The sequence below is a fragment of the Dyella sp. LX-66 genome, from assembly GCF_018599165.1.
Taxonomy (GTDB): Bacteria; Pseudomonadota; Gammaproteobacteria; order Xanthomonadales; family Rhodanobacteraceae; genus Dyella_D; species Dyella_D marensis.
In genome coordinates this window covers 229213-344555 of sequence record NZ_JAHFVJ010000002.1, presented here as the reverse complement: position 1 = coordinate 344555, position 115343 = coordinate 229213, and the positions used below count along the sequence as shown (strand labels likewise).

At 68.0% G+C, this 115343-nt stretch carries 85 protein-coding genes and 3 tRNA genes (1 of these 88 running past the window's edge); 48 read left to right on the top strand and 40 right to left on the bottom strand.

The genetic code is table 11. From position 1 onward, the window contains the following. Nucleotides 1-63: 63 nt before the first annotated feature. A complete protein-coding gene (locus KK141_RS05130) occupies nt 64-2013 on the bottom strand; it encodes an SUMF1/EgtB/PvdO family nonheme iron enzyme (protein WP_214570371.1) in 1950 nt (649 codons plus the stop codon). Nucleotides 2014-2121: 108 nt separating this feature from the next. On the opposite strand from KK141_RS05130, the gene rnd reads away from it, so the two are divergent. After that, nucleotides 2122-3237, top strand: coding sequence for a ribonuclease D (gene rnd, locus KK141_RS05125; protein ID WP_214570372.1), 1116 nt, complete (start codon nt 2122-2124; stop codon nt 3235-3237). Nucleotides 3238-3321: 84 nt separating this feature from the next. Further along, nucleotides 3322-3397: transfer RNA gene (locus tag KK141_RS05120), tRNA-Ala, on the top strand. Nucleotides 3398-3473: 76 nt separating this feature from the next. Here the strand turns inward: KK141_RS05120 and KK141_RS05115 are convergent. Beyond that, nucleotides 3474-4505 (bottom strand): hypothetical protein, encoded by a 1032-nt coding sequence (locus tag KK141_RS05115; protein WP_214570373.1) that lies wholly within the window; start codon nt 4503-4505, stop codon nt 3474-3476. Between the two features lie 278 nt (nt 4506-4783). Between KK141_RS05115 and KK141_RS05110 the strand changes: the two genes are divergently transcribed. The 4 genes from KK141_RS05110 to KK141_RS05095 are packed head-to-tail and all read left to right on the top strand — an operon-like array spanning nt 4784 to nt 7131. Then, nucleotides 4784-5284, top strand: a complete 501-nt coding sequence (locus KK141_RS05110; RefSeq protein ID WP_214570374.1) for a hypothetical protein — start codon at nt 4784-4786, stop codon at nt 5282-5284. Next, nucleotides 5281-5640, top strand: a complete 360-nt coding sequence (locus tag KK141_RS05105) for a roadblock/LC7 domain-containing protein (protein ID WP_214570375.1) — start codon at nt 5281-5283, stop codon at nt 5638-5640. The genes KK141_RS05110 and KK141_RS05105 overlap by 4 nt, the downstream gene beginning before the upstream one ends. A gap of 32 nt (nt 5641-5672) precedes the next feature. Continuing rightward, on the top strand, nt 5673-6611 hold the full coding sequence (locus tag KK141_RS05100) for a hypothetical protein (protein WP_214570376.1): 939 nt from the start codon (nt 5673-5675) through the stop codon (nt 6609-6611). 7 nt (nt 6612-6618) lie between these two features. Then, the gene (locus KK141_RS05095; protein ID WP_214570377.1) at nt 6619-7131 is read left to right on the top strand and encodes an ATP/GTP-binding protein; all 513 of its coding nucleotides are present in this window, start codon (nt 6619-6621) and stop codon (nt 7129-7131) included. Between the two features lie 55 nt (nt 7132-7186). Here the strand turns inward: KK141_RS05095 and KK141_RS05090 are convergent, their stop codons facing one another. Both KK141_RS05090 and KK141_RS05085 read right to left on the bottom strand, forming a co-directional pair. After that, nucleotides 7187-7507: a hypothetical protein gene (locus KK141_RS05090; RefSeq protein ID WP_250901569.1), complete on the bottom strand. Its 321-nt coding sequence runs from the start codon at nt 7505-7507 to the stop codon at nt 7187-7189. A 122-nt stretch (nt 7508-7629) separates the two neighbouring features. Beyond that, nucleotides 7630-8565 carry a LysR family transcriptional regulator gene (locus tag KK141_RS05085; RefSeq protein ID WP_214570378.1) on the bottom strand — a complete coding sequence of 312 codons (936 nt, stop codon included), beginning with the start codon at nt 8563-8565 and terminating at the stop codon, nt 7630-7632. A gap of 127 nt (nt 8566-8692) precedes the next feature. On the opposite strand from KK141_RS05085, the gene KK141_RS05080 reads away from it, so the two are divergent. Further along, entirely contained in the window at nt 8693-10123 is a 1431-nt protein-coding gene (locus KK141_RS05080; RefSeq protein WP_214570379.1) for an MFS transporter, read from the top strand. A 264-nt stretch (nt 10124-10387) separates the two neighbouring features. Here the strand turns inward: KK141_RS05080 and KK141_RS05075 are convergent, their stop codons facing one another. From KK141_RS05075 to KK141_RS05055, 5 genes are all read right to left on the bottom strand, one after another. After that, nucleotides 10388-10981, bottom strand: a complete 594-nt coding sequence (locus KK141_RS05075) for a DUF899 family protein (RefSeq protein WP_214570380.1) — start codon at nt 10979-10981, stop codon at nt 10388-10390. An 18-nt stretch (nt 10982-10999) separates the two neighbouring features. Then, nucleotides 11000-11704: a thioredoxin family protein gene (locus tag KK141_RS05070; protein ID WP_214570381.1), complete on the bottom strand. Its 705-nt coding sequence runs from the start codon at nt 11702-11704 to the stop codon at nt 11000-11002. A gap of 67 nt (nt 11705-11771) precedes the next feature. Further along, a complete protein-coding gene (locus tag KK141_RS05065) occupies nt 11772-12218 on the bottom strand; it encodes a metalloregulator ArsR/SmtB family transcription factor (protein ID WP_214570382.1) in 447 nt (148 codons plus the stop codon). Nucleotides 12219-12331: 113 nt separating this feature from the next. Then, nucleotides 12332-12667 carry a hypothetical protein gene (locus tag KK141_RS05060; RefSeq protein ID WP_214570383.1) on the bottom strand — a complete coding sequence of 112 codons (336 nt, stop codon included), beginning with the start codon at nt 12665-12667 and terminating at the stop codon, nt 12332-12334. A gap of 101 nt (nt 12668-12768) precedes the next feature. Then, a complete protein-coding gene (locus KK141_RS05055) occupies nt 12769-19122 on the bottom strand; it encodes an autotransporter-associated beta strand repeat-containing protein (protein ID WP_214570384.1) in 6354 nt (2117 codons plus the stop codon). A 492-nt stretch (nt 19123-19614) separates the two neighbouring features. On the opposite strand from KK141_RS05055, the gene KK141_RS05050 reads away from it, so the two are divergent. Beyond that, nucleotides 19615-20913: a DUF5690 family protein gene (locus tag KK141_RS05050; protein ID WP_214570385.1), complete on the top strand. Its 1299-nt coding sequence runs from the start codon at nt 19615-19617 to the stop codon at nt 20911-20913. Nucleotides 20914-21058: 145 nt separating this feature from the next. After that, on the top strand, nt 21059-21424 hold the full coding sequence (locus KK141_RS05045) for a RidA family protein (RefSeq protein ID WP_214570386.1): 366 nt from the start codon (nt 21059-21061) through the stop codon (nt 21422-21424). Nucleotides 21425-21635: 211 nt separating this feature from the next. Here the strand turns inward: KK141_RS05045 and phnN are convergent, their stop codons facing one another. From phnN to phnF, 3 genes are read right to left on the bottom strand one after another with little or no spacing between them, the layout of a single operon-like run. Next, a complete protein-coding gene (gene phnN / locus KK141_RS05040; RefSeq protein WP_214570387.1) occupies nt 21636-22184 on the bottom strand; it encodes a phosphonate metabolism protein/1,5-bisphosphokinase (PRPP-forming) PhnN in 549 nt (182 codons plus the stop codon). Beyond that, nucleotides 22181-22831, bottom strand: coding sequence for a DUF1045 domain-containing protein (locus tag KK141_RS05035; RefSeq protein ID WP_214570388.1), 651 nt, complete (start codon nt 22829-22831; stop codon nt 22181-22183). Before KK141_RS05035 ends, phnN begins: the two co-directional genes overlap by 4 nt. Continuing rightward, a complete protein-coding gene (gene phnF, locus KK141_RS05030; RefSeq protein WP_214570389.1) occupies nt 22831-23562 on the bottom strand; it encodes a phosphonate metabolism transcriptional regulator PhnF in 732 nt (243 codons plus the stop codon). Before phnF ends, KK141_RS05035 begins: the two co-directional genes overlap by 1 nt. 136 nt (nt 23563-23698) lie before the next feature. Here phnF and phnG point away from each other — a divergent pair, with 136 nt between their 5' ends. From phnG to KK141_RS04965, 13 genes are all read left to right on the top strand, one after another. Beyond that, nucleotides 23699-24145: a phosphonate C-P lyase system protein PhnG gene (gene phnG, locus KK141_RS05025; RefSeq protein WP_214570390.1), complete on the top strand. Its 447-nt coding sequence runs from the start codon at nt 23699-23701 to the stop codon at nt 24143-24145. Then, complete coding sequence (phnH, locus tag KK141_RS05020; RefSeq protein WP_214570391.1) at nt 24142-24720, top strand: phosphonate C-P lyase system protein PhnH; 579 nt, start codon at nt 24142-24144, stop codon at nt 24718-24720. Before phnG ends, phnH begins: the two co-directional genes overlap by 4 nt. Beyond that, nucleotides 24721-25797, top strand: coding sequence for a carbon-phosphorus lyase complex subunit PhnI (locus tag KK141_RS05015; RefSeq protein WP_214570392.1), 1077 nt, complete (start codon nt 24721-24723; stop codon nt 25795-25797). It abuts the gene before it with no gap. Then, complete coding sequence (locus KK141_RS05010) at nt 25794-26654, top strand: alpha-D-ribose 1-methylphosphonate 5-phosphate C-P-lyase PhnJ (RefSeq protein WP_214570393.1); 861 nt, start codon at nt 25794-25796, stop codon at nt 26652-26654. The genes KK141_RS05015 and KK141_RS05010 overlap by 4 nt, the downstream gene beginning before the upstream one ends. Next, nucleotides 26651-27421, top strand: a complete 771-nt coding sequence (phnK, locus tag KK141_RS05005; protein WP_214570394.1) for a phosphonate C-P lyase system protein PhnK — start codon at nt 26651-26653, stop codon at nt 27419-27421. Before KK141_RS05010 ends, phnK begins: the two co-directional genes overlap by 4 nt. Then, nucleotides 27418-28125, top strand: a complete 708-nt coding sequence (gene phnL / locus KK141_RS05000) for a phosphonate C-P lyase system protein PhnL (protein ID WP_214570395.1) — start codon at nt 27418-27420, stop codon at nt 28123-28125. Before phnK ends, phnL begins: the two co-directional genes overlap by 4 nt. A gap of 14 nt (nt 28126-28139) precedes the next feature. Then, the gene (locus KK141_RS04995) at nt 28140-29282 is read left to right on the top strand and encodes an alpha-D-ribose 1-methylphosphonate 5-triphosphate diphosphatase (protein ID WP_214570396.1); all 1143 of its coding nucleotides are present in this window, start codon (nt 28140-28142) and stop codon (nt 29280-29282) included. A 324-nt stretch (nt 29283-29606) separates the two neighbouring features. Continuing rightward, nucleotides 29607-31793, top strand: a complete 2187-nt coding sequence (locus tag KK141_RS04990) for a TonB-dependent siderophore receptor (protein WP_345777564.1) — start codon at nt 29607-29609, stop codon at nt 31791-31793. Between the two features lie 3 nt (nt 31794-31796). After that, complete coding sequence (locus KK141_RS04985) at nt 31797-32057, top strand: hypothetical protein (protein ID WP_214570397.1); 261 nt, start codon at nt 31797-31799, stop codon at nt 32055-32057. Continuing rightward, nucleotides 32054-32314, top strand: a complete 261-nt coding sequence (locus KK141_RS04980) for a hypothetical protein (RefSeq protein ID WP_214570398.1) — start codon at nt 32054-32056, stop codon at nt 32312-32314. Before KK141_RS04985 ends, KK141_RS04980 begins: the two co-directional genes overlap by 4 nt. 7 nt (nt 32315-32321) lie before the next feature. After that, the gene (locus KK141_RS04975) at nt 32322-33881 is read left to right on the top strand and encodes a PepSY-associated TM helix domain-containing protein (protein ID WP_214570399.1); all 1560 of its coding nucleotides are present in this window, start codon (nt 32322-32324) and stop codon (nt 33879-33881) included. A 298-nt stretch (nt 33882-34179) separates the two neighbouring features. Then, complete coding sequence (locus KK141_RS04970; RefSeq protein ID WP_214570400.1) at nt 34180-36432, top strand: TonB-dependent receptor; 2253 nt, start codon at nt 34180-34182, stop codon at nt 36430-36432. Between the two features lie 227 nt (nt 36433-36659). After that, nucleotides 36660-38075 carry a hypothetical protein gene (locus tag KK141_RS04965; protein WP_214570401.1) on the top strand — a complete coding sequence of 472 codons (1416 nt, stop codon included), beginning with the start codon at nt 36660-36662 and terminating at the stop codon, nt 38073-38075. A gap of 169 nt (nt 38076-38244) precedes the next feature. On the opposite strand, the gene KK141_RS04960 is transcribed toward KK141_RS04965, so the two are convergent. Further along, complete coding sequence (locus KK141_RS04960) at nt 38245-40704, bottom strand: membrane-bound PQQ-dependent dehydrogenase, glucose/quinate/shikimate family (protein WP_214570402.1); 2460 nt, start codon at nt 40702-40704, stop codon at nt 38245-38247. A 242-nt stretch (nt 40705-40946) separates the two neighbouring features. Here KK141_RS04960 and KK141_RS04955 point away from each other — a divergent pair. After that, nucleotides 40947-41023, top strand: a tRNA-Arg gene (locus KK141_RS04955). A 26-nt stretch (nt 41024-41049) separates the two neighbouring features. Here KK141_RS04955 and KK141_RS04950 read toward each other — a convergent pair. Further along, nucleotides 41050-41316, bottom strand: coding sequence for a hypothetical protein (locus tag KK141_RS04950; protein WP_214570403.1), 267 nt, complete (start codon nt 41314-41316; stop codon nt 41050-41052). Nucleotides 41317-41481: 165 nt separating this feature from the next. Here KK141_RS04950 and KK141_RS04945 point away from each other — a divergent pair, with 165 nt between their 5' ends. The 5 genes from KK141_RS04945 to KK141_RS04925 all read left to right on the top strand — a co-directional run bounded on the left by KK141_RS04945 (nt 41482) and on the right by KK141_RS04925 (nt 46440). Further along, complete coding sequence (locus KK141_RS04945) at nt 41482-43017, top strand: aldehyde dehydrogenase family protein (protein WP_214570404.1); 1536 nt, start codon at nt 41482-41484, stop codon at nt 43015-43017. 81 nt (nt 43018-43098) lie between these two features. Beyond that, on the top strand, nt 43099-43866 hold the full coding sequence (locus tag KK141_RS04940) for a class I SAM-dependent methyltransferase (protein WP_214570405.1): 768 nt from the start codon (nt 43099-43101) through the stop codon (nt 43864-43866). A gap of 11 nt (nt 43867-43877) precedes the next feature. Continuing rightward, nucleotides 43878-44915: a quinone-dependent dihydroorotate dehydrogenase gene (locus KK141_RS04935; protein WP_214570406.1), complete on the top strand. Its 1038-nt coding sequence runs from the start codon at nt 43878-43880 to the stop codon at nt 44913-44915. Nucleotides 44916-44946: 31 nt separating this feature from the next. Further along, nucleotides 44947-45975 (top strand): UDP-N-acetylmuramate dehydrogenase, encoded by a 1029-nt coding sequence (gene murB, locus KK141_RS04930; protein WP_214570453.1) that lies wholly within the window; start codon nt 44947-44949, stop codon nt 45973-45975. A gap of 3 nt (nt 45976-45978) precedes the next feature. Then, nucleotides 45979-46440, top strand: a complete 462-nt coding sequence (locus KK141_RS04925) for a hypothetical protein (RefSeq protein WP_214570407.1) — start codon at nt 45979-45981, stop codon at nt 46438-46440. Between the two features lie 9 nt (nt 46441-46449). Here the strand turns inward: KK141_RS04925 and KK141_RS04920 are convergent, their stop codons facing one another. After that, nucleotides 46450-47697 (bottom strand): MFS transporter, encoded by a 1248-nt coding sequence (locus KK141_RS04920; RefSeq protein ID WP_214570408.1) that lies wholly within the window; start codon nt 47695-47697, stop codon nt 46450-46452. A gap of 128 nt (nt 47698-47825) precedes the next feature. Between KK141_RS04920 and KK141_RS04915 the strand changes: the two genes are divergently transcribed. Then, nucleotides 47826-48626: a helix-turn-helix transcriptional regulator gene (locus KK141_RS04915; RefSeq protein ID WP_214570409.1), complete on the top strand. Its 801-nt coding sequence runs from the start codon at nt 47826-47828 to the stop codon at nt 48624-48626. Between the two features lie 109 nt (nt 48627-48735). Here the strand turns inward: KK141_RS04915 and KK141_RS04910 are convergent, their stop codons facing one another. Beyond that, entirely contained in the window at nt 48736-49680 is a 945-nt protein-coding gene (locus tag KK141_RS04910) for an NAD-dependent epimerase/dehydratase family protein (protein ID WP_214587338.1), read from the bottom strand. A gap of 91 nt (nt 49681-49771) precedes the next feature. On the opposite strand from KK141_RS04910, the gene KK141_RS04905 reads away from it, so the two are divergent. The 4 genes from KK141_RS04905 (at nt 49772) to KK141_RS04890 (ending at nt 54986) form a co-directional block, all read left to right on the top strand. Then, complete coding sequence (locus tag KK141_RS04905; protein WP_214570410.1) at nt 49772-50665, top strand: LysR family transcriptional regulator; 894 nt, start codon at nt 49772-49774, stop codon at nt 50663-50665. Nucleotides 50666-50814: 149 nt separating this feature from the next. Further along, complete coding sequence (gene ppk1 / locus KK141_RS04900; RefSeq protein ID WP_214570411.1) at nt 50815-52980, top strand: polyphosphate kinase 1; 2166 nt, start codon at nt 50815-50817, stop codon at nt 52978-52980. A 136-nt stretch (nt 52981-53116) separates the two neighbouring features. Next, nucleotides 53117-53290, top strand: a complete 174-nt coding sequence (locus KK141_RS04895) for a hypothetical protein (RefSeq protein WP_214587337.1) — start codon at nt 53117-53119, stop codon at nt 53288-53290. A gap of 127 nt (nt 53291-53417) precedes the next feature. After that, on the top strand, nt 53418-54986 hold the full coding sequence (locus tag KK141_RS04890; RefSeq protein WP_214570413.1) for an asparagine synthase-related protein: 1569 nt from the start codon (nt 53418-53420) through the stop codon (nt 54984-54986). A gap of 110 nt (nt 54987-55096) precedes the next feature. On the opposite strand, the gene KK141_RS04885 is transcribed toward KK141_RS04890, so the two are convergent. Next, the gene (locus tag KK141_RS04885; protein WP_214570414.1) at nt 55097-55645 is read right to left on the bottom strand and encodes an NAD(P)H-dependent oxidoreductase; all 549 of its coding nucleotides are present in this window, start codon (nt 55643-55645) and stop codon (nt 55097-55099) included. 298 nt (nt 55646-55943) lie between these two features. On the opposite strand from KK141_RS04885, the gene KK141_RS04880 reads away from it, so the two are divergent. Next, entirely contained in the window at nt 55944-57596 is a 1653-nt protein-coding gene (locus tag KK141_RS04880; protein ID WP_214570415.1) for a diguanylate cyclase, read from the top strand. 7 nt (nt 57597-57603) lie between these two features. Here KK141_RS04880 and KK141_RS04875 read toward each other — a convergent pair whose 3' ends face one another. The 6 genes from KK141_RS04875 to KK141_RS04850 all read right to left on the bottom strand — a co-directional run bounded on the left by KK141_RS04875 (nt 57604) and on the right by KK141_RS04850 (nt 63557). Beyond that, on the bottom strand, nt 57604-58179 hold the full coding sequence (locus KK141_RS04875) for an Ivy family c-type lysozyme inhibitor (protein WP_214570416.1): 576 nt from the start codon (nt 58177-58179) through the stop codon (nt 57604-57606). 144 nt (nt 58180-58323) lie between these two features. Continuing rightward, nucleotides 58324-58890: an Ivy family c-type lysozyme inhibitor gene (locus tag KK141_RS04870; protein ID WP_214570417.1), complete on the bottom strand. Its 567-nt coding sequence runs from the start codon at nt 58888-58890 to the stop codon at nt 58324-58326. Nucleotides 58891-59027: 137 nt separating this feature from the next. Beyond that, nucleotides 59028-61295 (bottom strand): thiamine pyrophosphate-dependent enzyme, encoded by a 2268-nt coding sequence (locus tag KK141_RS04865; RefSeq protein WP_214570418.1) that lies wholly within the window; start codon nt 61293-61295, stop codon nt 59028-59030. A 44-nt stretch (nt 61296-61339) separates the two neighbouring features. Continuing rightward, the gene (locus tag KK141_RS04860; RefSeq protein ID WP_214570419.1) at nt 61340-61813 is read right to left on the bottom strand and encodes a hypothetical protein; all 474 of its coding nucleotides are present in this window, start codon (nt 61811-61813) and stop codon (nt 61340-61342) included. 8 nt (nt 61814-61821) lie between these two features. Beyond that, nucleotides 61822-62382: a GNAT family N-acetyltransferase gene (locus KK141_RS04855; RefSeq protein WP_214570420.1), complete on the bottom strand. Its 561-nt coding sequence runs from the start codon at nt 62380-62382 to the stop codon at nt 61822-61824. Between the two features lie 5 nt (nt 62383-62387). Continuing rightward, on the bottom strand, nt 62388-63557 hold the full coding sequence (locus KK141_RS04850) for an acyl-CoA dehydrogenase family protein (protein WP_214570421.1): 1170 nt from the start codon (nt 63555-63557) through the stop codon (nt 62388-62390). Between the two features lie 310 nt (nt 63558-63867). On the opposite strand from KK141_RS04850, the gene KK141_RS04845 reads away from it, so the two are divergent. Further along, nucleotides 63868-64743, top strand: a complete 876-nt coding sequence (locus KK141_RS04845; protein ID WP_214570422.1) for a DMT family transporter — start codon at nt 63868-63870, stop codon at nt 64741-64743. A 674-nt stretch (nt 64744-65417) separates the two neighbouring features. Here KK141_RS04845 and KK141_RS04840 read toward each other — a convergent pair. Both KK141_RS04840 and KK141_RS04835 read right to left on the bottom strand, forming a co-directional pair. Beyond that, nucleotides 65418-66347, bottom strand: a complete 930-nt coding sequence (locus KK141_RS04840; protein WP_214570423.1) for a 5'-nucleotidase — start codon at nt 66345-66347, stop codon at nt 65418-65420. 19 nt (nt 66348-66366) lie between these two features. Next, entirely contained in the window at nt 66367-67128 is a 762-nt protein-coding gene (locus KK141_RS04835) for an NAD kinase (RefSeq protein ID WP_214570424.1), read from the bottom strand. A gap of 359 nt (nt 67129-67487) precedes the next feature. Here KK141_RS04835 and KK141_RS04830 point away from each other — a divergent pair, with 359 nt between their 5' ends. Both KK141_RS04830 and KK141_RS04825 read left to right on the top strand, forming a co-directional pair. Beyond that, nucleotides 67488-70397, top strand: a complete 2910-nt coding sequence (locus KK141_RS04830) for a YadA-like family protein (protein ID WP_345777828.1) — start codon at nt 67488-67490, stop codon at nt 70395-70397. Nucleotides 70398-70748: 351 nt separating this feature from the next. Further along, nucleotides 70749-72638 carry a YadA-like family protein gene (locus tag KK141_RS04825; protein ID WP_214570426.1) on the top strand — a complete coding sequence of 630 codons (1890 nt, stop codon included), beginning with the start codon at nt 70749-70751 and terminating at the stop codon, nt 72636-72638. Between the two features lie 94 nt (nt 72639-72732). Here KK141_RS04825 and KK141_RS04820 read toward each other — a convergent pair whose 3' ends face one another. Next, nucleotides 72733-77667, bottom strand: coding sequence for an NAD-glutamate dehydrogenase domain-containing protein (locus tag KK141_RS04820; RefSeq protein WP_214570427.1), 4935 nt, complete (start codon nt 77665-77667; stop codon nt 72733-72735). A 715-nt stretch (nt 77668-78382) separates the two neighbouring features. On the opposite strand from KK141_RS04820, the gene KK141_RS04815 reads away from it, so the two are divergent. Beyond that, a complete protein-coding gene (locus tag KK141_RS04815) occupies nt 78383-79594 on the top strand; it encodes an efflux RND transporter periplasmic adaptor subunit (protein ID WP_214570428.1) in 1212 nt (403 codons plus the stop codon). Nucleotides 79595-79609: 15 nt separating this feature from the next. Continuing rightward, complete coding sequence (locus tag KK141_RS04810) at nt 79610-82807, top strand: efflux RND transporter permease subunit (protein ID WP_214570429.1); 3198 nt, start codon at nt 79610-79612, stop codon at nt 82805-82807. A gap of 122 nt (nt 82808-82929) precedes the next feature. On the opposite strand, the gene KK141_RS04805 is transcribed toward KK141_RS04810, so the two are convergent. Further along, nucleotides 82930-84090 carry an acyl-CoA dehydrogenase family protein gene (locus tag KK141_RS04805; protein WP_214570430.1) on the bottom strand — a complete coding sequence of 387 codons (1161 nt, stop codon included), beginning with the start codon at nt 84088-84090 and terminating at the stop codon, nt 82930-82932. 203 nt (nt 84091-84293) lie between these two features. Between KK141_RS04805 and KK141_RS04800 the strand changes: the two genes are divergently transcribed. The 3 genes from KK141_RS04800 to metH are packed head-to-tail and all read left to right on the top strand — an operon-like array spanning nt 84294 to nt 89011. Next, entirely contained in the window at nt 84294-85220 is a 927-nt protein-coding gene (locus tag KK141_RS04800; protein WP_214570431.1) for a metalloregulator ArsR/SmtB family transcription factor, read from the top strand. 13 nt (nt 85221-85233) lie between these two features. Continuing rightward, entirely contained in the window at nt 85234-86319 is a 1086-nt protein-coding gene (locus tag KK141_RS04795; protein ID WP_214570432.1) for a homocysteine S-methyltransferase family protein, read from the top strand. Nucleotides 86320-86323: 4 nt separating this feature from the next. Then, the gene (metH, locus tag KK141_RS04790) at nt 86324-89011 is read left to right on the top strand and encodes a methionine synthase (protein ID WP_214570433.1); all 2688 of its coding nucleotides are present in this window, start codon (nt 86324-86326) and stop codon (nt 89009-89011) included. A gap of 945 nt (nt 89012-89956) precedes the next feature. On the opposite strand, the gene KK141_RS04785 is transcribed toward metH, so the two are convergent. The 7 genes from KK141_RS04785 to cyoA all read right to left on the bottom strand — a co-directional run bounded on the left by KK141_RS04785 (nt 89957) and on the right by cyoA (nt 95373). Then, nucleotides 89957-90286, bottom strand: a complete 330-nt coding sequence (locus KK141_RS04785) for a lipid-A-disaccharide synthase N-terminal domain-containing protein (RefSeq protein ID WP_167255630.1) — start codon at nt 90284-90286, stop codon at nt 89957-89959. A 104-nt stretch (nt 90287-90390) separates the two neighbouring features. After that, nucleotides 90391-90465 (bottom strand) — tRNA-Val (locus KK141_RS04780). A gap of 77 nt (nt 90466-90542) precedes the next feature. Continuing rightward, nucleotides 90543-91310 carry an SURF1 family protein gene (locus KK141_RS04775; protein ID WP_214571554.1) on the bottom strand — a complete coding sequence of 256 codons (768 nt, stop codon included), beginning with the start codon at nt 91308-91310 and terminating at the stop codon, nt 90543-90545. A 22-nt stretch (nt 91311-91332) separates the two neighbouring features. Continuing rightward, the gene (cyoD, locus tag KK141_RS04770; RefSeq protein ID WP_214571555.1) at nt 91333-91743 is read right to left on the bottom strand and encodes a cytochrome o ubiquinol oxidase subunit IV; all 411 of its coding nucleotides are present in this window, start codon (nt 91741-91743) and stop codon (nt 91333-91335) included. Then, nucleotides 91740-92369: a cytochrome o ubiquinol oxidase subunit III gene (gene cyoC / locus KK141_RS04765; RefSeq protein ID WP_214571556.1), complete on the bottom strand. Its 630-nt coding sequence runs from the start codon at nt 92367-92369 to the stop codon at nt 91740-91742. The genes cyoD and cyoC overlap by 4 nt, the downstream gene beginning before the upstream one ends. Continuing rightward, a complete protein-coding gene (gene cyoB / locus KK141_RS04760; protein ID WP_214571705.1) occupies nt 92362-94335 on the bottom strand; it encodes a cytochrome o ubiquinol oxidase subunit I in 1974 nt (657 codons plus the stop codon). Before cyoB ends, cyoC begins: the two co-directional genes overlap by 8 nt. An 81-nt stretch (nt 94336-94416) precedes the next feature. Next, nucleotides 94417-95373: a ubiquinol oxidase subunit II gene (cyoA, locus tag KK141_RS04755; RefSeq protein WP_214571706.1), complete on the bottom strand. Its 957-nt coding sequence runs from the start codon at nt 95371-95373 to the stop codon at nt 94417-94419. Nucleotides 95374-95526: 153 nt separating this feature from the next. Here cyoA and KK141_RS04750 point away from each other — a divergent pair, with 153 nt between their 5' ends. Further along, nucleotides 95527-96867 carry an MFS transporter gene (locus KK141_RS04750; protein ID WP_214571557.1) on the top strand — a complete coding sequence of 447 codons (1341 nt, stop codon included), beginning with the start codon at nt 95527-95529 and terminating at the stop codon, nt 96865-96867. Between the two features lie 53 nt (nt 96868-96920). Here the strand turns inward: KK141_RS04750 and KK141_RS04745 are convergent, their stop codons facing one another. The 3 genes from KK141_RS04745 to KK141_RS04735 form a co-directional block, all read right to left on the bottom strand. Continuing rightward, a complete protein-coding gene (locus tag KK141_RS04745) occupies nt 96921-97478 on the bottom strand; it encodes a GNAT family N-acetyltransferase (protein WP_214571558.1) in 558 nt (185 codons plus the stop codon). 253 nt (nt 97479-97731) lie between these two features. Beyond that, entirely contained in the window at nt 97732-99318 is a 1587-nt protein-coding gene (locus KK141_RS04740; protein WP_214571559.1) for a hypothetical protein, read from the bottom strand. A 21-nt stretch (nt 99319-99339) separates the two neighbouring features. Then, nucleotides 99340-99792 carry a DUF3574 domain-containing protein gene (locus tag KK141_RS04735; RefSeq protein WP_214571560.1) on the bottom strand — a complete coding sequence of 151 codons (453 nt, stop codon included), beginning with the start codon at nt 99790-99792 and terminating at the stop codon, nt 99340-99342. 327 nt (nt 99793-100119) lie between these two features. Between KK141_RS04735 and KK141_RS04730 the strand changes: the two genes are divergently transcribed. From KK141_RS04730 to KK141_RS04710, 5 genes are all read left to right on the top strand, one after another. Further along, the gene (locus KK141_RS04730; RefSeq protein ID WP_214571561.1) at nt 100120-102573 is read left to right on the top strand and encodes a TonB-dependent receptor; all 2454 of its coding nucleotides are present in this window, start codon (nt 100120-100122) and stop codon (nt 102571-102573) included. Between the two features lie 294 nt (nt 102574-102867). After that, nucleotides 102868-106350 carry an exodeoxyribonuclease V subunit gamma gene (gene recC / locus KK141_RS04725; protein ID WP_214571562.1) on the top strand — a complete coding sequence of 1161 codons (3483 nt, stop codon included), beginning with the start codon at nt 102868-102870 and terminating at the stop codon, nt 106348-106350. Continuing rightward, entirely contained in the window at nt 106347-110036 is a 3690-nt protein-coding gene (gene recB, locus KK141_RS04720) for an exodeoxyribonuclease V subunit beta (RefSeq protein ID WP_250901565.1), read from the top strand. The genes recC and recB overlap by 4 nt, the downstream gene beginning before the upstream one ends. Then, nucleotides 110026-111972: an exodeoxyribonuclease V subunit alpha gene (recD, locus tag KK141_RS04715; RefSeq protein ID WP_214571563.1), complete on the top strand. Its 1947-nt coding sequence runs from the start codon at nt 110026-110028 to the stop codon at nt 111970-111972. Before recB ends, recD begins: the two co-directional genes overlap by 11 nt. A 373-nt stretch (nt 111973-112345) precedes the next feature. Next, the gene (locus KK141_RS04710) at nt 112346-113458 is read left to right on the top strand and encodes a DUF3103 family protein (protein ID WP_214571564.1); all 1113 of its coding nucleotides are present in this window, start codon (nt 112346-112348) and stop codon (nt 113456-113458) included. A 38-nt stretch (nt 113459-113496) separates the two neighbouring features. Here KK141_RS04710 and KK141_RS04705 read toward each other — a convergent pair whose 3' ends face one another. The 3 genes in view from KK141_RS04705 to KK141_RS04695 are tightly spaced (each overlapping or abutting the next) and all read right to left on the bottom strand, a layout consistent with a single transcriptional unit that may run on beyond the window. Then, on the bottom strand, nt 113497-113916 hold the full coding sequence (locus KK141_RS04705) for a type IV pilin protein (protein WP_214571708.1): 420 nt from the start codon (nt 113914-113916) through the stop codon (nt 113497-113499). Next, nucleotides 113917-114531 (bottom strand): PilX N-terminal domain-containing pilus assembly protein, encoded by a 615-nt coding sequence (locus KK141_RS04700; protein ID WP_214571565.1) that lies wholly within the window; start codon nt 114529-114531, stop codon nt 113917-113919. Further along, nucleotides 114515-115343, bottom strand: the 3' portion of a protein-coding gene (locus tag KK141_RS04695; protein ID WP_214571709.1) for a PilW family protein. It continues 467 nt past the right edge of the window; 829 of the gene's 1296 nt are visible here — the last part of the coding sequence; the start codon falls outside the window, past its right edge; its stop codon occupies nt 114515-114517. Before KK141_RS04695 ends, KK141_RS04700 begins: the two co-directional genes overlap by 17 nt.

Here is a 115343-nt window from a genome sequence, read left to right as displayed (position 1 = left end):
GCCTTTATATAAAGATGCCGCCCGCTCAATGGCTTGCGCGCCGCACGCGGCGCGGGGGCGGTCTCAGAGCTCGCGGAGAACGCGAAAGCCCACCCTTCCGCTGCGCACATTGCCGTCCGCGCCCTGCCGGTAGGCCGAGCGCACCTGGTCCGGCGAACTGCCCCAGGAACCGCCGCGCACCACCCGCGTCGAGCAGCCAGGGTTGACCCACGCGCTGCCGTCGGCGGGCGCGCGCACGTAGCTGTCGTGCCAGCAGTCCATCACCCACTCCGACACGTTGCCGTCGATATCGAACAGGCCGTACGGGTTGGCCTCGAAGGTCATCACCGGCGCCGGCCCCCAGTAGCCGTCGCGGTACTTCTCGAAGGCATTGCTCCAGCGCCGGCCGCTCTGCGAGCGGTCGCCCGAGCCGGTGAGATTTTCCACCTTGCGGGTGGGCGTGCCGTTGCCCCACCAGTACTTGGTGGTGGTGCCGCCGCGCAGCGCGTATTCGAACTCCGCCTCGCTGGGCAGGCGGTAGCGCTTGCCGGTGCGCTGGCCGAGCCAGTCGACGTAGGCCTTGGCGTCGTTCCAGGAAATGTTCACCACCGGCAGGCGCTCGTCGGTGGCGGCGCGGCCGGCGTAGTCGCTCTGCCAGGTGGCGTCCGGATCGTCACGCAGCGCGCCGCCGCGTTCGTCGTAGACGCTGGCGCCGCCGAGCTTCTGCGAGTCCGGCTGGTAGCCGCTGGCGCGTACGAATTCGCGGAACTGGCCGATGGTGATTTCCGCGCGCGACAGCGCGAAGCCCTTGCCGATGGTGACCTGGTGCTGCGGCGTCTCCGCGCCCGCATGGCCTTCCTCGCCATCCGGCGCGCCCATGCTGAAGCTGCCGGTGGGAATGACCACCATCGACGGCGTCTGCCCCGGCAGGTCCACGTAGCGGTCGGTGAACACCTGCCCCGGCTTGTAGCTGGCGTAGAGGCGCGCATTGGTGAGGCGTTCCTGCAGGTCGGCGAGGCCCTGCAGATCCGGCGCCAGCTCCTTCACCTGCTCGGCCAGCTGCAGCGCCAGCGCCTGGTCGCCGCCGTCCAGCGCCGAGCGCGCCTGCGCCAGCAGGTTGGCGGCGCGCTGGTGGCGGATGCCGTCGACGCGGCTCTGCACGTCCTGCAGCGCGGGCGAGCCGGGCAGGATGGTGGCCGCCTCGGTCAGCGCATCGCCGGCGCCCTTGAAGTCGTTGCTGGCCACCGCGGCCAGTGCGCGATCGAGCACCGCGCGCTGCACCTGCGCGATGCCCTGCGCGGCCACCGCATTTTCGGCATCGAGCTGCTGCACCTGGCGATACAGCTCCAGCGCATTGCCGCCCTTGGGCGCGTCCACTTTGCCCTGCTGCAGCAAGGTCGCCGCCTGCGCCAGCATCGGCCGCACCTGGGCCAGCGTCTTGAGCTTCGCCTCGGCCTGGGCCACGTCGTCCTTGCTGTCGGGCACGCTCTTCAATGCGTCGAGCAGGTCCTTGGCCGATTCCTCGTCGCCGACCAGGATGTCCTGGCCGATCTCCGCGACCAGGCGCGCGCGCACTTCGTACAGGCCCTGCGCGGCGCGGCGGCTGTCGGGTTTCATCTTCAGCGCTTCGGCGAACAGCGCGGCGGCGCCGTCCTTGTCGCCGGCCAGCTGGCCGTTGCGCAGCGCCTTGGTGGCCCTGTCCAGCAGCGCTTCGACTTCGGGCGTGTCGGCGCTCTTCTGCTCGGGCAGGCTCTCGTTCTTCTTGCTCATGCGCGCCACGATCACATCCGTGGGCGCCAGCGTCACCGGCGGGCCGGCATCCAGTTCGGCCTGCGCCGTGCTCGCCGGCGCGCGGCCGGCGCCGAGCGGCGCGGCGGCGGGGCCGAGGTTCATCGCGCGCTGCGTCTGCACCCGCGTCGGGTCGACGTGGAACACGCGCGGAAAGAAGTGATAGACCAGCGCCATCCCGAGCAAGACCACGCCAAGCGCTCCGCCCAGGGCGCGCTGGCGTTGTACGGTTTCCTTGCTCGGCATGGTGCGTGTCCTTGGGGCAGCCTGCTAAGGTGCGCCGCTAACCATAGGCACAAACCCCTGACAGGACAATGAGCGATGCATGTCCCTCAGGCTGCGAAGGAAGCTTCGATGCAACTTCCCGTTACCCCGGCGGCGGACTGGATCACCAGCCGCGCTGCGCTCGAGCAATGGCTTGCCGCGCTGCCCGCCGACGCCGCGCTCGATCTCGACACCGAGTTCATGCGCCGCAATACCTTCTATCCGCAGCTGGCCCTGCTGCAGCTGGGCTGGCAGCAGCGCTACGCGCTGGTCGATCCGCTCGCCTTCGACATCGGCGACGCGCTACGCCCGCTGCTCGGCAACGGGCAACTGCTCACGGTGATGCACAGCGGCAGCGAAGATCTCGAAGCGCTGGCCCCGCTGCTGCCCGGCGGCCCTGCCCGCCTGTTTGACACGCAGATCGCCGCGGCCTTCGTCGGCATGGGGCTGGGCATCAGCTATCGCGCGCTGGTGGCCGAACTGGTCGGCGCCGAACTGGACAAGGGCGAGACGCGCTCGGACTGGATGCAGCGCCCGCTCACCGAATCGCAACGCGCCTACGCCACGCTCGACGTGGTCTATCTCGAACCCGTGCACGAGCAGCTCGCCGAGCGCCTGGAGCAGCGCGGCCGCAGCGCCTGGCATGCGGAAGACTGCGAACGCCTCAAGCGCCGCGCCTGCGTGCGCGAAGGCGATCCGCAGCCGCAGGAGAATTTCCGCGGCGCCGCCGAATGGCAGCCCGCGCAGCAGGCGCGCCTGCGCCGCATCCTGCTGTGGCGCGACGCCACCGCGCGCCAGCAGGACCGCCCGCGCCCCTGGCTGCTGGAAGACGCCCAGGCCATGAACCTGGCGCAGCTGCCGCCGCAGAGCTCGGCCGAGCTCGACGAACGCACCCGCGGCCAGCGCGCCCTGCGCAGCCCGCAGCGCACCGAGCTGTTCCAGCTGCTGCAGCAGCCGGTGACCGAAGAAGACATCGCCGCAACAGCGCCGATTCCCGGCACGCCCCAGGGCGAGGCGAAGAAGTCGCTGGCCGCGATGAAGGACGCCGTCGACAGCACCGCCCTGGCGCTGGACCTGCCCCCCGGCCTGCTGTGCCCGCGCAAGGTGCTGGAGACCTACGTCGTCACCCGCGCCTGGCCGGAATTCCTCGAAGGCTGGCGCCGCGAACACCTGCACGACCGCCTCGCCGGGCTGCTGCCGGACTGACGCCGGCCCCATGCGGCTTGGAGACTTGGAGGCCTGGGGGCTTGGCGGCCCCCCGGCGCCGCTGCTAATATCCGCGGCTCGCGTGGGGCGGTAGCTCAGCTGGGAGAGCGCTGCGTTCGCAATGCAGAGGTCGGGAGTTCGATCCTCCTCCGCTCCACCAATCTTCTCAGACAAAAAGCCCCGAAAGTATTTCGGGGCTTTTTTGTTGCCTGCCGTTCCTGCGGCCCGGGCCAGGCTCATTGCTGATGGCAAGCCATGCAGGCATAGCTGCTGCCGATCATCATGGGTGCGCTCGCCTTCTTGCCCGGCGGGGTTTCCACATTGAACGCGGCCACGTTCGCCTCGGCGTCGCGGATCCTTTGCTCCAGCACCTCGCGATACGGCCACTGCGCATAGCCGGGTGATTGCTTCGCGGCGGCGTAGACCTTGCGTGCCGTCTGCCAATCGCCGGACTTGGTCAGCATGTCGCCCATGTTGAGGAAAAAACCTTCCTCGTTGTGCGGTGCCTTGGCCGAGTTGAGACAGGCCCGTGCGTCGCGGCTGTTGGCGGTCGCCTTGACCACATTCTTCGCGAAGCGGTCGAGATTGCCGCCCTGGCGATCGAGCGTCATGTTTCCGCACACGTCCAGATTCCGCCATTGCTGTTCGAGCCCCTGCTTGAAGCCCTCGCTCGCGGCAGGCGCGCCGCTCATCACATAGCCCGTGGTGAACAGGTTGAAGGCCGGCCAGTCGGATACCGCCTGATGCATCACGTCCATGCCTTGCTGGCGCGCGGCGGCGTCACGATCGATCCGCGCCTCGGTCAGCATCGCGCTGGCCAGGAAGCCGCGATAGCGCGCGTCGTCCGGCGCAAGCGCCACCGCTTTCTGGAAATACTTGCGGGCCAGCACGATGTCGTCGGTGATGCTGGCGGGACGCTGCTGCAAGCGATCGCTTTCAGCCACGCGCCACATATGCAGCCAAGCCACATGAGCGGCGCTCACCGCATCGCTGGGATCGCGCAGATAGGCCGCCGTGGACGCCTCGATGCTGGCCTGAATATGCGCATAGTCGCCGCTGCGGAAGGTTTCCCAGAACAGCTGATCGGCTTGCAGCGCCGCAGGCTGGCGGGATGGCGCAGCTGCAGATTGCGCCATGGCCAGGCCTGCGGCAGCACAACCGAGGGCGGCCGCGAGCGCGAAGGCCACGGGTTTGCGGACGCAGGACAGGCGGTCGAACCGGGGCGAGCTTTTCATGTGGCGATTTCCATGGCTGGCGTTGAACTCCATGGGCCGCATTATTCCGAGCGCGCCGGCACACCGGCACTGCGCTTGATCAGGCGCCGGCTTTGACAGCTGTCATGCCGCCGTGGATCGGTGGCGGCATCGGCACCGCCATACAGGCCCCAACTGACAAGCCGAAGTCCCTGGCGGCCATGTTCGGCGCATCGCCGGCCGCTCAACATGGATGCTGCGACACGACTCACCAGCACTCGATCGAGCGCTCCCCATTCATCGCGCACGCCACCAGGGCACGGTGACCCCACTCGCATGTCCCGCGCCACGCCATGAACGACTACTTCACCGCCTCGGAACCTCAGACTCCGAGAGACCGGTTGCCCCGCGCGATCTGCGACAGCGTGTTGACCAGGCTGTGCGCGGCAAACTCCGATGTCGGCTTCGCCCTGATCTCGACCAGGGATGCGCTCGTGGTCAGCCATCGCGCCCATGCGCAGATCGATCCGAGCCGCCTGGCGGCCATGACGTCATCGATCATCGCGATCTGCGAATCGCTCTCGCAAGAGTTCGATGGCGGCCACTGTCAATCCGTGTGCCTGAGCATGAGCGGCTATACCTGCGTCATCGCCCACATCCCCGCGAACCAGCATTCGCTCGCACTGGCAATCGGCGTGCGAGGCGAGGTTCTGCTTGCGCGTGCCAGGCGGCTGACACTGGACGTCGCCGAGCGTGTCGCGACGTCATTGAACGCTCTGGCAGCAACGGAGGACGCGGCAGCGCCCGCATCCATCATCCATAACGCAAACACGATCAACAGGGGAACCCTATGAACAGCTTTTCGCTCGACTCGCTCAAGAACCTCGACGGATATATCGCCAGCGCCCTCGTCGATTCCGACAGCGGCATGCTGATGGCCGGCGACAGCCAGGGCAACATCGATCTCGACCTGGCGGCCGCGGGCAATGCCGAAGTGCTGCGCGCCAAGCGCAAGGTCGCGGTGGCCTTGCACATCGACAGCGCCATCGAAGACATCCTCATCAGCCTGGAGGATCAGTACCACCTGATTCGCCCGCTGGAGACGAACAAGAATGTCTTCCTCTACGTGATCATGGATCGCCGCCGCTCGAACCTCGCCATGTCCCGGCACCACCTCAAAGCCTTCGAGAAGACCCTCGACTTCTCCTGAGCTCGTCCATCAGCAAGCGCTGAGGAAGTTCGATGCATGTCGAAATCCATATAGCGGGCATTTCCCGCGAGCTGGAGAAGAGAATCGCTCTGGCTTGCGGACTGCTTGCCGCGGATCAACTTCAAGCGGACATGCATCCCTGGAAGGGACGTGCCTGCGACGTGCTGGTCGTGGACATGCAAAGCGGCTACGGCCGATCGGCCTATGACGTCGCCAGGCGAAAGTCTTTCCCCATCCTCGGTTTCGGCGCGGAGGGTTCCTGGAACGCAGCGTCGGGAATCTGCCAGCTGGATCATCATGTACCCGTAGCCATCATCGCCAAGGCACTTCGGGGCATGCTGCTTCGCTCTGCGCCCCCGGCAGAAGCATCCGCCACCGGCCTGCTCGATGCCTGCATGCGTGAAACAGGCGGTACCGCCGACCTGCATGCGGCACATGGCCCGGTCGCCGTGATCATCCGGCCGGTGGCGGGTCGAATTCATGCCCGCACGGTGAGCGACCTGCTCGCGGCGGAAGCACGCCTGCTCAACCCCGGATGGCTGACAACCCTCGCGCTGCAACCGCAGTGGGATGACGCGGACTGGCATATTTCGCGCAGCCTCGACAGCTTCTTTGTACTCGCCTGCCGCCGGCTCCAAAGCCGGCTTCCGATCCTGGAACAGCGCAGCTTCAAACTCAGGCGCTGGCCGGATCTGGGGAGCATCCCCGATGACGTGGACTCCCTTCGCCTGGCCACGCTGTTCCACCGGTCCGCATGGACCGTGCAGGACCTTGCGCAACACACCGGCCTCGACGCCGTCGGGATCAACGCCTTCTGCTGGGCGGCGCTCGCCGGCGGAGCGCTGGCTTCCACCGAACTGCCCGTCCCTGCGCCGGTCGCCGGCCGGACCCATCATGCAGCCTCGTCGATGCTGCAGCGGGTTGCCCGTCATTTTGGAGTGAGATTGGGCCATGGCCACTTGCGCGCCTGACACCACCGTGAAGCTTCTTTTCGCCGGCCCGGTGGGCGCCGGGAAGTCCACGGCGATTCGCGCCATTTCAGACACGCCGCCCATCTCCACCGACGTGCCCTGGAGCGATGCCGTCGCCGGCGGCAAAACGACGACCACGGTTGCTTTCGACTACAGCAGCATCCGCCTGGATGAGCACTCGACGCTTCATCTTTACGGCCTGCCGGGGCAGGAACAGTTCAATTTCATGAGCGCCGTCATCGCGCCCGGCGCCATCGGCGTGGTTCTGCTGCTGGATGGCTCGTCATCTGAGGTGGTGCAAGACGGCGTGCATCAGGTCCGGCGAATGAAACGGCTTTTCCCGGGCCTTCAGTGCGTGATCGGCGTGGCCAAGACCGATCTGTCACCGCATTTTTCGCTGGGCGAGCTTTATCAAGCCGTCCTCACCGAAGGTTGCAATGCCCCCATTTTCACCATCGACCCAAGAAATCGCGGCGAGGTCACTCAACTCGTCCGCGCCCTCTTGATGCTGGTCGGGTAACCAGCTGCTGCGTGCAAGACAGCGTACTGCCGGAAGTGACTGAGCCGCCCGCCAATCAGCGGGCGGTGGGATTGGGCGCCATCCGCTGCGGCACGCCGGCCACGTTCGACGAGACCAGCCCCAGCCCCTGCCAGAAATCCGCCGGATACGACAGCGTGGGCCGCCCCACCCAGCCGCGCACCACGTCCAGTTCGTAGCCGCCATCCACGCGCTTGTACGCCACCGAGTTGAGCGCGATGGCATCCCAGTCGCCGGCGTAGCGAATATCGCCCAAGGCATCCGGATAGTGGCCGTTGCGCACTTTGTAGAGCTCGATCAGGGCGATGGCGGTCTTGAAGTTCTGGTCGCCGAACTTCGCGTCCGCTTGCTGTTTCATGGAGCAACCCGCACCGAGGAAAGCCGCTCCAAGCACCACGGCAAGCATGTATGCGCGCCATTTCATTCCATTCTCCTTTTGCGATCCGAAGGAACCCAAGCGGCAGCTGCACGACCAACGCCCTAGCGGCGGGCGGTGCGCCGTGGCCTTCCCGCCGGTTTGCCGTCCGGCAGGCCGCAGACCTCCCGAACGCATTCACGCAACCATTGGTGTACAGGGTCCGTATGCAGGCGCGGATGCCAGAGCATCGAGATGTTGAAGGCCGGCGTGGCCACCGGCAACGCGAAGCTGTGCATGCCTTCGCGCAGGTTGCCGGTGTGGCGTTCCGGCACGCTGGCGACCAGGTCGGTCTGCCGCGCCAGCGACAGTGCGGTGGCGAAGCCGCCGACGATGGTGGCGACTTCGCGCGCCAGGCCCAGCGCGGCAAGCGCTTCGTCGATCGCGCCCTTTTCGCGGCCGCGCCGCGACACGCTGATATGGCGCCCGCCGGCATAGCGCGCCGCGGTGAGCCGGCCGCGGCTGAGCGGATGGCCCTGGCGCACCACGCCGATATAGCGGTCGCGGAACAGCGCCTGCACGCGCATCTCGGGACCGGCGTTGGCGTCGACCACGCCGGTTTCCAGATCGACAATGCCGTCGCGCAGCGGCGCGCTGTCCTTGTCCGGCTTCTGCATGAAACGCAGATGGATGCCCGGCGCCTCGGTGGCGATGCGGGCGATCAGCGCGGGGCCGAAGTTCTCTACGAAGCCCTCGCTGGTGCGCAGGGTGAAGGTACGCGCCAGCTGCTCCAGCCGCGGCCTGACCGCGGGGCGCAGCACTTCCTCCGCGCCCAGCACGAGCTGGCCGACCTGTTCGCGCAGTTCCAGCGCGCGCGGCGTCGGCACCAGACCGCGGCCGGCGCGCACCAGCAGCGGATCGCCGGTGGCTTCGCGCAGGCGGGCCAGTGCGCGGCTCATCGCCGAAGGGCTCAACCGCAGCCGCCGCGCGGCGCGCGCGACGCTGCCCTCGGCGAGCAGCACGTTGAGGGTGACCAGCAGGTTGAGATCGGGCATGGACATGCGCGCCACCATGGCACCGGCGATACCTGGCGTCAAACGCACGGATAAAGTGCAAATGCTGCGCCTTCCGTCATGCCACGGGCGGCATTAAGTTGCCGGCATCCACGCCGCCGGAGTCGCCCGCTTCATGTCCAAGCCGCTTGTTTCCGCCCAGGGCGAATGCGCCATCGAGGGCGCAACGCGCCAGCCCGCCGCGCCCTGGGCGCTGGCCGGCCTGGCGCTGTCCATGCTGCTGCCCTCGCTGGATACCAGCATCGCCAACACCAGCCTGCCGCTGCTGGCGAAAGCGTTCGATGCGCCGTTCCAGCAGGTGCAATGGGTGGTGCTGGCGTATCTGCTGGCCATCACCACGCTGATCGTCGGCGCCGGACGCCTGGGCGACCTGATCGGCCGCAGGCGCCTGCTGCTGGTCGGCATCTTCTGCTTCACCTTCGCTTCGACGCTGTGCGGCGTGAGCGGGCAGCTGTGGGTCCTGATCGCGGCGCGCGCGGAACAGGGACTGGGCGCGGCGATCATGCTCGCGCTCACCATCGCCAGCGTCAGCGAAGCCGTGCCCCGCGACCGGATCGGCCGCGCGATGGGCCTGCTCGGCACCATGTCGGCGATCGGCACCGCGCTGGGGCCGTCGCTGGGCGGCGTGCTGGCGGCGGCGTTCGGCTGGCAGGCGATCTTCCTGGTCAATGTGCCGCTGGGTGTGCTGGCCTTCGTGCTGGTGTCGCGGCATATGCCACGCGAGCACGCCATCGAGAAGCCTGCGAGCGCGGGCTTCGATCCGCTCGGCACCGTGCTGCTGGCGATGACGCTGGCGGCGTATGCACTCGCCATGACGCTGGGCCATGGGAAGTTCGGCGCGCTCAATCTGGCCCTGTTGCTGGCCGCCGTTGCGGGTGCCGCGCTGTTCGCTTACGCGCAGACACGGGTGGCCTCGCCGCTGATCCGCCTGTCGATGCTGCGCGATGGCAAGCTGAGCGCGGGGCTGGCGATGAGTGCCTTGGTGTCGGCGGTGATGATGACGACGCTGGTGGTCGGGCCGTTCTATCTGTCGCGTGCGCTTGGCCTGGCACCGCTGTGGGTGGGCCTGGTGTTGTCGTCCGGCCCCTGCGTCACCGCATTGAGCGGCGTGCCGGCCGGCCGGCTGGTGGATCGGCTGGGTGCGCGCCGCACGACCACGCTCGGCCTGGTCGGCATCGCCACCGGCACCTCGCTGCTGTCCATGTCCACGCTGTGGCCGCTGGGCGTGGCCGGCTATATCGGCCCTATCGTGATCACCACGCTCGGCTATGCACTGTTCCAGGCCTCCAACAACACCGCGATGATGACGGGCGTGGCGCAAGGCCAGCGCGGCGTGGTGTCGGGGATGCTCAGCCTGTCGCGCAATCTCGGCCTGGTGACGGGGGCGTCGGCGATGGCCGGGATATTTGCGTGGGCGGTGGGCAGCGGCGATGTCGCACATGCCGCGCCAACCGCGGTGGCGTTCGGCATGCGCATGACCTTCGGCGTGGCAGCGGCATCGATGCTGTTGGCCATCACCGTTGCGTCCCGGCGTAGGTTGGGGTGAGCGCAGCGAACCCCAACGCTGGCACGGCCTCCAACCTCCGTTGGGGTTCGCGTTCGCTCACCCCAACCTACGCCGAGGCCTCTACGCGATGCGCGGTGCGTTGGATCTGCCGCAGCTTGATTGGCTTCTTGGCCGAACCATCCCGCCGGCGCCGCTTCGCCACCGAACGCCACGCCACGGTGGCCACGCCACCGGCGGAACTCACGCCACCCGCGATCAGCCACGCGGTACCGATGCATAAAGGACACATAAGCCGCCCTCCTCTCAATGCTCGCTGCAGCAGGGCGGCACGGCCGCTGTCACCCCGGGCCACTCGCCGACGCCGCCCGGCAGCATGTCGAAGAAATGCCACAGCACGCAGAAATCGTCGCCGGGACTGAAGCCGGTGTCGGATACGCGCAGGATGGCGTCGCCGTCGCGGCGGAACACCGACAGCCCTGGCAGCCAGCCGCCCTTGGGCGATACATAGCCCATGTCCTTGGCGAAGCTGCTGCCTGCATGGCTGAGTATCGGGAATTTCCAGCCGCGCAGCTCGGCCATGCGCTGCTGCACCGAGGGCCGGTCGGGGCTGGTGACGGCGAAACCCGCGCGCGTCACCACATGCTGGTGGATGCCGTTGTAGCCATCCGCCCACAGCGTGCAGTACGAACAGGCCACGCCCATGTTGTGCACCACGATCAGGTCTTCGTGTTCGCCGAACAGCTCGGACAGGCGCACCTTGCCCTCGGTGCCGTTGAACTCGTAATCGTCCACCCGCTGCGGCTCCACGCCGGCCAGGGTGTCGCGCATCTGCTCGCGGATGCTGGCGATCTGGCGGCGGTAGTCGGCGAGCTTGCCGCTCACGTCGTTGTATTTCATGGCGGTGTTCCTTGGCGCTCAGGTGCCGTAGGCGATGCGGTGCTTCACCCAGGCCATCGGGTACGACAGGCTTTCCTCGTTGCGGCCCAGCGGCGAAGCATCCAGGTACTGGTAGGCGGCGTTGAAGATGTCGATGCCGCGCGAATAGGTGGAATAGGTGTGGTAGACCTTGCCGTCCTCGTCCTTGAAGAACGCGCTGACGCCCGGGTAATCGCTGCCGCTGACCTTGATCGTGCCGTAGTTGTAGTAGGCCTCGCCGCGCTCCAGCACGTCGGGCCGGAACGACACGCGGTAGTCGTAGTTGAAATCGTCCAGCGACGACACCCACGGAAAGCTCCAGCCGAACTCGCGCGCCTGCTTCTGCAGCTTGGCCAGCGGCGCGCGCGAGATCGCCGCGAAGGCGACGTCGTGCTGGGCCAGGTGCGGCACGATGCCATTGAAGTTGTCGGCCCAGAACGCGCAGCTCTTGCAACTGATCTCCCACTCCGGCGCGTACATCAGGTGGTAGACCATCAGCTGGCTGCGATCGCCGAACAGATCGGCCAGCGTGGCCCTGCCCTGCGCCGTCTCGAACGCATAGTTCTTCTCGACCAGCTCCCACGGCAGCTCCTGGCGCTGCCGGGTGACTTCGTCGCGCAGATGGGTGAGTTCTTTCTCTTTGGCGAGGAAAAGCTTGCGGGCTTCCAACCATTCCTCGTGACTGACGATGCGATGCTGAGCCATGACCATGACCTCGGGATAAGGGGAGTTGGGGGCTTGCTGCATAGACGGCGCGCCACCGCGGCGCGCTTTATTTCCTGCCTGGCGTGCGCTTCTTCGCTGCTTTGCGCGCAGGCTTGGCGGCCGCCGCGGCGCGGCGCTCGTCGATATCCGCCAGGGTGACGGCGAGCAGGTCGAACTGCTGCTGCCAGTACTTGCTGTAGCGGTTCATCCACACCGCCGCTTCCAGCATGGGGCCGGCATCCAGGCTGCAGCGGCTGATCCGGCCGGTACGTTCCTGCTGGATCAGGCCGGTGCGCACCAGCACCTGGATATGTCGCGAGACGGCCTGCAGCGAGATATCGAAGGCCGCGGCGATTTCCGATACCAGCAAGGCCTGCCCGTCGAGCCGTTCGAGGATGTCCCGGCGTACAGGATCCGAAAGCGCGAAGAACACCTGGTTGAGGCGTTCCTGGGCCAGCTCGGGATGTTCGCCCGAGGCGTCGACGAGGTGCAGGAGCTGCTGGATATTCATCATGGGCAATGAATATCAACACATTGATTGATAGTCAACAAATATATTGATTGTTTGGACGATCGAGCCACTAAAAGCCGCAAACCAGCTCGATCAGCTCAAACAGCGAGCCAACATCAATTCTTGAGCGCAGTCGCAGCGAACAGCATCCTTGTCGGCACGCAATCGCGGTCGCGATGCGGCGACGCCAGCCAAGCCTTGTCCTGCCGTATGGTCGTGGCCATTTCGGTCAGCGATTTCTCGTAGGCAGCGACCAGCGTCTTGTCGCCGTGCAGCTCTTGGTCTGCCTGTCGCTTGAATGCCGCCAGTTGCGTATCGGATACCCCGCAACCTTCCTTGCCGATCGCATAAATGCCGCCAAGCTGGCGAGCTCGTTCCAAAGGTGTCTGCGGTTCCCCTGCCATCGCTGCGGCGCTTGCCAGCAGCGGCATCGCCAACATGGCGATACGCATCCTTGCGTGCATTTTGAAGTTCTCCCTGGCTGGGTGCTTGCTTGGATAGCTACGGGTTCCGCAGCCTGGACGGATGCTAATCCATCCAGGCTGCGATCGCCTCAGAACCGGTAACTAAACGTCACCGACGCCGCCTGCGCCGACGCATGCCCCACGTTGAGCAGCGCGTCGTAGCTGAGCGACAAGGTCGACGCCCGCGTCGGATGCATCTCCACGCTCGCGCCCAGCGTGGCGTACGAGCGCGGCAGGTCCGTGCCGGGGGCGGCGAACAAGGTGCCGTCCTGCGCGGCCACCGTCACGCCGCGGTGGCGGCCGGCGGTTTCGGTGGCGTAGCCGGCGCGCAGTTGCAGATCGAGCGGCTTGCCGTCGTTGTCGAAGGACCGGTCGAACGACAGGCCGACATACGGCTGCAGGCTGCGTGCACTGTCCACGCCCACGCGCAGATTCTGTCCGCGCGCGCCGTCTTCGCCGAAGGCATTGCCGTGGAAGTAGGCGTAGCGCGCGCCGATGCTCGGCGTCAGCGTGCCACCGCCCACTGCAACCGGCATGGCCGCCTGCAGCGCCGCGGTGAACTCGTGCCCGACGTGATCGCCCTCGGCCACGCCGATGCCGCCGAAGTTGCGCTTCTGCGAGAGGTCGTCGAAGGCGTAGCCCACCGTGCCGGACAGGCGCACCGCACCGAACGGCTGCGCGCCGTAAAGCGCCAGGCGCACGGTATCGGTCTGCGCGGTGTCGCCGGTGACGTTCTCGCGCAGGTTGCTGTGCGAGAAGCCCGCCGCAGCGCCGACCGTGGCATCGCCCAGCGGACGGTCCACACCCATCATCAGGCCGTACTGGTCCATGTGGAAACCGGGTTGCCCGCTGCGCCCTTCGATATCGGTGCCGGCGCCTGATGCGGTCACCCACAGGCCGTCGCCCTTGCGCGACCGGTCGTCGAGCAGCGCGCGATCCACCAGCGAAGCATTGGCGGACTGCGCGCGCAGCAGCGCGGCCGTGCCGAGCGCGGCGTAGTTGGAGGTCTGCGTGGGTGCGATCACGGTCGGCCCGCTCGGGCCGGTCGGCGTCGCCAGGTTCAGGCCGACCTGGTTCGCGCCGTAGGTGACCGTGGGCGTGAGCGTGCCGAGCGCGGCGCCATTGGCATACGTGTTGGTGACATTGCCGAACGTACCGGTGACGCTGCCGCCCGCCGTCACGATGGTGTACTGATGCGCGGTGTAAGTGCCCGGATCGTAGATAAGCGCCAGCGTGCCGCCCAGGCTGGCGTTGCCGCCCACCTTCAGCAGCGACGCATCGGTGGGGCTCACTTCGATGGACAGCGTGCCGTTCGCCGACTGCGCGTAGTTGCCGGCGACGGTCAGCGTGCCGATGGATCCACCCGGCGCCACCATGCCGTCGTTGGTGACGCTGCCGGTGATGCTGCCATGGCCTTGCAGCTTGCCTTGCGCGCCCACCGCCACGTCGCCGCCGAGAACCGCGCCGGGCGAGCTGGCATCGCCAACCGCCAGCGTGCCGGCGGTCACGTTGGTCTTGCCGGTGAACGCGCTGCTGTCGCCATTGACGGTCAGCACCGCACTGCCCTGCTTGTTCAACACGCCGCTGCCCGTGAAGCTGCCGGCGAACGTGCCGCTGCCGAGATTCAAGGTATTCGCGCCGAGCGCCACGCGGCTGCCGCTGACGCCGGCCAGCGTAGCGATGGTCTGTGCACCGGCCGCGGAGATATCGAAGCTCGCGCCGCTGCCGTTCAACGCAAGCGCCGTCGCCGGCACCAGCGAGCCGCTGCCGGCCAGGGCCAAGGTGCCGCCGGTGACAGTGGTGGCGCCGGTGTAGGTATTGGCGCCGGTCAATGTTTGCGTGCCGCCACTCAGCGTCAGTCCGCCCGTGCCGCCGATCGCGCCGCCGAAGCTGCCGTTCGCCTGCGTGAGGGTCAGCGACTGGCTGCCGAGATTCACGCTGCCGGTACCGGCCAACCCCGCGATCGAAGTGCCGGACGTGGTCGCCGAGATATCGAAGTTACCGTTGGCTAGCGTGACGCCGCTCGATGCCGCGATGCTGCCGGCGCCCTGCAGCAGCAGCGTGGCGCCGTTGATGGTGGTCGCACCGGTGTAGGTGTTCACGCCGGTCAGCGTCTGCGTGCCGCCGCTCAGCGTCAGCCCGCCCGCGCCGCCGATCACGCCGTCGAACGTGCCGGTGGCCTGCGTGATCGTCAGCACACTTCCGCCGAGATTCACGCTGCCCGTGCCGGTGAGATTGGCCACCGATGCGCCGCTGCTGCTCGCGGCGATATCGAAGGTGCCGTTCGCCAGCGCAAGCCCGCTGGACGCCGCGATGCTGCCGCTGCCCTGCAGCGCGAGAGCGCCGCTGACGGTCGTGGCACCGGTATAGGCGTTATTGCCCGTCAGTGTTTCGGTGCCGGTGACGTTCAGACCGCCCGCACCGGAAATCGCGCCATCGAACTGGCCGCTGCCCACCAGCGTGAGCGCCTGGCTGCCGAGGTTCACCGCACCGCCGCCGCCGAGCGCGTGGATCGTCGCGCCGGTGTTCGCGGCCGTCACATCGAGCGTGCCGTCGACCGTCACCGCGCTGGAGGAAGCGATGCTGCCCGCGCCGGTCAGTGCCAGCGTGGCGCCGGTGCCGATCGCGGTCTGGCCGCTATACGCCTGCGCGGCGCTGAAAGCCTGCGTACCGCCGGTGATGGCAACGCCGCCGGTTCCCGTCATCGCGCCGTCGTAGCTGCCGCTCGCGCCTGTCAGTGTCAACGTCTGCGCACCGAGATTCACGCCGCCATTGCCGGTGAGCGCCTTGATGCTCGCACCGGCCGTCGTGCCCGAGATATCGAAGCCGCCGCCATTCGCCACGCCGCTCGACGCCGCGATGCTGCCCGTCCCCGTCAAAGCCAGCGTGGCGCCCTGCTGGATCGTGGTGGTGCCGGTATAGGCATTGCTGCCGCTGAGCGTCTCCGTGCCGCTGGCCACGACCAGGTCGCCCGCGCCGGTGATGTTGCCGCCGAAGTTGCCGGCCGCCTGTGTCAAGGTGAGCGTGTGCAAGCCGAGGTTGACCTGGCTGTTGGCACCGCTGCCGCTGAGCGTGGCGATGGATGCGCCGCTCGTCGCACCCGTGATGTCGAACAGTCCATTCGCCACCACCCCGCTCGACGCGGCGATGCTGCCGTTGCCTGACAAGGCCAGCGTGCCGGCGCTATCGATGGTGGTCAGCCCGGTATACGCGTTGACGCCGCTGAGGAATTGCGCGCCACCCGCGATGGTGAGCCCGCCGCTGCCGGAGATGATGCCGTCGAACGCGCTGCCGCCATTGGCGATGGTAAGCGTCTGCGCACCGAGCGTGACGGCGCCGCTGCCGGAAAGCTGCTGGATGCTCGCACCCGCGGTCGTTCCCGCGATATCGAACGTACCGTTGTTCTGCACGCCGCTGGACTGCGCGATGGAGCCGGCGCCGCTCAGCGCCAGCGTGGCGCCGCTGTCGATCGCGGTGGCGCCGGTGTAGCCGTTGTTGCCGCTCAGCGTCTGCGTGCCCGCACCGATCTCGATGCCGCCGGTGCCGCCGATGGCGCCGTTGAAGCTGCCGCTGGCCTGGGTAATCGTCAGCTGCTGCGCGCCGAGGTTGACGGTACCGCTGCCCGTGAGCGTGCTGATGCTCGCGCCATTGCTGGTGGCGGAGATATCGAAGGTGCCGTCGCTCGCCACCCCGCTCGATGCAGCGATGCTGCCCAAGCCGCTCAACGCCAGCGTGGCGCCGCTGCCGATGCTGGTGGCGCCGGTATACGTCTGCACGCCCGAAAACGTCTGCGTGCCGCCGCTGACGGTCAGCCCGCCGCTGCCGCCGATCACGCCGGCATAAGTGCCGCCGCCGTTGGTCAGCGTGAGCGTCTGCGCGCCCAGCGCGACATTGCCATTGCCGGACAGGCGGGTGATCGATGCGCCGCTGCTGGTGCCTGAGATGTCGAAGCCGCCGCCGTTCAACACCAGGCCGGCCGAACTGGAAATGCTGCCCGTGCCGGTGAGCGCGAGCATGGCGCCGTTGGCGACGGTGGTCTGGCCGGTATAGGCGTTGGTACCGCTCAGCGTTTGCGTGCCACCCGCGATGGTCAGGCCGCCGCTGCCCGCGATGCCGCCCGCGAAATCGCCGCTGGCGTTGGTGATGTTGAGGTACTTCGAACCCAGCGCCACCGAACCGCTGCCGGTCAGCGCGGCGATCGCCACGCTGCCGCTGCTGCCGGAAATATCGAAGTTGCCGTTATTCACCAGGCCGCTGGAACTGGCGATGCTGCCGGCGCCGGCCAGGGCCAGCGTGGCGCCGGCATCGATGCCGGTCTGCCCGGTGTAGGTGTTGACGCCGGAGAAGCTCTGCGTGCCGCCGGCTACCGTGACGCCGCCCGAGCCGGAAATCACGCCGGCGAACTGCGAGCTGGCCTGGGTGAGCGTCAGGTCCTTGGCACCCAGCACCACCGCACCCGCGCCGGCAAGCGAAGTGATGCTGCTGCCGCTGGCGGTGGTGCCGGAGATATCGAAAGTGCCGTCGGCGGTAACGAGCGACGACGAAGCGATGCTGCCCGCGCCGGTCAACGCAAGGGTCGCACCGGCGCCGATGCCGGTCGCGCCGGTATAGGCCTGCGCCGCGGTCAGCGTCTGCACGCCGCCGGTGATCGACAGGCCGCCGCTGCCGCTCACGACACCGTCGAAACTGCCGCTGGCGTTGGTCAGCGTCAGCGTCTTGCCGCCGAGCAGAATATTGCCGGCGCCGCTGATGGCCTGCACCGAAGCACCGGCATTGGTGCCGCTGATGTCGAAGTTGCCATTCACCGCCACGCCGCTCGACGCGGCGATGCTGCCGTTGCCGCTGAGCGCCAGCGTGCCGCTGTTGATGGTGGTGGAACCCGTATATGTGTTGACGCCGGTCAGCGTCAGCGTGCCGCTGCCGTTCTGTTCCAGGTTGCCGGTGCCGTCGATGACGCCGCCCAGCGACACCGCATCGCTGCGGTTGAAGGCCAGTGTGCCCAGGTTGTGCACATTGCCGACGATCGAACCGGTGGTGCCGCCGTTGCCGATCTGCAAGGTGGAATAGGTGTCGATCGAGGTGCCGCCGGTGTAGGTACCCGTGCCGGAAAGCGTGAGCGTGCCGGCACCGGTCACGGCCAGGGCGCCCGCGCCGGAGATCGGGCCGGAGAACTGCAGGCCATCCGCGCCGTCCATATCGCCGGTGAGGGTGGAACCGGCGCCGAGCGTGAACGCGTTGTCCAGCACCATGTTCGGGTCCTGCGCGAACACGCGCGCCTGGGCGCCCGCCGCAAGGTCGATGCCGCCGGTGATGCTGCCGCCGTTGAACATGGTCAGCGCATTGCCGGTACCGTTGAACTGGATCGCCAACGCGGTGCTGCCGTCCGGATTCAGTCCGCCGCTGATGCTGCCGTGGGGGCCGTTGACGATGGTGTTGCCGTTCCAGGTGACCACGCCGATGCCGCCCTGCCCGCCGACGGCGCCGTTGCCGCCGGCGATGCTGCCATCGTTCTGCAAGGTGGCGAACTGACCGACCAGGTTGACGCCCGCGCCGCCGCTGCCGCCATGCGCGGAGTTGTCGGCGCTGCCGGTGCCCGCCACCGCGCCGTTGCCGCCCTGGATGCTGGCGCTGTTGGTGGTCGAGGTGTTCTGGCCCAGCACCAGCACGCCATCGCCGCCCGCGCCGCCACCGCCGTTGTTGCCGCCGTTGCCGCCCGCACCGCCGCTGCCGCCGCTGACCTGGCCGTTGATCTGGATGTCGGCACCGTCGGCAATCGCCAGCACGCCCGCGCCGCCACCGCCGCCGCCGGCGCCATTGCTCGAGCCGCCGCTGGTGCCGTTGCCGCCCGCGCCGCCGATGCCGCCGGTCACGCTGGCGCCGTTCTGCACGTTGAGCTGGATGCCGCCGCCGGTGAAGGTCACGCCCGCACCGCCGCCGCCGCCGCCGCTGGAGAAATTGAAACCATCGGCACCGGCCGCGCCCGCGCCGCCATTCGAGGTGGCGGTGATGTCGAGCGTGCCGCCGCCGGTGGTGCCGACGCTGCCGCCGGCACCACCGGCGCTCGCGCCGGCCGCGCCCGCGCCGCCGACACCGTTCGCGGCGGCCGGCGCACCGACGACCTGGTCGGTGTTTCCGGTGCCCGAATTGAACACGCTGGCGCCACCGCCGCTGCCATTGCCCGCGCCACCGCCGCCGGTGCGCTGGGGAATGCCGGCGCCGCCCGGTGCGCTGCAGGAAGGAATATTGCTGGCGCTGGAACTGCACGCGCCCCACGCCGTCGAGGAGACCATCGCCAGGCCTACCGCCAGCGCCAGGGGCCGCAGCCTCGGCGCGATTCGCGCCCCGCTCTCGCCGGACACGCCGCTGCTTGAATGCGCCAGTTCGGAAGCCACCTGCAGCAGGCGCAGCGAACGATTCCAGACGAGCCGGTAGATGCGGTTCATGACGGTACCCCTGTTTATTGGATGTCGGTCGAGTGCGTCCGACGCGGCTATTGCGCCGCGCCGGTGCAACGAATGGCAAGCCTTGGCGGATGACATAGACCGATCGTTCGGGGGCGCGCTGCTCACTGCCGTCCGCGCGAAACGCGCAGGCGGTACCGGCATGTCACAAACGAAATTCCGCGCGACGCGATGGCGGCAATGCCATCGGCGTTCCCCAACGACCGTTCCCAGTGATCCCCGTGGATTCGACGTTGCGCCGCATCTTCCGCCGGGTGGAAGACCGACACCCCCTTGTCGAGCCATGCTCCTGGCCGCTTCTATCCCTGGCAGCCCGGCGCCGGTTCGCGTCACGTATGGTGCCCGCGCGCAGGCGGTGCGGCAATGTAACTTCCGACCGGGATGCGCCAGGCGCCCCCTGCCCGCCTACACATCGCCACGCCGCTGTAACCTGCCCCACCCACCCTGCCGGCACTCCCCGGCAGGACGTTCCGCGTGCGCTCTCCCTCCCCGTCGACCGCTTTTTCCTTGCCTCCGATGGCGGTCAACCTGCTGGCCGGCGCGGCCGCCTTTCTCGCCTATGCGTCGATGTATGCGTTCCGCAAGCCGTTCACCGCGGCCGGGTTCGAAGGCCTGCACTTCGCCAGCGTGGATTACAAAGTGTGGCTGGTGATCGCCCAGGTGTTCGGCTACATGCTGAGCAAGGTGCGCGGCATCACCTGGATCGCGCAAATGCAGCGGCACAGCCGCGCCCGCGCACTGGCGGGACTGATCGGCTTCGCCTGGCTGGCCCTGCTCGGCTTCGCCCTGCTGCCGGCGCCGTGGAATATCGCCTGCCTGTTTCTCAACGGCCTGCCGCTGGGCATGGTGTGGGGCGTGATCTTCGGTTATCTCGAAGGCCGCCGCGGCACCGAGCTGATGGCTGCCTGCATGTGCGCCAGCTTTATCGTCGGCTCCGGCGTGGTGAAGTCGGTGGGCACCTGGCTGATGGTGCGCCATGGCGTGAGTGAATTCTGGATGCCGTTCGCCACCGGCCTCATGTTCGTGCCGCCGCTGTGCCTGTCGGTGTGGATGCTGGAGCGCCTGCCCGCGCCGGATGCCGGCGACGTGGCCGAACGCCATGCGCGCGTGCCGATGGATGCGGCCACGCGCCGCGCGTTTCTGGCGCGCTTCCTGCCGGGCGTGGCGATGATCGTGGCGGCGTATGTCGCGCTGACCGTGGCGCGCGATTTCCGCGACAACTTCGCCGCCGAGATCTGGGCGGACCTGGGCCGCGGCGGCGATGCCTCGGTGTTCACCGCCACCGAGCTGCCGATCGCGGTGGCTGTGCTGCTGATCACTGCCGCCACCATGAGCGTACGCGATAACTTCCGCGCGCTGATGCTCAACCATGCGCTGATCTTCACCGGCTTCGCCACCGCCGTGCTGGCCACCTGGCTGCATGGGCGCGGCCTGATCAGTCCGCTGGGCTGGATCGGCGGCAGCGGCTTCGGCCTGTACCTGGCCTATGTGCCGTACAACAGCACCTTCTTCGAACGCATGCTGGCGGCGTTCCGCGTCACCGGCAACGTGGGCTTCGTGATGTATATCGCCGACGCCAGCGGCTATATGGGCAGCGTGGCGGTGATCCTGGCCAAGGAATTCGGCGGCATGCACCTGTCCTGGGCCACGTTCTACGCGCAGACGGTGGTGCTGCTGTCCACCTTCGGCATGCTGGTGACCCTGGTCTCGGCGGCGTATTTCCGCAGCAAGGCGCGGCGGCGCGTGGCGGTGGGCGTCCCCACGGCGGCGTGAGCGGCAGCTATGATCCGGCGTCCCCCCACGCCAGGAGTGTGCCGTGTTCCTACGTCCTGCCTGTTGTCTTGCTCTTGTGTTGTCAGCCGGCCTTGCCCATGCCGCCGATGCCCCGGCCGGCGTGCGCTTTCTGGATCCCGCCGGATTGTCCAAGCCCACCGGCTATACGCACGTGGTGGCCGTGCCGGCCGGCGCGCGCACGCTGTATCTGTCCGGCCAGATCGCGCTGGATGCGAAAGGCAACCTGGTCGGCGCCGGCGATTTCGCGGCGCAGGCGGAACAGGTGTTCGCCAATATCGATACGGCGCTGAAGGCGTCGGGGGCGAGTTTCCGCAACGTGGTGAAGCTCAACATGTACGTCACCGACATGACCCAGCTGAAGGCGCTGCGCGCAGCGCGCGACAAGTACATCGATGCGCAGCATCCGCCGGCGAGCACCTTGGTGGAGGTGAGCAAGCTGGCGCGGGAAGGCTTGTTGCTGGAGGTTGAGGCGACGGCTGTGGTGCCGTAACGCCATCCCCCTCTCCCCTCCGGGGAGAGGGTTGGGGTGAGGGGCCGGGCGGAGCGTAGAAGCAGGAGCAGAAGGCATGCCTCGCGCTGTCGATCTTCCGTCGCGAGCACCCGCCCCTCATCCGGCTGCCGCCACCTTCCTCGCTCCTCAAAGCCGGGCACATCCATGTGCCCTCCCCGCGTACTCCCCGGAGGGGCGAAGGGTTCACTAGTTACGCAGTCGCTTTTTCCTTGATCGCATCCAGCAGCAAGGCACCCGCATCCGCGAGATTGCCGTCGTTGCGTATCACCATCGTTTCCGGCGGCGCACGCCAGGCCTCGGCACGATCGAGCCTGGCCACGATCTCCTCCATGCTCTCCCTCCCGCGCGCCATCAACCGCGCCGCCATCACCTCGCGGCTGGCCGTGATCACCACCGGCCGCAAGCTGGGAAAGCGCTCGCGCGCCTGCCCATAAGCGGCACGCGAGCCATTCACCAGCACGTCGGCATCGCGCGCCAGCCACTGCTCGATCTCGCGCCCCACGCCATAGCGCAGGCCATGCGCCTGCCAGGTGAGCACGAACAGGCCGCGCCGCTCGCGCGAATCGAACTCCTCCACGCTCAGCGCCACATGGTTCTCGCCGCCCGCATGCGCCGGACGGGTGATGTAGCGATGCGCGCACACCATGCCGTACGAGATGCCGTGCTCGCGCACCCAGCCCAGCACGCTGTCCTTGCCGGCGCCCGAAGGCCCCATCACGTAGAACAGGCGGCCGCTCATGCGCGCGGCTCCAATGCGATGCGCTCGATCGTCTCGAACGCGGAGCCCGGCGCCGGCTCGCGGCAGATCGCCAAGGCGTCGATCGGGGCCGGCAGCAGCGCGGAAACGCGCGGTGCCAGCCACGCCTGCATGGCCTGTTCCTCGGCCGCCGCCGCAGGTGCGGCCAAGGTCATATGAAAACGGTAGCGATCCAGCACGTAGGGGTATCCGTATTTCTGCAGATAAGCGAGCTCCGCCGCATCCAGGCCGGCGGCGCGCTTGCGCAGCGCCTCGGCCGCAAGCGGCGCGCGGAGGGTGTCGGTGGCGTGCAGGCAGGCGGCGGCCAGCGCGTCGATGGCGGCGCTGCCGCCCGCGGGGCGCAGCGCGAGGAAGCCAGCGAGGCGGTCCAGCCGCAGCGGCAACACGAAGGAACCATGCTCGCGCGCCACTTTGACAATGGCGCGACAAAGATCGCCATGGTCACGGCCCTGGGCCAGGGCGAACGGCGCCCGCAAGGTGGCATGCCAACCATAGCGGCGTGCATCGGCAAGCAATACATCGCGCCGTGCCGGCACCAGTCCCATGACATCCGCACCGGCCAGCCACTCCTCGCCGAAACGCCCCAATGCGCTGTCCCGCGCCGGGCAGTAGTAGATCGCGTAGCGCATCAGTCGTCCGCCATCAGCACCAGCTGCACCCAGTCGCCGGAGAAGCGCGTGATGCCGTACTGCACCGGCACGCCGCGGGTGTCGGCATTGATCGACTGCACGTGCAGCACCGGCCGGTTGGCGGGCGCTTTCATCAGGCGTGCGGTTTCCGCTTCCGGCAGGCGCGCCGACACGCGGGTGTGCTTGCGCACATAGTCGCTGACGCCGAACTCCGCCAGCGTGCGCGTCACCGACTGCAGGCGCCGGTACACCGCGGGCAGGCTGGCGAAGCGCGCTGCGGGGAAGTACGCGGTCGAGTGGTCGACCACGTGGCCGTCGGCATGGCTGAGCGTATCGATGCGGTAGACGTATTCGTTGCGCGCCAGCCCCAGCGCCTCGGCCACCGCGGCGGGTGGATGCTCACGGATGTCGGACAGGAACTCGATGTCGGTGTCCACGTTGAGGTTGCGCATGTTCTGGGTAAAGCGCGTGCGCCGGCTGATCGCGTAATCCAGCGTGTGCTCGCGCACGAAGGTGCCGCGGCCCTGCTCGGTGCGCACCAGGTTGCGCTGCTCCAGCGCGGCGATGGCGCGGCGCACGGTGTGCCGGTTCACGCCGAAGCGCTCGGCCAGTTCGTGCGCCGAGGGCAGCTGCTCGCCCTGGCGCACGCGTCCCTTGAGGATGTCGTCGGCGAGGATGTCGCCGATCTGGCTCCACAGCGCCACACCCCGCCCGCGTTCGATCCCGCTCATACCACTGCCCTCACCTGTCTATTGCCCGTCACGGAGGCGGCACGCGGCGCTGCTGCAATGTCGTCTCGACGGAACGGGGCACCGCGCCCCTGCCTGTCTAGATAACTAGACCTTTGTGACAAACCCGGGAATGGACATGGACACCCCCAGCCACCTGGCGCGCGCGCAGTGGATGTCGCTGCTGGCGCAAGCCGAACCGGCCGAACTGGCCCAGGCCATGGCGGCGCACGCGCCGCCGGCCGATGCGATCTGGCTGCGCCCCGCGCAGACCGGCCTGTATATGCTGCGCGGCCGCATCGGCGGCACCGGCGCGCGCTTCAACCTGGGCGAGGCCAGCGTCACCCGCTGCAGCGTGCAGATCGGCGCGCACGTCGGCCACGCCTGGGTGCGCGGCAGCGATGCGCGCCACGCGGAACTGGCCGCCTGCGCCGACGCCTGGCTGCAGGACGAGGCGCGGCAGCCGCAACTCGAAGCGCAACTGCTGGCTCCGCTGCGCGCGGCGCGACAGGCGCGGCGCGAAGCGGCCAGCCGCAAGGCGGCCGCCAGCAAGGTGGAGTTCTTCACCGTGGTGCGGGGGGAATGATGCTCGCCGCCTTTGCCGATCCCGTCTTCGACAGCCAGCGCAACTTCCGCGAACTGCTGCAGGCGATGGCGCGCCCGGGCACGCCCCGCGCGCTGCCCTCGCTGCCGCCGGCGCCCGCGCCGGCCACGCCGGAAGCCATGGCCGTGCTGCTCACGCTGTGCGACCAGGCCACACCTGTGTGGCTGCAGGCCAACGATCCCGAATTGGCGCAGCACCTGCGCTTCCATGCCGGCACGCCGCTGGTGGACGCGCCGCACGCCGCCGATTTCGCGTTGATCGCCGATGCGCAGGCGATGCCTTCGCTGGACACGTTCGCGTTGGGCGATCCGCGCTATCCGGACCGCTCCACCACGCTGATCGTGCAGGTCGACGGCCTGCGTGCCGGCACCGGCGCGCGCTTCGCCGGCCCCGGCATCCGCGACAGCGCGCGCTGCGCCATCGACGGCCTGCCCGAGCGTTTCTGGCGCGAGCGCGCCGCGCTGGCCGCGCGGCTGCCGCTGGGCGTGGATTGTTTCTTCGTCGCCGCGCGGCAGGTGCTCGCGCTGCCGCGCACGACCCGCCTGCTGGAGGACTGAATGTACGTAGCCGTGAAAGGCGGCGAACGGGCCATCGCCCGCTCGCTGGAACTGCTGGCCGAGGCGCGCCGCGGCGACCCCGCCGTGCCGGCGCTGGAACTGGCGCAGATCCGCCAGCAATTGCGCCTGGCCGTGGCGCGGGTGATGCAGGAAGGCTCGCTCTACGACGAAGAGCTGGCCGCGCTGGCGATCCGCCAGGCCGCGGGCGACCTGCAGGAAGCGATCTTCCTGCTGCGCGCCTACCGCACCACCTTGCCGCGCTTCGGCTACACCGAGCCGCTGGATACCGCCGCGATGCGCGTGCGCCGCCGCGTCTCCGGCACCTTCAAGGACATCCCGGGCGGCCAGGTGCTGGGGCCGACCTACGACTACACGCAGCGCCTGCTCGAATTCGGCGACGCGCCCGCGGCCGCCTGCCCACCGGCCGAGCAGCCCTTGCCCGAAGGCATGCCGCGCGTGCTCGACCTGCTCGATGCCGAAGCGCTGATCGAACGCGCCGAACCGGACGGCGACGCGGAACCGGCCGACCTCACCCGCGACCCGCTGCTGTTCCCCGCCGACCGCGCCGCGCGCCTGCAGAACCTGGCCCGCGGCGACGAGGGTTTTCTGCTGGGCCTGGCCTATTCCACCCAGCGCGGCTATGCGGAAAGCCATCCCTTCGCCGGCGAGATCCGCATGGGCGAAGTGGACGTGCTGATCTGCCCGGAAGAACTCGGCATCGCCATCGCCATCGGCGAGATCACCCTTACCGAGTGCCAGATGATCAACCAGTTCCACGGCGGCCACGGCACGCCGCCGCAGTTCACCCGCGGCTACGGGCTGGCCATGGGCGAAGGCGAGCGCAAGGCGATGGCGATGGCCCTGGTCGACCGCTCGCTGCGCTGCGCCGAGCTCGGCGAAGCGGCGCAGGCGCCGGCGCAGGACCAGGAATTCGTGCTGTCGCATACCGACAACGTGGAAGCCTCCGGCTTCGTGCAGCACCTGAAGCTGCCGCACTACGTGGACTTCCAGGCCGAGCTGTCGCTGCTGCGCACGCTGGCCGCGCAGGCGCGCGACGCCACGGAGCAAACCGCATGAGCTACAACTTCGCCTTCCTCGACGAGAACACCAAGCGCATGCTGCGCCGCGGCCTGCTCAAGGCGGTGGCGATTCCCGGCTGCCAGGTGCCGTTCGGCAGCCGCGAAATGCCTTTGCCGTATGGCTGGGGCACCGGCGGCATCCAGCTCACCGCCGCCCTGCTGGGGCCGGACGACGTGCTCAAGGTGATCGACCAGGGCGCGGACGACACCACCAATGCGGTGAACATCCGCCGCTTCTTCGCCCGCGTGGCCGGCGTGGCCACCACCGAGCGCACCAGCGAGGCCACCCTGATCCAGACCCGCCACCGCATTCCTGAAACGCCGCTGCGCGAAGATCAGTTGCTGGTTTTCCAGGTGCCGGAGCCCGAACCGCTGCGCACCCTGGAGCCGCGCGAGGCCGAGACGCGCACCCTGCATGCGCTGGCCGACTACGGATTGATGCACGTGAAGCTGTACGAAGACATCGCCCGCTACGGGCATATCGCCACCAGCTACGACTACCCGGTGCTGGTCGACGGCCGCTACCTGGCCTCGCCCTCGCCGATCCCGAAGTTCGACAATCCCAAGCTGGACGGCTCGCCCGCGCTGATGCTGTTCGGCGCCGGGCGCGAGAAGCGGCTGTACGCGATCCCGCCGTATACCCGCGTAGAAAGCCTGGCCTTCGACGACCATCCGTTCGAGATCCAGCGCTGGGAACACGTGTGCGCGCTGTGCGGTTCGGGCGAGAGCTATCTGGACGAAGTGGTGGTGGACGATCGCGGCACGCGCCTGTTCGTGTGCTCCGACACCGACTACTGCACACAGCGCCGCGAAGCCGCGGCTACCGCCGACGACACCGCGGAGGCCGCCGCATGAGCGCCCTGCTGCAAGTACGCGGACTGAGCCGCCACTACGGCGCGCGTATCGGCTGCGCCGAGGTGAGCTTCGACCTGCATCCGGGCGAGCTGCTGTGCATCGTCGGCGAATCGGGCTCCGGCAAGTCGACCCTGCTCAACACGCTGGCCGGACGGCTGGCGCCGGATGCGGGCACCCTGCGCTATCGCCAGCGCGACGGCGGCTGGCTGGAGCTGGGCGAACTGGACGAAGCCAATCGCCGCCGGCTGGCATGCGAGGAATGGGGCTTCGTCACGCAGAATCCGCGCGACGGCCTGCGCCTGGACGTGAGCGCGGGCGCCAATGTGGCCGAGCGGCTGATGGCGCTGGGCGAACGCCACTACGGCGAGCTGCGCGCCACCGCGCGTGGCTGGCTGGAGCGGGTGGAGATCGATCCGGCGCGCATCGACGATGCGCCGGGCGCGTTCTCCGGCGGCATGCAGCAGCGTCTGCAGATCGCGCGCACCCTGGTGACGCGGCCGCGGCTGGTGTTCATGGACGAGCCCACGGCGGGCCTGGACGTGTCGGTGCAGGCGCGCATCCTGGACCTGCTGCGCCGGCTGGTCACCGAGCTGGATCTGGCCGCGGTGATGGTGACCCACGACCTGGCGGTGGCGCGCCTGCTCGCCGCGAGAACGCTGGTGATGCAGCGCGGCCGCGTGGTGGAGAGCGGACTCACCGATCAGATCCTGGACGACCCGCAGCATCCCTATACGCAACTTCTCGTTTCCTCGGTGCTGACCACATGAGCGCAACCGCCCTGCCCGCGCTCGAACTGCGCGGCCTGACCAAGTCCTTCGAACTGCACCAGCAGCACGGCACGCGCCTGGACGTGCTGGACGCGGTGGACCTCACCCTGCACGCGGGCGAATGCGTGGCCCTGGCCGGGCCTTCCGGCGCGGGCAAGAGCACCCTGCTGCGGGTGATCTACGCCAACTACCGACCCAGCCAGGGCGCCGTGCGCGTGCGCCACGACGGCGCCTGGCTGGACCTGGCCGGCGCCACGCCGCACGAAGTGCTGGCCGTGCGCCGGCGCACGCTGGGCTATGTCAGCCAGTTCCTGCGGGTGATCCCGCGCGTGCCGGCGCTGGACATCGTGGCCGAGCCGCTGCTCGCCGCGGGCGCGGCGATGGACGAGGCGCGCGAGCGCGCCGGTGCGCTGCTGCAGCGGCTGAACGTGCCGGCGCGGCTGTGGTCGCTGCCGCCGGGCACGTTCTCCGGCGGCGAACAGCAGCGCGTCAACATCGCGCGCGGGCTGATCGTGCCGCGCCCCGTGCTGTTGCTGGACGAGCCCACCGCCTCGCTGGATGCCGCCAACCGCGAGGCGGTGGCCGGACTGCTGGAGGAAGCGCGCCGCGCCGGCGCGGCCATCCTCGGCATCTTCCACGACGAAGACATGCGCGACCGCGTCGCCACCCGCCTTTTCCCCATGCGCCCGCTGGCGCCGACCTGAGCTGCAGCCATCCCATGACCGACCTGGTACTCACCAACGCCAACCTCGTGCTCGACGACCGCGTGCTGCACGGCACGCTGATCGCCCGCAACGGCTTTATCCGCCTGATCGATGAAGGCCCGACGCAGGCGCCCGGCGCGATCGACTGCGCAGGCGACTACGTCATCCCCGGCCTGATCGAGCTGCATACCGACAATCTCGAAAAGCACCTGATGCCGCGCGCCGGCGTGCTGTGGCCGGCGCTGCCGGCGGTGCTCACGCACGACGCGCAGGTGATCGCCGCCGGCATCACCACCGTGTTCGACGCGCTGTCGGTGGGCGACCTGGAAGAAGAAAGCGTGCGCATCGAAACGCTGCGCGGCACCTACGACGCCATCCTCGCCGGCCAGGCCAGCGGCGCGCTGCGCGCCGACCATTGGATCCACCTGCGCTGCGAGCTGGCCTATCCGCGCCTGATGGAAGCGCTGGAACCCTTGATGAGCCATCGCAGCGTGCGGCTGGTCTCGCTGATGGACCACACGCCCGGCCAGCGCCAATACCGCGACATCGCGCAATACCGCAAGTACTACAGCAAGAACCGCATGACCTGGACCGAAGACGAATTCGCCGAGGTGGTGCGCAAGCGCACCGAACAGCAGGCGGTGTACAGCCCGCGGCACGAGCAGGCGGTGCTGGATCTGGCCCGCGCGCACGGGGCGATCCTGGCCAGCCACGACGACACCGACACGGCCCAGGTCGAACATGCGCACCGCATCGGCGTGCGCATCAGCGAATTTCCCACCACCCGCGAGGCCGCCGATGCCGCGCGCCGGCTGGGCCTGGCCACGGTGATGGGCGCACCCAACGTGGTACGCGGCGGTTCGCACTCCGGCAATGTCGCGGCGCTGGCGCTGGCGGCAAGCGACCGGCTGGACATGCTGTCTTCCGACTACGTGCCGGCCAGCCTGCTGCACGGCGCCTTCCTGCTGCATACGCAGGCGGGCTGGTCGATGCCGCGGGCGATGGCGACGGTGTCGTCCAATCCCGCGCTGGCGCTGGGCTTCGGCGACCGCGGGTCGCTGCGTGCGGGCATGCGCGCGGACCTGGTGCGGATGCGGGCGATGGATGGCTTGCCGATCGTGCGCAATGTGTGGGTGAGCGGCGCGGCGGCGTTCTGACAACCTTCTACCCAACGACAACCTGGCCCCCTCTCCCCTCCGGGGAGAGGGTTGGGGTGAGGGGAACCTACGGAGCGGTGATGCGGGTGCGCTGAATCATGCTTCGCCCCGTCGATGCGTTACCGCGAGCCCCGGCCCCTCATCCGGCTGCCGCCACCTTCTCCCCAACGGGGAGAAGGATCTCTTCGTTTAGCCGCCCAAATACTTGCCCTCTCCATATAAGAATCATTATCATTTGGGACTGACAACCCCGCAGCAAGCCACGTCGCTCCGCCGACCCAGCCGCTCCTTCTTCATCAACGGTGCCTCCCGCATGGAAGCACCGTGCTCAAGGACGCACCCGTGGCCGGCCACTCCCCCGCTTCTCCCTCGTTCCGCCGCAGCGCTCTCACCCTGGCCTGCCTGCTCGCCTTCGCCGCACCGGCGCTCGCCACCGAGCCGCCCGCCACCGACAGCGACAACAAGGACCAGCGCCGCGTCACCACGCTCGAAGGCGTGAGCGCCACCGCCAACGTCGACGACCACGGCTATACCGTGCCCGCCGCCAGCGGTGCAACGCGCCTGCCGCTGTCGCTGCGCGAGACGCCGCAGTCGGTGAGCGTGGTCACGCGTGCGCAGATGGACGACTTCGGCCTGAACAACGTCAACGACGTGCTCGGCCGCACCACCGGCATCAATGTCGAGAAGATCGAAACCGACCGCACCTACTACACCGCGCGCGGCTTCGACATCACCAACTTCCTGACCGACGGGCTGGGCATGCCGTTCGCCAACGGCGGGCAGGAAGGCGATATCGACACCGCCATCTACGACCATATCGAAGTGCTGCGCGGCGCCAACGGCCTGCTGTCGTTCACCGGCAATCCCTCGGCCACCATCAATTTCGCGCGCAAGCGCCCCACCGCCGACCTGCAGGGCAGCGTGGGCGCCACCGTGGGCAGCTGGAACAACCGGCGGCTGGACGGCGACCTGTCCGGCGCGCTCAATGCGTCGAAGAGCGTGCGCGGCCGCGTGGTGCTGGCCGACCAGCAAAGCGACAGCTATCTCGATCGCTATTCGGTGCGCAAGAAAGTGGCCGCCGGCATGCTGGAAGCGGACCTGACGCCGAACACCCTGCTCTCGGCCGGCATCACCTGGCAGAAGAATTCGCCCAAGAGCCCGATGTGGGGCGCGCTGCCGCTGTACAACACCGACGGCACACCCACCGACTACCGCCGCTCCACCAGCACGGCCGCCGACTGGTCGCGCTGGGATATGAGCAACACGCAGTCGTACCTGTCGCTGTCGCACGACTTCGCCAACGGCTGGAGTGTGAAAGCCGCGCTCAACTACCGCCGCCTGGTCGGCGCCAGCGAGCTGTTCTACATCTACGGCACGCCGGACGCGGCCACCGGCCTGGGGCTTTTCAGCTACCCCTCGCAGTACAACAGCACCGAGAAGCAGTACTACGCCGACGTCTACGCCAGCGGCCCGTTCTCGCTGGGCGGCCGCGAACACGAGCTGGTGCTGGGCGTGAACGCGGGCAAGAGCGACGTGGACCAGCTCTCCGGCTACTCCGCCGACATCGGCACCGCGCTGCCGCCGCTGTGGGACTGGAACGGCCGCTACGCCAAGCCCGCCTTCAACGCCTACTACAACAGCGCGCAGTTCCACATCCGCCGCCGCAGCGCGTATGCCACCGCGCGCTGGAACCTCGCCGACTCGCTGAAGCTGATCACCGGCGCCACCCTTACCCATATCGAGAGCACCGGCCAGAACTACGGCGTACCGCATGCGTACGAGAAGACCAAGGCCACGCCCTTCGTCGGCGCGGTCTACGACCTCAACGCCCACTACTCGCTGTATGCCAGCTACGCCAAGCTGTTCAATCCGCAGACCGAAATGGACATCAACAACCGCGTACTCGCTCCGGTCACCGGCGACAACCTCGAAGCCGGCATCAAGGGCGCCTGGATGGACGACCGCCTCAATGCCTCGTTCGCCGTGTTCCGCTCGCGCCAGAACAACTACGCCGAGTCGGTAGGCATCAACCCGGCCACCGCGCAGAACTACTACCGCGGCATCAACGCCACCTCCACCGGCTACGAATTCGATCTCGCCGGCCAGATCACCCCGGACTGGGAAGCCAGCGCCGGCATCACCCAGCTCGGCATCGAGGACGACCGGGACCGCAACGTGCGCACCTACGTGCCGCGCCGCACGCTGCGCATCAACACCACGTATCGCCTGCCGTGGATCCCCGGCCTGAAGATCGGCGGCTCGCTGCGCTGGCAGGACCGCATCGTGCGCGACCAGCTGGCGCTGGATACGCAGGGCCGCGAGATCTACACCACCCAGGGCAGCTACGCGCTGCTGGGCCTGATGGCGCGCTACGACTTCGACCCGTCGTGGAGCGCCACGCTCAACCTGGACAACCTGACCAACCGCAAATACATCACCAGCCTGTACTGGGCGCAGGGCTACTACGGCGCGCCGACCGCGTGGCAGTTGAACCTGACGTACCGGTTCTGAGCCATGGTGCCCGCCGCCCTCCTGCTGTGTTTCGCCAGCGCGCTGCTGTTCTACCTGGCCAGCCCGCAGCAGCGCCTGCGCGCCCGGCCGCTGCCGTCGTGGATACGGCTGGTGGCATTGGCGTTCGCGGCCAGCGGCGCCGGGGCGTGGATCGACGTGCTGGGCCTGGGCGCGGGGCTGTTCACCGCGCTTACCGCACTGATGCTCGGCTGGGTCGGCCTGCCCTACGCGGCGTGGTATGCGGGACGCGGGGAACGGCGATGATCGCGCGCTGCCTGGCCGGCACCGTGCTCGGCTTTCCGCTGTCGGGGATGCTGCTGGCACTGTGCCTGTTCTGGCTGCCCCGGCATGGGCAGGACTGGCTGATCCCCGTGCTGTTGCTGTTCTTCCCGCTGTGGGTGGGCGTGATGGCGGGCAGCTATATGTTCCGCAGCGGCGCGCGTGCGTGGCTGATGCTGGCTGCCGCCAACGGCGCGGTGTTCGTTCTGCTGTGGCTGTCGCGCCACCTCGCCGGCGCATGAGGCCCGCATGAAATCCTCCACCATCCGCACCTTCCAGACCGTCCACACCTGGACCGGCCTGCTCGCCGGCTTCGCGCTGTTCGTGGCGTTCTATGCCGGCGCGCTCACCGTGTTCCATCACGACATCGCGCTGTGGCAAAGCCCGCCGTGGCGCAGCGAGCCGGCGCGCGACGTCTCCGTGCAGACCATGATCGACCGCCTGCTCGCCGCGCACCCGAAAGCCGCCAAGGATTTCGGCATCGTGCTGGCGCCGCCGGGCACCGCGCAGGGTCCGTATGCGTACTGGAACGACGGCGAGGAACATTTCGCCACCGCCGACAAGCTGGATCGCCCCACCGACGACGAAGGCGCCACCCGCGGCCAGCTCGCCGACTTCGTCTACGCGCTGCACGATTCGCTGGGTATTCCGGTGGTGGGCCTGTACCTGATGGGCATCGTCAGCGTGATCTACGGCCTGGCGCTGATTTCCGGCCTGCTGATCCATCTGCCGCAGCTGCTGGGCGACCTGTTCGCGCTGCGCCCCGGCCGCAACCTCAAGCGGCTATGGCAGGACGCGCACAACGCCATCGGCGTGCTGAGCCTGCCCTTCCATATCATTTTCGCGGTGACCGGCGCGCTGATGTGCCTGTTCGTGCCGCTGTTCGCCGCGCTCAACCTGGTCGCCTTCGACGGCAAGCTGGGCGATGCCTTCGCCAAGGCGATCAGCACCGCACCCACGGTGCAGGCCAGCGGACAAGCAGCGCCGATGCTTTCGGCCGAAGCGCTGATCGAACGCGCGCGTGCCTCGGCGCTGTCGCTTGGCGTCACCCGCTTCGAACCGGACTACGTGCACTACGACCACTACGGCGACGCCAACGCCCTGGTGCAGGTGCGCGGCGTGTCGGAGCGCACGCTGGGCACTTACGGCACTATCGCGCTCAACGGCTCCACCGGCGCGGTGCTGGAGCAGCACGTGGGCGATGCGCACAGCGTCAACGGGCTGGTCAATTCGTCGATCTATGCGCTGCACTTCGGCAACTTCGGCGGGCGCGCGGTGCAGTGGCTGTATTTCCTGCTCGGGCTGGCGGGCGCGTTCCTGTTCTATTCCGGCAACTTGTTGTGGATCGAATCGCGCCGCAAGCGCCGCCACGCCGAACAGCCGCGCAAGACGCTGGTAATGGCGCGGGCCAGCCTGGGCGTGTGCCTGGGCACCTGCGCGGGGATTGCGGCAGCCTTCGCGGCGACGATGCTTGCGCAGGCGCTGGGCATCGATCCGGCCGTGCCGCAGCAGGCCGCCTGCTATGGCGTGGCGGCGCTGGCGGTGGCGTATGCCTGTGTGCGGCCGGTGGCGCGCGCGGCGGTGGAACTGCTGCTGCTCGCCGCGGTGGCCTACGTGGCGGTGGCGATCGCCGACCTGCTGCGCAATGCCCCGGCGTGGAGCCAGCCGTGGACGCCGCAGTCGCTGGCGGTGCTGGGGGTGGATCTGACCGGCATCGCACTGGGCATCGGTTTCGCGTGGCTGGCGCGGGCGAGCTGGCAGCGTGCGGTGAAGGGGGATGCCAACAGCGTGTGGGCTTACGAAGCCTAACTAATCAAACCCTTCTCCCCGGAGGGGAGAAGGTGGCGGCAGCCGGATGAGGGGCCGGGGCTCGCGGTAACGCATCGACAAGGCGAAGCACGATCCGGCGTTCTCGCTTCACCGCTCCGTAGGTCCCCCTCACCCCAACCCTCTCCCCGCTGGGGAGAGGGGGATGCAGGATGTCTAGACAACTCCCCCCGCCTGTCGCATCCACGCAGAAAGCACGCAACCACCCTGGACCAAGATGCGCGCCGCACGCCGGCGTGTCAGCGGCGTACCGCCCATCTCAGCCAAGGTCCCGCGCCCCATGAAGCCGTCCCGTACCCCGCTCTGTCTGGCGCTGCTCGCCGCGCTCCCGCTGCTGGCGCACGCCGCCGACGACCTGCCGCCGGCCGCCGATGCCGCCGCGGCCAAGGACGCCAAGGTCCTGGAAACCATTTCCGTGGTGGGCCAGAACGCCACGCGCCAGGTGCAGCAGATCGACAAGGCGCAGATCGACCAGGCCGCGCCCGGCACCAGCCCGATCCAGATGCTGCAGAAGCTGCCCGGCGTGCATTTCGTTTCCAACGACGCCTTCGGCACCGACGAGTGGTCGCAGCGCATCAGCCTGCGCGGCTTCAACCACACGCAGCTGGGCTACACGCTGGACGGCATCCCGATGGGCAATACCGACTACCACTCCGGCGACGGCCTCAGCGTCACCCGCGCCTGGATCAGCGAAAACCTGGCCGAGCTGGAACTGGCCCAGGGTTCGGGTGCGCTCGGCACCGCCTCCACCAGCAACCTCGGCGGCACGGTGCAGCTGTATACCGACAACCCCAGCAGCCTGCCCGGCGTGCGCCTCAATGCCACCGGCGGCTCCTACGGTTTCCGCCGCGGCTATCTGCGCGCCGACACCGGCAACCTCGGCGGCTTCAGCGCGTATATCTCAGGCATGTACGTCGATGCGCCGAAGTGGAAGGGCGACGACGCGCAGACCCAGCGCCAGCTCAATACCAAGGCCATGTACGAATGGACCGGCGGCCGCGTCACCGGCCTGCTCGACGTCACCCGCCGCATCGAACAGGCCTATCTGGACCTGTCGCTGGATTCGCTCAAGCGCTGCGGCTACAAGTTCGATTACCTGGCGCCCGATTGGCAACGCTCGGTGGACATCGCCAACGGCAAGTACAGCGGCTGCGTGCAGAGCGCCGACGACACCTACTACAACGGCAACGGCATCCGCCAGGACGAAATCGCTTCGCTGAAGGGCGAGTTCTTCCTCAACGACCATCTCACGCTCAATGTGCAGCCGTATTACCACCACGACCTGGGCCAGGGCCACTGGTACGCGCCTGCATCCGACCTGCCCTACACGCCGGGGCCGGGCGAGGCGCCGATCGCGCTGCGGCTTTCGCATTACCTGATGACGCGCGGCGGCATGGTCAATTCGCTGTCGTACGACCTGGGCGACCATCATCTGGAAGGCGGCTTCTGGTTCGAGAACAGCCACTACACCATCGCGCGCAGCTTCGAACCCAACCCGCTGTCCGGCCCGATCAGCCAGCGCGAGATCTACGACACCTACTACCACGCGCTGTTCCGCCAGCGCTTCATGACGCTGACCCGCCAGTGGTATCTGCAGGACAGCTGGTCGCTGCTCGACGACAGCTTGCGCATCGACGCCGGCTTCAAGGGCCATAACGTCACCACGAATGCCATCGCCCTGCTGCCCGGCCGCGCCAGCGGCGCGCTGAAGGCCGAGAGCGGCTTCCTGCCGCAGGTCGGCGCCAACTACAAGTTCGGCGGCGGCTGGGAAGGCTTCGCCTCGTTCTCGATGAACCAGAACGCCTACGAGCCGGGCGCGAACGGCGCCTGGTCGTCGGACCAGAAAACTTTCGACAGCCTGCGCACTACGCTGCGCCCGGAGCGCTCCAGCAACAGCGAGCTGGGTGTGCGCTATGTCGATGCCACGGTGCAGTCCTCGCTGGCGCTGTACAACATCGACTTCAAGAACCGGCTGCTGGTGATCGTGCCCTGCGCCGGCGTGGTCAGCTGCCCGAACCAGATCGCCAACGTGGGCAAGGTCAACTCCAAGGGTGCCGAGTTCACCTTCGTGTGGCAGCCGCTCGATGCGCTGCGCTGGCTCAATTCGCTGACCTACAACGACTCCAGGTACAAGGACGATTATCTCGATGCCGGCGCGCTGATCCACACCAAGGGCAAGACCGTGGTCGATTCGCCGAAGCAGATGTTCGCCAGCGAACTGCAATACCGCTTCGGCGAGTTCCGCGCCACGCTCGGCGCCAAGTACACCGGCGCGCGCTACTACACCTACGTCAACGACCAGCGCATCGCCGGCTTCTGGCTGTGGGACGCGGGCCTGTCGTGGGAGCGCAAGAACGTCGGCTTCGCCAAGAATCTCGAGGTCTCGCTCAACGTCAGCAATCTGCTCGACAAGAAATACATCGCCACCATCGACAGCAACGGCTTCACCACCAGCGATCCGAACGGCACGTTCCAGTCGCTGCTGGTGGGTGCGCCGCGGCAGGGCTTCCTGTCGGTGGACCTGAGTTTCTGAGCGGACCGGAGCACGGAGAATCCCTGCGTTTTTTCCGTGCTCCACGCCGGTTCGACGGAACCTGGACGCGCGTTGCACGCATGCTTCACGCGCATAGAAACCGTCGATCGTTTCGATCCGATCAATCAATTATTCATGGCTGCCGACGAGGCATAGGCTCGCGGCAGGCGGCTTCATTACCAAGGGGACACGTCAGGCCGCCTGCTACCCAACGCAAGGGAGGCCCCATGAAACGCGCAACCGTAAAGCACGGCCGGCGACTCGCGCTGGCGATCGCCGTGACCTTCGCTGTGGCCGGATCGGTGCAGAGCCAGCAAGCCGACTCTTCCCGCAAGCCGCCGCCGAGCAGCTACGCGCCGGTGATCGAACCGGATTTCGCCACCACCATGCAACGCATGTCGCAGGCGAAGGCCGGCGTCATGCAACGCCAGAAGAACCTGCTGCAGGAACGCTACGACCTCGCCGACAAGCCGGCCAAAGGCGTGACCATGTCGCGCGGCAAGCCGGTGCAGGAAGGCGTGCGGGTGAAACTCCGCTCCGGCACCAGCTGGCAGCAGCTTGCCGATATGTCGCCGGACGAGATCAAGAACAAGGATCTGTTTCCCTCCGGTTTCCTGCCCCTGCCGCATCCCAACCATCCCGAAGGCGGCATGGTGTTTCCGCATGTCGAGATCGAGCGGATCAAGCAGCAGGACAACCGCGACCTGACCCGCTTCGACCTGGACTTCGACCTGCCGGACCACATCCTGCCGGAGTTCCCGCAAGCGATCTTCCTCACCACGCGTCCGGACCTGGGCGATGTCTCCAAGGGCAAGCTGGTCACGCTGGACAACTACTACGAGCTGTTCAACGGCATTCTCAATCCGAAGCAGCTGGAAGGCCTGCGCCTGCTGGTCACGCCGTTTCCGCAGCAGCAGTTCAATGCCACCGGCGACCGCCGTTCCGCACGGCCCAGCCTGGGCGTGGCCTGTTTCGATTGCCATGCCAACGGCAGCACCAATGGCGCCACCCACCTGGTGGGTGACATCCGCCCGCAGGAATTCCGCCACCGCATCGAGACACCGTCGCTGCGCGGCGTGAACATCCAGCGGCTGTTCGGCTCGCAGCGCGCCTTGAAGACGGTGGAGGATTTCACCGAGTTCGAACAGCGCGCGGCCTACTTCGACGGCGATCCGGTGATCGCCACCAAGAAAGGCGTCAACATTCTGGATCGCGGCAGCCAGGTGCATTTCATGGCGGAGTTCCAGGAGATCCTGGATTTCCCGCCCGCGCCCAAGCTGGCCTGGGACGGCAAGCTCGATCCTGCAAAAGCGAGCGAGCAGGAGTTGCGCGGGCAGGCGGTGTTCTTCGGCAAGGGCCAGTGCAGCGGCTGCCATACGCCGCCCTACTACACCGATGGCAACATGCATAACCTGCAGGCGGAGCGTTTCTACAAGCCGCGCATGATCAACGGCATGATGGCCGGCGCGGACGGTCCGATCAAAACCTTCGCGCTGCGCGGCATCAGGGACACGCCGCCGTATCTGCACGATGGGCGGCTGCTGACGCTGGACGACACGGTGGAGTATTTCAACCTGGTGCTGGGCACGAAGTTGAACGAGCAGGAGAAGCAGGACCTGGTGGCGTTCATGCGGGTGCTGTAGGCATCAACGCTGGCGTAGGTTGGGGTGAGCCGAAGGCGACTGCGAAGGCAGGATGCCGTAGCGAACATCCGCGTAGCGGATGGCCCGAAGGGCGGGCTGCCGATGCAGCCCGTAACCCCAACATCGTTGCATCTGTGATGCGCAGCGACGTTGGGGTTGCCACCCCAACCTACGGCTTGGGCAATGCGTAGGCGACCAAGGCATCGCCCATCTTCGTCCCCAGCGAACCATGGCCGCCGGCCATGATCACTACGTACTGCCGCCCGGTCTGGTCGGAGACATAGCTCATCGGCGTCGCCTGCCCGCCCGCCGGCAGCCGCGCCTGCCACAGCTGGCGGCCGTCGCGCACGTCGTAGGCACGCAGATAGTCGTCGAGCGCGGCGCCCATGAAAGCCACGCCGCCGCCGGTGGTGATCATGCCGCCGAGGCTTGGCACGCCCAGCGGCAGCGGAATCGGTAGGGGCGCCTTGTCCACCACCGTGCCATTGCGGTGCATCCACACCTTGCGCATGTTGCGCAGATCCACCGCCGCCACATAACCCCACGGCGGCGCCTGGCAAGGAATGCCCAGCGGCGACAACAGCGGCTGCAGGTCGACCGCGAATGGCGTGCCCAGCATCGGCTGCAGGCCGTGCTCGACGCCGGTGGAACCCTTGGCGCTCTTGGCTTCTTCCTTCTCGCGCGTGATCAGCCGCGACACGAAGGCCATGTAGTTGGGATTGCCCACCAGCAGCTGCCGCGCGGGATCCACCGCCACGCCGCCCCAGTCGAACACGCCATAGTTGCCCGGATACACCAGCGAGCCCTGTTCCGACGGCGGCGTAAAGATACCGTCGTAGCGCAGGCGCTTGAACTTGATGCGGCACATCAGCTGGTCGTAGGGATTGGTGCCCCACATATCCGCTTCGCGCAGCGGACGCCCCGGCGTGAAGCTCAATTCGGAGAACGGTTGCGTCGGCGACGTGCGGTCGCCGGTGGCCGCGCCTTGTGGCACCGGCTGCTCCGGCGCCGGCACGATGGGCTTGCCGTCGCGCCGGTCCAGCACGTAGATATCGCCGCGCTTGGTCGACGCCACCAGCGCCGGCCGCTTGCCCTGCGGCGTGTCCAGATCGACCAGGCTGGGCTGGCCGCCGATATCCATGTCCCACAGATCGTGATGCACGGTCTGGTAGACCCAGCGCAGCTTGCCGGTGGCAATCTCCAGCGCCACGATCGCGCTGCTGAAACGCTCGCCTTCCGGGTAGCGGTCGCCGCCCCACATGTCCGGCGTCTGGTTGCCCATCGGGAGATAGACCAGGCCGAGCTTCTCGTCGACGCTGGACACGCTCCAGGCATTGGGCGAGTTGTGCTTGTAGTGCGCACCCGCCGGCAGCGGCTCGGTGCTGGCGGGATTGGCCGCATCCCAGTTCCACAGCAGCTTGCCGCTGGTGACGTCGTAGCCGCGGATTACGCCGGAGGGTTCGTCGGTCGATTCGTTGTCGGTGACGCTGGCCGACACGATCAGCACGTTGCGCGTGACCGTAGGCGGCGAGGTGGGATTGAGAAAGCCGCGCCGCGTCATCGCCATGCCCTGGTTCAAGCCGATCGCGCCGTGATCGCCGAAGTCGGTGCAGGGCTGGCCGTTGTCGGCATTGAGCGCGATCACGGTGGCGTCGGCGGTGGGCGCGAAAATGCGGCGCGGGCAGCTGTCGAAATGGATCGCTTCGGCCATCACCGCACCCTTAGGCGTCGGCGGTGGCGCCACCGGCGCCACGCCTTCGACGGCAGCCTGCGCGGCGTAGGCGCCGGAATCGTGATACGCCACACCGCGGCAGATCATGTGCTGATAGCCCTTGGCGTCGCGGTTGATCTTGGGGTCGTAGCGCCAGCGTTCCTTGCCGGTGTCGGGGTCCAGCGCAATCACGATGTCGTGCGGCGTGCACAGGTACAGCATGCCGTTGGCTTTCAGCGGGGTGACTTCATTGGCGATCTCGGTGGGATCGCCGGGGCCTTTGAGATCGCCGGTGTGGAAGGTCCACGCCACCTGCAGTTTCGCGACGTTTTCCGGCGTGATCTGCGCGGCCGGCGCATGGCGGTCGCCGTAGCCGGAGCGGCCATAGGCGGTCCAGTCGTTCGGCGGCGTGCCGGTGGCGTCGGCGGCCGCAGGTGCGCCCATGCTCTCGTCGGCCATGGCACCGGCGAGCGTGTGGTAGTCGGTGAAATACGCCACCGCACCGACGGCCACGCTTGCCGCCATCGCCACCCACAGCGGCAAGGTGCCGGTCGCCCAGCGCAAGGCCGCTTCCGGATCCGGTTCCAGGCGCCGCGACACCCACGGCAACAGCAACCAGATGCCGAGCACGAACCACACCGCGAGCCGCGGCACCAGCTGCCACCAGTCGAAGCGCACTTCGTAGATCGCCCACAGCAAGGTGGCGAGCAGCAGCAGCGCATGCAGCCCCAGCGCCAGGCCGCTCCCTCGCCACGCCAGCCAGCCGGTGGCGATCAGCACCGCGCCGGCCAGCACGTAGTACGGCGAACCGCCGAGCAGGAGCAGCCATGCGCCGCCGGCCAGCAGGGCCAGCCCAAGGAGTACGAACACTGCCGCGGTGATCCACAGCGCGGCGGCCGGCCGGGACTTCGTCTCCATTCGCTCTTCCCTTGTCGCGTATCGAACGGCGGGTCGTCGCCAGATGGTCAGCACCACATGGTTGACAAGCTGCCGTTGGGGTTTCGTGACGCCAAGCGCATGCTTGCCGGACGCCCGACTATGGCGCATGCCGATGAACGCACACCGAGCCGCGCCGGCCGACCGCGCATGGCGCCGGGAAAAGCGCCGCGTCCCGCCGCTTTTTCGCGCCGGGGCCGCTTCCTCTATACTTGCCGCCCGTTGCCCCCGTAGCTCAGTTGGATAGAGCGTCCCCCTCCTAAGGGGAAGGTCGTACGTTCGAATCGTATCGGGGGCACCACTTTTTGCCGGCGGCGGGCCGGCTTGTTACGAAGCGGCCTCGCCCGCCACCGGCTCCAGCGGCTTGCGCGCGATGCGCTGCTTGAGCGCCATCGCCGGCGCCTTCACCAGGATGGTCCACAGACTGCCGTTGATCACATCGGCGAAGGCGCCGTCGCGCAAAGTCACGCCGGGAAGATCGCCCGCGATGCGATAGGTGGTGGCGTTGGAGAGCAGATAGCGCCAGGTGGTCGGCGAGGAGAAATACTCCGACAGGCTCAGCGGCGTGAACACCGTGCCCAGCACGAAGGTCATCACCAGCGCGCAGACGATGCCTTGCCAGCCCGATGGCGCAGCGCACCATGGCCTGCCACCGAGTGCATCTCGGGTGCCTCCTCGCCGGCCTGCTAGAATTAGCCTTTTCCACCCATCCCAAACCCACCTCAGCGCGCCCCCAGGCGCCACGGTCCAGGAGCAAGCATGTCCCACGAAATCCTCAAGGCGCTCGGTATCGGCGCGGAGCATTCCGGCACCTATCTCGGCCAGGGCGAATGGTCCCGCACGGCGGATGCCGGCGCGCTGCAGCCGGTGAATCCGGCCACCGGCGAGGTGATCGGCACCGTGCACGCCTCCAGCGCCGCCGACTACGAAACCATCGTCAAGCGCGCCCAGGAAGCCTTCAAGACCTGGCGCACCACGCCGGCCCCGCGCCGCGGCGAAGCCGTGCGCCTGTGCGGCGAGGCGCTGCGCAAGCACAAGGACGCCCTCGGCTCGCTGGTCGCGCTGGAGATGGGCAAGATCAAGCCCGAAGGCGACGGCGAAGTGCAGGAGATGATCGACATCGCCGACTTCGCGGTGGGCCAGAGCCGCATGCTCTACGGCTACACCATGCATTCGGAGCGCCCCGGCCACCGCATGTACGAGCAGTACCACCCGCTGGGCCTGGTCGGCATCATCAGTGCGTTCAATTTCCCGGTGGCGGTGTGGGCGTGGAACGCCTTCCTCGCGGCGATCTGCGGCGACATCTGCATCTGGAAGCCGTCGCCGAAGACCCCGCTGTCGGCCATCGCCACCATGAAGATCTGCAACGAAGCGCTGAAGGCCGGCGGCTTCCCGGACATCTTCTTCCTGTTCAACGACGCCGGCACCGACCTCTCGCAGGGCTTCGTCGACGACAAGCGCATCCCGCTGATCAGCTTCACCGGCTCCACCAAGGTCGGCCGCATGGTCGGCGAGCGCGTGGCGCGCCGCATGGGCCGTTCGTTGCTGGAGCTGGGCGGCAACAACGCCATCATCCTGGACGCGAGCGCGGACCTTAAGCTGGCCATTCCGGCCATCGTGTTCGGCGCGGTCGGCACCGCCGGCCAGCGCTGCACCACCACGCGCCGCCTGTTCGTGCACGAGTCCATCGTCGGCGAAGTGACCGACAAGCTGGTCGCCGCCTACAAGCAGGTGGAAGGCAAGATCGGCGATCCGACCCTGGCCACCACCCTGATGGGCCCGCTCAACAGCCAGGACGCCGTGCAGGCGTATCTGGGCGCCGTGGAGAAGGCCAAGGCCAGCGGCGGCAAGGTGCTCACCGGCGGCGCCGCGCTGACGGAGCGCAAGGGTAACTTCGTGCTGCCGACCATCGTCACCGGCGTCAAGAACGGCGACGACGTGGTGCAGACGGAAACCTTCGCGCCGATCCTCTACATCATGCCGTTCAAGAGCCTCGACGAAGCGATCGAACTGCAGAACGACGTGCCGCAAGGCCTGTCGTCGGCGATCTTCACGCGCGACCTGAAGGCGGCGGAGCAGTATCTGTCGTCGGCCGGCTCGGACTGCGGCATCGCCAACGTCAATATCGGCACGTCCGGTGCGGAGATCGGCGGCGCCTTCGGCGGCGAGAAGGAGACCGGCGGCGGCCGCGAATCCGGTTCGGACGCGTGGAAGGTGTACATGCGCCGCCAGACCAATACCAGCAACTATTCGGATTCGCTGCCGCTGGCCCAGGGCATCAAGTTCGACCTGTAAGTGCGACGGCGCCCGGCCACGCGCCGGGCGCTCTTTACATAGATACCGGTGGCTCCCACTGAGGTCCCAAGGACTAGCGCCATGACCGATCTGCAAGCCACGGAACGATTCAGCAACCGCGTCGAGGACTACGTCCGCTACCGCCCCGACTACCCCAGGGCGATGCTGGACTGGCTGCAGCGCGAGCACGGCGTGACGCCGCAATGGCTGGTCGCCGACGTCGGCGCCGGCACCGGCATCTCCAGCAAGCTGTTTCTCGATGCCGACTACCGCGTGATCGCGGTGGAACCCAATGCGGCCATGCGCGCCGCGGCGGAGAAATGGCTGGGCCTGGACCAGCACTTCCGCGCCCTGGACGGCCGCGCCGACAAGACCGGCCTGGCCGCGCACAGCGTGGACCTGGTGTCGGTGGCGCAGGCCTTCCACTGGTTCGACGAAGACGCCACCCGCCACGAGTTCGCGCGCATCCTGCGCCCGCACGGGCTGGCGGCGATCTACTGGAACAGCCGCCGCCTGGTCGGCACGCCGTTCCTGGAAGGCTACGAGGCGCTGCTGCAGCGCTACGGCACCGACTACACCAGCGTGGCCGAACGCTACGCCGACGAGCCGCGCATGCGCGCCTGGTTCGGCGACGGCTACCGCGGCACCGGCAGTTTCGAGCATCGCCAGCAGCTGGATTTCGACAGCCTGCGCGGGCGCTTGATGTCGTCCTCGTATGCGCCGAAGGAAGACCATCCGCAGCACGCGCCGATGATGCAGGCGCTGCGTGAGCTGTTCGACGCCACCGCGCGCAACGGCCAGATCAGTTTCGATTACGACACCCGCGTCTACGTGGGCCACCCAGGCTAAGCACCGCACGCATGTATTCCTATCTTCGCCCCCTGCTGTTCGCGCTCGACGCGGAAACGGCGCACCGCGTCACGCTGTACGGCCTGGACGTGGCCCACCGCAGCAACTTCCTGCACGTGGTGGCCAGGCCGCCGCAGGCCTTGCCGGTCAGCGTGTTCGGCATCGACTTCCCCAACCCGGTCGGCCTCGCCGCCGGCCTGGACAAGAACGCCGACCATCTCGACGCACTCGGCGCGCTCGGCTTCGGCTTCGTCGAAGTAGGCACCACCACGCCGCGCCCGCAGCCGGGCAACGACAAGCCGCGCATGTTCCGCCTGCCGCGGCACGAGGCGGTGATCAACCGCCTGGGCTTCAACAATGCCGGCGTGGATGCGCTGGTGCGCAACGTGCAGCGCTCCGGCTACCGCGGCGTGCTGGGCATCAATATCGGCAAGAACAAGGACACGCCGAACGACAAGGCGGTCGACGACTACCTCTTCTGCCTGGAGCGCGTGTATGCGCACGCCAGCTACGTGACGGTGAACATCTCCTCGCCGAACACCCAGGGCCTGCGCGACCTGCAGGAAGAAGCCACGCTGCGGCGCTTTATCGAGACGCTGCGCGAGGCGCAGGAGCGCCTGGGCTCGCAGTCCGGCAAGCGCAAGCCGATGCTGCTGAAGATCGCGCCGGACCTGGCCGAAGCGGAACTGGACGGCATCGCCGACGTGCTGCTCGCCACCGGCATCGACGGCCTGATCTGCACCAACACCACCATCGAGCGCGGCCCCGTGGCCAGCTCGCCGCACGGCAACGAAACCGGCGGCCTGTCCGGGCGCCCGCTGTATGCGCGCTCCACCGAAGTGCTGCGCGGCATGCGCCGCCGCCTGGGCGAGCGCGTGCCTATCGTGGGCGTGGGCGGCATCCTCGACGGCGCCGATGCGGCCGGCAAGATCGCCGCGGGCGCGGCGCTGGTGCAGCTGTATTCCGGCATGGTGTATCGCGGTCCCGAGCTGATCGGCGAATGCGTGGATGAAATCCGCCGCCAGGGCGAGGACGACGATGCCGGCTGACCGCTACGCGCTGCCGCCGGAACGCACCGACATGGGCGGCTATGCACTGATCGAAAACGCCCCGCTGGGCCAGCGCAACACGCTGCGCGTCAACGCGCGCGCGCGCCTGCTGGCCGAGGTGACCGAGGCGGCGAAGCTGCCGGAGCTGCTGGACTTCCCCGCCGTGCGCAGCGGCCCGCTGCTGGTGCTGGGCGAAGGCAGCAACCTGCTGCTGGCCGGCGACGTCGAGGGCACCGTGGTGGCCATGGCCAACCGCGGCGTGCAGGTGGAACAGGAAGGCGAGCTCACCCGCATCGCGGTGGCCGCGGGCGAGCGCTGGGACGACTTCGTGCGCTGGACCCTGGGCCAGGGCTTTGCGGGCCTGGAGAATCTGATCCTGATCCCGGGCACGGTCGGCGCCGCGCCGATCCAGAACATCGGCGCCTACGGCACCGAAGTGGCCGAGTTCATCGAAAGCGTGGAAGCCTGGGATACGCGCGAACGCCGCGTGGCGGTGCTGAGCCGCGACGACTGCGCCTTCGCTTATCGCGACTCGCTGTTCAAGCGCGAACCCGGCCGCTACATCGTCACCGCGGTGCGCTTCGCCCTGCCCCGCGCGCGTGCGCTGCGCCTGGACTACGCCGGCATCCGCGAGGAACTGGCGCGCATGGGCGTGGAAAAACCCGCGCCGTTCCACGTCGCCGAGGCGGTGGTGCACCTGCGCACGCGCAAGCTGCCGGACCCGGCGGTGATCGGCAATGCCGGCAGCTTCTTCAAGAATCCCGTCGTCGATGCCGCGCTCGGCGAAACGCTCAAGCGCGACCATGCGGAACTGGCCGCCTGGCCGGCCGCGGACGGGCGCTGGAAGCTCTCCGCCGCCTGGCTGATCGAAGCGGCCGGCTTCAAGGGCCAGCGCGACGGCGACGCCGGCATCTCCAACCGCCATGCGCTGGTGCTGGTCAACCACGGCCAGGCCAGCGGCGCCCAGCTGTGGGCATTCGCGCAGAAGGTGATCGCCGGTGTGCACGCGAGGTTCGGTGTGACGTTAGAGCCCGAACCGGTGGTCGTCGGCAAGGGATAAACCATGAGGCTGGCAGGGAAGATCGCGCTGCATCTGTTGCTGATATTCGCGGTCCTGCTGATTCCGCCGCTGCTCTACGACCAGGTGTCCAGGCATATCCACGGCGAATCGCCCTGGCTCTATGTCGGCGGCCTGACGTATCCGCTGTACCTGGGCTGGTGGATGACTCGGATCGGCCATCCGCGTATCCGCGCCATCCTGCTGCACCTGCTCGCCTTTGCCACGCTGTTGTCGGCGCTGGTGCTGGTGCTCGATCCGCATACCGCCGGTTTCGCGCCGTTCCTGCCGGCCGTGGCGACCCTGCCCTGCATCGCGCTGGCCGTGCTGCGCGCCTGGCAGGGGCGCGGCGAGCAGGCGCGCACGCATGTGTATGCGCTGTTGCTGCTGATTCCGTTCGCGCTGTTCCTCACCGCGCTGATCGTGATCGGCATGTCGCTCACCGCCATGCACGGCATGCGCTGGTAAGCCGCCGGCTCAGGCCGCGCCGGCGGCCTTGCGCTTGGGGCCATCGAGGTTCGGCAGCAGCACGGTGATCACGCCCAGCAGCGGCAGGTAGGCGCACAGGCCGTAGACGAAGTCGATGCCCTGCGCGTCCGCCACCTTGCCCAGCACCGCGGCGCCGATGCCGCCCATGCCGAAGGCGAAGCCGAAGAACAGGCCGGAGATCATGCCCACGCGGCCGGGAATCAGTTCCTGCGCATAGACCAGGATGGCCGAGAACGCCGAGGACAGGATCAGGCCGATCACCACCGTGAGCACGCCGGTCCAGAACAGGCTGGCGTGCGGCAGCAGCAGGGTGAACGGCGCCACGCCCAGGATCGAGGCCCAGATCACCCACTTGCGCCCGATGCGGTCGCCCACCGGTCCGCCGATCAGCGAACCGGCCGCCACCGCGAACAGGAACACGAACAGATGCGTCTGCGCGTTCTGCACCGACACGCCGAACTTGTGGATCAGATAGAAGGTGTAATAGCTGGTGATGCTGGCGATATAGAAGTACTTGGAGAAGATCAGCAGCCCCAGGATTGCCACCGCGCCGGCCACGCGGCCGCGCGTCAGCGTCACCGTTGCATGGCGCGCCTTGGCCTTGCCGCGCACCGCGTGGTGGTCGCGGTACCACGCGCTCACCTGCAGCAGCACCACGATCGCCAGCAGCGCCGCCAGCGCGAACCAGGCCACGCTGCCGCGGCCGTGCGGCACGATGATCCACGCCGCCAGCAGCGGCCCCAGCGAGGCGCCGGTATTGCCGCCGACCTGGAACAGCGACTGCGCCAGGCCGTGGCGCCCGCCCGAGGCCATGCGCGCCACGCGCGAGGATTCCGGATGGAACACCGACGACCCCGTGCCTACCAGCGCCGCGGCCACCAGCAGCAGGCCGAAGTTCGGCGCGTTCGCCAGCAGCAGCAGTCCGCACAGGGTGAAGCCCATGCCCACCGGCAGCGAGAACGGCATCGGCTTGCGGTCGGTGATCATGCCCACCATCGGCTGCAGCAGGGAGGCGGTGACCTGGTAGGTCAGCGTGATCAGGCCGACCTGGGCGAAGCTCAGGTGGAAGCCTTCCTTGAGGATCGGATAGATCGCCAGGATCAACGACTGGATCATGTCGTTGAGCAGGTGGGCGAAGCTGATCGCGCCGATGATGCCGAATTCGGTCTTCGGCTCGGCCTTGGGAACGGCGGCCTGAGCGGCCGGCAGGGGAAGATCGTCGACGCGGGTCTGCATGGGAGCGGGCGGGTCTGTGGGGGACGGTGGGTGCGGCGGCTTGCCGCGCACAGGCCAGCACCTTAAATTGGGCCTTGCCGGCCCGCTCACGCCAGCGGGTCAATATCCGTCGAATTCGGGCCATCCCCATGCGCCAGACCCGCGTCAACCATTACGAGGACGTGCCGCGCGCCATCGTCGCCACCGGCAACGACTACCCCGCCCGCTTCGTGCTGCCCTCCCACGCGCACAAGCGCGCCCAGCTGCTGTACGCGGCCACCGGCGTGGTCAAGACCATCACGCCCGAAGGCAGCTGGATCGTGCCGCCGCGGCGCGCGCTGTGGATTCCGGCCGGCGTGATGCACGAAGTGCATATGGACGGCGAAGTGAGCACGCGCAGCGCTTATCTGCAGCCGGACGTGGCACGCCATCTGTGGCCGCACTGCCAGGTGATCGCCGTGTCGCCGCTGCTGCACGAGCTGCTCGAAGCCGCCGTCGACCTGCCCGTGGAATACGCGCTGGACAGCCGCGATGGCCGCCTGATGGCGCTGTTGCTGGACGAGATCGCCGCCATGCCCACCCTCGCCCTCAACACCCCGCTGCCGGCCGAGCCGCGCCTGCACAAACTCTGCCGCGCGATGCTGGATGCGCCAGCGCTGGATCTGGATATCGACGCGGTGGCGGCCAAGGTGGACATGAGCCGGCGGCATTTCACGCGCACGTTCCGGCAGCAGACGGGGATGAGTTATGCGGCGTGGCGGCAGCAGGCGTGCCTGCTGGCGGCGTTGACGCGGCTGGGGCGGGGGCAATCGATTACCGAGGTGGCGGTGGAACTGGGGTATGGGAGTGCGAGTGCGTTTACGGCGGCGTTCCGGCGGGTGCTGGGGGAACCGCCGAGTCGTTACATGGCGGGAGAACAGCGACCGCGCGCCAAAGGTGCCCCGACCTGAAACAGCACGGCGTAGGTTGGGGTGAGCGCAGCGAACCCCAACGCGGCGATGCGCATGAAGGTGACCATGTTGGGGTTCGCTGCGCTCACCCCCACCTACCCCGGCCGCGTCAGAGGCAACCGGCTCCCACCAGCGCACTACGCAGCGCATCCACCACCGGCGTCGCCGGCACCTCGCCGAGAAACCGCCGCAGCTTCGCATCCTCCAGCCGCGCTTCGTTCTTCCACAGATACCGCATCTTCCACAGCTCGCGCAGCGTCTCCACGAACGGCTGCGCCAACGCCACCATCCACCACGGGAAACGCGCCGCGCGCACGGTCGCATCGCCGGTCGCCGCACGCACCGCGTCGACCATCTGGTGGCCATCCAGCCAATAGCCGCCGAAGTGGAACGCAGCGAACGGTTCCAGTTCGTCTGCCCGATCGAGCAAGCGCGCCAGCGTTTCGGCTACGTCGGGCAGATACGCCCAGGCGTGGCCCAGCTCCGGCGGCCCCGGATACTTCACCGCGCGCACCTTGGTGCCGGCCTTGACCAACCCCTGCGAAAACCAGCTGTTGCCCGTATTGCGCGGGCCGATGAAATCGCCACAGCGCAGGATCAGCACCGGCGCGCCTTCCTTCGCCGCCTGCGCCAGCCGCTGCTCCATCGCCACGCGCAGTTCGCCCTTGCGGCTGACCGGATGCTGGGGCGCATCTTCGGTAAGCACCGGAAAGGCGTCGAGGCCATAGTTGTAGATGGTGCCCGGCAGCACGATGCGCGCGCCAACCGCCTTCGCCGCGGCGATGGTGTGGTTCAGCATCGGCAGCACCAGCTTCTCCCAGCCGCGATAGCCCGGCGGGTTCACCGCATGCACGATCACGTCGGCACCGGCCGCGGCGCGCAGCACGTCGGCCGCCACCATCGCGTCGCCCTGCACCCACTCGATGCCTTCCACGCTGCCGGGCCGGCGCGCCAGCGCACGCACGTGCCAGCCGTGGCGCAGCAGGGCCATGCAGGTTTCGCCACCCACGCCGCCGTTGGCGCCCACCACCAGTACCGTCTTCGTGCGCTTCATCGTGTCGTCCTCCGTTGGGATGGGCAAAGCTTGGCCTCGGGCGACCCATAAGAAAATCCACGAAGATCGAACATCTGCTATACAAATATGTATGGACAAGCCCGAACCCTCCTGGGACCTCTACCGCTCCTTCCTCGCCGTGATGCGCGAAGGCAGCCTGTCCGGCGCCGCGCGCGCCCTGGCCATGACCCAGCCCAGCCTGGGCCGGCATATCCGCGAACTGGAAGCGGCGCTGGACGCAGCCCTCTTCACCCGCTCGCCGCAGGGCCTGTTGCCCACCGAGCTGGCCCTGCGCCTGGTGCCGCATGCGGAAGCGATGGCCTCGGCGACGGCGGCGCTGCAGCGTGCGATCGGTGCGGGCGAAGATGCCGTGCGCGGCGTGGTGCGCGTCACCGCCAGCGAAGTGATCGGCACCGAAGTGCTGCCGTTGATGCTGGCCGAGTTCCGCCGCGAACACCCTGAGGTGACCATCGAGCTGGTGGTCACCGATCGCGCGCAGGACCTGCTGCGCAAGGATGCCGACCTGGCCATCCGCATGGCCCGCCCCACCCAGCAGGCGCTGATCGCGCGCCAGCTGGCGCGCATCGAGCTGGGCCTGTTCGCGCATCCGCGCTATCTGCGCCGGCACGGCACGCCGGCCACGCTGGACGAGCTGCGCGAACACAGCCTGATCGGCTTCGACCAGGAACCGCCGTACTTGCGCAGCATGCGCCCCAAGCACCTGCCCTGGACGCGCGAGCATTTCGCGCTGCGCACCGACCATCACCTCGCCGCGCTGGCGGCGATGCGTGCCGGCTACGGCATCGGCATCTGCCAGGTGCCCTTGGCCGCGCGCACGCCGAAGCTGGTGCGGGTGCTGGCGCAGGAACTGTCGATCCCGATGGAATGCTGGGTGGTGATGCACGAAGACCTGCGCCGCCAGGCCGCCGTGCGCAGCCTGTTCGACTATCTCGGCGAAGCCTTGAACGCTTACGCGCACGGCTGAGCGTCGTCACGCCGCCGTCAAATTTCCGCAGCAATATGACGGTTTGCGAAATGGCCTGGAATGACCGCCGGGCTCCTGGCATGCCTGCCGCGGCAACGGGGTAGGATGCCTGTTCCCACACCCCGTCCGCGGGGATCAGGAAGCACCCGATGTCCAGCAGCGAAAACCGCCCCAGCCTCACGGTTGAAGAAGCGCACGCCACCGCCACGCCCGCGGGCGACGCGCAAGGCGCGCCGCCGGACCTCAACGACAGCAGCCTGTACATCCACCGCGAGCTGTCCCAGCTGCAGTTCAACATCCGCGTGCTGGACCAGGCGCTGGACGAGCGCAAGCCGATCCTGGAGCGCCTGAAGTTCCTGCTGATCTTCTCCAGCAACATGGACGAGTTCTTCGAGATCCGCGTGGCGGGCCTGAAGAGCCAGATCGCCTTCGACCACGAGATCGTCGGCGCGGACGCCATCGCGCCGCGCCGCGCGCTGACCGAGATCAGCGAGATCGCGCACAAGCAGATCGAGCGGCAGTACACCATCCTCAACGAGAGCGTGCTGCCGGAACTGGCGCGCCACGGCATCCGCATCGTCCGCCGCAACGAGTGGTCGCACAAACAGAAGCTGTGGGTGCGCCGCTATTTCCGCCACGAGGTGGCGCCGCTGGTCACGCCGATCGGGCTGGACCCGACGCACCCGTTCCCGCTGCTGGTCAACAAGAGCCTCAACTTCATCGTGCAGCTGGAAGGCGTGGACGCCTTCGGCCGCGACTCCGGCCTGGCCGTGGTGCCCGCGCCACGCGTGCTGCCGCGCCTGATCCGGCTGCCGGACGAAGTGTGCGAGGGCGGCGAGAACTTCGTGCTGCTGTCCTCGATCATCCATGCGCATACCGAGGAGCTGTTCCCCGGCATGTCGGTGCGCGGCTGCTATCAGTTCCGCCTGACCCGCAATGCCGACCTCACGATCGATCCGGAAGACGTGGAAGATCTCGCCCGCGCGCTGCGCGGCGAGCTGTATTCGCGCCGCTTCGGCGACGCGGTGCGCCTGGAAGTGGCCGACAACTGCCCGAAGGAACTCACCGATTACCTGCTGAAGCAGTTCGGCCTTACCGCAGCGGAGATGTACGAGGTCAACGGCCCGGTCAACCTCACCCGCCTGATGGGCCTGGCCAACAAGTCGCATGCGCCGCAGCTGCTGTATCCGCCGTTCACGCCGGCCATCCCCAAGGCGCTGAAGAAAGAGGAAGACCTGTTCCAGGTGATCGGCAAGCAGGACGTGCTGCTGCTGCATCCGTTCGAATCCTTCGCGCCGGTGGTGGATCTTCTGCACCAGGCCGCGAAAGACCCGAACGTGCTGGCGATCAAGCAGACGCTGTACCGCAGCGGCGCCAATTCCGAGATCGTCGACGCGCTGGTGGACGCCGCGCGCGCGGGCAAGGAAGTGACCGTGGTGGTGGAGCTGCGCGCGCGCTTCGACGAGGAATCCAACCTCACCCTCGCCTCGCGCCTGCAGCAGGCCGGCGCGATGGTGATCTACGGCGTGGTGGGCGTGAAGACGCATGCCAAGCTGATGCTGATCCAGCGCCGCGAGGGTGACGAACTGGTGCGCTACGCGCACCTGGGCACCGGCAACTACCACACCGGCAATGCGCGCCTGTACACCGACTACAGCCTGCTCACTTCCGACCAGGCGCTGTGCGAGGACGTGCACAAGCTGTTCAGCCAGCTCACCGGCATGGGCAAGGTGCTGCGCATGAAGAAGCTGTTGCATGCACCGTTCACCCTGAAGAAAACGCTGCTGGAGCTGATCGCGCGCGAGACCGCGCATGCGCAGGCCGGCCGCGCCGCGCAGATCATCGCCAAGGTCAACGCGCTGACCGACCCGAAGGTGATCCGCGCGCTGTACAAGGCCAGCATGGCCGGAGTGAAGATCGAACTGATCGTGCGCGGCATGTGCTGCCTGCGCCCCGGCGTGCCGGGCGTGTCGCACAACATCCGCGTGCGCTCGATCGTGGATCGTTTCCTGGAACACAGCCGCGCCTACTGGTTTGCCAACAACGGCGACGAAGAACTGTTCCTGGCCAGCGCCGACCTGATGGAGCGCAACCTCGACCGCCGCGTCGAAACCGGCTTCCCGATCGAAAGCAAGAAGCTGCAGCAGCGCGTGAAGAAGGAATTGGAGCTGTACCTGGCCGACAACAGCAGCGCCTCGGTGCTGCAGGCGGACGGCCATTACCACCGTGTCGCGCCGTCCGGCCAGGCAGTGCGCAATGCGCAGGCGCAGTTGCTGGAGCGCATCTGCGGCGTCGGTGCCAATCCTGTCGAATAATTCCCGTCGAACAGGCCGCCACGTGCAGGCTTTGTGAAGAGCCAGGCGAGCGTGATGGGGTTCTGGTTTGACCCGATATCCCGGTGCTAGTCTCGATCGGCCGCATTGTCGCGGCTCAATCGCAAAGGGCATTCACATGGAACTTCAGGAACTCACCGTGCGTGAAGAAGGCGTGATTGCAGCTGATGTGTTCGGCGTACCGATGGACGCGCCGATGCAGAAACAGGCCCCCATGCAGAAGCGTGCGCCGAAGACGATCGATGGCCACGACATCGGCACCTTCGGCGGCCGCGGCGGCGGCGACGGCTAAGCCGCCACCGCACGTGACCATCCCCGCCCGCGGGTGATGGCGAAGCCGCCCCGGCATCCGGGGCGGCTTTTTCATGGGCCTGATTTCATGGGTCTGGTTTCGTGGGCCAAGCCTCTAAGGAAGGAACATGCTCAAGGCCACCATCGCACTCGCCGATCTCGCCTTCGATCCGCACTGGGACGGCGCCGCCATCGCCTTCGGCGACAGCCGCATCGCGCCACTGGCGCACCCTGCCCTGGAAACCCTGCTGGTACGCACCGACGAACAATGGTTCGTGGCGGTGCGCGAGCGCCGCACGGACAGCGGCGCTGCAGTACGTCGCATGGATGTCGACGCCGCGGAGTTCGAACAGCGCCATCGCGAATGCCTGCTGTGGCCGCTCGATTACGCGATGGTGGAAGCGGCGCAGGCCGGATGCCGGATCAAGGCACGCGCCGGCGTCTTCGGTTCGCTGCCGCTGTATGGCCGCGCCGCGGACGATCGCCTGGAGCTGTCCTGGGATGCCGGCGACCTGACCCGGATACCGACCGCGCTGGACTTCGAGATTGCCAGTCACCGCCTGACCCTGCACACGGTGTATTCGGCGCGCCAGCTGGTGGTGGGCATCGTGATGCTGACCGAACGCGCCTCGCTGCTGGTGGAACCGGGCAAGGCCGCTTATCACTACCCGCCGCCGGCACCGCAGACGCAGCCGGCCGCACCGCGCGAACACGAAGCATGGCTGGCGGATTTCGACGCGCAGCTGCGCGAGGCGGTAAAGGCGCGGCCCTTCATGGCGGAACGCTCGGCGCTGGAATTGAGCGGCGGCATGGACTCCGCCACGGTGGCCTGCGGACTCGCCGCGATCCATGCGCCGCGCACCGCGCTGGGCATCCTGCTCGATGGCGATACGCGCGAACCGCAGCTGCGCCGCCGCGGCGCCATTGTGGAGCGGCTGGGGCTGCACGACGAAACCGTGGAGATCGGCGCGCTGCCGCCGAGCCTCGATCTGCGCCCCGTGTCCGGACGTCCGCTCGGTTTCAACCAGGAGTACTACCTCGAAGCCTGCGCCGCGCTGTGGGACCGCGCCGCGGCGCTGGGCTGCGACCGGCTCTACACCGGCATCGGCGGCGACGAGCTGTTTCCCGACTACGTACATGAACTGTCCGGCCAGGACGACGCCTTCGACGCACAGCGCGAACGCGCGCATCGCACGGAAGCGGAAAAGCTGCTGACGCCCCGCGCGCGCGAAGCGGCGCGCGGCATGCATGCCTTCGGCGCGCCGGCCAGTCCGGTGCCTGCTACGTCGCTTGCCGCGCAGGCCTGCCGTGCGGCGGATATCGCGCGGCGCGGGTTGTGGCCGGTGAACCCGCTGAGCGATCCGCGGCTGGTGCGGTTCTGCCATGAATTGCCGGCCGGACAGCGGCGCGGGCGGGCCTTGATGCAGCGTTATCTGCAGGGGCGATTGGGCGAGGACACGTTTCCGGCCGGGTATCGGAAGGAAACGTTCGAGCAGGTGTTTCCGCAGCTGATCGCCGCGCATGCGCCGGCGGTGGCGGAGCAGTTGCGCGAATGTGCCTTGGCGGATCTGGGGCTGGTCGACCGGCGCGGCGTGATGGCGCTGCTCGATGCGGTGGCTGGCAGCCGTGCGCGTGCGCCGACGGCGGTGCTGGTGTCGTTTCTGTGGATGGAGCGGTTGGCGAGGCAGTTGGGTTGACGCGCAACGATCGGCGTAGGTTGGGGTGAGCCGCAGGCGAACCCCAACGCGGCGATGGGGCACATGTTGGGGTTCGCTTGCGCTCACCCCAACATGTGCCCCATCGCGCTTCAGCGAAAACGCTTTATCCATCCCACGTACTTGTCCACGAACCCCTGCAGGAACTTCTTCGTACCGTCGCTCGAAATACTCCCCTCGCCGTCGATCAACCCATCCTTGAATGCAACGAACACTTCCGGCTGCGCCAGCAGCGGCACGTCCACATAAGCCAGCACATTGCGCAGATGCTGCTGCGACAAGGCCGAGCCGGTCGCGCCGATCGAGGCGCCGATCACCGCACCGGGCTTGCCCGCGAAGGAATTCGTCCCCCATGGCCGCGAGGCGATATCGATCGCGTTCTTCAGCACGCCGGGAATCGAACGGTTGTATTCGGGCGTGACGAACAGCAGTGCATCCGCCGCTTCCACCGCCCGCTTCAGCTGCTGGCACGCCGCCGGATAGTCGCCGTCGAAGTCCTGGTTGTAGAGCGGCAGCCCGCCGATATCGATGTGCTCGAACGAAACATCCTTCGGCGCCAGCTTTTCCACCGCACGGGCGAGTTTGCGGTTGATCGAGTCCTGGCGAAGGCTGCCCACGAAGACGGCGACCTTGGTGCTCATGGCGAGTGCTCCTTCCGGGAAAGGGGACGCCCAAGCTTGCGGAGCCGCGGTCAAGGCAAAGTGACGCCTGGATGGCACGCCCCATGCTTTCTTTCCTAGGCCATTCGTCCGAATGGGTCAGCCGCCGCGACTCGGCCAGAATCCAAGGCCAGACCGCACGGCAGGGCCGGGCCAGGATGGCCGCGGACGCCAGGCGGGCCGGCAGGGGGGTGTGGTGGTGGCAGGCTGGATACCAGGAACGCACACGTGGCGGCGATGGTTCGTCCTCGCGCTGCTGCTGCTCGTGCCATGGCGCGCCATGCCGCAGACCGCGGCGCCGATGGAGGCCGCCTGGTGCGCGGCCCGTCCCGGCGATACGCCGGCCGGCGTGCTGGCCGCGTTCGACCGCGGCGAACTGCGCGCCTTCGACCCGTCCGCGATGACCCCGATCCTCAACCCCGGCGAAGCCGCCTGGGTGGTGCTGCGGCCGCTGCCGACGCCGCTGGCCGAGGAGCGCGCGCTCACCATCGAACCGCCACCGCTGACGCCGGTGACGCTGTACGCGCGCGGCGAACCCGCGCGCCGGCTGGCCCTGGACGATTTCGACGCGCCGCTGCACGGCCACGGCCGGCTGGCCTGGCGCATGCCGGCCGACACGGCCGCCACGGTGCCGATCCTGCTGCGCTTCGAGGCCAATGCCGCGGCCAGCGCGCCGGTGCGCTTCGGCTTGCAGCCCTGGGCCGACTACCTGCGCGACGACGCCGGCTGGCTGATGTTCGCCAGCGCCTGTTTCGCGGTGATGCTGGCGATGGCCGCGTTCGCGCTGTGCCTGGCGCTGATGCTGCGCGATGCCACCTTCGGCTGGTATGCCGGCTATGTGTGCTGCTACGCGGCGATCCAGGGCATCCAGACCGGCTACGTGTTCCATCCGATGGAATGGGCCTGGCTGGCCGGCACCGCGCAGGTGGCCGCGCCCACCGCGGCGCTGCTGTCGCTGGCCTTCGCCGCGGTGTTCGTGGCGCGCTTCTGCGATCTGCAGCGCTTCGCGCCGGCACTGCACGCCACCACGCTGGCGCTGGCGCTGGGTGCGCCGCCGCTGGTGCTGATGCGCAGCAGCCATCTCGATGCGCTGATCGCGCCGGCGCGTGCGCTGCACTACCCCATGCTGCTGATCGGCGCGGTGCTGCTGCTGTGCGCCGGCGTGGTCGCCGCGGTGCGCGGTTCGCGCAGCGCGCGCTATTTCCTGCTCGGCTTCACGCCGCTGCTGGCGATCACCGTGCTGGACAGCGCGCAGGCGAATGGCGCCCTGCCCGGCATGGACTGGCTGGACGATGCGGCCCTGGCCGCCGGCGCGGTGCAGGCCGTGGTGCTGGCACTGGGCCTGGCCGACCGCGCGCTGGCCATGCGCCACGACACCGACGTGGTGCGCGAACTGGCCGACGTCGATGCGCTGACCCGCGTACTCAACCGCCGCGCTTTAAGCGAAAGCCTGCAGGCGGCGATGTCCTGCCACAGCGAGCCGCTGGCCCTGCTGTTCCTGGACCTGGACTGCTTCAAGTCGCTCAACGACAGCCAGGGCCACCACGCCGGCGACTGCGCGCTGGCCGCCGTGGCCGCCGCGCTGCGCCACGAACTGCGCCCGCAGGATCTGCTCGGCCGCCACGGCGGCGAAGAATTCCTTGCCGTTCTGCGCGGCGTGGAACTGCCGCAGGCCATCCACGTGGCCACGCGGCTGTGCCGGCGCGTGCACCGGCTGGAAATTCCCGTGGACGGCCGCCAGCAGTTGCTGACGGTCAGCATCGGCATCGCCATGCGCCGCGCCGACGACACGGTAGAAACCCTGGTCGAGCGCGCCGACCACGCGATGTACCGCGCCAAGCTCGAAGGCCGCAACCGCGTGCGCGTGGACGAGAAGCTGATGGCCTGCCGCTCGCGCGAGCGGGCGGCGCTGCGTTCGACGGAGCAGTCGTAACGATCGCTCAGGCGTTCTGGTACAGCCACTGCTTGAGCTCGGCCTTGATCGCCTCGCCGGGCTGGCCCAGCCAGATCAGCTCGTCGTTGCTTTCGGAGGCTTCGAGCTGGTCGCTGCGGGCCCGCGCGAACACGCCCCACATTTGATGCGTCTTCTCGTCGTAGGCCAGCACCAGTCGCTCGGTCGCGCAATCGTGCGGCTTGCAGCCCTGTGCGATGAGCAAGGTCTTGCCGTCCACGCTCGTTTCCTCAGCGGGCGTGTTGGTGCCGCCATCGCGGGTCCATGCGGGCAGGCGCTTTGCGCCGGCCAGCGCCTTGAAAGCGGCGGCGTAGTCGGCGCGCTCCAGCAGGTCGGACAGATAGGGCACCGCGTCCGCCTCGGCCGGCGCCGGTGCCGCGGTGGACGATGCAGCCGCCGCGCTGCTGCCAGCCGCCGGCGCCTCGCGGCTCATGGGCGGAACAGCGCGGATGACCGTGGTATCCGCCACCGGGGTGGTGGCCGCCTGATCCGCCGGGGTCTCCTGCGAGCACGCAGCGATGGCGAGAATCGAAGCGCCAATGAATGCGAAAGCGGCCATTTTCATACGGATATTCCTTGCAGCAACGGGTACGGAAAGCGGCGGCACGCCGCAAAAAGCACCGCACCATAGCCGCGGCCGCCTGGCCGCGTCGGCAGGAAATTTCCAGTGGGAGTGCGCAGGCGCGTCACCGCACCGCGCCGGGGTCGGTTACTCGGGGTAGTACAGCTTTTTCTTCAGCTCGTCCTTGGTCTTGTCGTCCGGCTCGCCCAGCCAGCTCAGCTGGTCGTTGCTGCCGTCGCTGACATCGGCCGGCGCTTCGCCCTGGCGCCGCGCGAACACGCCCCACATCGCGTGGCTCTTCTCGTCGTACAGCAGCACGATGCGTTCGCTGGGACAGTCGTGCGGCTTGCAGCCGGCCGCGGCAAGCAAGCTCTTGCCATCGAGCGCGACTTTCTGCGCCGGCGTCGAGGTGCCGCCCTGCTGTGTCCAGTCGGGCAGGCCCTGTGCACCCTTCAGTGCGTGGAACGCGATGGCGAAATCGCTCTGCTGCAGCAGGTCGAACAGATAGGGACCATCGGCGGCCGGCGTGGCGGCTGAAGACGCAGTCGCTGCGCTGCTGTCGGGTGCGGGAGCCTGGTTGCTCGCCGACGCCGTGGCGGTGGTGGATATCGCCGGCGACGATGGCGTCGCCGGATTATCCGTGGTGTCGTCCTGCGAGCACGCGGCGACGGCGAGGACCGAGGCGATCACGAGCGCGTGAACGGCATGTTTCATGGCTGCCTCCCTTCGTTATTCGTTCGAAGGACTTCGACCATACGGCGCGAGGGCTGAATCGCCACCCTTGCGATCCCATGCCGTGAACCAGATCACGTGCATCGTGCTGTTGGGGTTCGCCTGCGGCTCACCCCAACCTACGCCATGCGTTCGGCAGCGGCCACGATCTCCGCTTCGCCCGGCAAGACCAGCAACGCGGCACCGGCCAGAGGCGTGTACGTGTCGGCACCCACCACGCGCTGCAGCGGCGTGGCGCCGCAACCTCCTTCGACGATGGCGGTGATGATGCCCTCGCCCACACCGGCGCTGCGGCGGCCTTCGTCGAGCACCAGGATGCGCTTCGCGTTGCGCGCCTGCTCCGCGATGAACGCATCGTTGAGCGGCGCCAGCCAGCGCAGGTCCACCACGCGCGTGCGCCAGCCGCTTTTCTTTTCGATCTCGCGCGCGGCGCGCAGCGCCATCGGCACGCCGTTGCCGAAGGTGAACACCACCAGGTCGTCGGCCTCCTGTTCGTACACGCGGCCCTCGCCCAGCGGCAGCGCCTCACCCGGTGCGGGATAGGCGTACTGCCACAGGCCGTCGCCGGCTTCGTACAAGTCCTTGGTCATGTACAGCGCGATCGGCTCCAGGAAGGCGCACACGCGCCCGTCCACCTTGGCCAGCGCCATCAGGGTGCGCAGCATCGCCGCCGCGTCGTCGCCGCGGCTGGGGCAGCCGACCACCAGGCCGGGGATGTCGCGCAGCGCGGCGATCGAGTTGTCGTTGTGGAAGTGGCCGCCGAAGCCCTTCTGATAGCCCAGCGAGGCCACGCGCATCACCAGCGGATTGCGGTACTGGTCGTTGGAGAAGAACTGCAGGCTGCAGGCTTCGCCGCGGATCTGGTCGCAGGCGTTGTGGAAATACGCCAGGTACTGGATTTCCGGCATGGGCAGCATGCCCATGTTGGCGTAGCCCTGGGCCAGGCCCAGGATCACCGTCTCGTCGAGCAGCGTGTTGAACACGCGGTTGCCCTTGAAGGTCTTGAACAGACCCTTGGTCACCGTGTATACGCCGCCCTTCAGCGCCACGTCCTCGCCGAACAGCAGCGACTCCGGATACTTCGCCATCACATCGTGCAGCGCCTGGCCGATCTGGATCGCCAGATGGCGCGGCGGCTGCTTCTCCGGCAGCTTCTCTTCGCCACCGAACACTTCGGCGCGGCGCGCGGCGTAGTCGGCGCGCTCCGCTTCCGCCTTCACCGCGGCCGGCGTGTACGGCGCCAGCGGCTTCATCACTTCGGCCAAGCTGCCCAGGCGCGGACGGCTATCGGCATCTTCGGCGGCGGCGAAGCATTGCTTGCGGGTGGCTTCGTACAGTTCCAGCAGCGACTCGCGCGTGTACAGGCCCGAAGCGAGCGCGATCTCGGCCGAGCGCAGCAACGGGTCGGTGGCTTCCAGCGCGAACAGTTCCTCCACGCTGCGCCACTCGATCTCGAAATCGGTGCCGGCGTGGCCCATCACGCGCGTGGTGCGCAGATGCAGGAAGGTCGGGCGGCGCGTGCGGCGGCAGTGCTCCACCGCAGCCTGCACCTGACCGTAGCCTTCGGCCAGATCCAGGCCGTCGGCGTAGAAATAATCCAGGTCCGCACGCCGGCTGAAATTGTTGGCGATCCAGCCGCTGGGCGTCTTCACCGAGATGCCGATGCCGTTGTCCTCGCACACGAACAGCACCGGCGCGGGCAGCTTCTGATAGGCCGCCCACCCTGCCGCGTTGAACGCGGTCTGCGCGGTGGCGTGATTGGACGAGGCGTCGCCGAAGGAGCAGATCGCGATGCTGTCTTCCGGCACCGGCAGCGTGTGGCCGATGCGGCGCGCCTGCTCGATCGCCACCGCGGTGCCGAAGGCTTTCGGCAGGTGCGAGGCGATGGTCGAGGTCTGCGGCAGCACCCACAGCGGCTTGCTGCCCCACACCTTGTGGCGGCCGCCGGAGGCGGGGTCTTCCATGCTGGCGGCGAAGGACAGCGCCGAATCCATCACCGGATCCATGCCCGGCAGCTTGCGGAAGCGCTCGGCCATGAAGCCGCCGGAGCGGTAATGCAGGAAGGCCGGATCGGTATGGCGGGTGAGGCGCGCCACCATCGCATTGCCTTCGTGGCCGCTGGAGCCGATGGTGTAGAACACCTTATTTTGCACACGCAGCACGCGGGCCATCAGGTCCAGATGGCGCGAGATCAGCTGCGAGCCGAGCAGGTCGCGGAAGCCTTGCGCATCCAGTGCGCTGCCGGGCAGCACCGGCTCGCCGCCGCGCGGCGCGGCATGCGCCTGGCCCTGCCAGAGCCGCACGAACTCGATGAAGTTCTGGTCGACGATCTCGGCGCGGTTGAAGCCTTTGTGGCGGGCACTCAGGGAGAACGGAAGCGCGGTCATGGCGTGTCGGGTTCGATAGGAAGGGGAGGAAGAAAAAGGTGGCGTCAGCTCGCGGTGCTCAGCAAAGCGCGCAACAGCGCGGCGCGATGCAGGTCTTTCGGGCGGGCGAAGCTTTCCAGGATGCGGATCTGTTCGGGGATGCTGGGCACGGGCACGTCCAGGCCGGTGACGCGCACCTGCACGGTCTCGTGCACCGCCACCGGCTGCCAGCCCTGCCCCGCGTTGAGTTCCAGCGCGCCCATCACTTCCACCGGCATGCCGGAAAAGCGGAAGCGCGCGAAGTGCGAGCGGAAGCGTTCGGCGCCGGCGGGTTCGTAGCTGGCTTCGAGGCGGTCGCGCCAGGCCTCGGTGAGGCGCGCGGCATCGGCGGCGCTGGTGAGCAGGTCCAGATCGGCCACGCTGACGTCGGCGCCGGCCAGGCGGGCAGCGGCGCTGCCGATGACCTGCCACGGATCGCGGCACAGCTGCCGCAGCTGCGGCACGGCGTCGAGGATGACCTGCTCCAGTGCGTCGCGCATGCGGCTCCTCAGGTGCGCCGGTGGCGGCGCCACTCCTCGCGGCTCTGGCCCCAGATATCGATGGCCACGTCCTGGAACGGCTCCGGCAGGCGGCCCGGGCCGCGCTTGCGCGAACCCAGGCGCAGGGCCAGCGCCTGCGAAGGCGTGTTGGCCGGGTCGATGCTGTGGATCACGTCGGTCCGGCCCAGATGCTCGAAGGCCCAGTCCATCGCCGCCGTGGCGCCCTCCGCCGCGTAGCCCTTGCCCCAGGCCGCGCGCGCCAGGCCCCAGCCCACTTCGGGGCCGGGCCAGCCTTCCGGCTGCCAAGGGCCGAGCCGGCCCAGCCACTGGCCGGTGGCCTTCTCGATCACCGAGAACATGCCGTAGCCCTGGATCGACCAGGCGCCGACCATGGTGAGAAAGCCGCGCCAGGCCACCGCGCGCGGCTGCTGCCCGCCGATAAAGCGGGCCGATTCCGCATCGGCCATGTTCGCGGCCCAGCCGTCGAAATCCTCAGCCTGCGGCGGACGCAGCAGCAGGCGCTCGGTTTCGATGCGCAGCCCGACCCAGGCGGTATCCGGCGCCCCCATCGGCGTCAGAACGCGTTGATGCCGGTGAGCTCGCGGCCCACCACCAGCTGGTGCACGGTTTCCGTGCCCTCGTAGGTGATCACCGACTCCAGGTTCAGCGCATGGCGGATCGCCACGTGCTCGGTGGTGATGCCGGCGCCGCCCAGGATGTCGCGGCATTCGCGCGCGATGTCGATGGCCATGCGGCAGTTGTTCCACTTGGCCAGCGAGACCTGGGTCGGCTGCATGTTGCCGGCGTCCTTCAGGCGGCCCAGCTGCAGCGACAGCAGCTGCGCCATGGTGATGCGGCGGGCCATCTCAGCCATCTTCAGCTGCACCGCCTGGTTCGAGGCCAGCGGGCGGCCGAACAGCACGCGCTCCTGGGTGTAGTCCAGCACTTCCTTCAGGCAGGCCTGGGCGGCGCCGATCGGGCCCCAGGTGATGCCGTAGCGGGCCTGGGTGAGGCAGCCCAGCGGACCCTTCAGGCCCTTCACGTTGGGCAGGCGGTTGGCTTCGGGCACGCGCACGTTGTCGAAGAACAGCGCCGAGGTGACCGAGGCGCGCAGGCTCATCTTCTTGTGCACTTCCTGGGCGGTGAAGCCCTTGGTGTCGGTCGGCACGATAAAGCCCTGGATGCCGTCCTCGGTCTGCGCCCACACGATGGCGATGTGCGCCAGGTTGCCGTTGGTGATCCACATCTTGGCGCCGTTGATGACCCAGTCGCCGCCATCCTTTTTGGCGTTGGTCTTCATATTGGCCGGGTCCGAGCCGCCGTGCGGTTCGGTGAGGCCGAAGCAGCCGATGATCTCGCCGGCAGCCATCTTGGGCAGGTAGTGCAGCTTCTGCTCTTCGGTGCCGTAGGCGTAGATGGGGTACATGCACAGCGAGCTCTGCACCGAGGCGAAGCTGCGCAGGCCCGAATCGCCGCGCTCCAGCTCCTGGCAGATCAGGCCGTAGCTGACCCCGTTCATGCCGGCGCAGCCGTATTTTTCCGGAAGGGTGGCGCCCAGCAGGCCCAGGCTGGCGATTTCCGGCACCAGTTCCTTGGGAAAGCGGCCCTGGTCGAACGCGTCGCCGATGATCGGCAGCACGCGCTCGTCCACGAAGCGGCCCACGGTGTCTTGCACCATGCGCTCCTCGTCGGTGAGCAGCGAGCGGACGTCGTACAGGTCGAGCGGGTTCAGGCGGGCGGACATGCGGATGTTCCGTGCGGTCGGTGGGAAGCTCCCGATTCTAGCGGGGCGCGTCGGTTGGGGTCATGACGAGGTGCAGCAGATGGCGCTTCCGCAAGCTGCCCCCTCTCCCCAGCGGGGAGAGGGTTGGGGTGAGGGGGACCTACGGAGCGGCGAGGCGGGGGCGGTAAGCGAGCGAGGCTTCGTCGAGCCTCTATCGCGAGCACCCGCCCCTCATCTGCCTGCCGGCATCTTCTCCCCGGCGGGGAGAAGAGTTCCACATTGGGCGGTGGCTTATGGGACCATGCTCTTTCTCCTTCCCTACCCCTCCCCCATGCTCAAAGGCGTCCTCCTGGGCTTCGCCTGCTACGCGGCCTACGCGATCAGCGATGCCTTCGTGAAATCCCTGCACGGCGGCCTGCCGGCCTACGAGGCGGTGTTCTTCGGCGCCGTGCTGATGCTCAGCGCCCTGCCCTTCATCCGGCGGCCGGAGGACCGCTGGATCGAGGTGTTCCAGGCCCGCAAGCCGTCGCTGTGGTGGATCCGGGCGATTTCCGGCGCCATCTGCAATATCGCCGCGGTGATCGCGTTCACCGCGCTGCCGATGGCCGAAGCCTTCGCGCTGATTTTTCTGTTGCCGATCTTCGTGACCCTGCTGTCGGTGCTGTTCCTGAAGGAGCACGTGGGCTGGCGCCGCTGGTCGGCGGTGGTGGCGGGTTTCCTGGGCGTGCTGGTGGTGCTGCGGCCGGGGTTCCGCGCGCTGGGCGTGGGGCATCTGGCGGCGATGATCTGCGGCCTGTCCGGCGCGGTCTCGGTGGTGGCACTGCGCATGGCCGGTGCGCACGAGAAGCGCATCAGCCTGTACGGCGCGGGCGTGATCGGCCCGCTGCTGGCGGGCGGCTTGCTGATGCTGCCGGACTTCGTCTGGCCCGACGCGCACCAGTGGATGCTGCTGGCCGGCTACGGCCTGCTCGCGGGCCTGGCCGGCGTGCTGCTGATGCTGGCGACCCAGCATGCGCCGGCCAACCGCGTGGCGCCGACGCAGTACAGCCAGATGCTGTGGGCGATCGGCTTCGGCTACTGGCTGTTCGGCGACCATCTGGACTGGCCGATGCTGATCGGCATCGGGCTGATCCTGGGGTCGGGGCTGTTCACGCTGGTGCGCGAGGAGCGCGTGACGCCGTGGTGGCGGCGGACCAAACTGGTCTAGGAAGCGCCGGCGGCACTTCTCCGCGGATTCACGCCATACCTGCCCGGCGACCGGGATTTCGCGGATGACTGATCGGAGCGACAGCTATTTTTGCTGCCGCGCCGGCTTTCGCCAGTCGGGACAATCCGGATCCCAGTCCCGGCGGCGAACCGAGGTGACCACGCAGGTCGGCTCGTACGTCCAACGCAACGTCGTCTCAGTGATCAAGTCCATCACGGACTCCAATGGCCCTCGGCCCGCCCGCCGCGGCTGCGTCGACAGCTGCCCCTGGTACAGCACCTCCAGTGGCTGGCCCAGCTGAAGTTCGAGGTCCGCGCGTTCCCGCAGACCGGAGGGCGCGGAGGAATCTGGACGCTCCATGGAAAGCTGGCTGCCGGTCCGCGAAACACAACCCGCCGTGCAAGCGAGCAGCGCGCACGCCATCCATTTCAGAACACCGCACAGTTTCATGCTTGAAGACCTCGGGCTCGTCGGCAAGGTCGCGGCAGACAGGCCTGAAGGGCAAATCCGCCCCGCATGCCGGTTTCTGAAGCGATTCAGAAGACGAGGCTACCGGCCATGCTTTCCGGAAGAACCTGGAATGATCTCAATCTCGACTGCGCTTCGAGGCAATGCAGCGAGCTCACCGTACGGGCTGGAGGCTCTCCAGCTTGTATCGCCTCGCACGTCCACGCTCAGCTGTTGCTGACCCCGTGCGGCACGTGCCCCGCCGCCACATACTTGCGCGCGGATTCGACGTTGGCCGGTGAATCGTCGAAGAAGATGTCGGCGCCGAAGGCTTCCAGGAACGGGCCCTTGTCGCGCCCGCCGAGGAACAGCGCCTCGTCGATGCGCACGCCCCAGCGGCGCAAGGTCAGGATCACGCGCTTGTGCGCCGGCGCCGATCGCGCCGTCACCAGCGCCGTGCGGATCGGCGAGGTCTCCGCCGGGAACGCCGCCTGCAGGCGATGCACGGCAGTGAGAAAGCCGCGGAACGGCCCGACCGACAGCGACTCCTCCGCCCGCTCGCGCTCGTTGCGATGGAACGCCTCCAGCCCCTCCTCGCGCGACACGCGCTCGCCCTCGTCGCCGAAGATCACCGCATCGCCATCGAAGGCGATGCGCAGCTGCTCGGTCGCGCGCTGCGGCGCCACCGACGGCAGGATGGTGGCGGCAGCCACGCCGGCGGCGAGCGCGCGGCCCACGTCTTCGGCATTGGCGGACAGGAACAGGTCGGTCTTGAACGGCGCGATGTAGTCGGACGTCGGCGCACCGCTGGTGAACGCCGCGCGGCTGATGTCCAGGCCGTAATGCTGGATCGCATTGAAAATGCGCAGCCCCGTATCGCCGGAATTGCGCGACAGCAGGATCACTTCCACCGGCGGCACGTTGCCGCCGAGCTTGTTCAGGCCCAGCAGCTTCTGCACCAGCGGAAAGGCCACGCCGGGCTTGAGGATCTCGTTCTCGTGGTCGATCTGGAACGCGCGGTAGGCATCGAGGCCGTCGCGCTCGAACAGCGCGTGGCTGTCGCCGAGATCGAACAGCGCGCGCGAGGAAATCGCCACCACCAGGCGGTTGTCGCTGGCGGCTTTCGGATCGTGGGCGTCGGGGTGCGGGGTGGTCATGGCGTGATTGTGCACGTGATCAGTCCGGTGCGAACTGCTCGTCGAGGATGCGCTGTTCCAGATTGTGCTCCGGATCGAACAGCAGGCGCACGCCCGGCCCCGCCGACTGCCGCACCGTCACCGCGCGCACGTCGCGCACTTCGTGGAAATCCGCGGTGGCGCTGACCGGCCGCTTGTTCGGATCGAGCACGCGCAGGCTGACCTGGGTGCGGTGCGGCAGGATCGCGCCGCGCCAGCGGCGCGGGCGAAACGGGCTGATCGGGGTGAGCGCCAGCACGTTGGCATCCAGCGGCAGGATCGGGCCGTGCGCGGAGAGGTTGTACGCGGTGGAACCGGCCGGGGTGGACACCAGGATGCCGTCGCACACCAGCGCATCGAGCTTCACCGTTTCGTTGAGCTTGATCTCCAGGTGCGCGGCCTGGTTGCTCTGGCGCAGCAGCGAGACTTCGTTGAACGCCAGCGCGTGATGCTTCTCGCCCTTGGCGCAGACGACGTCCATCTCCAGCGGATACAGCACCGCGGCATGCGCCCGCTCGATGCGCCCGGGCAGATCATCCACCCGATGCTTGTTCATCAGGAAGCCGACGCGGCCGAGCTTCATGCCGTAGACCGGAATGTCCAGCGGCAGATGCGCATGCAAGGTGCGCAGCATGAAGCCATCGCCCCCCAAGGCCACGATCGCCTGCGCCTGCTCCGGCGGCACCTCGCCGTAACGCTCCACCAGTTTGCGCCGCGCCTGCTGGGCGACCGAGGTTTCGCTGGCGACGAAGGCGTAGGCCATGGGGGCGTGGGCGGCGGCGGATGGGCGGCCAGTTGAGCGTAGATGGGCGATGGGTGCAAGGGCTGGCGTGCCTTGCCTCCGGGTACTCCTGGTTTTTTCCGGTTCAACACCGGTCTTTCGATTTCTACGATGCCCGTCCCTCATCGCACCCGGCGTGCGTGCGCGAGGTTCCTTCGATGCCCAGCTACCGGCAGGTGTGCGGTAGGCCTCGGTGTGTGCACGCACATTGCAATCAAGTGGAGATGCTTTAAGTGAATACGATTTACAAGGTCGTAAGGAATGCCTCGACCGGCAAGTGGGTGGTGGCGTCGGAGTTGGCCAAGGGGCGCACGAAGAAGGCTTCGAAAGCCATCGCTGCGATGGCGATCACCATCCTCGGATTCAGTGCGAATCTCGCCTTGGCCGAAACAGATGGCACAACGGAGCATGCAGCAACATCCTGTACTACAACCGACGGCAAGCCCGGGACCATCAACCCACAGAATGCATGTGCGGCCCGCAATAGCCCAAATTCAGCTGCACTTGCACCACGGACCATTGCGTCACGCGCGACGCTCGACGATGGATTCATTAAAGTCATTGGCAATACAAGTTCAAGCTCAACCACCCCCGCCACTGCAAACGGTTCTGGAGCGATTGCCATAGGTGACGGTGCTCAGTCAGGCGCGTCGAGCGGAACCGTCGACACGGTAGCCATCGGCATTTCATCCAAGGCTATAGGACGCACCTCTGTCGCTCTCGGCAGGGCGGCCTCGTCAAGCGGAATCCAGTCTACGGCCATAGGCAACGAAGCATCGTCGGCTGCCACCAACTCTCTCGCCTTCGGCGCAAGTTCATTAGTTGACTCGACCTCCACGGGTGCCGTCGCGCTCGGCGCCGGAGCCTCCGTAGCCGCGAACGCAGCTAACTCGGTTGCACTCGGCAACAATTCGACGGTCAGCGCCGCCAATACCGTGTCGGTAGGCAACTCCACCACCAAGCGCACAATTGTCAATATGGGCAACGGCGTGAGCGCTAACGACGCCGTCAACGTCAGCCAGCTTTCGCCGGTGATCACCGCCCTCGGCGGCGGCGCCAAGATCGACGCCACCACCGGCGCCGTTACCGGCCCGACCTACACCCTGACCAACGGTGGCGCGCAGACTACGGTAGGTGGTGCGCTGACCAGCCTGGATACGGCGATCACCAACGCCAACAAGTATTACAAGGTCAACACTTACAGCACGGCCGCCAATGCCGTCGCTAACGGCACCGGCGCCATCGCGATCGGTGGCGGTGCGGTGGCAGGTAAGGACACGACCACTACGGACTCGGTGGCGATCGGCCTTTATGCCAAGGCGGAGGGCTCGCAAGCCATCGCTCTGGGTCGCAGCTCGATCGCGAGCGCCACGCATGCCGTGGCCCTGTCCGACAGCGCCAAGGCGCAGAGCGAAAATTCGCTCGCCGTGGGCTATAACGCTACGGTCGACAGCACCGCCAGCGGTGGCATGGCCGTCGGCGCCGGCGCATCGGTGGGCACGAGTGCCACCAACTCCATCGCGCTCGGTTACGGCTCGACCGTTACCGAGGCCAACACCGTCTCCATCGGCAGCAGCACCCTTGCGCGCAAGCTCACCGGCCTAGCCGACGGCACCCTGTCCAGCACCAGCAAGGACGCCGTCACCGGCGCCCAGCTCTACGCCACCAACCAGAACGTCACCACCAACGCCACCAACATCACCGCCCTGCAGGGCCAGATCAACAACGGCTCGGTCGGCCTGGTGCAGCAGGATGCCACCACCAAGAAGATCACCGTGGCCGCGGGTGCCGAGGGCGACACCGTCGACTTCTCCGGCAAGAAGGACGGCAAGACGACTTCGCGCAAGCTCACCGGCCTCAGCGACGGCACGCTGTCCAGCACCAGCACCGACGCGGTGACCGGCGCGCAGCTGTATGCCACCAACGAAAAGGTGACCGCCAACACCAAGGACATCACCACCAACGCCGGCAACATCAGCTCGCTGCAGACGCAGATCAATGAAGGCACGATCGGCCTGGTCAAGCAGGACGCCACCAGCAACGCCATTACCGTGGGCGGCGCCAGCGGCGGCACCAGCATCAGCTTCGCCGGCACCAGTGGCGGTCGTGTGCTGAGCGGCCTGGCCAACGGCACCGCCGACGACAATGCGGTGACCATCGCCCAGCTCAAGGCCGTGGGCCTGGTCGACCCCGATGGCAAGACGCTGGCGGCGCTGGTGTACACCGACCTGACCATGTCCACCGCCATGCTCGGCGGCACCAAGGGTACGGTGATCCGCAACCTGGCCAACGGCTCGATCGCACACGGCAGCATGGAAGCCGTCAACGGCGGCCAGCTGTTCGACATGCAGCAGGACATCACCAACCAGATGAACGCGCTCAACGGCCAGGTCGGCGCGCTGAGCAACCAGGTCAATCAGATTCAGCAGGGCCTCGACGACGGTTCGCTGGGCGGTTCCGGCGGCGGCGGCGCCGGCACCGGCACCGGCAGCGCCACCCTGGGCGATGGCGCCAATGCTTCCGGCACCAACAGCACCGCGGTCGGCACGGGCTCCAATGCTTCCGGCAGCGGCAGCACGGCCACCGGCGCGGGTTCCAATGCGTCGGGCGACAACAGCACGGCCACCGGCACCAACGCCGTCGCCTCCGGCACCGGCAGCACGGCCAACGGCAACGGCGCGCAGGCCTTGGGCAACAACAGCAGCGCCAGCGGCGCCAACGCCATCGCTTCGGGCGAAGGCTCGACCGCCAACGGCGCCAACGCCACGGCCGCCGGCACCAACAGCACCGCGCTGGGCGCCAACAGCAACGCCACGTCGAACAACTCGGTCGCGCTGGGCGCCAACTCCACCGCCGACCGCGACAACACCGTGTCGGTCGGTTCGGCCGGCAACGAGCGCCAGATCACCAACGTGGCAGCCGGCACGCAGCGCACCGATGCCGCCAACTGGGGCCAGGTGCAGGATGCCGTGCAAGGCGTGCAGGACTGGGCGAACCGCAAGTTCGAACAGGTCGACAGCCGCATCAACCGGATGGGTGCGATGAGCGCCGCCTATTCGCAGATGGCGTTCAGTGCGACCGGCGTGAACACGCCCAACCGCTTCGGCGTGGGCGTCGGCATGCAGGGTGGCAAGTCCGCGGTGGCGATGGGTGTCTCGCACCAGTTCTCGCCGAACATCAATGTCTCGTTCGGCGGCTCGTCTTCCGGCAAGGAGACCTCGGTGGGCGCGGGCATGGCCATCGGCTGGTAAGCAGCAGCAAGCGATGGGGAATCGCCTTGGCCGGCATCGAAAGATGCCGGCCTTTTTTGCGCCAGGCTTTCGGCGGCTATCCGTTTGGCTGCATTCCGGTATGCGCGCGAACGGTTCCGCAAACGGCGCGAACTTCGTCACCGCCATCAACCGGCTTACTGGCGACCATGGCCACGCTGCTGCCGACTGGGCAGGGGACATGCCACTCGTGGGGGCAAGGCACGAGGTAGCGAACATGGCCAGCGGCAGCAGCGCTTATCGCGAATAACGCATCGCCGCGGCATTTCATGCCATGGCGGCGATGCGCTGCGCGCTCTTCCAAGCACGGTCCACCTACTCGCAAGCACGCCCATGAGCCATAGACACCCGACCCATCTCAACCAGCACAGCACGACCTGCGTGCATGCCATACCGCACGCCAACCGCGTCGCTGCCAGGCGCCGAAACAAAGGCAGCGAACTGCTCGCCTTCGGCTTTTGCGCGCTGGCTTTATGCGTTGCGCCGCAGGCCGCGGCCAACGTGCTCGAAATCTGCAACGGCAAGACGGCCACCATCATCAACGCCGGCTCCACCGCGAAAATCGGCACCTGCAACGCGCAAGGAAAGAACGACACGACCTTCCTGCTCGCCAGCAATGGCGATGGCGCGGCCGTGCACGGCCATGACAACGGCACGCTGACCCTGCGCGGCAACAACGGCATCCAGATTCACGGCCAGACGTCGCTCAACGGCAACCGGCTCACCAGCCTCGCCGCCGGCATCGCCGATGCCGATGCGGTGAACGTCGGCCAGCTGCGGCCGTTGCAGAACTCGCTGCAGCAAGCGAACGACACGCTTGGCGCCCTGGAGAAGAGCGTCGGCACGGCCAACAGCAGCATCGCCAGCCTCAGCACGGGCCTCGACGGCGCGAACAAGCATATCGCCGGCCTCAAGAGCGGCCTCGATACCAGCAACGGCAATCTCGCGAAACTCAGCGGCAACCTCGACACCGCCAGCAGCCATCTGGCCAGGCTCAAGAGCGGCCTGGACAGCGCCAGCAGCAGCATCAGCCGAATCGACAACGACCTCAGCGCGAGCAAAGCCAGCATCACGCATCTGCTCGGCGCGCTCGGCGGCGGCGCCACGGTCGACGCGGCCGGCAACGTGGTGCAGCCGACCTACACGATCCAGGGCCGCGACCGCACCGGCGTGGATGGCGCATTGAACGCACTCGACGCCGGCCTGGATACGGCTAACGCGCAGATCGCCAGGCTCGACAGCGGCCTGGGCAACGGTTCCGCCGGACTGCTGCGGCAGGCCGCGCCAGGCGGGGACATCACGCTCGCCAAGGATCTCGATGGCAAACGCCTGAATATCGCCGGCAGCTTCGACGAACCGATCGCGGGCGGCGGTACCGCGAAGAAGATCAAGGACCGCCGCCTTACCGGCCTCGCCGCCGGCAGCGCCGACAACGACGCGGTGAACCTCGGGCAGCTCAAGGACAGCGGCCTGTTCGATCGCGATGGCACCGCGCGCCACGCCGTGATCTACGACGGTGCGGACAAGGCGATGGTGAGCTTCGGCGGCAGCGGCGGCACCGTGCTGGCCAATGTCGCCCCCGGCCTGATCGCCGCCGGCAGCACACAGGCGGTCAATGGCGGACAGCTCCACACGCTGCGGGAAGACCTGCAAGGCCAGCTGCATGGACTGGATGGACGCGTCGGCCAGCTGGAAACATCCGGTGCCGGCCATCACGACGACATGTCCCGCACTGCCAACGACACCGCAACAACCGCTCAGGCCAAGAGCCAGAACGACAACGCCAACCATCGCGCCGAAACAGGCACCGCCAGCCACACCGTAGCGGACCGCGGGCACACGGCATCGGCAAACCCGGCAACGCAACCCCGACAGATCGCCCACGTCGCCCCCGGCACCGCACGCACCGATGCCGCCAACTGGGGACAGGTGCAGGACGCCATCGGCGACGTGCGGCACTGGACCCGCCGCCGCTTCGCGCAGATGGACCGCCGTATCGCCGGCATGGGCGCGATGGGGGCGTCGATGGCGCAGATGGCGTTCAGTGCGCAGGGCCTGGCGAAGACGAACCGCGTGGCGGTGGGCGTGGGCAGGCAAGGCAGCCGGTCGGCCGTGGCGCTGGGCTATTCGCATCAGCTGCACGCGAACCTCAACCTGTCGCTGGGTGGAGCGGCAAGTGGCGATGACGCGTCGATGGGCGCGGGGCTCGCATTGGGCTGGTAAGCACCTGCCACAAAAAAGCCGGCATCCAAAGATGCCGGCTTTTTTCTTCTTCCAGACTCCGCGTCACCGCGGAAGCCTTCGCAGCTACTACGCCTTACGCACTCACCGGCACCGCGGCCAGCTGCGCCAGGCGGCGCACCGCAACCGAGGCGATCGGGTAGTCCGCGTTCTGCGTGAGGATCTCCGCCAGCATATTGCGCGTGTACTTCAGCGTCGCATCGTCGCGCTGCAGCCATGCCTGCACCGGCGAGACGTCCTTGTTGCCACCGGCCAGCGCCAGCACCTGCAAGGCCAGCGCGCGATGCTGGTGGTTGAGCTCATCCAGCAGCGAACCGCGGGCCTGGGCATGCCAGTGGCCTTCCACCGGCAGCGCCTCGATCTGGCTGCGCAGCCATTCCAGATCCAGCGCCTCGCCCAGCTCGTAGAACACGCCGGCCACCTTGTCCACCGGCTGGCCGCTCTGCTGTGCCACTTCGACCATGTCGAGCATGGCGCGCAGCTCGGGGATGCGGGCCATGCGCACCGACAAGCCGGTGGGGAAACCTAAGCCTTCCCATTTCTCCTGGCTGGTGCCGAAGTCGGCCTTGCCGGTGGGCGTCAGTGCATCGGGCACCGCTTCGTACAACGCGGCGACGCCGGCCTGGTAGCGGTCGACGTTCGCGGCGATTTCCAGCGTGCCGCCCGGACGGCTCAGCAGCCAGCGCGTGAGATGGCGCAGCAGCGACCAGATCTGCATGATCGCATCGAGCTGGGTCTCCTCTGCCACCTTGCTGTCCAGCGCCTCGATCTCCGCCCACAGGTCGCGTGCGCCGAGAATCTCGCGGGCCGCCGTATAGGCCTTGGCGATCGCCGCCGGGCCGTGGCCGGTGTCTTCCTGCATGCGCATCATGAAGGTGGCGCCCATGCGGTTGATCGTCGAGTTGGTCACCGCGGTGGCGATGATCTCGCGCTTCAGGCGATGGCGCTGCATGTGCTCGGCGTACTTCTCGTGCAGCGGCTCGGGGAAGTAGCGCACCAGCTCCTTGGAGAGATACGGGTCTTCCGGCACGTCCGAGTCGAGCAGCTGCTGGAACAGCTTGATCTTGTCGTACGACAGCAGCACCGACAGCTCCGGACGCGTCATGCCCTGGCCGCGCGTCTTGCGCTCGGTCAGCTCCGCCTCGCTGGGCAGGTTCTCGACCTGGCGGTCGAGCAGGCCTTCGCCTTCCAGGATGCGGATGAAGTGGGCCATCGAACCCAGGCGGCGCACCGACTGGCGCTCCATCAGGGTGATCGCCTGGTTCTGGCGATAGTTGTCCCACAGCACCAGCTGGCCGACCTCGTCGGTCATCGCGGCCAGCTGCTGGTTGCGCGCGGCGGTGTCCAGCTCGCCGCGCTGCACGGCGTCGTCGAGCAGGATCTTGATGTTCACCTCGTGGTCGGAGGTGTCCACGCCGGCCGAGTTGTCGATGAAGTCGGTGTTGAGCAGCACGCCGTGCTGGGCGGCTTCGATGCGGCCCTTCTGGGTGAAGCCCAGGTTGCCGCCCTCGCCCACCACCTTGCAGCGCAGCTCGCCGCCATTGACGCGCAGCGCGTTGTTGGCGCGGTCACCGGCGTCGGCATGGCTCTCGCTGCTGGCCTTGACGTAGGTGCCGATGCCGCCGTTCCACAGCAGGTCCACCGGTGCCTTCAGGATGGCGTTGAGCAGCTCGTTCGGCGCCATCTGCGTGACGTCGCCCTTGATGCCCAGCGCGGCGCGCACTTCCGGCGACACCGGCACGGCCTTGAGCGTGCGCGGATAGATGCCGCCGCCGGCGGAGATCAGCGACTTGTCGTAGTCCTCCCAGCTCGAACGCGGCAGCTTGAACATGCGCTCGCGCTCGACGAAGGAACGCTCCGCGTCCGGGTTCGGGTCCAGGAAGATATGGCGATGGTCGAACGCGGCCAGCAGGCGGATATGGCGCGACAGCAGCATGCCGTTGCCGAATACGTCGCCGGACATGTCGCCGATGCCCACGCAGCTGAAGTCCTGCGTCTGGCTGTCGCGGCCCAGCGCGCGGAAGTGGCGCTTGACCGATTCCCAGGCGCCCTTGGCGGTGATGCCCATGCCCTTGTGGTCGTAGCCGTTGGAGCCGCCGGAAGCGAACGCGTCGCCCAGCCAGAAGCCGTGCTCCAGCGAGATGGCGTTGGCGATGTCGGAGAACGTCGCCGTGCCCTTGTCGGCCGCCACCACCAGGTACGGGTCGTCCGCGTCGTGGCGCACCACGTCGTGCGGCGGTACCACCTTGCCTTCGACCAGGTTGTCGGTGATGTCGAGCAGGCCGCTGATGAACATGCGGTAGCAGGCGATGCCCTCGGCCAGCTGCGCGTCGCGGTCGCCGCCGACCGGCGGACGCTTGACCACGAAGCCGCCCTTCGAGCCCACCGGCACGATCACGGTGTTCTTCACCATCTGCGCTTTGACCAGGCCCAGCACCTCGGTGCGGAAATCCTCGCGGCGGTCGGACCAGCGCAGGCCGCCGCGCGCCACCGCGCCGAAGCGCAGGTGGATGCCTTCCACGCGCGGCGCCGACACGAAGATCTCGCGGTACGGCACCGGCTTGGGCAGGTCGGGCACGCGGTGCGAATCGAACTTGAAGCTGATGTAGCCGCGGTGCGCGCCTTCCCACTGCTGGAAGAAGCTGGTGCGCAGGGTGCCGCGGATCAGCGCCATGAAGCTGCGCAGGATGCGGTCGTCGTCCAGGCTGGAGACATTCTCCAGCAGCACGCCGATGGTTTCCTCGATCACCTTGATCTGCTCGGCGCGCGGCTGTGCCAGCGCCCCGACCAGGCCGTCGATCAGGGCCGGATGCGCGTGGCGCACGCTTTCCGGGATCAGCGCCTGCATCTCGCCGGCCAGGGCGGCCTGCGCGTTCTTCAGCTCCACCGCTTCCAGCGCCTCGCGGCGCGGGTCGAACTTGGCCAGGAACAGCTCCACCAGCAGGCCGGCGATGGCCGGATAGCGGTTGAAGGCGTCCTCCATGTAGTTCTGCGAGAACGCCACGCCGGTCTGCAGCAGGTACTTGCAGTAGCCGCGCAGCATGGCGACCTGGCGCCAGCTCAGCTTGGCGCCGAGCACCAGGCGGTTGAAGCCGTCGTTCTCGGCGTTGACACGCCAGATGTGCTCGAAGGCGTCCTCGAACAGGCTGCCGACCTGCTCCACCGAGAACGTGAGGTTGCCCACCGGCTGCACCTCGAAGTCCTGGATGAACAGCGGCGTGCCGCCGGTCTTCACGTCGTACACGTGCTCGGTGAGCACGCGCAGGCCGAGGTTCTCCAGCTGCGGCAGCACTTCGGACAGCGCGATGTCGGCGCCGCTGCGGTAGACCTTGAAGCGCAGTTCTTCCGGACGCTGTTCCGGGTGATAGAACGACATGCGCACCGCATCATCGCCCTTCAGCAGGGCCAGCTGGCGCACGTCCTCGGCGGCGGCGGCGGGCAGCACGTCTTCCACGTAGCCGGCCGGCAGGGCCTTGCCGTAGCGGTTGGCCAGCACCACGCCGTCGTGGTCGCCCATCAGCTTGACCAGGGCGTCGCGCAGGTCGTCGTGCCAGTTGCGCACGATCGCGGCCACGTTCTGCTCCAGCGCCGCGGCGTCGTAGTTCACGTGGTCGCCGATCTTCGGGCGCACCACGATGTGCAGGCGGGCCAGCGCGGCCTCACCCATCAGCACGGAGGAATCGCTCTGCTCGCCGTGCAGCGCGTCGCGCAGCATGTTCTCGATGCGCTCGCGCACCGACGTGTTGAAGCGCTCGCGCGGCACGAACACCAGGCAGGTGAAGAAGCGGCCGTAGCGGTCGCGGCGCACGAACAGGCGCGTGCGGGCGCGCTGGCGCAGTTCCAGGATGCCGATGGCGGTGGCGTAGAGCTCGTCCTCGTTGCTCTGGAACAGCTCGTCGCGCGGCAGCGTTTCCAGGATGTGGCGCAGCGACTTGCCCGAATACGAATCGCGCTTCAGGCCCGAACGGGCCATCACCGCCTCGACGCGCTGGCGCACCAGCGGCACGTCCTGCGGACGCGCCATGTAGGCATTGGAGGAGAACAGGCCGAGGAAGCGCTGTTCGGCCACCGGCTTGCCGCTGGCGTCGAAGCGCAGCACGCCGACGTAATCCATGTGGCCCTGGCGGTGCACGTGCGAGCGCGCATTGGTCTTGGTCAGGATGATCGCGTCGGTCGAGCCGGACTGCGGCAGCTCGCTGGCCACCATGCTGCGCAGCGAACGCGGTGCCACCGAGCGCTCCTGCTTGTGCAGGATGCCGAGGCCGGAGCCTTCCACCGAGCACAGCACTTCGTCGCCGGCGTTCTGGGTGACCTGGTACTCGCGGTAGCCCAGGAAGGTGAAGTTGTCGTCGGCCAGCCAGCGCATGAACTCGACCGCTTCTTCCACCGAATCGCGGTTCAGCGGCAGCTGGCGATTCGGCAGGTCGGCGGCGATGGCCAGGGCCTGGTCGCGCATGCGGCTCCAGTCGGCGACCGAGGCGCGCACGTCTTCCAGCGAGCTCTCGATCTGCGCCTTGAGCTGGGCCATCTCGGCCTCGTCGGCGAGGCGGTCGATCTCGAAGTGCATCACCGACTCGGGCGCGCCGTCGTCGGCGCCCAGGCGCTGCAGGCGGCCGGCGGCATCGCGCGCGGCCTTCACCACCGGATGGATCACCGCGTGGATCTGCAGGCGGGCGGACACGATCATGCTCACCGTGTCGACCAGGAAGGGCATGTCGTCGGTGGCGATCTGCACCACGCTGCGGCCGGCATGCCCGGCCTGCGGATTGAACACGCGCACCGAAGCGCGGCCGGTCTGGCGCTGCTGCACGAACTCGAGCAGGCCGCCGATCAGCGCAGCCCATTCGCTTGCAGTGTGCAGTTCGAGGTCGCCGGCGGCGACGCGGGAGAAAAAGGCGCTGATAAAAAATTGCGCCTCATCAAGGCGCTGGTTGGGGAAACCGGTTTTTTTCAGTTCATCCAGAACTTCAGCCTGGATCGATGTTTCGCTGGCCGCACGAATTGCGTTCATGGCATCTATTGGCAGTGACGGAGATGGGGCAGAAAAGCCGCAAAAGGATACGCTCGCACCAACGCGATAGCCACCTGCATTGCGGCAATCACTTCAGCCTGCGGTTCGGCAAACGATCGTTTTGCGCGAGCGTGCGTGGTGGGTCGATGAGCGATGCGCGTGGATACGCGTGGCGCGTGCGATGAAGCGATGTGTGCGCGTCATCGATCGCGCTGGCATGTCGATGGCGCGAGCGATGCCGCATCGCTTCATCGGCAGCAGGTCTCGCGCTGCTTCGCTGCATCGCAACATGCGAACCCGGCTCCGCAATGAAAGACCCGGGCAAAAATGACAAGCCGATACCCGGAACGCAGCCGCCGCGGCGCGGTCGCCGCCCGCCGGCTTAAGAATTCCTCTGAGGGAACATTCCACCCGGATCGCTACCCGGACCATGCGCCCGCGCACGGTCGCTGTCACACCCCGTCACACCCCCTTCGCGGCGAAAACACGAAGAATTCAGGGCTAGACCATTCGTCAAAGCAAATTGTAAACTGGCCGGTATAGTCAAGCCCGCTGCCTGTCCGGAGCACCGCATGCGTTGTTCACAGCCGTCGTTCAGCCGCAAGCTGACCGGCGGCACTAGGCAGGCATGCTGCGCCACGGAAAGCTACGCGCCTGGCGGCCGATCCGGGGATCGGCGAGACCCGTACACCCGATACCTATAAATGGAGTCCCCATGAAGTCCTCGTCACTGCGCACACCCCTGCTGTGCCTTGGCCTGCTGGCGCTGGCCGCCTGCGGAGGCAAGAAGGAACAAGGCCCGCCGCAGATGCCGCCGCCGGAAGTCGGCGTCGTCAAGGCCCAGGCCGTTTCCGCCCCGCTCAACAAGGACCTGGTGGGACGCCTCTCCGCCTTCCGCAGCGCCGACGTCCGCGCCCGCGTGGCCGGCGTGCTGCTCAAGCGCGTCTATGAGGAAGGCACCGACGTCAAGAAGGGCCAGGTGCTGTTCGAGATCGATCCGTCGGTCTACCAGGCCAACCTGAACTCGGCCCAGGCCAACCTCGCCTCGGCGCAGGCCACCTACGCCAACGCCCGCAAGGCCGCCGAACGCGCCCGCCAGCTGCGTCCGCAGGGCTACGTGTCGCAGGCCGACCTCGACAACGCCGAAGCCAGCGAGCGCAGCTCGTCGGCCGCGGTGAAGCAGTCGCAGGCCTCGGTGGAAAGCGCGCGCATCAGCCTGGGCTTCACCCGCGTCACCGCGCCGATCGACGGCCGCGCCGGCCAGCAGCAGGTTACCGAAGGCGCCATCGTGGGCAACGGCAACGCCGATGCCGGCGCCAGCTCCACCCTGCTCACCACGGTCGACCAGCTCGATCCGCTGTACATCAACTTCACCGTCGGCGCCGCCGACCTCGACCGCCTGCGCCGCGCCCAGACCGCCGGCCACGTGAGCCTGACCGACCCGACCAAGACCACGGTCGACGTGATCCTGCCCGACGGCAGCAAGTACGAGCAGCAGGGCCAGCTCGACTTCTCCGGCGCCTCGGTCGACCCGACCACCGGCACGGTCAACCTGCGCGCGCAGCTGGCCAACCCGGACAAGCGCCTGCTGCCGGGCACCTACGTCACCATCAAGGCGAACCTGGGCCAGCAGAACAACGTGTACCTGGTGCCGCAGCAGGGCGTGGCGCGCGACGTCGCCGGCGCCTACGTGCTGGTGGTGAACCAGGAGGGCAAGGTGCAGCGCAAGGACGTCACCGCCAACGACCTGAGCAACGGCAACTGGATCGTCACCGGCGGCCTCGCCGCGGGCGACCAGGTGATCGTGTCGGGCCTCCAGTCCGTCCAGCAGGGCGCGCCCGCCAAGGCCTCGCCGTGGACGCCGGGCCAGAACGCCGGTCCGCCGAACGGCGCGCCGGGCGGGCAGCCCGCGGCCGGCAAGCACTGACGGGAGTCGACCGACATGCCCAGTTTTTTCATTGACCGCCCGATTTTCGCGTGGGTGGTAGCGATCCTCATCACCATGGTCGGCACGATTGCGATGCTGAACATGGGTATCGAGTCCTACCCCAACATCGCGCCGCCGCAGGTGGTGGTTAACGCCACCTTCCCGGGCGCCAACGCGGATACGGTGGAGAAGAACGTCACCCAGGTGATCGAGCAGCAGCTCACCGGCATCGACCACCTGCTGTACTTCTCCTCTTCCTCGAGCTCCAACGGCTCGGCCTCCATCACCCTCACCTTCGAGACCGGCACCAACCCGGACATCGCCCAGGTGCAGGTGCAGAACAAGGTCTCGCTGGCCCAGCCGCGCCTGCCCACCGCCGTGACCCAGCAGGGCGTGGTGGTGGCGAAGAACAATCCGGACTTCCTGATGTTCGTCTCGTTGGTCTCGACCAACCCGGACATCGACGGCAACCGCCTGGCCGACATCATCGCCTCGCAGGTCGCCGACCAGGTCGGCCGCATTCCCGGCGTGGGCAACACCCGCGTGATCGGCGCCGAGTACGCCGTGCGCATCTGGCTGAACCCGGACAAGCTGCAGGGCTATGGCCTCTCGGCCAGCGCCGTGCGCGACGCCGTGTCCACCCAGAACGTGCAGTTCGCCGCCGGCTCGCTGGGCGCGGATCCGGCGCCGGCCGACCAGGGCTTTACCGCCACGGTGTCGGCGGAAGGCCGTTTCTCCTCGCCCGAGGAGTTCGGCAACATCATCCTGCGCGCCAACAGCGACGGCACCGTTGTACGCCTGAGCGACGTCGCCCGTGTGTCGTTCGGTCCGCAGTCCTACGGCCTGACCTCTACCTGGAACGGCCAGCCGGTCGGCGGCCTCGGCGTGCAGCTGCTGCCGGGCGCGAACGCGCTCGACGTGGCCACCGCTGTGCGCGCCAAGATGGACGAACTGGCCAGGGACTTCCCGCAGGGCGTCACCTGGTTCGCGCCGTACGACACCACCCCGTTCGTGAAGGTGTCGATCAACGAAGTGGTGCACACCCTGGTGGAGGCGATCATCCTCGTCTTCCTGGTGATGCTGATCTTCCTGCAGAACTTCCGCGCCACCGTCATCCCCACCCTGGTCATTCCGGTGGCGCTGCTGGGCACCTTCATCGGCCTGATCGCGCTGGGCTTCACCATCAACCAGCTGACCTTGTTCGGCATGGTGCTGGCGATCGGCATCGTGGTGGACGACGCGATCGTGGTGATCGAGAACGTCGAACGCATCATGACCGAGGAGCACCTCCCGCCGAAGGAGGCCACCCGCAAGGCCATGGGCCAGATCACCGGCGCGGTGGTGGCGATCACCGTGGTGCTGGCGGCGGTATTCGTGCCGTCGGCCCTGCAGGCCGGCGCCTCGGGCGTGATCTACAAGCAGTTCGCGCTGACCATCGCGGTGTCGATGGGCTTCTCCGCGTTCCTCGCGCTGTCGTTCACCCCGGCGCTGTGCGCCACCATGCTGAAGCCCACCCACGACCAGAAGAAGAACGTCGTGTACCGCGGCTTCAACAAGATGTTCGACTGGGTCACCCACACCTACAGCGGCCATATCTCCAGCGCCGCGCGGCATGCGCCGCGGTGGATGATCATGTTCGCGCTGATCACCGCGCTGGCCGGCTTCCTGTACACCAAGCTGCCCACCAGCTTCGTGCCCAGCGAAGACCAGGGCTTCGCGCTGGCCATCGTGAACCTGCCGCCGGGCGCCACCCTCAAGCGCTCCGAGCAGGTGATGGCGGAGATGCGCGAGCGCATCAAGAACAGCCCGCTGAACGACTCGATCGTCGGCATGTACCAGATCAGCGGCTTCAGCTTCGTCGGCCAGAGCGAAAGCGCGGGCATGGCCTTCATCAAGCTCAAGGACTGGAGCGAGCGCAAGATCACCGCCGATCAGCTGATCATGCAGGCCAACGGCGTGCTGCACGGCATCCGCGACGCGCAGATCTTCGTGGTGAACCTGCCGACCATCCGCGGCCTCAGCCAGTTCGGCGGCATCGACATGTACCTGCAGGCGCGTGCCGGCCAGACCCACGGCGAGCTGATGCAGGCCATGGGCATGGTGCTGGGCAAGTCGCAGGGCAACCCTGCCCTGCTCGGCACCCGTCCGAACTCGCTGCCCGACGCTCCGCTGTGGAACCTCAAGGTGGACCGCGTGCAGGCCGAGTCGATGGGCCTGTCGGTCAGCGACGTGTACACCGCGATCCAGCTCACCCTGGCGCCGATCTACGTCAACGACTTCGTCTACGGCGGCCGCGTGAAGCGCGTCTACCTGCAGGCGGACCAGCCGTTCCGCATGAGCCCGGACGCCCTGAGCCACGTGTTCACGCCCAGCGCGCTGGCCAGCACCGGCAGCAGCACCGCGCGGTCGGTCACCAACCCCTACAACATGATCCCGATCTCCAGCGTGGTGCATTCCAACTGGGGCACGGGCTCGCCGGCACTCACCCGCTACAACGGCTACTCGGCGGTTGAAATCGTGGCGAGCGAGGGCCAGGGGTACTCCACCGGCCAGGCCATGGCGGCGCTGCAGAACATCGTCGACAAGGACCTGCCCAAGGGCTTCGGCGCCGACTGGACCGGCCAGTCCTACCAGGAAATCCTGGCGGGCAACTCGGCCACCCTGCTGCTGGTGCTGTCGATCGTGATCGTGTTCCTCTGCCTCGCGGCGCTGTACGAGAGCTGGTCGATCCCGGTCGCGGTGCTGCTGGTGGTGCCGCTGGGCCTGCTCGGCACGGTGGTGTTCTCCATGCTGCGCAGCCTGCCGAACGACATGTACTTCAAGATCGGCATGATCACGGTCATTGGCCTGGCGGCGAAGAACGCCATCCTGATCGTGGAATTCGCGGTGGAACAGCAGCAGCAGGGCAAGTCGCTGTTCGACGCGGTGGTCACGGCGTCCCGCCTGCGACTGCGCCCGATCCTGATGACCTCGATGGCCTTCATCCTGGGCGTGTTCCCGCTGGCGGTGTCGACCGGCGCGGGCGCCAACTCCCGCCATGCGATCGGCACGGGCGTGATCGGCGGCATGCTGTTCGCCACCTTCCTGGGTCTGCTGCTGATCCCGGTGTTCTACGTAGTGGTGCGCCGCGCCCTGGGCGACAAGCTGGACGAGAGCTCGCACAAGGTGCGCCAGGCTCACGGCGGTGGCGGCGACGCACACTCCGGGCACTGATCGCCCTCAAGTCCGCAACCAAGCGAAGCCCCGGCCCTGCCGGGGCTTCTGCTTTAGGCGGACCGAAAAAAAAGCCCGGCGGTGACCCGCCGGGCTTTGCTGTTACGGATTGGCCCGAACGCTCAGCGCAGGCCGGTCTCGGCGCGCGCGATCACCAGGCGCTGGATCTCGCTGGTGCCCTCGTAGATTTCGGTGATCTTGGCGTCGCGGAAATAGCGCTCCAGCGGCATCTCCTTCGAATAGCCCATGCCGCCGTGGATCTGCACCGCCTGGTGGGCGATCCACATCGCCGCTTCCGAAGCGACCAGCTTGGCCACCGAAGCCTCGGTGCCGAAGCGGCCGCCGTGCTTCTCGGTCTGGCCCTTGGTCCAGGCCGCGCGCAGGGTCAGCAAGGTGGCGGCGTCGAGCTTGCACTTCATGTCGGCGATCTTGGCCTGGGTCATCTGGAACGTGCCGATCGGCTGGCCGAAGGCCTTGCGGTCGCGCGACCACTGCAGGGTGGCCTCGTAGGCGGCGCGGGCGATGCCCACCGACTGCGAGGCGATGCCGATGCGGCCGGCGTCGAGCACGCCCATGGCGATGGAGAAGCCCTTGCCCTCGTCGCCCAGCAGGTTTTCCTTCGGGCAGACGTAGTCGCTGAATTCGATCTCGCAGGTGGCCGAGGCGCGGATGCCGAGCTTGGGTTCGGTCTTGCCGGCCATGAAGCCCGGCAGCTGGGTGTCGACGATGAACGCCGACACGCCCTTGGCGCCGATGCCCGGCGTGGTGATGGCGAACAGCACGATGTAGCGGGCCACCGGGCCGGAGGTGATCCAGCTCTTCTTGCCGTTGATCACCCAGTCGCCATTGGCGTTCTTCGTTGCACGCGTGTGCATGGCCGAGGCGTCGGAGCCGGACTGCGGCTCGGTCAGCGCATAAGCACCGATCGCCTCGCCCTGGGCGATGGCGCGCACGTACTTCTGCTTCTGCTCCTCGTTGCCGTGCTTGAGGATGCCGTTGCAGAACAGCGAATTGTTCACCGACATCACGGTGGAGGTGGCCGCGTCGGCCGCGGCGATCTCGATCATCGCCAGCACGTAGGCGATCGGGTCCATGCCGGCGCCGCCGTATTCGTGCGGCACTTCGATGCCCATCAGGCCGAGCTGGCCCATCTCGCGGATGTTCTCCAGCGGGAATTCGCCCCTGGCGTCCAGCTCGGCGGCGACCGGCACGATGCGCTTCTGGGCGAAATCGCGGGCGATGGACTGAATCGAAAGCTGGTCTTCGGTAAAGCTGAAATCCATGGGGGACTCCGGGGGAGGGCAAGGGGAAAAAGCTAGCCCGCTATTTTAGCCGGCGCGGGGAAAAGGCCCGTGTGCGGTGCAACAGAGGGCCTGCCGCCCCGTCCGCCGGCCCGCGCCGGGGCCGCCCTGGAATTTGTCGCTTGACGCCCTCCCGGTCCCGTCCTAGCCTTTTGCATCTTTCCATCGCGATATAAGGATGCGGCATGGATCTCGCCACCGCTTCCAGCGTCCTGCGCCTGCTGGCCGACCCCACCCGGGTGCGCCTGCTGGCCCTGCTCGAACGTGAAGAACTCACCGTCGCCGAACTGGCCGCCGTGCTGCGCCTGGCCCAGCCGCGCGTGTCCACCCACCTGGCCAAGCTGAAAGAGGCCGAGCTGGTGCGCGACCGCCGCGCCGGGGTGTCCGCCTACTACCGCGCCAACATGGAGGGCGACGAGCGCCAGCACGACCTGATCCGCTCGCTGCGCGACAGCATCGACGACGCCCTGCTGCGCGAAGACGCCGACCGCCTGCCCACCGTGCTGGCCCAGCGCGCCGGCGAGGCCGGCTGGGCCGACACCGTGGCCGGCGACATGGAGCGCCACTACTCGCCCGGCCGCACCTGGGAAACCCTGGCCCGCTCGCTGCTGCAGCTGCTGGAGACCGGCGACGTGCTGGACATCGCCTCCGGCGACGGCATCACCGCCGAGCTGCTGGCGCCGCATGCGCGCTCGATCGTCTGCGTGGATTCCAGCGACCGCGTGGCCGAAGCCGCCGCCCAGCGCCTGCAGCCCTTCTCGCACGTGGAAGTGCGCCAGGGCGACATGCACGCGCTGGACCTGGGCGAGCGCCGCTTCGACCTGGTGCTGATGCTGCACGCCCTCACTTATGCCGAGCGCCCGGCCCAGGCCGTGGCCGAGGCCTCGCGCCTGCTGCGCCCGGGCGGCCGCCTGCTGGCGGTGACCCTGGGCCGGCACGACCACCGCGCCGTGGTGGAGCCGTTCGACCACCGCAACCTGGGTTTTTCCCAGGACGAACTCTCCGGCTTCGCGCGCGGCGCGGGCCTGGAAGACATCAGCTGTACCCGCCTGAGCCGCGAGCGCAAGGCACCTCATTTCGAGGTGATCAGCCTGCTCGCCCGCAAGCCGTAAGGAGAACACCCGCATGAGCGCCCTGCCCTGGCTCCACCCCCACCGCGTCGCCCTGCTCGACGCCGCGCTGCGCCAACGCATCCTGATTCTCGACGGCGGCATGGGCACCATGCTGCAGGGCCACCGCCTGGACGAGGAAGGCTTCCGCGGCGACCGCTTCGTCGAAGGCCGCGACCATGCGCACGAGGCGCATCACGACCACCCCGGCTGCGACCTCAAGGGCAACAACGACCTGCTCACGCTGACCCAGCCGGCGATCATCCGCGGCGTGCACGAGGCCTATCTCGAAGCCGGCGCCGACCTGGTCGAGACCAACACTTTCAACAGCACGCGCATCAGCCAGGCCGACTACCACCTGGAACACCTGGCGCACGAGCTGAACCTCGAAGGCGCGCGCCTGGCGCGCGCCGCCTGCGATGCCTGGACCGCGAAGACGCCGCAGAAGCCGCGCTTCGTGATCGGCGTGCTCGGCCCCACCAGCCGCACCGCCTCGCTGTCGCCGGACGTCAACGACCCGGGCTTCCGCAACGTCACCTTCGAGGAACTGGCCGCCAACTACACCGAGGCCGCGGCCGGCCTGGTCGACGGCGGCGCCGACCTGATCATGGTCGAGACCATCTTCGACACGCTCAACGCCAAGGCCGCACTGTTCGCCATCAGCGAACTGTTCCGCCAGCGCGGCGCGCGCCTGCCGGTGATGATCTCCGGCACCATCACCGACCGCTCCGGCCGCACGCTCTCGGGGCAGACGGCCGAGGCGTTCTACTACTCCGTCGCGCATGCGCGCCCGCTCACCGTGGGCCTGAACTGCGCGCTCGGCGCGGCCGACCTGCGCCCGCACGTGCAGACCCTGGCTCAGGTCGCCGACTGCTTCGTCAGCACCCACCCCAATGCCGGCCTGCCGAACGCGTTCGGCGAATACGACGAAACGCCCGAGCAGATGGCCGCGGTGATCGGCGGCTTTGCCCGCGACGGCCTGCTCAACCTGGTCGGCGGCTGCTGCGGCACCACGCCGGCGCACATCAAGGCGATCGCCGAAGCGGTGCGCGACTGCGCGCCGCGCGCCCTTCCTTCCATCGACACCGCCGAAGCCGCCTGATCCGATGAGCACACGCCATACCCGCCTGTCCGGCCTGGAACCGCTGGTCATCACGCCCGACCTGCTGTTCGTCAACGTGGGCGAACGCACCAACGTCACCGGCTCCGCGCAGTTCCGCAAGCTGATCAAGGAAGACCGCTACGAGGAAGCCGTCGACGTGGCGCGCCAGCAGGTGGCCAGCGGCGCGCAGATCATCGACGTCAACATGGACGAAGGCCTGATCGATTCGGAAGCGGCGATGACGCGCTTCCTCAACCTGATCGCCGCCGAACCCGACATCGCCCGCGTGCCGGTGATGGTCGATTCGTCCAAGTGGAGCGTGCTGGAAGCCGGCCTGCGCTGCCTGCAGGGCAAGGGCATCGTCAATTCCATTTCGATGAAGGAAGGCGAGGAGCTGTTCCTCGAACACGCGCGCAAGGTGCAGCAGTACGGCGCCGCCGTGGTGGTGATGGCCTTCGACGAGCAGGGCCAGGCCGACACCTGCGAGCGCAAGGTGGAGATCTGCTCGCGCGCCTATGCTCTGCTCACCGAACAGCTCGACTTCCCGCCCGAAGACATCGTGTTCGACCCGAACATCTTCGCCATCGCCACCGGCATCGAGGAACACAACAACTACGCGGTGGACTTCATCGAAGCCACCCGCGAGCTGAAGCGGCGCTTCCCGCTCAGCCATATTTCCGGCGGCGTCTCCAATGTGTCGTTCTCGTTCCGCGGCAACAACACCGTGCGCGAGGCGATCCACTCGGTGTTCCTGTACCACGCCATCAAGGCCGGCATGGACATGGGCATCGTCAACGCCGGCGCGCTGATGATCTACGACGACGTGCCGGCCGAGCTGCGCGAGCGCGTCGAAGACGTGGTGCTGAACCGCCGCGCCGACGCCACCGAGCGCCTGCTGGAGATCGCCGACAACTACAAGGCGAAGAAAGGCGAGGTGGTGGTCGAGAACCTGGCCTGGCGCGAGAAGCCCGTGCGCGAGCGCCTCAGCCACGCCCTGGTGCACGGCATCGACGCCTTCGTCGAGGGCGACACCGAAGAGGCGCGCCAGCTCTCCGCGCGCCCGCTGGACGTGATCGAAGGCCCGCTGATGGACGGCATGAACGTGGTCGGCGACCTGTTCGGCGCCGGCAAGATGTTCCTGCCCCAGGTGGTCAAGTCCGCCCGCGTGATGAAGAAAGCGGTGGCCTATCTGCTGCCGTACATCGAGGAAGAAAAGGCCCGCACCGGCGACGTCGGCAAGAACAACGGCACCATCGTGATGGCCACGGTGAAGGGCGACGTGCACGACATCGGCAAGAACATCGTCGGCGTGGTGCTCCGCTGCAACAACTTCGAGGTGATCGACCTGGGCGTGATGGTGCCGGCGCAGAAGATCCTGGAGGCCGCGCGCGAGCACAAGGCCGACCTGATCGGCCTGTCCGGCCTGATCACGCCCTCGCTGGAGGAAATGAGCCACGTCGCGCGCGAAATGCAGCGGCAGGAATTCAGCATTCCCCTGCTGATCGGCGGCGCCACCACCTCGCGCGCGCACACGGCGCTGAAGATCGACCCGCATTACAAGGCGCCCACCGTGTGGGTGAAGGACGCCTCGCGCGCGGTCGGCGTGGCGCAGTCCCTGGTCAGCAAGGACCTCGTCGACGCCTTCATGGCCAAGGTGCGCGCCGACTACGAGGAAGTGCGCGAACGCCACCGCAACCGCGGCCCCGGCAAGAGCCTGGTGCCGCTGGAGAAGGCCCGCGCGCAGCGCTACAGCTGCGACTGGGCCGCGTACGAGCCGCCGCAGCCGCGCCAGCCGGGCGTCACCGTATTCGACGACTACGACCTGGCGGAACTGCGCACCTACATCGACTGGACGCCGTTCTTCCAGGCCTGGGAACTGGCCGGCCGCTATCCGGCCATCCTCACCGACGACGTCGTCGGCACCCAGGCCAGCGAACTGTTCCGCGACGCGCAAGCGATGCTCGACCGCATCGTCGCCGAGCGCTGGCTGACCGCGCGCGCGGTGATCGGCTTCTGGCCCGCGGCGCAGGTCGGCGACGACACCGAGGTCTACGGCGATGACGGCCGCAGGCTCGCCATGCTGCGTCACCTGCGCCAGCAGGCGGACAAGCCGGCAGACCGTCCGGACCTCTCCCTGGGCGACTTCGTCGCGCCGAAGGAAACCGGCAAGCGCGACTGGGTCGGCGGCTTCGCGGTCACCGCGGGCATCGGCATCGAGGAACATATCGCCCGCTTCGAAGCGGACCACGACGACTACTCGTCGATCCTGCTCAAGGCACTGGCCGACCGCCTCGCCGAAGCCTTCGCCGAACGCATGCACGAACGCGTGCGCCGCGAGTTCTGGGGCTATGCCCCGGACGAGGCGCTGGATAACGAAGCGCTGATCGACGAAAAGTACCGCGGCATCCGCCCCGCCCCCGGCTATCCGGCCTGCCCCGACCACACCGAGAAAACCACGCTGTTCAAGCTGCTCGACGTCACCGCCAACACCGGCATCGAACTGACTGAGGGCTACGCGATGTATCCCACCGCGGCGGTGTCCGGCTGGTACTTCTCGCATCCGGACAGCCAGTATTTCGTGGTGGGCCGGCTGACCCGCGAGCAGGTCGAGGATTACGCGAAGCGCAAGGGCTGGACTCGCGAGGAGGCGGAGAGGTGGCTGGCGCCGAACTTGGACTACGACCCGGATTGAGGGGGGCGGCGCGGCCGGGTGCCGCTGAACTCTACTTCGCGTGGTCGCGAATGGGCCGCTTATGCAGCGGGCATTCCGGACGCCTGCTCTTTGCTCGTCATTCCGGCGCAGGCCGGAATCCAGTAACGGTATCGTTCGATTGTCGCGTGGCCGCAGACTGGCCGCTTATGCAGCGGGCATTCCGGACGCCTGCCGGCGCCCGGGTCACTTTCTCTTTGCTGGCTCAAAGAGAAAGTAACCAAAGAGAAATAGCCTGAGAGCAACGGCTCGCGACGCGACTAGAAGGAGCAGTGGCGGCTGCGGTAAACGGATTAACCAGAGTCGACACGAGCCGGGGAGCGGTTTCGTGACGTGCGCTTCAACGTGCCGTGGCCGAGAGGATGTTCAGTGACTGAGCCGGCTTTGGTTTTTGCTCCTGTATGCGACACCACCGCACTTCTCCCTCTCCCCTCCGGGGAGAGGGCAGGGTGAGGGGCCGGGCGGAGCACGGCGCTGGATCTCACCTCGACCTGATCTGTAAGGCTTTGCAGACTTTTAGGTCTTTGCGGATGAGGCATACGAACGTTGGGCTCCGCCCGGCCCCTCACCCTGCCCTCTCCCCGGAGGGGAGAGGGGTGAAGTCGTGAGGTAGGCAGGAACGAAGAGCAAGAGCCGGCGCCAGTCCTTGAACATCCTCTTCGCCACGGCACGTTGAAGCACCCGCTACGTAAACGCACAGTCGTTTCGTGTAGACCCAGGTTAATCACGTTACCGCAGCCGCCCACCGCTCCTTCTAGTCGCGTCGCGAGCCGTTGCTCTCAGGCCATTTCTTTTGGGTTACTTTTTCTTTGGGCCAGCAAAGAAAAAGTGACTCGGGCGCCGGCAGGCGCACGAAATGCCCGCTGCATAAGCGGCCAAATCGCGATAACGCGAAAACCAAGCGATACCGCAAAAAGGCCCCGGGCCTCAGGTCTCCTCCGGCCCACCCGGCCGCACCGTCTCCGGCCGGTGTTGCCGCAGATGCGCGAACACGTTGTAAATCGACACCAGCATAGGAAACGCCGTCTGGATGATGCCGACCGAATCGTTCTTGCCCCAGATGAAATAGGCCAGCGTCAACACGCTACCAGCCACCGACAGGTACCAGAACGACATCGGTACCACCACTTTCTTCTGCTTCTTGGTGGCGTAGAACTGCACGAACCAGCGTGCGGTGAACAGCAGCGTGCCGAGCAGGCCGATGACTTTCCACGGCGTCAGCGTGATCAGGTGCAGATTGGCGAGAGCTTCGTGCATGGCGGTTATCCGTACGGGTCAGCCGGGGCATTGTAGGTGTGGACGCGATGGCGCCGCGAAAACACGAAGGCCACCGCGGGGGTGGCCTTCGTGTTTCGATCTGATGGTGGGCGGTACAAGGATCGAACTTGTGACACCTGCCGTGTGAAGGCAGTGCTCTACCGCTGAGCTAACCGCCCGCCGGAAGCGCGAAACTATACGGGGACTTCACCAGCAGGTCAATGCCCGCGGCCGAAGATTCTGAGTCCCGGCGGCCCTACCCCGCCCGCCGCCGCAGCCGGTATTCGTGGCGGCCCACGTAGACCACCGCCGCCAGCACCATCAGGGCCAGCACGTACCAGGTGATCAGGTAGCTCAGGTGGTTGTTGGGGAAACTGGTGACGGTGAGTCCGCCGCGCGGCCAGGCATCGGCCTGCGCCGGGCCGGCGTCCGCGTCGACGAAGAACGGCGCCACCGCACCCAGCCCTCTCGCCTTGGCGATGGCCTGCACGTCGCGCGCATACCAGCGTGCATGCGCGGGGTCGTTATGGCGCAGGAACACTTTCGTCTCGGGCGTACGGAGCAGGCCGGTGACCGTTACCTCGCCCGCGGGGCCGGGCGCGCAGCGTCCGTCGCGGCCGCAGGCCTCGGCCGCCACGAAGCCGCGGTTGACCAGCACGATGGAACCGTCGTCCTGGCGCAGTGGCGTCATCACCCAGTAGCCGCTGCCCAAGGCCGTGCTGGCCGTGACCAGCACCTGCTGCTCGTAGAGGAACGCGCCGGCAAGGCGCACGTGGCGGTATTCGTGGCTGGCCGTGGTGACGGCGGGCCATTCGGACGGCGTGGGCGCGGCAACGGCCGGCGCATGCACACGCTGCTCCACGCGGGCGATCAGCTCGCGCTTCCAGGCCAGGCGCTGCACCTGCCAGGTGCCCAGGGCGATGAAACCGGCAAACGCCACCAGCGCGCACAGCGCCAGCAGCGACAAGGCGAGCGGCCCGCGCGGGCCGCGTTCGGGTGCGCCGGCGGCGCCTAGCCTAGCCATGGCAGCGCCGCCGCGGCGGGGATCACGGCAGGTTCCGCGGATCCATCAGGGCCGGCATCATGTTGTGATTCAGGTGATACATCACCCAGATCGAACCGCTCAACGTGATCAGCACCAGCACCGCGGTAAAGATCAGGGCCAGCATGTTCCAGCCGCCCTCCGACTTCGCGTTCATGTGCAGGAAGTACACCATGTGCACCACGATCTGCACGGCGGCGAAGCCGAGGATCACGAACGCCGTGGCGCTGGGATCCTTCAGGCCGCCGCTCATCACCAGGCCGAACGGCACCGCGGTCAGCAGCACCGCCAGCACGAAGCCGATCATGTAGCCCTTCAGCGAGACGTGGCCGATGCCGTCGTCGTGCTCGTGATGCTCGCCATGGCCATGCTCATCGTGGCCATGTCCGGCATGGACGTCGGTATGCGCGCTCACGGCAGCACTCCCATCAGGTAGACGAAGCTGAAGACGCCGATCCACACCACGTCCAGGAAGTGCCAGAACATCGACAGGCACCACAGGCGGCGCTTGTTCGGCCCGATCAGGCCCTTGCGCTTGACCTGCACCATCAGCGTGATCAGCCAGATGATGCCGCAGCTCACGTGCAGGCCGTGCGTGCCGACCAGGGTGAAGAACGAGGACAGGAAGGCGCTGCGCTGCGGGCCGTTGCCCTCGGCGATCAAGTGCCCGAACTCGTACAGCTCGATGCCGATGAAGCCGGCGCCGAGCAGGCCGGTGATGGCCAGCCACACCAGGGTGGGATTCACCCGCTTGCGCTGCATCTCCAGCATGGCGAAGCCATAGGTGATCGACGACAGCAGCAGCAGCGAGGTATTGAGCGCCACCAGCGGCAGCTCGAACACTTCCGCGCCGGTGGGGCCGCCGGCATAGCTGCGGCCCAGCACGCCGTACACCGCGAACAGGCAGGCGAAGATGAGGCAGTCGCTCATCAGGTACAGCCAGAAGCCCAGCAGCGTGCCGTTCTCCGGATGGTGCTCGGTTTCCTGATGGAACTTCAGCGGCTCGCCGGCGGCCGCGTTCAAGGAGGTCGCGTTAGACATGGCTGGCCAGCTGCTCGGTGCGCGCCGCCTCCACCCGGGCCACGTCGGCGGCCTGGATGTAGTACTCGCGGTTGTAGTTGAAGGTATGCCCGATCGCCACGGCCAGCAGGGACACGAAGGCCACCGCGGCGACCAGCCACATCTGCCAGATCATGGCGAAGCCCAGCACCGTGCTGATGCCGGCCAGGATGATGCCGGCGCCGGTGTTCTTCGGCATGTGGATGTCGATGAACCCCGACAGCGGACGCTTCCAGCCCAGCTGCTTCATCTGCCACCAGGCATCGCCGTCGTGCACCACCGGGGTGAAGGCGAAGTTGTAGGCCGGCGGCGGCGAGGAGGTGGACCATTCCAGCGTGCGGCCGTCCCAGGGGTCGCCGGTGACGTCGCGCAGCTTGTCGCGGCGCAGGAAGCTCACCACGAACTGGATCAGCATGGCGCCGATGCCCAGCGCGATCAGCACCGCGCCGAAGGCGGCGATCTGGAACCAGATCTGCAGCGAGGGATCCTCGAAGTGGCTGATGCGGCGGGTCACGCCCATCAGGCCCAGCACGTACAGCGGCATGAAGGCGAAGTAGAAACCCACCACCCACAGCCAGAACGAGCACTTGCCCCAGAACACGTCGAGCTTGAAGCCGAAGGCCTTGGGGAACCAGAAGTTGATCGCCGCGAACGCGCCGAACAGCACGCCGCCGATGATCACGTTATGGAAGTGCGCGATCAGGAACAGGCTGTTGTGCAGCGAGAAGTCCGCCGGCGGCACCGCCAGCAGCACGCCGGTCATGCCGCCGATCACGAAGGTGACCATGAAGGCCACTGTCCACATCATCGGCAGCTCGAAGTGGATGCGGCCGCGGTACATGGTGAACAGCCAGTTGAAGATCTTCGCGCCCGTGGGGATCGAGATGATCATCGTGGTGATGCCGAAGAACGAGTTCACGCTCGCGCCCGAGCCCATGGTGAAGAAGTGGTGCAGCCACACCAGGTAGGCCAGCACGGTGATCACGATGGTGGCGTACACCATCGAGGTGTAGCCGAACAGGCGCTTGCGGGCGAAAGTGGAGACCACTTCGGAGAACACGCCGAACATCGGCAGGATCAGGATGTAGACCTCCGGATGGCCCCAGATCCAGATCAGGTTCACGTACATCATGGCGTTGCCGCCAAGCTCGTTGGTGAACATGTGGGTGCCGAGGTAACGGTCCATCGACAGCAGCGCCAGCACCGCGGTCAGCACCGGGAAGGCGGCGATGATCAGCACGTTGGTGCACAGCGCGGTCCAGGTGAACACCGGCATCTGCATCAGCTTCATGCCCGGCGCGCGCATCTTGATGATGGTCACCAGCAGGTTCACGCCCGACAGCAAGGTTCCTACGCCGGCTATCTGCAGGGACCATATGTAGTAGTCCACGCCCACATCCGGACTGGCCAGGATGCCCGACAGCGGCGGATACGCCAGCCAGCCGGTGCGCGCGAACTCGCCCACGAACAGCGACGCCATCACCAGCACGGCGCCGGCGGTGGTCATCCAGAAGCTGAAGTTGTTGAGGAAGGGGAAGGCCACGTCGCGCGCCCCGATCTGCAGCGGCACCACGTAGTTCATCAGGCCGGTGACGATCGGCATCGCCACGAAGAAGATCATGATCACGCCGTGGGCGGTGAAGACCTGGTCGTAGTGATGCGGCGGCAGGTAGCCAAGGTTGTCGCCGAAGGAGATCGCCTGCTGCAGGCGCATCATGATGGCGTCGGCGAAGCCGCGCAGCAGCATCACCAGGCCCAGCACCATGTACATGATGCCGATCTTCTTGTGATCGATGCTGGTGAACCATTCGTGCCAGAGATAGCCCCACAGGCGGTACTTGGTGATCACCGCGAGCAGCGCCAGACCGCCGACCAGCACGGCGGCGAAGGTCGCCAGCAGGATCGGCTCGTGGAACGGAATGGCGTCCCAGCTGAGACGGCCGAAGATCAGTTTGGTCAGATCGGGATGGTCAGACATCGTGGACACCCGGGAAGGCGTAATGCGTAAGGCGGATGGGACGGTGCACGATCAGTGCTCCATGTGTTCCATGTGCGACATGTCGTGCTCGCCGGCCGGCTTGCCGGCGCGGGCGGCATCCTTGGCCATGGTCTCGTGCATGCACGGCGTACCGGGCGCGACGCAGAGGTTGACGATGGCCGGATACAGGTCGGGCGCGACCGTGGCGTAGCGGCGCACGGGTTCGTTCTCGCTGGGCTTTTCCAGCTGCAGATAGCTTTCGCGGGTGAGCGCGCCGCCATCCTTCGCCTTGGCCACCCATTGATCGAACTCGCCTTCGCTGAGTCCCAGGAACTTGAAGTGCATGCCCGAGAAACCGGCGCCGCTGTAGTTCGCCGACATGCCCTCGTAGCTGCCCGGCTTGTTGATCACCGCATGCAGCTTGGTTTCCATGCCCGGCATGGCGTAGATCTGGCCGGCCAGCGAGGGAATGAAGAACGAATTCATCACGGTCGAGGCGGTGATCTTGAACTGGATCGGGCGGTCGACCGGCGCGGCCAGCTCGTTCACCGTGGCGATACCCTGCTCCGGATAGATGAACAGCCACTTCCAGTCCAGCGCCACCACGTCCACTTCCAGCGGCTTGGCGCCGGCCGGAATCCCGCGGCCGGCGGCGATGCGCTCCAGCGGCCGGAACGGATCGAGCTTGTGCGTGCTCACCCAGGTCAGCGCGCCCAGCGCGATGATGATCAGCAGCGGGGCCGACCAGATCAGCAGCTCCAGCACGGTGGAGTGGTCCCAGTCCGGCTTGTAGGTGGCTTTCTGGTTGGAAGCCCGGTAGCGCCAGGCGAAGAACAGGGTGAGGCCGATCACCGGTACGACGATGAGCAGCATCAGCACCAGCGAGATCAGGATGATGTCGCGCTGCTGGACGGCCATGTCGCCGGACGGCGACATGAGCACGGTCTGGCAGCCCGAAAGCAACAGGACGGCGGGGAGCAGCAGTCCGCGGAGAGCCTTGGAGGACATGGGCCGGAAGGGGAGCAGAAGCATGGGGAGAGACCCGGAAAGTTAACCTACGCGTGCTGCGCCGCGGAATAGGACACTTTGTCTCATGGCGATTAAACGCCGCCGGTGCGATCCTTACGCGAACCACCCCAGTTCTCAAGTTCAAGCATGGCCATGTCGAGCACTTTTGACCAACACGGATCCCCGGACACGGCCCACCAGGACGCGCTCCACCAAGACCGGCCCGCGCCCGGCCACTCCCAGGTCGCCCCCGGCGAGATCGCCGTCGGCGTGGTGATCGGGCGCGCTTCCGAATACTTCGACTTCTTCGTGTTCGGCATCGCCTCGGTGCTGGTGTTCCCGTCGGTGTTCTTCCCGTTCCGCGACCGCCTGCACGGCCTGCTGCTGTCCTTCGTGGTGTTCGCCCTGGCCTTCGTGGCGCGCCCGTTCGGCACCGCCCTGTTCATGACCATCCAGCGCCGCTGGAGCCGCGGCACCAAGCTCACCGCCGCACTGTTCCTGCTGGGCAGCGCCACCGTGGGCATGGCCTTCCTGCCCGGCTTCGACACGCTGGGCTGGCGCGCGATCGCCCTGCTCGCCTTCTTCCGCCTGCTGCAGGGCATCGCCTTCGGCGGCTCCTGGGACGGCCTGCCCTCGCTGCTGGCGCTGAACACGCCGAAGGGCCGCCGCGGCTGGTACGCCATGCTCGGCCAGCTCGGCGCGCCGATCGGCTTCATGCTGGCCAGCGGGCTGTTCCTGTTCCTGCACAGCCAGCTGTCCAGCGAAGACTTCCTCAGCTGGGGCTGGCGCTATCCGTTCTTCGTGGCCTTCGCCATCAACGTGGTGGCGCTGTTCGCCCGCCTGCGCCTGGTGGTGACCGAGGAATACACCCAGGCGCTGGAAGAAAGCGCGCTGGAACCGATCGGCATCTTCGAGATGCTGCGCAAGCAGGACTACAACATCTTCCTGGGCGCCTTCGCCGCGCTGGCCAGCTATGCGCTGTTCCACCTGGTCACGGTGTTCCCGCTGTCGTGGATCAGCCTGGGCTCGACCCAGTCGGTCAACCAGGTGCTGCTGATCCAGGTGGTCGGCGCCGGCGTCGGCATCCTGGGCACCATCGCCTCGGGTTTCGTGGCCGACCGCATCGGCCGCCGCACCACCCTGGGCACGCTGGCCGCGCTGATCGGCCTGTTCAGCTTCTTCGCGCCCTGGCTGCTCGGCGGCAGCCGTGCCGCGCAGGACGCCTTCATCCTGATCGGCTTCGCCCTGCTCGGCCTGTCCTACGGCCAGTCCGCCGGCACGGTGACCTCGAACTTCCCGATCCGCTTCCGCTACACCGGCGCGGCCCTCACCGCCGACGTGGCCTGGCTGATCGGCGCCGCCTTCGCGCCGCTGGTGGCGCTGGGCCTGTCCAGCAAGTTCGGCCTGGGCGCGGTCACGGTGTACCTGCTGTCCGGCGCGATCTGCACGCTGGGCGCGCTGCGCCTGAACCGGGCGCTCGAAGCGCGCGATTGAGCGCCGGCTTCCACGCAAATGAAAAAGGCCCGGCGTTGCCGGGCCTTTTTTCATTACGGCGTCCAGAGAAACCGTGCGGGCACGGCGATCCGGCTGTCCTCGTTGAGCTGGATCTCCTTGGCCCGATGCGTGCGCACGAAACCCTGCCGCTTGAGCAGGCGCTGCATGCCGCGCGAGAAGTCGGTGCAGAAGCATTCCACGCCGCCGGCCGGCGCGCGGCGCCGGGCATATTCCACGAGCAACTTGCCGATACCCAAGCGCCGGGCAGACGAATCCACGACCAAGTACTTGATCGCCAGCATTGCCTCGCCACCGTTGAGTTGCGCTTCTTCGAGCAGCATCGCACCGAGCGCCTTGCCAGCCTTGCGGGCCACCACGAAGCGCGTCCTGCCGCCAGCACGATGCCAGGGCAAGCGCTTGGCCAGCATCGCCTTGGCGCAGGCGAAGCCGAGTGTGCGCAACACGTAAGCCATAGAACAATGCGCGTTATTGAAATGCCCTTTGCGCGCGCCAGCGACAACTTCTTCGACGAAGAAGAAAATATCCCACGGCTCTCCCAACCCGAGGACGACACAGTCTTCCACCACCAAGCCGGCGTTATTCAACAGCATCGATGTCCCCCTAGGCAAAGCATTCTGACTGGACTACCGGGTATCCCACCCCCTTCGCCTTGCGGCGTGGCAGTCCCTGCCAGGATGCGCCCGCAGAGATGCGCTCCGGTGCCTAGGCTAGCGATTTCCCGGCGCAATGACTTGCGCCGCGCAGACCCAGGTTCGTGCGTCTTGCTTGCGTGTGATGCAGAACGCAAAAAAAAACCCGTCGTTGACGGGTCTTTAGTGCCGGACATCGGCCATGCGATCTATGTCACATGGCCGATGGCTTCGCACGCTGCAGGCTGAACAGAAGCAGCACCGCCGCAAGCACTGCGTAAGCTCCGGCGAACTGCCACACCAGCGCACGCGCGCCGGCATCGAGCAGCCAGGGCAGATACACACCGCCCGCCGGATCCACCGAATGGATCAAACCGAACAGCGTCAGGCCCGCACCGAGCAGCAGGATCAGCGCCGCGCGCCCGCTCTTGCCGTCGATCATCGCCACCACGAAGCTGGCCCACACCATCGAGGTGATGATGAAGCCGTTGCCCAGGATGGTGATCACCGCCAGCTCCGCGATGCCATGCCCCTGCTGGTTGAACAGTTCGCCGAAGTGCTGCGGCGAGACATAGGTCGGGTCGCTGAGCTTGATCGTCACCATCCGCGCGACCGCCGGAAAGAAACTGAACACCACCGCCGCCGCATAGCGCATCGGCGTGGCTTCGAACGCCTGCACGGTGATGCCGATCGCCACGAACACCAGGATCGGCGCCAGCACCGACAGCGGCACCAGCTCCACCAGGTTGGACAGATAGCCGAACACGCCGCCCAGCCCGATCACGATGCCGGTCAGCAGCGTATAGCCGCTGCGCGCGCCCATCGCCTTGTACGAAGGCTGGCCGATATACGGCGTGGTCTGCGCCACGCCGCCGCAGAAACCGGCGACCAGGGTGGCCAGTGCTTCCACCAGCAGGATGTCGCGGGTGCGGTATTCGTCGCCGGCCGCGCGCGCGCTTTCGGTGACGTTGATGCCGCCCACCACCATCAGCAGGCCGAACGGCAGGATCAGCGGCAGGTACGGCACGGTATAGGCGATGCCGTCCAGCCACTTCAGCGTCGGCAGCGGCAGCGCGAAGCGCCAGGTCCATCCGGCCGGCGCGTGATAGCCGCTGCCCAGCCAGCCCAGCGGCCCCAGCACGTAGTACAGCGCCGCGCCGATCGCCACCGCCGCCAGCACGCCCGGCACGCCGAACGGCAGGCGCCCTTTCGCCACCAGCGCGTACAGCACTACCCCTAAGCCGGCGAAACCGACCAGCGGCACTTTCATGATTTCCACCAGCGGCAGAAAGCCCATCAGCACCAGGGCGATGCCGGCGATCGAACCGAGCAGCCCCGCGCGCGGCACGTGCCGCTGCACCGCGCCGCCGAAAAACGACAGCACGAACTTCAGCACGCCCATCACCACCAGCGAGGCCATGCCCAGTTCCCAGGTGGCCTGCGCGGCGGCCGCTTCAGCCATGCCGCCCTGCTTGAAATGCACGAAGGCCGGGCCGAGCACCAGCAGGGCCATGCCGATGCTGGTCGGCGCGTCCAGGCCCAGCGGCATCGCGGTCACGTCGTCGCGGCCCACCCGCGCGGCCAGCCGGCGCGCCATCGCGGTGTAGGCCAGATTGCCCAGCAGCACGCCCAGCGCGGTGCCGGGAAACATGCGCAGGAACACGATGTCGGCGGGGAACCCGAAGATGCCGATCAGCGCCGTGGCGAGGAAGGCCATGATGGACAGGTTGTCCACCACCAGGCCGAGGAAACCATTGAGGTCGCCGGGCGTAAGCCAGCGGCGTGTCGCGGTGTTGTTCAAAGTGATGTCCTGGCGCGCTGATTAGAACGACACATCCGCCGGCTGCGTCACCCGCAGCACCGACTGATCGCCTGTGCGCTGCTTCCACGCCGCGCGGATCGCCTCGACCTTGGCGCGGTTCTGTGCCGTGTCCGGATAATCGATCACCAGCTGCTTGGAGCGCAGCCGCTCGGGCGTGCTCTGCTGCTTGCCCTGCCACTGGCCGTAGACGTCGATCACGCTGAGCCCGTCGGGAAAGCGCGACGTCACTTCGCGATCGAGGAACTCGCGCCAGGCCTGCTCGCTCACGCCGTTGCCCGGCTGATCCGCCAGCCCCAGGCCGAAATACAGCCGCGTCTCCACCCAGCCCTGAGCCGCGGCCGGATGCGCATGGTCGCCCTGCAGGGTCGCACCGGCCGTGGCCTGCGGTTGCGTGGCGCAACCCGCCACCAGGCCAAAAGCCAGCACTGCCGCCAGCGCACGCTGAAATTGCATAGGGATTCCCTGTCGTCGTTTGGACGTCCAGACGGATAAACCGTCGTATGCCCGGAAAGTTTCGTGACGAAGTATTGACATGAACCTTGCGCAATGCAACAAATGCCGAACGGCGCCGGAGCATCGCGCCCCTCCCTTTCTTCGCGAACCTCGCCGTGACCACCACGCCCGCCGGACAACGCCGCTTGCCGCGTACCGCCCGAATGCGGCGATGTTGCTGTCGCTGAATTCTTTCGCGACGCGCTGATCCAGCGCCCTTCAAACAAGACCTTCGACGCCGCACTCCCACGCGGCGCGCCCCGCTGCTGCCCGCCGCAAGGAACCCGCATGTCCACCGCTTCCCGCACGTACCGCCGTACCTATCTGTCCACCGCGCTGCTGCTCGCCGCGTCCGCCGTCCATGCGCAAGCCCAGCAGGCCGACAGCGCACCGCCGCGCACGCTGGACCAAGTCGTGGTCACCGGCGTACGCGCCAGCAGCCGCACCGCGCTGGAATCGCCGGTGCCGGTGGACGTGCTGAGCCAGGACGACCTGCGCGCCGCCGGCGCGGTCAACGGCGAACTGGGCCAGGCGCTGGCCAACCTGCTGCCTTCGTTCAATTTCCCGCGCCAGTCCAATTCCGGCGGCTCGGACCACGTGCGCGCCGCGCAGCTGCGCGGGCTGTCGCCCGACCAGGTGCTGGTGCTGATCAACGGCAAGCGTTTCCACACCTCGGCCCTGGTCAACAGCGACACCAAGATCGGCCGCGGCACCACGCCGGTGGATTTCAACGCCATCCCGATCAGCGCGATCAAGCGGGTGGAAGTGCTGCGCGACGGCGCCGGTGCGCAATACGGTTCGGACGCCATCGCCGGCGTGGTCAACATCATCCTGGACGACGCGCCCGAAGGCGGCGAAGTCACCAGAAGCTACGGTGCCAACCACACCCGCTTCAGCCCCGCCGACCGCACCATCACCGACGGCAACAGCAGCTACGGCGCCGCCAAGTTCGGCACGCGGCTGGCCGGCACCGGCTTCTTCCGCGCCGGCATCGAGGCCGGCCACCACGACGCCACCAACCGCGCGGGCGTGGACACCGTGCCGGACTGGCTGGCCGATCCCACGCCCGCCAACCTGGCGCTGCGCGGGCGGCGCAACTATGCGGCGGGCGATCCGAAGTCGGAGAACTACAGCGGCTGGCTCAACAGCGAACTGCCGCTGGGCGATAACGCCAGGCTGTACTGGTTCGGCACCTACACCCAGCGCCACACCATCGGCGACAACTACTTCCGCTATCCGGACAGCAGCGCCAACGTGGCCTCGATCTACCCCGACGGCTACCGCCCCGAATCGGTCGGCAGCAACCGCGACGTGCAGACCGCCGCCGGCATCCGCGGCACGCTGGCCGACTGGCATCTGGACGGCAGCCTGAACTGGGGCAGCAATGCCTTCGACTACGACCTGCGCGATTCGCTCAACGCCTCGCTCGGGCCTACCAGCCCCACCGCGTTCCATATCGGCAGCTACCGCTTCGACCAGGGCAGCGCCAACCTGGATGCCAACCGCGAGTTCGCCATCGGCAGCCGCTACGTCACCGTGTCGCTGGGCGGCGAATACCGCCACGAGCAGTTCCGCACCCTGCCCGGCGATCCGGCCTCGTACGCCGCCGGCCCCTATCTCGACGCACCGGTCGGCGCGCAGGCCGGCGGCGGCCTGCAGCCGCAGGATGCGGCGCGGCTGTCGCGCAATGTCGGCGCGGCTTACGCGGAAGTGTCCAGCGACATCACCGACCATTTCTTTGCCGACGCCGCCGCGCGCTACGAGCACTACAGCGACTTCGGCGGCAACTGGAGCGGCAAGCTCAGCGCGCGCTGGGAATTCGCCCCGGGCTTCGCGCTGCGCGGCGCCGCCTCGAATAACTTCCGGGCGCCCTCGCTCAGCCAGATCGGTTTCGAATCCACCACCAGCGGCTACGGCGCCGACGGCAAGCTGGTCACCGGCCGCATCCTGTCGGTGAACAACCCGCTCGCGCGCGGCCTGGGTGCGCAGGCGCTGAAGCCGGAGAAGTCGCGCAACTTCAGTCTTGGGCTGACCGGTCAGCTCGGCGAACACTTCGACTTCAGCCTCGACGCGTACCAGATCAGCATCGACGACCGCGTCACCTTGTCGGAAACCATCGACAGCGCCGGCCTTGCGGATTACATCCTGCAGCACTTCGGTGTCCCCGGCGTGCAGAGCGTGGCCTTCTTCACCAATGCGGTGGACACGCGCACGCGCGGCGCCGAACTGGTCGGCAACTACCGCACGCCCTGGGCCGGCGGCCGGCTGCTGCTCACCCTCGCCTACAGCCGCAACCACACCGACATCCGCGGCGTGCGCGCCACGCCGCCGGAGCTGGCCGCCACCGGCGCCGGCAACGTGCTGTTCGGCGACGAGGAGCGCAACACCCTCACCGACGCCGCGCCGCGCCAGCGCGGTTCGTTCAGCGCCAACTGGAGCAACCGGCGCTGGTCCCTGCTCGGCCGCGTCACGCGGCAGGGCTCGACGGTGCGCGTATTCGACTTCGGCGGCGGCTTCGAACCGCGCCAGGTCTATGCCGCGCGCTGGCAGCTGGATGCCGAAGCGGAGCTGCACGTGACCGAGCGCTTCAGCCTGGCGCTGGGCGGCTACAACCTCACCAACCAGTACCCCACGCGCTCCAACAGCGACATCAATTACGCCGGCAATTTTCCTTACGACGTGATCTCGCCGATCGGCGTCAACGGCGCGTATTGGTATGGGCGTGCGCGCTACACGTTCTGATCATGAATGCCGTCGCGCGCATGCATCGAATACGCGTAACGGCATCCGCAACCGCCACCTTCGCCAACCGCTCGCGCAACTAAAGTAGTTGACACCGACCACGTACGTTGGCGCACAATGCGCCACCCGCGCCGAATACGCGTGGGCCCACTGCCAAGCTTCACCCGCAACACCCATCGCCGCATGCCTCACCGCATGCGGCGATGTTCGTTTCAGGACATGCCATTCGGAACGTGCGCTCGGGGCATGCCGCCACCACTCGCCCGCCGCGCCGATGTCCGCCACAATTCCCGCATGACCTCTTCCCTGGCCCTGCCCCTCGACGTGCCGATCGAACCGGGCCTGATGGTCATCCATGGCAACCGCCTGGAAGATCTGCGCGACCTGCTCACCGCCTGGATCCAGCGCACGCCGCTGCGTCCGCTCGAAGACGAGCTGATGCTGGTGCAGAGCAACGGCATCGCGCAGTGGCTGAAGCTGGCGCTGGCGCGGCCGCCGCAGGAAGGCGGCTTGGGGATCAGCGCCGCGGTGCAGGTGCAGTTGCCGGGACGCTTTCTATGGGAGGCGTACCGCGCCGTGCTCGGCCGCGATGCGGTGCCGCCCACGTCGCCGTTCGACAAGTCGCGCCTGGCCTGGCGGCTGCTGCGGCTGATCCCGCTGCATCTGGACGACACCGACTTCCGCCCGCTGCGCGACTTCCTCGGCGAGCAGCCGGACTGGCGCAAGCGCCATCAACTGGCCGCGCGCATCGCCGACCTGTTCGACCAGTACCAGGTCTATCGCGCGCACTGGCTGGCCGACTGGGAACGCGGCGTCGACGAGCTGTACGACGACTGGCGCGGCCGGCACGCGCCGCTGCCGCCGGGCCAGCGCTGGCAGGCGCAGCTATGGCGCCTGCTGCTGGACGACGTCGGCGGCGAGTTCCGCCACAGCCACCGCGCCGCCGTGCACGCCGCCTTCCTCGAACGCGCGCAAGCGCTGGCCGAACGGCCTGCGCGGCTGCCGCGGCGCATCGTGGTGTTCGGTATTTCCTCGTTGCCGCTGCAGACGCTGGAAGCGCTCACCGCGCTGGCGCGGCACAGCCAGGTGCTGCTGATGGTGGCCAATCCCTGCCGCCACTACTGGGCCGACATCATCGAAGACCGCGAGCTGCTGCGCGGCGAGCGCCGCCGCCAGCCGGGCAAGCCCGGCCTGCCCGAGCAGCCGCGCTACGAAGAACTGCATCTGCATGCCAACCCGCTGCTGGCCGCCTGGGGCAAGCAGGGGCGCGATTACATCCGGCTGCTCGACAGCTTCGACCAGCCCGAGCGTTATCGCCGCCGCTTCACGGCCTGGGGTTCGAGCATCGACCTGTTCGAAGACCCCGGCCGCGACACCCTGCTGCACCAGGTGCAGCAGGCCGTGCTCGACCTGGAACCGCTGCCGGCCGATCCGGCGCGGCGGCAGGCGTGGCGCGCGGGCGACGGTTCGCTCAGCTTCCACGTCGCGCACAACGCGCAGCGCGAGGTGGAGATCCTGCACGACCGCCTGCTCGCGCTGTTCGAACAGGCCCAGCGCGACGGCCACCCGCTGGCGCCGCGCGACGTGATCGTGATGGTGCCGGACATCCAGAGCTATGCGCCGCACGTGCAGGCGGTGTTCGGGCGCATCCCGCCGGACGATCCGCGCTACCTGCCCTATGCCGTCGCCGACCAGCCGGACCGCGGCGCCGCGCCGCTGCTGGTGGCGCTGGAACATCTGCTGTCGCTGCCGGAGTCGCGCTTCACGGTGAGCGACATCCTCGACCTGCTCGACGTGCCCGCGCTGCGCCAGCGCTTCGGGCTCGACGAAACCGGCCTGCCCACCCTGCGCCGCTGGATCGAAGGCGCCGGCATCCGCTGGGGCCTGGACGGCGCGCAGAAGGAAAGCCTGGGCCTGCCGCCGCAGGCGCAGAACAGCTGGGCCTTCGGCCTGCGCCGCCTGCTGCTCGGCTATGCGGTGGGACACGGCGACACCTGGGCGGAGATGGCGCCCTACGGCGAAGTCGGCGGCCTCGACGCCAGCCTGCTCGGCCCGCTCAGCCTCCTGCTCGACCAGCTCGAACTGCACTGGCACGCACTGCGTGCGCCCGCGGCGCCGGCCGTCTGGGCGGCGCGCCTGCGCGACCTGCTCGCCGCCTTCTTCGACAGTGCGGACCACACCGACGGCGACCGCCTGCGCCGCCTCGACGAAGCATTGGACGCCTGGCTGGAAGCCTGCGCCGAAGCGGCGCTGGACGAACTGCTGCCGCTGGAGATCGTGCGCGAGCACTGGCTGGAAAGCATCGACGCCAGCCGCCTGTCGCAGCGCTTCATGGGCGGCGCGGTCGGCTTCGGCACGCTGATGCCGATGCGCGCGATTCCCTTCCGCGTGGTCTGCCTGCTCGGCATGAACGACGGCGACTACCCGCGCCAGCAGGCACCGGCCGACTTCGACCTGATGGCGCAGCCGGGCCAGGCCATGCCCGGCGACCGCTCGCGCCGCGAGGACGACCGCTATCTGTTCCTGGAAGCGCTGCTGTCCGCGCGCGACACCCTGCATGTGAGCTGGGTCGGCCGCAGCGTGCGCGACAACGCGGTGCTGCCGCCGTCGGTGCTGGTCGGCCAGCTGCGCGATTACCTCGCGGGCGGCTGGCAGGCGGCGGATGGCGAACTGCTGGATGCGCTCACCACCGAATACCCGCTGCAGCCGTTCAGCCGGCGCTACTTCGGCGCGGACAGCGACCCGGCTCTCTTTACCTATGCGCACGAATGGCAGCGCGCGCATGCGCTCGACGTGCGGGCGGCGGAAACCGGGCCGCTGGCGCCGTGGCTGCCGGAAACACCGATCGCGCTGGATGCGCTGCAGGGCTTCCTGGCCCGTCCCGTGCGCCACTTCTTCAACCAGCGCCTGAAGGTGCACTTCGGCGGCGAGGAGGCCGACGCGCTGGACGACGAGCCGTTCGCGCTCGACGGGCTGGAGCGCTACCAGGCGATTCTCGGCGTGCTGCAGGCGGCGCTGGTCACCGATGGCGACCGTGCGCCGCAGGCGGTCAACGACGCCGTGCAGCGGCTGGCCCAGCAGGGCCGCCTGCCCACCGGCGGCTTCGGCGAGCTGTGGCAGGACAAGATCGCCGCCGAAGCCGGCGTGCTCGCCGCGCACTGGCATGCCGCCGACCGGCGCTGGCCGCGGCTGGACGACAAGTTCGAGCTGCGCCACGAAGCGCACGGCCTGGTGCTGGAGGACTGGCTGTCCGATCTGCGCCGGCCCGAGTCAACGCAGGCAGGCATCGACTTCGTGCGGCTCGAATTGATCCAGGGCCCGCTGCTGGCACGCCCGCGCGGACGCCGCCTGGACAAGCTGGTCGCCGCCTGGGTCGCGCACCTGTTCGCGCATGCGGGCGGGCTGCGGGTGGAGACGCGCGTGGTCGCGGCGGATGCGCAGCCGTATTTCCCTGCGCTGGATCCGCCGCAGGCGCGCGCCCTGCTCGATGCCCTGCTCGATGCGCTGCGCCACGGCATGCGCGCGCCGCTGCCGGTCGCGCGCAAGACCGCCTTCGCCTGGCTGCAGGCCGAACACGAAGGCCGCGACGCCGCGGCCGCGGCGCGCCAGTGCTACGACCGCGACGACAGCGGCCAGCGCTTTGCCGAAGTGGACGAGGACGCTTACCTGCAACGCGCCTGGCCCGCGTTCGAAGCCATGCTCGACGCCGGCTTCGAACACTGGCTGCCGCTGTACCGGGCGATGGCGCAGAGCGTGCGCTGGGAGGACGGCGCATGAGCGCGGTGCAGCCGCCGGTCGCCATGGCACTCGATCCGCTGCGCCTGCCGCTGCACGGCGTGCGCCTGATCGAAGCCAGCGCCGGCACCGGCAAGACCTGGACCATCGCCGCGCTGTATCTGCGCCTGGTGCTCGGCCATGGCACCGCCAGGCCGCTGCTGCCGGCGCAGATCCTGGTGCTGACCTTTACCAAGGCCGCCACGGCGGAGCTGCGCGACCGCATCCGCGCGCGGCTTACCGAAGCGGCCGCGGTGTTCCGCGCGCAGAAAGCAGCGGACGCATTCCTCGCCGCGCTGCTCGCCGAATATCCGGAGACGGACGCCCGCGCCGCCGCCGCGCGCCAGCTCGAACTGGCCGCGCAGTGGATGGACGAGGCCGCCGTGCACACCATCCACGGCTGGGCGCAGCGCATGCTGGCGCAGCACGCGTTCGACAGCGGCCATCCCTTCGTGCAGGACATCCAGACCGACGACGGCGAACTGCTGGCCGAAGCGGTGCGCGACTACTGGCGCCTGCAATGCCTGCCGCTGGGCCGCGATGCCGCCGCGCTGCTGGCGCGCTGGTGGAGCGACCCGCGCGAGCTGCAGCAGAGCCTGCGTCCGCTGCTGCGCCAGCCGGTGGCCAACCTGCGCCTGCACGGGCAGCCGCTGCCGGAGACGGCGGACGTGCGCGCGATTCTGGAAGCGCCGCTGGCGCGTGCGCAGGCGGCGATGCAGCGCGCGCGCAGCTTGTGGCTGGCGGATCTCGATAGCATCGAACGCCAGTTGGACGACGCCCTGCGCGAGAAGGCGCTGAACGGCCGCAGCTATCCGGCCGAGCGCCTGCCGCAGGACCTGGCGGCCTTGCGCGCCTGGGCCGGCGGCGGCGAGGCCGACGACAAGCTGCTGGACCGCTATGCGCAGTCGCGGCTGGACGGTGCGGTCAACAAGAACCGCACGGCACCGGCGCACGCTGCCTTCGCCGCCATCGACGAGCTGCTGGCCAGCGCCGCCGAACTCGAGCTGGCGCGTCCGCTGATCCTCGCCCATGCCACGCCGCGGGTGGCCGAGCGCATCGACCTGGCCAAGCGCCGCCGCGCCCTGCTCGGCTTCGACGACATGCTGCGCCGCCTCGACGAAGCCCTGCACGGCCCCGCCGGCGAGCGCCTGGCAGCCACCATCGCGGCGCAGTATCCGGTGGCGCTGATCGACGAGTTCCAGGACACCGACCCGCTGCAGTGGCGCATCTTCCATCGCCTGTATGCGGATCGCGCGGAGCTGGGCCTGCTGCTGATCGGCGATCCCAAGCAGGCGATCTACGCGTTCCGCGGCGCCGATATCCATACCTATCTGCAGGCGCGCGCCGCCGCCGCGCCGCCGGTGTGGACGCTGGGCACCAACCATCGTTCCACCGCCGCTTTGGTCGGCGCGGTGAACCGCGTGTTCGAGCACGGAGACCGCCACGCCGACGGTGCGTTCGCGTTCGGCCGCGGCGAGCGCGGGCTGCCGTTCCATCCGGTCGCCGCGCGCGGCCGCGAAGCGACCCTGGTGCTCGACGGCGAGCCCTTGCCGGCCTTGCGGCTGGCGGTGCTGGACGAAGGCCGCAACGTGGGCAGCACCGCGTATCGCCAGCGCATGGCGGAACAGGCGGCAACGTGGCTGGCCGGCCTGTTCGATGCGGCGCGCGAAGGCCGCTGCGGCTTCGCCACGCCCGATGGCTTGCTGCTGCCGCTGGCGCCGGGCGACGTCGCCATCCTGGTGCGCAGCGGACGCGAGGCGGCGATGGTGCGCGCGGCCTTGCGCGACACCGGGCTGCGCAGCGTGTACCTGTCCGATCGCGACTCGGTGTTCAGCTCGCCCGAGGCGGCCGACCTGCTGCTGTGGCTGAAGGCCTGCGCGGAACCGGGTTCCGACCGCGCCATGCGCGCCGCGCTGGCCACCCGCAGCCTGGACCGCGGCGACGCCGAACTGGACCGCCTCAATACCGACGAGCGCTGGTGGGAAGCCTGCGGCGAACGCCTGCGCGAACTGCAGCAGACCTGGCGCCGCCACGGCGTGCTGGCCATGCTGCACGACCTGCTGCACGCCTTCGACCTGCCCGCGCGCCTGCTGGCGCACGACGGCGGCGAGCGCGCGCTGACCAACCTGCTGCACCTGGCCGAACTGCTGCAGCAGGCGGCCGGCGCACTGGACGGCGAGCATGCGCTGATCCGCTATCTGGCCGAGCAGATCGCCGAGGCGCGCGAAGGCCTGGCCGAGGCCGCCGAGGAACAGATCGTGCGGCTGGAGAGCGAGGCCGAACTGGTCAAGGTGGTGACGGTGCACAAGTCCAAGGGCCTGGAATATCCCCTGGTGCTGCTGCCGTTCGCCTGCGCCGCGCGCGAGGTGAAGCGCGACGACCTGTTCGTCTGGCACGACGGCGACGGCCAGCCGCATATGGACCTGGAACCGGACGACGCGGCCTGGAGCCAGGCCGAGCGCGAACGCCTGCAGGAAGACCTGCGCCTGCTCTACGTGGCGCTGACCCGCGCGCGCTATGCCTGCTGGGTGGGCGTGGCCAGCGTGAGCGTGGGCAACGCCAAGGCCTCGTCGCTGCACAAGTCCGCGTTCGGCTATCTGCTCGCGGGCGGCACGGCGATCGACGCCTCCGATCTGCTGCCCGCGCTGCTGGCGCTGCGCGGCGGCGAAACCGCCATCGCCGTGGATGCACTGCCGGAAGCGCCGCAGCCGCGCATCGCGCCACCGGCGCCGCACGAACACGAAGACACGCGACCGGCCCGGACTTACGCCGGCCGCCCCGGCGAGCGCTGGTGGATCGCCAGCTACAGCGCGCTGAAGTACGACGAGAACGCACCACTCTCCGGCGATGCGCCGTCCGCGCCCGAAACGCCGGCGCAGGACGTGCTCGCCGAAGCCGGCGCGGAAAAGCCCGCACCCGTGGCCGACGCGCAGGGCAGCGGCATCCACGCCTTCCCGCGCGGCGCGGTGGCCGGCACCTTCCTGCACGACCTGCTGGAATGGGCGGCCGAGCAAGGCTTTGCCGAAACCGCCGCCGACCCGCAGCCGCTGGCCGAGCTGATCGCGCGCCGCGTGCAGCGCCACGGCTGGCAGGCGCAGGCCGCGCTGCTGGCGCAGTGGGTGCCGGCGCTGCTGCGCACGCCGCTGCCGCTGGGCGATGGACATGCGGTGGCCCTGGCGGATCTCGCCGACCCGGCGCGCTACCGCGCCGAGCTGGAATTCTGGTTCGCCGTGCGCGAGGTGGATACGCGGGCGCTGGATCGCCTGGTCACCGCCGGCACGCTGGACGGACGTCCGCGCATGCCGCTGCTGTACGACCGGCTCAACGGCATGCTCAAGGGCTTTATCGACCTGCTGTTCGAGCATGGCGGCCGCTATTACGTGGTCGACTACAAATCCAACTGGCTGGGCACGGACGCCGGCGCCTACACCGCCGACGCGGTGCGCGATTCGGTGCTGCGCGAGCGCTACGACCTGCAGTACGCGATCTACACCCTGGCCCTGCATCGCCAGCTGCGCGCGCGCCTGCCGGACTACGACTACGAGCGGCATATCGGCGGCGTGCTCTATCTGTATCTGCGCGGCCTCGATGGCGAAGGCCATGGCGTGCACCACGAGCGCCTGCCGCTGCGCCTGGTCGAGGCGATGGACCGTCTGTTCGCCGAGGGAGGCCGCGCCGATGCCGCCTGATCAGCGCCTTATCCCGCTGTTCGCCGCCGAGGAGCAGCAGCGCCTGCGTGCGCTGGACGTGGCGTTCGCGCGCTTCCTCGCCGAACTGGATGCGCAGGCCGACGGCGCCTGGCTGCTGCTCGCCGCGCTGCTCAGCCGGCGCGTCGCGGACGGGCATCTGTGCCTGGATCTGTCGCTGTGGCAACCGCTGGCCGAGGAGCAGGCTTGGCCGGCACCCTGGCGCGAGGCGGTGGCGAACGTGCTCGACGAACAGCGCGTGCCGGCGTGGATCGGCGCCGGCAGCGATACCACGCCTCTCGTGCTGGAAGGCACGCGCCTGTATCTGCGCCGCTACTGGAACCACGAACGCCAGGTGGCCGAAGCGATCCGCGCGCGGCTTGCGCAAGCGCATGCCGCGCCGGCGCATCTGCGCGAGCAGCTGGCGCGCCTGTTTCCTGGCGAAGCCTCGCCCGACTGGCCGCGCATCGCCTGCGCGCTGGCCGCGCGCGGCGCCTTCACCGTCATCACCGGTGGCCCCGGTACCGGCAAGACCACCACCGTGGTGCGCCTGCTAGGCCTGCTGCAGACGCTGCGCCTGCGCGCCGGCGAACGGCCGCTGCGCATCCGTCTGGCCGCGCCGACCGGCAAAGCGGCGGCACGCCTGCAGGCCTCGATCCAGGGCCAGCTGGCGCAGCTGGATGTGGACGAAGCGGCACGCGCCGTCATTCCCGCCCAGGTGGACACGCTGCACCGCCTGCTCGGCGCGCGCCCGGACACGCGCCGCTTCCGCCACGACGCGGCGCATCCGCTGCCACTGGACGTGCTGGTGATCGACGAAGCCTCGATGGTGGACCTGGAAATGATGTCCGCCGTGCTGGCGGCCTTGCCGCCGTCGGCGCGGCTGGTGCTGCTGGGCGACAAGGACCAGCTCTCGTCGGTGGAAGCCGGCGCGGTGCTGGGCGACCTGTGCCGGCGCGCCGAGGCGGGGCATTACGGACAGGACACCGCCGAGTGGCTGCGTGGCGTATCCGGCGACGACGTCGGCGCGTGGACCGCGGCCGACGCGCAGGCGCTCGACCAGCAGGTGGTGATGCTGCGCCATAGCCATCGCTTCGGTGCGGACAGCGGCATCGGGCGGCTGGCGCAGGCGGTGAATGCAGGCGACATGTCCGCGCTGCGCGCGCTGCTGGCGGCGCCGCGGCCGGACATCGCGTGGATGGCGCATGCGGCCGGCCAGGGCGATCTTGCCGAACTGGTGCTGCACGGTGGCGACGAACGCTTCGCCGCGGATGACCAAGCGCCGCAGGGTTATCGCCACTATCTCGAACTGCTGCGGCGCGAACGCCCTGCGTCCGATGCAGGCGAGGCCGCGCACGAGGACTGGGCGCATCGCGTGCTCGATGCATTCGGCCGCTTCCAGCTGCTGTGCGCGCTGCGGCGCGGCGACTACGGCACCGAAGGACTCAACCGGCAGATCGAGGACATCCTGGGCCGCGCGCGGCTGATCGATCCCGTCCATGTCTGGTACGAAGGACGGCCGGTGCTGGTCACGCGCAACGACTACAACCTGGGCCTGATGAACGGCGACGTCGGCGTGGCGCTGATGATGCCCGGCGAGGACGGCGTGCCGCGCCTGCGCGTGGCCTTTGCCGCGGCGGGTCCATCGGAAGGGCCGGACGGCGCGCGCGTGCGCTTCGTGCTGCCTTCGCGGCTGGGCGAACTGGAAACGGTCTATGCGATGACCGTGCACAAATCGCAGGGATCGGAGTTCGACTCCACCGCCCTGGTGCTGCCGGCGCAGGACAGCGGGATTCTTACGCGCGAGCTTTTGTATACCGGCATCACGCGTGCGCGGCGGCGCTTCATGCTCGTGAGTGGCGAGAAGCTGGTGGAGATCGCGGTGCAGCGCCTCACCTTGCGGCATTCGGGCTTGCGGGAGCGGCTGGTGGCGCCCTGACGCGCCGTCTTGCTCTGCGCGCTTCCATAGCTCCGCTTGGCGAAGCATCTGAAGGATTATTCCGATCCAATGCGAATGCCATCGGCGCAGCGCACGCCTTCACCAAACCGGACGGATAAGGCACTAGGTTGCGACGATCAGGAATCGCCGGAGCCATGGAGCCATTCGAATATAGGCGCCGTGGCCGATGCGCCGAAGGCCATCCCGGCAGACCGCCGATACCGCTCGTCAATATCGGCAGTCCGCCTGCTGCAGCTACCTGCATTTGCCAGGCATCGTTCGTCATGCATCACCAACGAACCGTGTACTCCGGTTCCGCCGTTGCCGCGGAATCCAACGTCGGCGCGCAGACCTCCTTGAGGAGAGCAACGCCATGATCACCAAGACCAAGCTGCTGTTCGCCATGCTGGCCGCAACGGCCCCCTTCACCGTTCATGCCGACAAAAAGCACGATGTTCAGCAACTGAAGGAAGAAGCGGCAAAATCCATTGCCAAGCAGCTTCAGCACGCGAATTTTTCCGCCGCCACATCCAGGATGCTCACCAGGCAGGCTATCTCCGGCGGCGACATCAGCGTGCCGTTGCACGACCTGCTGGCCGATGCCCGTGGAACGGACAGTTCGCGGCTTGGCGACATCAATCGAAAAATAACGGCGACCAAAGGACTGTCCGATTGGTCGCAAGGCGTACTCCAGCTGCGCCTGTACCTGCCAGATCGCGACGCCTCCCGGCTTCCCGCGCAATGGAAGGACGTACTGGTTGCGGTCGAACCATCCGGTGATGAAAGCGAGCGGGCCTCTGTCCCCGCCTTCGATGCCAAAGGCAATCGCCACGACCTCGATGCCAAGACCCCGCCCCGCAACCCCGTTCTGATTCTGGACGTGGATGGCCGGGAATCCGGGCGGGCAGGCGCCCTGCTCGTAAACCATGCGCTGCGCCGGGCCGACATGCAGGTCCGAAGCGAATCCGAGGTGCAGGATGGAGCGGAATTTACCGTGCTCTCGAAGATTCGCGTCAAGGATGCCGGAGAGGACTGGGTCCGCGGCGCCGCGGAGGTCTTCGCCGTCATATCCGGCGTCCAGCCGGGCGAGACGAAAGCGCAGATCGAGCTGAAGGACATGTCATATCTGGACTGGTGGGACACGGACTATGCGCCGTTCCAGGACATGATCGCCTGGAAGAACTATGGCCTCGATGCCGCCAATGTGCAGCTCTTCGAGCAGGACGACTGGTCCAGCTACGCCGACATCGCCGCATCCATCATCAACAAGGTCAATACCCAGCTTCCGGTGGCCGCACAGGATCCGGCTTCCCTTTCCGTCATCGGCCAGGCCGTGATCAATTCGATCGACAGCGGCAATGACTACATCGATTCGTTCTACCTGATCGAAAAGAAGAAGAACTACGACCATCTGCTCGGCGCGAACAACAACGCGACCGCCAGCTTCTGCTTTCACGTCGTAGGCAACAGCAGCTGCCGGCGCTGACGGCATCGGCGGGAGTGCCGCGTCCACGCGGCACTCCCTTACCAGCACGCCCCATTGCCGTTCGCCGCGATGTCGGCAACGCCGGGCGTCTTCCTGCCGGCATCGTCGATCGCGAGTGCGCCACAAAGATCCTTGGCCTGCATCGATACCGGCCATGCCGTCGCCACGAAGGATTGCGGCCGGTCTCCCTCGCCCAGGCGCAAGCTTGCCCGGTAATGCCGCTGCTCCGACCACGCGGGCTCGGCGAAGCCCAGTTCGGCCCATCCGCCGTAGCGGCCATAGGTGGCGTAGTGGCGCTCCTGCGCCTGAGCGATGCGCCACAGCATTTGCTTGCCCTCGATGCGGCGCGCACGAAGGGTGTAACGCCCATGCATGGGTACGGCCAGCGCCGCCAGCATCGCGGCAATGACCAGCACCACTAACAGCTCGACCAGGGAAAAACCATGTCGGCGCCTCATTCAATCGCCTCCGGCCGCGAAGACGCTCACCGCGGTACGCGCAGCGCCAGCGTCTGCGCCGACGGCCCGAGCGGTAATGCGGTAGATATGGCGTTCCGCTCCGGCCGCCGTACCCGCACCGGCTGGCCATAGCGGTCCGAGATCCTCGATCAGGTAATACGGGTTGCCCGCGAGCACGGCGCTGTTGCGCGCCTCGTCATCCAATCCGCGGCCTGCCTGCGTAGTGAAGTCGTGGCGGCCATCGCTTCCCCGATACGGCACGGCGCCCTCGCGTATCCAGGCCGCCTCGTCCAGCAGAGCCTCCGTCCATCGGTTCGAGCGGGCCGGATCGAAAATCCTGCAAGCATCGGCTGCCGCCGGACCGCAATGGAGCGTCCCTGCGGACGCGTCCCGCCATAGCCGCCACTCCGCGCCGCGCAGCGCGGACTCCGCCGCGATCTCGGCCAGCTGGGCATGGCGCCGATTGCCGGCCATGCGCTGCTGCAGCAGAGCCTGGTCCCCCGCGGCGGCGACGAGCAAGGCCGAAAGCAGCAGAAAGACCAGCGCCAGCACCAGTACGATGCCGCGTTGCCCAGCGCGGCCGTGGGTTCGCCGCGAATCATGGTGTGAGGACATGCGTGGCTCCTTCGGTCTCATCGTCTTCACGGGGATAGCTCCGCACCGCGACGAACGCGCCGAACTCACGCCGCAACATCCGCCGGTCGAAGCCCTGTTCGGCCGGCCGCAGCTTGCGCGTCGGGGCCTCCGGCGCGGCGGGCACGACGTCGCCGTCGATGCTGTAGGCGTAGTGCATCGCGCCGCCGCCCAGTGCGCCTTGCACTTGCTGGCCGTCCAGCAGCAGGTGGACCTCAATCGACCTCACCGCACCCCACAGGCAACCATAGGCGTCGGATGACATCGGCGGACAGGCGATGCCGCCGCCGGCGCCGTCGTCGACCTGTGCGGCGGCGAGGTGGTGCGTCGCGCCGGATGCATCCTGCACGCCGTAGCGGAAGTCCAGCCGCTCCACCCCGCGCACGACTTCGCTGGCGTGGCCGTTTTCGCGCCGCATCAGGGCACCGGTGGTGATGCCGTCGCCCGCATTCACCACCTGCAGGTAGTAGGTAACGGTGCGGAAATCGCGGTTGACATCGAACAGGCGCGGCGCATTGAACGACTGTGGCATCCGTGGCTGCGCCAGGTTGCTTCCGGCGTCCATCGCGTCGGGATAGAACATGCCGCCGCTTTGCAGGTTCGCCGAAAATATCTGCGTGAGCGCGCAGTCGGCGAGCATCAGCAGGTCGCCGGGCTGATAGGTATCGGCGATGGCCGGCTCGTTTTCCGCCGGTTGGATGGCAAGGTGATGGATCGCACCGTTCTCGCTGCCGGCGATCGCCGCGGCTCCGCGCACCGCCCATCCGCCGGCCGGATCCAGGTAGCGCAGCGTG

What these genes read in the sequence shown, in the direction of transcription:
- recC (WP_214571562.1), top strand. Translation starts at nt 102,868, where the DNA reads ATGACCTCTTCCCTGGCCCTGCCCCTCGACGTGCCGATCGAACCGGGC.
- KK141_RS04940 (WP_214570405.1), top strand. Translation starts at nt 43,099, where the DNA reads ATGACCGATCTGCAAGCCACGGAACGATTCAGCAACCGCGTCGAGGAC.
- KK141_RS05065 (WP_214570382.1), bottom strand. Translation starts at nt 12,218, where the DNA reads ATGATGAATATCCAGCAGCTCCTGCACCTCGTCGACGCCTCGGGCGAA.
- KK141_RS04870 (WP_214570417.1), bottom strand. Translation starts at nt 58,890, where the DNA reads ATGAAACATGCCGTTCACGCGCTCGTGATCGCCTCGGTCCTCGCCGTC.
- KK141_RS05080 (WP_214570379.1), top strand. Translation starts at nt 8,693, where the DNA reads ATGTCCAAGCCGCTTGTTTCCGCCCAGGGCGAATGCGCCATCGAGGGC.
- KK141_RS04825 (WP_214570426.1), top strand. Translation starts at nt 70,749, where the DNA reads ATGAGCCATAGACACCCGACCCATCTCAACCAGCACAGCACGACCTGC.
- KK141_RS04845 (WP_214570422.1), top strand. Translation starts at nt 63,868, where the DNA reads ATGCTCAAAGGCGTCCTCCTGGGCTTCGCCTGCTACGCGGCCTACGCG.
- recB (WP_250901565.1), top strand. Translation starts at nt 106,347, where the DNA reads ATGAGCGCGGTGCAGCCGCCGGTCGCCATGGCACTCGATCCGCTGCGC.
- ppk1 (WP_214570411.1), top strand. Translation starts at nt 50,815, where the DNA reads ATGTCCAGCAGCGAAAACCGCCCCAGCCTCACGGTTGAAGAAGCGCAC.
- KK141_RS05070 (WP_214570381.1), bottom strand. Translation starts at nt 11,704, where the DNA reads ATGGCTCAGCATCGCATCGTCAGTCACGAGGAATGGTTGGAAGCCCGC.
- KK141_RS04840 (WP_214570423.1), bottom strand. Translation starts at nt 66,347, where the DNA reads ATGACCACCCCGCACCCCGACGCCCACGATCCGAAAGCCGCCAGCGAC.
- KK141_RS04935 (WP_214570406.1), top strand. Translation starts at nt 43,878, where the DNA reads ATGTATTCCTATCTTCGCCCCCTGCTGTTCGCGCTCGACGCGGAAACG.
- KK141_RS05130 (WP_214570371.1), bottom strand. Translation starts at nt 2,013, where the DNA reads ATGCCGAGCAAGGAAACCGTACAACGCCAGCGCGCCCTGGGCGGAGCG.
- KK141_RS04980 (WP_214570398.1), top strand. Translation starts at nt 32,054, where the DNA reads ATGATCGCGCGCTGCCTGGCCGGCACCGTGCTCGGCTTTCCGCTGTCG.
- KK141_RS05075 (WP_214570380.1), bottom strand. Translation starts at nt 10,981, where the DNA reads ATGAAATACAACGACGTGAGCGGCAAGCTCGCCGACTACCGCCGCCAG.
- KK141_RS05055 (WP_214570384.1), bottom strand. Translation starts at nt 19,122, where the DNA reads ATGAACCGCATCTACCGGCTCGTCTGGAATCGTTCGCTGCGCCTGCTG.
- KK141_RS04750 (WP_214571557.1), top strand. Translation starts at nt 95,527, where the DNA reads ATGTCGAGCACTTTTGACCAACACGGATCCCCGGACACGGCCCACCAG.
- KK141_RS04925 (WP_214570407.1), top strand. Translation starts at nt 45,979, where the DNA reads ATGAGGCTGGCAGGGAAGATCGCGCTGCATCTGTTGCTGATATTCGCG.
- KK141_RS04810 (WP_214570429.1), top strand. Translation starts at nt 79,610, where the DNA reads ATGCCCAGTTTTTTCATTGACCGCCCGATTTTCGCGTGGGTGGTAGCG.
- KK141_RS04970 (WP_214570400.1), top strand. Translation starts at nt 34,180, where the DNA reads ATGAAGCCGTCCCGTACCCCGCTCTGTCTGGCGCTGCTCGCCGCGCTC.
- KK141_RS04975 (WP_214570399.1), top strand. Translation starts at nt 32,322, where the DNA reads ATGAAATCCTCCACCATCCGCACCTTCCAGACCGTCCACACCTGGACC.
- recD (WP_214571563.1), top strand. Translation starts at nt 110,026, where the DNA reads ATGCCGCCTGATCAGCGCCTTATCCCGCTGTTCGCCGCCGAGGAGCAG.
- KK141_RS05090 (WP_250901569.1), bottom strand. Translation starts at nt 7,507, where the DNA reads ATGAAACAGCAAGCGGACGCGAAGTTCGGCGACCAGAACTTCAAGACC.
- KK141_RS05115 (WP_214570373.1), bottom strand. Translation starts at nt 4,505, where the DNA reads ATGGAGTTCAACGCCAGCCATGGAAATCGCCACATGAAAAGCTCGCCC.
- KK141_RS04860 (WP_214570419.1), bottom strand. Translation starts at nt 61,813, where the DNA reads ATGCGCGACGCACTGGAGCAGGTCATCCTCGACGCCGTGCCGCAGCTG.
- KK141_RS05010 (WP_214570393.1), top strand. Translation starts at nt 25,794, where the DNA reads ATGAGCTACAACTTCGCCTTCCTCGACGAGAACACCAAGCGCATGCTG.
- cyoA (WP_214571706.1), bottom strand. Translation starts at nt 95,373, where the DNA reads ATGTCCTCCAAGGCTCTCCGCGGACTGCTGCTCCCCGCCGTCCTGTTG.
- KK141_RS04775 (WP_214571554.1), bottom strand. Translation starts at nt 91,310, where the DNA reads ATGGCTAGGCTAGGCGCCGCCGGCGCACCCGAACGCGGCCCGCGCGGG.
- KK141_RS05060 (WP_214570383.1), bottom strand. Translation starts at nt 12,667, where the DNA reads ATGCGTATCGCCATGTTGGCGATGCCGCTGCTGGCAAGCGCCGCAGCG.
- KK141_RS04910 (WP_214587338.1), bottom strand. Translation starts at nt 49,680, where the DNA reads ATGAAGCGCACGAAGACGGTACTGGTGGTGGGCGCCAACGGCGGCGTG.
- KK141_RS04835 (WP_214570424.1), bottom strand. Translation starts at nt 67,128, where the DNA reads ATGGCCTACGCCTTCGTCGCCAGCGAAACCTCGGTCGCCCAGCAGGCG.
- KK141_RS04710 (WP_214571564.1), top strand. Translation starts at nt 112,346, where the DNA reads ATGATCACCAAGACCAAGCTGCTGTTCGCCATGCTGGCCGCAACGGCC.
- rnd (WP_214570372.1), top strand. Translation starts at nt 2,122, where the DNA reads ATGCAACTTCCCGTTACCCCGGCGGCGGACTGGATCACCAGCCGCGCT.
- KK141_RS04885 (WP_214570414.1), bottom strand. Translation starts at nt 55,645, where the DNA reads ATGAGCACCAAGGTCGCCGTCTTCGTGGGCAGCCTTCGCCAGGACTCG.
- phnL (WP_214570395.1), top strand. Translation starts at nt 27,418, where the DNA reads ATGAGCGCAACCGCCCTGCCCGCGCTCGAACTGCGCGGCCTGACCAAG.
- KK141_RS05100 (WP_214570376.1), top strand. Translation starts at nt 5,673, where the DNA reads ATGCATGTCGAAATCCATATAGCGGGCATTTCCCGCGAGCTGGAGAAG.
- KK141_RS04875 (WP_214570416.1), bottom strand. Translation starts at nt 58,179, where the DNA reads ATGAAAATGGCCGCTTTCGCATTCATTGGCGCTTCGATTCTCGCCATC.
- KK141_RS04805 (WP_214570430.1), bottom strand. Translation starts at nt 84,090, where the DNA reads ATGGATTTCAGCTTTACCGAAGACCAGCTTTCGATTCAGTCCATCGCC.
- KK141_RS04700 (WP_214571565.1), bottom strand. Translation starts at nt 114,531, where the DNA reads ATGTCCTCACACCATGATTCGCGGCGAACCCACGGCCGCGCTGGGCAA.
- KK141_RS05110 (WP_214570374.1), top strand. Translation starts at nt 4,784, where the DNA reads ATGAACGACTACTTCACCGCCTCGGAACCTCAGACTCCGAGAGACCGG.
- KK141_RS04950 (WP_214570403.1), bottom strand. Translation starts at nt 41,316, where the DNA reads ATGACCTTCGTGCTGGGCACGGTGTTCACGCCGCTGAGCCTGTCGGAG.
- KK141_RS04745 (WP_214571558.1), bottom strand. Translation starts at nt 97,478, where the DNA reads ATGCTGTTGAATAACGCCGGCTTGGTGGTGGAAGACTGTGTCGTCCTC.
- KK141_RS04895 (WP_214587337.1), top strand. Translation starts at nt 53,117, where the DNA reads ATGGAACTTCAGGAACTCACCGTGCGTGAAGAAGGCGTGATTGCAGCT.
- KK141_RS04880 (WP_214570415.1), top strand. Translation starts at nt 55,944, where the DNA reads ATGCCGCAGACCGCGGCGCCGATGGAGGCCGCCTGGTGCGCGGCCCGT.
- KK141_RS04815 (WP_214570428.1), top strand. Translation starts at nt 78,383, where the DNA reads ATGAAGTCCTCGTCACTGCGCACACCCCTGCTGTGCCTTGGCCTGCTG.
- KK141_RS04965 (WP_214570401.1), top strand. Translation starts at nt 36,660, where the DNA reads ATGAAACGCGCAACCGTAAAGCACGGCCGGCGACTCGCGCTGGCGATC.
- phnF (WP_214570389.1), bottom strand. Translation starts at nt 23,562, where the DNA reads ATGAGCGGGATCGAACGCGGGCGGGGTGTGGCGCTGTGGAGCCAGATC.
- KK141_RS04865 (WP_214570418.1), bottom strand. Translation starts at nt 61,295, where the DNA reads ATGACCGCGCTTCCGTTCTCCCTGAGTGCCCGCCACAAAGGCTTCAAC.
- KK141_RS04985 (WP_214570397.1), top strand. Translation starts at nt 31,797, where the DNA reads ATGGTGCCCGCCGCCCTCCTGCTGTGTTTCGCCAGCGCGCTGCTGTTC.
- KK141_RS04960 (WP_214570402.1), bottom strand. Translation starts at nt 40,704, where the DNA reads ATGGAGACGAAGTCCCGGCCGGCCGCCGCGCTGTGGATCACCGCGGCA.
- murB (WP_214570453.1), top strand. Translation starts at nt 44,947, where the DNA reads ATGGGCGGCTATGCACTGATCGAAAACGCCCCGCTGGGCCAGCGCAAC.
- KK141_RS04850 (WP_214570421.1), bottom strand. Translation starts at nt 63,557, where the DNA reads ATGTCCGCCCGCCTGAACCCGCTCGACCTGTACGACGTCCGCTCGCTG.
- KK141_RS04785 (WP_167255630.1), bottom strand. Translation starts at nt 90,286, where the DNA reads ATGCACGAAGCTCTCGCCAATCTGCACCTGATCACGCTGACGCCGTGG.
- KK141_RS05105 (WP_214570375.1), top strand. Translation starts at nt 5,281, where the DNA reads ATGAACAGCTTTTCGCTCGACTCGCTCAAGAACCTCGACGGATATATC.
- KK141_RS04735 (WP_214571560.1), bottom strand. Translation starts at nt 99,792, where the DNA reads ATGCAATTTCAGCGTGCGCTGGCGGCAGTGCTGGCTTTTGGCCTGGTG.
- KK141_RS04890 (WP_214570413.1), top strand. Translation starts at nt 53,418, where the DNA reads ATGCTCAAGGCCACCATCGCACTCGCCGATCTCGCCTTCGATCCGCAC.
- KK141_RS05035 (WP_214570388.1), bottom strand. Translation starts at nt 22,831, where the DNA reads ATGCGCTACGCGATCTACTACTGCCCGGCGCGGGACAGCGCATTGGGG.
- phnG (WP_214570390.1), top strand. Translation starts at nt 23,699, where the DNA reads ATGGACACCCCCAGCCACCTGGCGCGCGCGCAGTGGATGTCGCTGCTG.
- metH (WP_214570433.1), top strand. Translation starts at nt 86,324, where the DNA reads ATGAGCACACGCCATACCCGCCTGTCCGGCCTGGAACCGCTGGTCATC.
- KK141_RS05085 (WP_214570378.1), bottom strand. Translation starts at nt 8,565, where the DNA reads ATGTCCATGCCCGATCTCAACCTGCTGGTCACCCTCAACGTGCTGCTC.
- KK141_RS04795 (WP_214570432.1), top strand. Translation starts at nt 85,234, where the DNA reads ATGAGCGCCCTGCCCTGGCTCCACCCCCACCGCGTCGCCCTGCTCGAC.
- KK141_RS04705 (WP_214571708.1), bottom strand. Translation starts at nt 113,916, where the DNA reads ATGAGGCGCCGACATGGTTTTTCCCTGGTCGAGCTGTTAGTGGTGCTG.
- KK141_RS05015 (WP_214570392.1), top strand. Translation starts at nt 24,721, where the DNA reads ATGTACGTAGCCGTGAAAGGCGGCGAACGGGCCATCGCCCGCTCGCTG.
- phnN (WP_214570387.1), bottom strand. Translation starts at nt 22,184, where the DNA reads ATGAGCGGCCGCCTGTTCTACGTGATGGGGCCTTCGGGCGCCGGCAAG.
- KK141_RS04820 (WP_214570427.1), bottom strand. Translation starts at nt 77,667, where the DNA reads ATGAACGCAATTCGTGCGGCCAGCGAAACATCGATCCAGGCTGAAGTT.
- KK141_RS04730 (WP_214571561.1), top strand. Translation starts at nt 100,120, where the DNA reads ATGTCCACCGCTTCCCGCACGTACCGCCGTACCTATCTGTCCACCGCG.
- KK141_RS04905 (WP_214570410.1), top strand. Translation starts at nt 49,772, where the DNA reads ATGGACAAGCCCGAACCCTCCTGGGACCTCTACCGCTCCTTCCTCGCC.
- KK141_RS04920 (WP_214570408.1), bottom strand. Translation starts at nt 47,697, where the DNA reads ATGCAGACCCGCGTCGACGATCTTCCCCTGCCGGCCGCTCAGGCCGCC.
- phnH (WP_214570391.1), top strand. Translation starts at nt 24,142, where the DNA reads ATGATGCTCGCCGCCTTTGCCGATCCCGTCTTCGACAGCCAGCGCAAC.
- KK141_RS04945 (WP_214570404.1), top strand. Translation starts at nt 41,482, where the DNA reads ATGTCCCACGAAATCCTCAAGGCGCTCGGTATCGGCGCGGAGCATTCC.
- cyoC (WP_214571556.1), bottom strand. Translation starts at nt 92,369, where the DNA reads ATGTCTAACGCGACCTCCTTGAACGCGGCCGCCGGCGAGCCGCTGAAG.
- KK141_RS04915 (WP_214570409.1), top strand. Translation starts at nt 47,826, where the DNA reads ATGCGCCAGACCCGCGTCAACCATTACGAGGACGTGCCGCGCGCCATC.
- KK141_RS04855 (WP_214570420.1), bottom strand. Translation starts at nt 62,382, where the DNA reads ATGGGGGCGCCGGATACCGCCTGGGTCGGGCTGCGCATCGAAACCGAG.
- phnK (WP_214570394.1), top strand. Translation starts at nt 26,651, where the DNA reads ATGAGCGCCCTGCTGCAAGTACGCGGACTGAGCCGCCACTACGGCGCG.
- KK141_RS04830 (WP_345777828.1), top strand. Translation starts at nt 67,488, where the DNA reads ATGGCGATCACCATCCTCGGATTCAGTGCGAATCTCGCCTTGGCCGAA.
- KK141_RS04995 (WP_214570396.1), top strand. Translation starts at nt 28,140, where the DNA reads ATGACCGACCTGGTACTCACCAACGCCAACCTCGTGCTCGACGACCGC.
- KK141_RS04800 (WP_214570431.1), top strand. Translation starts at nt 84,294, where the DNA reads ATGGATCTCGCCACCGCTTCCAGCGTCCTGCGCCTGCTGGCCGACCCC.